Source organism: Bradyrhizobium sp. Gha (genome assembly GCF_900113735.1).
GTDB lineage: Bacteria > Pseudomonadota > Alphaproteobacteria > Rhizobiales > Xanthobacteraceae > Bradyrhizobium.
On the sequence record NZ_FOQM01000006.1, the window covers coordinates 111,225 to 223,905 of the forward strand.

A 112,681-nucleotide genomic window follows, 5' to 3' on the forward strand; every position below is an offset into this window, starting at 1 on the left:
GTTCAAGACCAAGCTGTCGACCGGCGCCGAGCGCTACATCAACATCTATATCGGCGACGGTCCGGGCGAGCCCGTCCGCGCCGCCGATGGTTTCCACGGCAAGCTCGACAATGTCGACGTGCGCGGCAGCGGCGTCGGCCACATCACCATCGACAAGAACGAGGCGATCCAGCGCCGCGTCATCGCCGAGATCGACGCCGCGATCGCCCGCTCGCGCGGTCCGGCCGGACCGCTTGCCGAGCCCCGTGCTCCGCGGGGGGCGCGTTCAGCGGCAGCAATCGCGCCTGCACGGAACTGAGGCAGGCTTGCGGCGGCTATTGGCCGCCGCCGGCTAACTGCGCTCGCGAACCTTGATTGTCCATGCCCCGACCAGGTGGTCGGTCACATCGCCGTGTGGCACCATACGGCCGCGACCTTGGCCCGGGTCAAGGAAACGGCCAGCGGCCGAATGATCCGTGCCCCAAATTCCGCCCAATCGGTGGTCACTAAGCGCCGCAAGGGAGGCGCTTGCCTCCTGTGGCGGGACTGCAGGACTTGATGATTGATCCAAGGCGACTTCTGGTGTTGGCGGCGGTTGCGCTGCTCGTCTTGAACCCCGGTCTGGTCGCGGCCTCGCCCGCCAAACCGAAGCGTGCGGCCGTCACGACCCCTGCGCCGCCTCCTGATCCGCCAGCAGCCGAGCCGCAGCCGCCCCCGAAGATTTACCTGTTCCGAGGCGCCATGGGGCCGATCTTCTCGACCGGCATCGACCGGCTGAGCGAGAAGCTGACCAAGGCCGGCTTCTCGGCCGACGTCTACGAATTCACCCTGTGCCGGCTGATCGGTAACCGCGCCATCGCCAGTTACAAGGAGAGCCCGGCGCCGATCGTGCTGATCGGCCATTCCATGGGCGGGCTATGCTCGGTTCTCATCTCCGAGATGGCGGCCAAGGAGAACATCCCGATCAGCCTCGTCATCACCATCGATCCCGCGCACGCGACCGATGACGTGCCGCTCAATGTCGAGCGCTTCATCAACATCTTCCTCTCCGACAGCGTGCTCGGTGGCGGCAACGTCGTGGCGGTGCCCGGCTATCGCGGCCATTATGCAAGCTACGACCTGAAGGAGAACAGCCGCGTCACGCACATCAACATCGAGAAGTCGGACGACATCCATCGACAGATCGTCGAGATGGTGACGCAGCTGCCGCGCATCCAGGCGGCGCAGACCGAGGCCGATGCGGTGCCGCTGCGCTATCTCGTCCCCGGTGACACGCTGGTCGAATTGTGGGACAGCGGCGTGCGCATGCCGGTTCGCCGCGGCGACACCATGGAGAGCATTGCCGCAGCCAATCGCGTGCCGCTGTGGTCGCTGGCGCAGAGCAATTCGCTTGCGGAGAACGCGACGCTCACGCCTGGCCAGTCCATCATCGTGCCCAGGCATTTGACGCCGCCGGACGCCACGGCGGCGATGGTGGTGCCGGCGCCGGCGGCACCTTCGGCCCGGAAGAAATAGACTTCGCTCAGACGTTCGAGCCGTGAATCGCGTCGATCACGGCATCGGTCACTTCCTTCGTCGTCGCCTTGCCGCCGACGTCAGGCGTCAGCACGCCGGCTGCGCAGACCTGCTCGACCGCCTTCATCAGCCGTGCCGCCGCATCCTTCTCCCCGAGATGTTCCAGCATCTGCGCACCGGTCCAGAAGGTTGCAACCGGGTTGGCGATGCCCTTGCCGGTGATGTCGAAGGCCGAGCCGTGGATCGGCTCGAACATCGAGGGGAAGCGGCGCTGCGGATCGATATTGCCGGTCGGCGCCACGCCGAGGCTGCCCGCCAGCGCACCCGCGAGGTCGGAGAGGATGTCGGCGTGCAGGTTGGTCGCGACGATGGTGTCGAGGCTCTTCGGATGCAGCGTCATCCGCACGGTCATCGCGTCGACCAGCATCTTGTCCCAGGTCACGTCGGGGAATTCGGTCGCGACTTCGGCGGCGATCTCGTCCCACATCACCATGCCGTGGCGCTGGGCGTTCGACTTGGTCACCACGGTCAGAAACTTGCGCGGGCGGGACTGCGCGAGCTGGAAGGCGTAGCGCATGATGCGCGTCACGCCGACGCGGGTGAAGACGGCGACCTCGGTGCCGACCTCTTCCGGCAGACCCTTGTGGGCGCGGCCGCCCATGCCTGCATATTCGCCTTCCGAGTTCTCGCGCACGATCACCCAGTCGAGATCGCCGACGCCGACATTGCGCAGCGGCGAGGCGACGCCCGGCAAAATCTTGGTCGGGCGCACATTGGCATATTGATCGAAGCCCTGGCAGATCGGCAGGCGCAGGCCCCACAGCGTGATGTGATCAGGGACATCAGGCGCGCCGACCGCGCCGAAATAGATCGCGTCGAACTTCTTCAGCTCAGCGAGGCCGTCCGCCGGCATCATCACGCCGTGCTTCTTGTAAAAGTCCGAGCCCCAGTCGAACGTCTTGACGTTGAAGGCGATATCGCCGCTGCGCTCGGCCAGCGCTTCCAGGACGCGGACGCCGGCGGAAATCACCTCGGGGCCGATGCCGTCGGCGGGAATGGCTGCGATCGAATGGGTGCGCATGGGATGCTCCGTTTGGGACGTCAGTGGGATGCCGGCAATGAGCCTAGGCAGGGTCGCCGGTGCCTTCAATGAGCGCTGGTTTATACAAAAAAATGATATAATCCTCGTATAGCCCCCACCGCGTCATGGCCGGGCTTGACCCGGCAATCCACGTCTTCTCCCGCGGCACAAAGAACGTGGAAGCCCGGGCCTTCGCCGCGCCGAAGCGGCTTCGGCCGCGCAGGCGGGACAAGGCCGGGCATGACGACTGCGTCTAGACGAGAGGACGGCGGATGGAATTGCACCAGCTCCGATGCTTCGTGGCGGCCGCCGAGCAGCTGCATTTCGGCCGCGCCGCGCAGCATCTTCAGATGCTGCCGTCCGCGCTTGGGCGCCAGATCAGGCTGCTGGAGGAGGATCTGGGCACGCGGCTGTTCGCGCGCACGACCCGCGCCGTCTCGCTCACCGAGGACGGCACGACGTTGCTGCGCGATGCCCGCGCCATTCTCGCCCGGGTCGAGGCTGTCGAGAGCAATTTGCGCAACCGTTCGCGTGCAGGCGCTGCACGGCGGCTGCGGATCGGCGCCATCGACAGTGCCGCCGCCGGTCTGCTGCCGCTGCTGCTGCGCGACTTCCGCGCCGGGCATCCCGAGGTCTCGGTCCAGCTCCTCGAGGACAAGACCATCAGGCTGTTGCCGAAGATCCTGACCGGCGCGCTCGATCTCGCCTTCGTCCGTCCGCCCGACCGGGCGGACAAGCGGCTGGAGTTCCGCCCGCTGCTCCAGGAGACCGCGATCGTGGCGTTTCCGCAGCGCCATGCGCTCGCCGCGCGCAAGTCGGTCAGGCTGGCCGATATCGCCGATGAGCCCTTGCTGGTGCCGGACCGCCGCTCGCGGCCGGACAGCCACGACCTTACGACGAAACTGTTCGAGCAGGCCGGATTGACGCCGCGCATCGTGCAGGTTGCCGACGAGAAGCAGACCATCATCAATCTGGTCGCAACCAAGCTCGGCGTTGCGATCGTGCCGCGCTGGACCGCGCGAATGGCGGTGTCAGGCGTGCGCTTCGTGCCGCTCCGGCTGAAGCAGAGCGGCCCGGTCGGCCGGCTGCCGCTGGCTGCGGCCTGGTTGCGCGGCTCGCGCGACCCGGCCCGCGATGCGATGCTGGCGGTGCTGGAGAGGCGCCTGCGCAGCTATGCGCGCGAGGCGTGAGCGGCTATGACACTGGTCCGGATCGAAGGTGGGATGCAATGACGGATCAAAAAGCGCCGAACCAATTGCGGGTGGCCATCGCAGGCCTGGGCTCGATCGGCAGCAAGATTGCGACCGCGCTCGATCAGGGCATCGAGGGGCTGACGCTCTCCGCCGTGGCCGTGCGCGATCCTGCCAAACATCAGGCGTTTCTGAGTGGCCTGCGCCATCGGCCGCAGATCCTGGCGATCGACCAGCTCGGCGACGCCGCCGATATCGTGGTCGAGTGTGCGCCGAGCAGCCAGTTGCGTGCGATCGTCGAGCCGGCGGTGAGGCGCGGCAAGTCCGCGGTGGTGGTCAGCGTCGGCGGGCTGCTCGACAATTTCGACCTGATCGATCTCGCCCGCGCCAATGGCGGCCGCATCCTCGTGCCGACGGGCGCACTGATCGGGCTCGATGCGGTCAACGCCGCCGCGGTCGGCACGATTCATGCGGTGAAGATGGTCACGCGCAAGCCGATCGACGGCTTGAGGGGGGCGCCGTTCATCGTGCAGAACAACATCGACATCGACAATCTGCGCGAGCCGCTCAAGCTGTTCGAGGGCAGCGCGCGCGACGCGGCGAAGGGCTTTCCGGCAAACGTCAATGTCGCAGTCGCGCTGTCGCTGGCGGGCATCGGGCCCGATCGCACCCAGATGCAGGTCTGGGCCGACCCCACCGTGACGCGCAATGTTCATCGCATCGAGGTCGAGGCGGATTCGGCGCGGTTCTCGATGGGCATCGAGAACATCCCGTCCGAGAATCCCAAGACCGGGATGATCACCGCGCTGTCCGTGATCGCGCTGCTGCGCAAGCAGCGCGCCACGTTGTGTGTCGGGACTTGATGGGTTGAGGCTTCATTAGCCCGGACACCGGTGGGCTCCCTCCCCCGCATGCGGGGGAGGGCTGGGGAGAGCGTGTTTCCGCAACGGGATACTCCCCCAGACGATAGAACCCTCACCGGCGCCGGAGCCTGTCATCGGGCGCGCCTTCGGCGCGCCCCGTTGGGCGCGACCTCTCCCGCAAGCGGGAGAGGTGCAGCGAGTCCGGGAGCGTCTACCTCAACTTACGCGCCCGTGACGCGCCAGATCACGTTGCCGACGTCGTCGGCCATCAGCAGCGACTTCTTGTCGGGGCCGATCACGACGCCCACGGGGCGGCCGTAGGATTCCTTCTCGTCCGGGGACAGGAATCCCGACAGGATGTCGCGAGCAGGGCCTGAAGGTTTTCCATTTTCGAACGGGATGAAGACCAGCTTGTAGCCGGACAGCGTGCTGCGATTCCAGGAGCCGTGCTGGCCGATCACCATGCCGTCTCCGAAGCCCGGCAAGGTCCCCGCGGGCATCCAGCACAGGCCGAGCGAGGCCGTGTGACCGCCGAGCGCGTAATCCGGCGTCAGCGCCTTGGCGACCATCGCCGGATCCTGCGGCACGCGGTCGTCCACTGTCTTGCCCCAGTAGCAGTAGGGCCAGCCGTAGAAGCCGCCATCGCGCACCGAGGTCAGGTAATCCGGCGGCGTCTCGTCGCCGAGCCCGTCACGCTCGTTGACCACGGTCCAGAGCACGCCGGTCGTCGGCTCCCAGGCAAGCCCCACGGGGTTGCGCAGGCCCGCAGCAAAAATCCGATGCGTGCCGGCGGCGAGGTCGAGCTCGTAGACCGCGGCGCGGCCTTCCTCGACCTCCATGCCCATCTCGGCGATGTTGCTGAGCGAGCCGACGCCGGCGTAAAGCTTCTTGCCGTCGGGGCTTGCGAGCAGGCTGCGCGTCCAATGGCCGCTGGGCTTGAAAGTGGTGAGCTGCTTGCCCGGCGCGGTGATGCTGTCGGCATTGGCGACATAGGGGAAGGCCATCACACCGTCGGTGTTGCCGACATAGAAAGTGTCGCCGACCAGCGCCATGCCGAACGGCTGGTTGAGGTTCTCCATGAAGGCGCGGCGGACTTCCGCGACACCGTCGCCGTCCTTGTCGCGCAGCAGCGTGATGCGGTTGGCGGAGACGCCGAGCGCCGCGGCGCGGCGCATCGTCGCCTGCATCGCGTAGTGGAACACACTGCGCGGCGCACCTGCGATCTGCGTCGCCTCGGCGATCAGCACGTCGCCATTGGGCAGGACCTCGATCCAGCGCGGATGGTCAAGATCGGTCGCAAACGCATTGACCTTGAGCCCCGCCGCGACCGTCGGCTTTTGGCCTTGGCTCCAGCCCCTGGCGGTCGGCATCTTCAAGGTGGGCAGCGCCCCCTGCGGCTTGGCTTCGGGAATGGCGGGCGCCTGACCCCAGGCGGGTGCGGGCGCGGCGCCCGAGAGCTTGCGCCATTGCAGCGCGACGCCGCCAACGAACGCGACGAACTGCGCAAAGATGCTGGAAAAACTCATGGGAAAGCCCCTGTGGAACATGCTGTTCAGTCCAACGTCCGACCGCACCAAGCCCCGCGCGGGCTCAGGCCCGTCGTCGATCTCTCCAGATCGACGATGGAACGTCGTCGTGCCTTTTTGCGCGCGCATCCAACTGGCTGGCGGTCAAAAGGTCAACCGGGGCGGAACTCACAGGGTGGCTATTCCCTGGGAATGGCTGCTGATCGAATTTGCATAGGGGAGTTCCCCCTCATCCTGAGGTGCGGCTAGAGAACGCCGCGCTCACCGCGGCGACGTGAACGGGATGATCATCGGCACGCGGCGGCAATAGGCGCCGTAGGCGTCTTCGCCGAGCTCCTTCGACAGGAATACCTCTTCCATCCGGCCCTTCTGCCACATGCCGAGCGAGATCAGGATCGCGCCGAGGATCGTCGTGACGCCGCCGATCGCGAAGCCGGTGACGAGCATGCCGAAAATCAACCCCGTGTAGATCGGGTGACGCACGATGCCGTAGGGACCGGTGTCGATGACGCGGTGGTCTTCCTTGTGTGTGATGGTGTTCGACCAGAATTTCCCGAGATGCAGCCGGCCCCACCAGGCGAAGGCGATGCCGGCGATCGAGAGGACCGCGGCGAGGGTGATGCCGGTGTTGCCGAGCACCCAGAGCGGCTTCCAGCCCAGCGCCGCCGCAATCCACGGCGTGTACAGGATGCCGCCGACCAGGATCGGCAGGCGATAGCGCTGCGACTCCAGCGTCATGACCTGCTTCTTGGTCCGCCCCTGCCAGAATGAGGCGCCCACCCAGCTGGCGAGAAAGGCGAGCCAGATCAGAGCCAGGAGTTCGGTCGGCCAGGTCGTGGTCCAGCCGCCCCAGGCGACGGAGAGAAGCTTGCTGAAATCGAAGGACATGCGGAAAGGTTCTTTGGTTTGGGCGGCGGCCTTAGCTCGCGCGCGAGGAGAGCGCGTGATGCTTGATGGCGCCGGAGGGCTGCTGGCCGTTGCGGGCGAGCAGATGGGTGATGGTTTCGCGCAGCACCGGCTCGATCGGCCGCGGCGCATAGCCGAGCTCGGTGCGGGCCTTGGCGATCGAGAGGTCGCTCGCGGCAAGCGCGATGCGCACACCCTCGCCAGTGCCGTTGGGCGGGCGGCGCGTGATGCGATCGGAGATCTTCTCGAGCATGATCGCCGAGAGCTCGGCGATCTTGCCGGGAACGACGACCGGATAGTGTCGCCGTCCGCTCATCGCCGACATCATCCGCAGGATCTGGCCCAGCCTGACGCAATCGCCCCCGAGGATGTAGCGCTGGCCAATGCGGCCGCGCTCCATCGTCAGCACGAGGCCCATGGCGACGTCGCGGACGTCGACGAGATTGACCAGGAAGTCGAGATGCGGCTGCACCTTCTTCTGGAGGAAGTACCACAGCATCGCGGTGGGCGGCGTCAGATTGTGGTCGGCCGCGCCGATCGGCATGGTCGGCGTGCCGATCACGAGCGGGAAGCCGCTCGCCGCCGCCTTGGCGGCATGATGTTCGGCGAGCGACTTCGAGCGCGTATAGGCGCCGGGCATCGCATCGGCCGGCTGCAGCGCCTCCTCGGCCGCAACGCCGTTGAGATCGGCGTAGGGGAACAGGATCGATTCCGTCGAGCAATGCAGGAAGCGCGAGACGTTGCGCTTCATCGCCGCCGCAAGCACGACCTCGGTGCCGCGGAAATTGACGTCATGGAAATCCTGCTTGTTGGCGACCCACATGCCGGGCAGGCCGGCAAGGTGATAGACCTGATCTACCCCGGAAACCGCAGCATCCACCGTCGCAGCGTCCAGCACCGAGCCGTGCACATACTCGACGTCCGCATTCGCGGTCGCCGGCGGCCGGACATCGAGAACACGTACCCGCTGCCCACGGGCGCGGAGCGCTTCGACGAGATGCTGTCCGATGAAGCCGCTGCCACCGGTAACCAGTGCGAGAGTCATGCAGAAGGTTTGCTGTTTCGCTTCTAGAACTAACGGGTCGAAAGGGAATTGGTCGGAACAGGCGCCAGAATCGCGGCAAGGTCGCGACGGAAGCCCAATGCAATGAATAATTTTGCCATGACGAACATCGGTCCAAGCAGGAAATGCGAGGGATGATCGACCATCGACGGCTGCCGTTGCTCAAATACCCGGTGGCCAACGATCTGGGACGCAACGCCGAGACCGATGAGCACCGCAAAAATCGACCACATCATGGCGGTCGAGACCTGATTGCCGATTGCGGTTGCGACCGAAAGCAGCACGATCATCGACGCGAGGATGCCAAGCCCGACGCCGGCATCCAGCATCAGCCAGTATGCCAGCACGGGCAGCGCCAAAATCACCGCCAGGCTCACCTCCACCCCGAACATCGGAAAGGCGACCCGCGTCAGCGGCAGCGTCGCGCCGGTGAAGAGCAGGAGAATGCCGACCACGTGCATCGCGCAATTCCAGGGATCGCGATGATATTCGACATAATCGGCCAGTTGGCGTTGAAAATAGCCAGCCATTTCAGTCTCGTCGGCACGGGATCGGGAAGGATGAAGGACAGCCTATAGCACCTGAGAGGGCAGTGCACAAACCGCCGCTAATGTCGCGCAAAGCGGTGCTGTCGCGCGGTGAGACAGGTCACAAAATCGTCCTGACTTCAGCGGGTTCCGCCGCAAACGCCGTGGCTCAATGCCTCTTTGCGGGCTTTTTTGCCGCAGGCGCTGGCGCTGCAGGGGGATGCGCAGGTGCAGCGTCGGGCACTTTGGCAAAGGTCAGGATCTGCATCTGGCCGTTGACCGCAGAGTTCGGCTTGGCGCGGTCGAGGAACTGCTCCTCGCCGAGGCCGATCGGCTGCAGCCGCTTGGTCGAAATCTTGAACGTGTTCACCAGCACGTCGCGGATCGCATCAGCCCGGCGCTGGCTCAGGATCGCATTGGCTTCGCGCGTCTTCGAATTGGATTCGACGTGGCCGACGATCAGGAACGTGTAGGGCAGCAGCGAGGCGTTAACCAGTGCGTCTGCGATCCGGCCGACGGTCTGGTAGGATTCCGGCTGGATGATCGGGGTGTCGGCGTCGAACTGGATCTGGGCGTTGAAGGCGGGCAGCTTGGCGAGGTCAGGCGCGATCAGCGGCCGGTTCACCGGACCCGGATCGTTCTTGATCCGGGTCTTGGCCCGTTCCATCACCTGCTGCTTCAGCGCGGGGACATCGAGCTCGACGCCCTCCTCGAAATGATCGAGCTTGCCGACGATGTCGTCACGGGTCGGAGCCGTCTGGGCGCCGGCCGCGCCTGTAAGCAGAGCGAGACCCAATGCGATGGCAAATCCGGCGGTGACGTGCCCGGGTACGCGCATCATCGATACCCCGCGTCGTCGACGGCCTTCACGCAGTTGTTGCTGATGCCCTTGGGCGTCGAGACCAGACAGGGGATCGACTTGCTGGTCTCCTTGGTCGAGCCGCCGCAAACCTTGACGATCTCGCGCTGGCAGGCGTTTGCGACCGTGACACGGGCGGCGATGCGCTTCTGGATCGCGTCGAACACCGTGAGGTAGTTGCTCTGGCACTGCTGGGAGAGCACGTCCCGGTTGCGGGACAGGCATTCCTTCAGGCGGGTGGAATCAGGATTGACGCCGCGGCAATTGGCGACGATTTCCGCACCACAACTCTTGGCCAAGAGCCCGATCGAATCGCCAAAGCTCATGGTCTCCGCCGTCGCAAGCGACGGCATCCCCCATGCAAGTACAACCAGTGTGATGAAGCCCCGGACCATGGCTGCATCTGATACGGGGAAGTTCGCCATGGTCAAGGGCTGATCGCCCCAGACCTGGAGTTCGGCCGGTGCGGCGAACCGTCCTCACTCCCCGGAATCGTCGCGCGGAGGAAATTCGATCAGGACGGCCGTGTGCTTCCCCATCTCGACGGCAAATTCCGGATCGGCCTCGAGCTCTTCCAATGTGCGCGGCGCGGGCAGCGCGCGGCCGTCCGCGGCCAGTTCCTCCGCATAGAACGCGATCGCCTCGGGCGCATTCTCGACGGCCTCATCGACATCGTCGCCACCGGAAATGCAGCCGGGCAGGTCGGGAAACCACATGCTGCATTCGTCCGTGCCGGCGGCTTCGATGATGGCAACGTAGTGAGGCATGTCGGATTCACGCCCGCTGCACGAAACTGTCCACGACCTTCTTCTCGCCGGCCTTGTCGAAGGCGATGGTGAGCTTGTTGCCGTCGATCCTGGTGACGCGGCCGTAGCCGAATTTCTGGTGGAAGACGCGGTCGGCGAGCGAGAATTCCGAGGTCGTGCCGGTGGATTTGGCGACCAGCTCGCCCTCGATCGTCATCGGCCCGCGGCGGCGCGAGGAGTAGCTGCCGAAATCGGGGCCTGAGGACGAGGAGGACGAGAACGTCGCGGCCTCGTCCTCGAAGCCGCCGCGACCGCCACCGCCATTGCGGCCGCCGCCCTTGTTGCGGTTGGCCTGGGCACGCTGCCAGCCCGGCGTCGAATAGGTCGAGCCAAAGGCCTCCATGTCGTCGAAACGCGAGGCGCCGTAGCCGCCGGTGCCGCCCCAGGCCGAGCCACCCTTGGATTCCGTGATCTCGACGTTGGCCGCCGGCAATTCGTCGAGGAAGCGCGAGGGGATCGTAGTCGACCAGGTGCCATGGATCCGGCGATTGGTCGCGAAATAGATCATGGCGCGGCGCCGCGCACGGGTCAGGCCGACATGGCCAAGCCGGCGCTCTTCCTCGAGGCCGGCGCGGCCCTGTTCGTCCAGCGTGCGCTGGCTCGGGAACAGGCCTTCCTCCCAGCCCGGCAGGAACACGTTGTCGAATTCGAGGCCCTTGGCCGAGTGCAGCGTCATCAGCGACACCGCGTCGTCCTCGGCGCCGCCCTCGCGGTCCATCACCAGCGAGATGTGCTCCAAGAACCCTTGCAGGTTCTCGAACTCCTCCATCGAGCGCACGAGCTCCTTCAGGTTCTCCAGCCGGCCCGCGGCGTCGGCCGAACGGTCCTTCTGCCACATCTCGGTATAGCCGCTCTCGTCGAGCACGATCTGGGCGAGATCCGTATGCGCGGTCACCTCGCGCTGGGCGCGCCAGCGGTCGAACTGGGCGACGACGTCGCGCAGGCTACCGCGCGCCTTCGGCTTCAATTCGTCGGTCTCGACCACCGCGCGCGCCGCCTCGAACAGCGGAATGCGGCGCTTGCGGGCGTGGTCGTGCAGCAACTGTATGGTGGCATCGCCAAGGCCGCGCTTGGGCACGTTGACGATGCGCTCGAAGGCGAGATCGTCGGCCGGCGAATTGATGACGCGCAGATAAGCGAGCGCATCGCGGATCTCGGCGCGCTCGTAGAAGCGGGGGCCGCCGATGACGCGATAGGGCAGGCCGAGCGTGACGAAACGGTCTTCGAATTCGCGCATCTGGTAGGACGCGCGCACCAGAATGGCGACCTCATTGAGCTTCTCGCCCTTGCGCTGGATCTGCTCGATCTCCTCGCCGATGCCGCGGGCCTCCTCTTCCGAATCCCAGGAGCCCGTCACCGTGACCTTCTCGCCGTCGTGGTCCTCGGTGCGCAGCGTCTTGCCGAGCCGGCCTTCATTGTGCGCGATCAGATGCGAGGCGGCAGCCAGGATGTGGCCGGTGGAGCGGTAATTGCGCTCGAGCCGGATCACCTTGGCGCCGGGAAAGTCGTGCTCGAAGCGCAGGATGTTGTCGACCTCGGCGCCGCGCCAGCCATAGATCGACTGGTCGTCGTCGCCGACGCAGCAGATGTTTTTGGTGGGAGATGCGGGGGCAGCCGCCAACGCCGCGCGCTCCGTCATTCCGGGCCGATGCGCAGCATCGAACCCGGAATCTCGATCGTCGGACTGACTGCTGGGTTGCGGGTTCGCGTCTTCGACGCGCCCCGGAATGACAGTTGGCGTGGTCGACGACGGCGCCTGCGACAGCAGCCGCAGCCACAGATATTGCGCGACGTTGGTGTCTTGATACTCGTCCACCAGGATGAATTTGAAGCGCTGCTGATACTGCCGCAAAATATCCGGGTGCTCGCGGAAGATGCGGATGTTCTCCAGCAGCAGGTCGCCGAAATCGGCGGCGTTCAGGATCTTCAGCCGCTCCTGGTAGCTCGCATAGAGCTTGCCGCCCTTGCCATTGGCGAAGACGGCGGCTTCGCCCGAGGGCACCTGGGACGGCGTCAGGCCGCGGTTCTTCCAGCCGTCGATCAGGCCGGCCAGCATGCGTGCCGGCCAGCGCTTGTCGTCGATGTTGTCGGCTTGCAGCAACTGCTTCAACAGCCGCACCTGGTCATCGACATCGAGCACGGTGAAATTCGACTTGAGCTGCGCCAGCTCGGCGTGGAAGCGCAGGATGCGGCCGCCGATGGAGTGGAAGGTGCCGAGCCACGGCATGCCTTCCACGGCGTGGCCGAGCATCTGGCCGAGCCGGTGCTTCATCTCGCGCGCCGCCTTGTTGGTGAAGGTCACCGACAGGATCTCGGCGGGGCGGGCGCGCCCCTGGCTCAGGATGTGGGCGATGCGCGTGGTCAGCACGCGGGTCTTGCCGGTGCCTGCGCCGGCCAGCACCAGAACCGGGCCATCCAGCGTCTCGACGGCCTCGCGCTGCTCCGGATTGAGGCCAGCGAGGTATTTCGGGCCAACGGAGGCGCGTGCACGCGCGGCGATGCCCCCGGCTGCGGGCTGGTGGTCGGGTACGCCTGGGATTTTGCTCGGCTCGGTCATGCGAATCATTGGCCCCACGATGGCACCGCGGGGTTGCGGAAGGGAGCCTTCATAACAGGGATTGCCGCCAATATGGGGGCGGCCGTGCCGGTTTTCCACGTGCGCGGCGGGCTGATTTTGTTCCGGGAGGGTTGGCGAATTTCCCGGCCGAGCGGGCCGGAACCAATGTTCCGAGATGGCGATTGTTTCTGCAAGTGAGGCGCCTCAGCCGCGCCATCGCAGACAGACAACCAAACAAGAGGTTTTGACCATGCTGAGCTGGGTTGTGACGTTTCTGGTTATCGCCCTGATCGCCGGCATCCTGGGCTTTGGCGGCCTCGCCGGCGCGTCGATCGAAATCGCCAAGATCATCTTCTTCGTCGCGGTCGTCCTGTTCCTGGTCTCCGCCGTGGTCGGGCTCGCCCGCGGCAGGAGGATCTAGCGGTGATCTTCACCTCTCCCCGACGGGGAGGGGTGGACGGCAGCAGCAGCCTAGCTATCTCTTCGCGGGCATCGACACGTTGCGGCCGATGCCCTCGGGCCGCGCCACGGCGCCATGAGCCCTGACGACGGCCGCGATGCGCTCGCGAATGTCAGGCGGAAACGCCGCCACCTTGCGAGAGCCCATGTCGATGTGCAGCGACATGTTTTCCGATGTGGCCGACAGCCAGCCTTCGGCGGCGTGACGCAGTTCCTGGAAGGTGTGCAGTCGCTTATCGTCGGCCTCCAGCAGCCAGACCGAGACCTGCACGGGATCGCCGAGATGGATCTCGCGCAGATAGCGCACGTGGCATTCGGCCGTGAAGGTCGAACCGTTGCGCTCCTTCATGTAAGCAGGCCCGATCCCGAGTTGCAGCCACATCTGGTCGATCGCCCGGTCGAACATCACATTGTAATAGGCCATGTTGAGATGGCCGTTATAGTCGATCCATTGCGGCTCGATCTGCATGATCGATGAGCGGAACGGCTCGGGCCTGGCGGCGGCACTTTCCGGCATGTCTCATTCCCTGCCTATGCGTCCGGTCGCTTGACTTGACCGGTGAGATGTCCTTTGCCACGGTTTCTTCTGTCGGGAGGACGATCCGTGGGTACTGCTATCACCAATAATCCGCCGCGGCCGGAGCCGAAAGCCCTCGCAAGCGCGCTGGAGCAGCTTGCCGCACGCTTCGGCAACCGCCTGATCACCTCGCAGGCGGTCCGCGAGCAGCACGGCCATACCACGACATGGATCGTCAACCAGCCGCCCGACGGCGTGGTGATGGCGCAAGAGACCGCCGACATCCAGGACGTGGTGCGGATCTGCGCGAAAAACGGCGTGCCCATCATTCCCTTCGGTACCGGCACCTCGCTCGAAGGTCAGGTCAACGCGCCCGCCGGCGGCATCTCGATCGATTTGCGCGACATGAACAAGGTGCTCGCTGTTCATGCCGAGGATCTCGATTGCGTGATCCAGCCCGGCGTCACCCGCAAGGCGCTCAACGAGCATCTGCGCGACCAGGGCCTGTTCTTCCCGATCGATCCCGGCGCGGATGCGTCGCTCGGCGGCATGGCCTCGACCCGCGCCTCCGGGACCAATGCGGTGCGCTACGGCACCATGCGCGACAGCGTGCTGGCGCTGAAGGTCGTCCGTGGCGACGGCGAGATCATCACGACGGGCACGCGCGCCAAGAAATCATCTGCAGGCTACGACCTGACGCATTTGTTCGTGGGTGCCGAAGGCACGCTCGGCATCATCTCCGAATTGACCATCCGCCTGCGCGGCATCCCCGAGACGATCGCGGCCGGCGCGGTATCGTTCGTGTCAGTGCACGGCGCGTGTCAGGCCGTGATCCTGGCGATCCAGACCGGCATTCCCGTGGCGCGCATCGAACTGCTCAATGCTGCGCAGGTGAAGGCCTGCAACGCCTATTCCAAGCTGACGCTGCCGGAGACGCCGCTGCTGCTGATGGAATTCCACGGCAGCGAGATCGAGGTTGCCGAGCAGTCCAAGGCCTTCGGTGAGATCGCCAGGGAGTGCGGCGGCGGCGATTTCTCCTGGACCACCAAGCCGGAGGATCGCACAAGATTGTGGCAGGCGCGGCACGACGCTTATTGGTCGGTCAAGGCGCTGCGTCCGGGCGACAGCATCGGCGTGGTCGCAACCGACGTCTGCGTGCCGATCTCGCGGCTCGCCGATTGCGTCAGCGAGACCGAGGAAGATCTCAGGCGGCTCGACCTGCTGTCGCCGATCGTCGGCCATGTCGGGGACGGCAATTTCCATTGCTCGCTGGTGTGTGACACCAACGATGCGGCCGAGATGGCGCGCGGCGAGGAGTTCATGCATCGCCTCGTCGAGCGCGCGCAGGCGATGGACGGAACCTGCACCGGCGAGCACGGCATCGGCCAGGGCAAGCAGAAATATCTCAAGGCGGAACTCGGCCCCGAGGCGCTCGATGCGATGCGCGCGCTGAAGAAAGCGCTCGATCCGCAAAACATCTTCAATCCCGGCAAGATCGTGCCTGAAGCGTAGCGGCCTGTCGCAACGCAGCCGCGGGAACTTTCGGCAAGCGGGCCGGTTCCAATTCCCGACACGTCTCAATGGCACTCGCGGGAGGATGGGATATTGCGAACCGTCATTGGAATTGCCGTGATGGCGCTTGCATGCATGCTGGCCGGCACGGCTCTGGGCAAGGGCGGGGGTGGTGGTCATGGCGGCGGCGGTCATGGCGGTGGCGGTCATGGCGGTGGGCACGGAGGCGGTCACGGCGGCGGCCACCATTTTGGTGGCGGCCATTTTGGCGGTCATGGCTTTGGGCACGCGCATGGCGGGGGAGGGCATCATGGCGGACTCCACCTCGCAACAGGAGCTCGACATGGTGGGCCGAGCTTCGGTCAGATCCGTAATGCAGCCGTCCGCCCTGCGAATTTGCGTAACGCCTTCAACTTCCACGCCGGTACCTTCCGCAATGGCCGGCTGATCGGCAATCCGGCGGCGCGAGCCCAGATCGCAGCGGCCGCCGCGCTGGCGGGCTGGCAAGGCGCCGGCAGCGGATGGTGGCAGCATCCGGGCGGCGGTTATGGCTGGGTCGGACCGTTGTTCTGGCCGTTCGCCTATAACGACTTCTACGACTACGCGATCTGGGGCGACGGTCTCGGCTTCTGGGGCTACGGTTATCCGGACATCTATGCCGGCATCTTCGGCCCCTATGGCTACGACGGTCTCGCGACCTATCTGCCGCAGCGACCGCAGGGGCGGCGACATGCGCGAGGCGTTGCGCTTGATCAGCTTTGCGGCAGCGACCGACGCGAAATCGTCGGTCTGCCGATCGACCAGATTGCCGCAGCGGTGCAACCGACCGAAGCGCAAGGCGCAAGCCTTGACGAGCTAAGCAATGCTTCGATCGATGCGGCCGGGATGATCCGTGCCTCCTGCCCGACGCAAGTCGCCGCGACCGCGCCCGGCCGGCTGGCAGCGATGCAGCTGCGCATCGAGGCGATGGAGAAGGCCGTCGATCTCGTTCAACCTGCCCTCGACAAATTCTACGGCTCACTCACTGACGAACAGAAGGCGCGCTTCAATGCGCTGGCCGAGGATCAGCGTCATGCCACGGCGTCCAACGATAGCGGGGGATCGCTGGTCCAGAATTGCGGAGCGTCCTCTGCGCTCGATTGGCCTGGCGCCGACATCGAGGCGAGGCTGCATCCCAACGAGACCCAGCGCGCCGCGCTGCAGGTGCTTCAGGATACCAGCGCCAAGGTCAGCTCATCTCTGAAGGCGGCGTGTCAGCCTGGCGACGTGATGACGCCGCCGGCGCGCATGGCCGCGGTCCGCAAGCGGCTCGAAATCATGCTCGAGGGCGTCAAGTCGGTACGCGCGGCGCTGGAGGATTTTTACGCGACGCTGAACGACGAGCAGAAGGCGCAGTTCGAGTCCATCGGACCACGTCGAACATCCTGAATGCGCTCGGCGACGGGGCGTGGTGCAAAAATCGTCTCGCCGATCTATGCTGAGTGGGCCTGAAGCGGAAGACGGCGTGGAATGGCGATGAAGTGGTTCGCGCGCAAGGCGCGGAAGGACATCTGGGACGAAGCGATCGAATGGCCGCTCGGCGACATCGAAGCCGCCGCGCGCATCCGCGCCATTTGTGATGCTGCGGCCCAGAGCGCCGCCGGCTCCGCGCGAAACGACGACGGCGAGAGTGCGCGCTATGAGCGCGCCGCAAAGGTCGCGATGGAAATTGCGATGAAGATATCCGACGGCCTGATACGCGACGACGCGGTGCATCGCATCGTCGATCTCTGCATGACCGCGAACGACCTCAAGACGGCGCAGATCCTGTTCCGCGCGATCCACGCCAGTTGGATCCGCGAAACGGCGCAGCGGGATCATCCCGGGCTGGCGCAGTAACCGCGATCGCTTCCACGAAGCAAGGTGCGCTCCCTCTCCCGCTTGCGGGAGAGGGCTGGGGAGAGGGTTCTCTCCTCATCGGGACAATCCCCAACAGGAAAAAGCCCTCACCCGGCGCTCCGCGCCGACCTCTCCCGCAAGCGGAGAGGTGCAAGCGGGCCAATGCAATGCGATCAGGCGCTACTTCGCCAGTCTGTGCACGGCCTCGTCCACGCTGTGGAAGACGTGCTCCCTCGGCAGGACATCGAACAATTTGAAACGCTCGAACGCGTCCTGTGCGCGCACCGATTCCAGCCGGGCCACCGCGACCGTGACGCCTTGCGCGCTGCACGCCTTGAAGATGTCGAGCAGGATCTGCGCGGCGGTGAAGTCGATCTCGACCATGCCACTCGCCTCCAGCACCAGCAATTGCGGCGTGGCTGCCGTGATGACCTTGCTCACGTCGCTGCGGAAAGCCGGCGCGTTGAGGAAGGACAGCGGCGCCTGAAGTCCGATCACCGCGACGCCATTGACGCGCTCGCCGGTGATATGCGGATGCGCCGGCCACCAGATCGTGGTGCCCGGCACGCGCTCGAACTCAACCAGTCTGGCGCGCATGGTGCTCCAGATGCCGTGCAGCAGCGAGAGCATGATGCCCAGGAATGCGCCCTGCTGGATCGGCAGCACGATGATCAGTGCGGCGGTGGTGACGATCAGCAGGAATTCGCTGAACGACTGGCGGTAGATCGTGACGATCTGCTTCACACGGATGATCCGTAGCGCGACGAACAGCAGGATGCCGCCGAGGGCTGCGTCAGGCACATGGCGCAACAATCCCGTTCCGAGGGCGAGCAACAACAGCACGATCACGGCCGCCGCAAGCCCTGCGAGCTGCGATTGTCCGCCCGTCTCGGCGACGATGCCCGTGCGCGGCGGGCTGGCGTTGACCGGGAACGCGCCGAACAGACCCGATAATACGCTGCCGGCGCCGGCGCCGGCAAAGTCGCGATCGACATCGGCGGGCTTGTCGGGATCGGACGGGAAGGACCGCGTGGTGGCCGCGGTCTGCACCATCACGACGACGGTGATCACGAAGGCGAGGGGAACGAGTCGGACCCATAGCTCCGGCGCCAGATCAGGGAAGGTCGGCCGCGGCAGCGTGCCGGGTACCACGCCGACGACGTTGACGCCCTTGCTCTCGAGGCCGAGCGCGATCGTCGCCAGCGTGGCGGCAACGAGCCCGATCAGCGCGCCCGGGATTTTCGGGCTGATGCTCTCGGAAACGAAGACCACCGCCAGCACGCCGAAGCCAATGCAGAACGTGACAGGATTGGTGCGGCCGATCTCGGTTGCAAGCACGCCGATGCGATCGAGCGTCGGTCCGCTTGGCGATTCCAGGCCCAGCACGCCAGGCAATTGCGACACGATGATATGGACGGAAATGCCGGCGAGAAAGCCGATCATCACCGGCATCGACAACAGGTTCGCGATGCCGCCGAGCCGGAACGAGCCGCCGGCGAGCATCATCGCGCCGACCATCAAGGCCAGCGCGATCGCAAGGCTCTGATATTCAGGCGAGCCGGCCGCTGCGAGCGCGGCAAGGCCGCCGGCAAAGATCGGCGTGATCGTGGAATCGGCGCCGCAGGAGAGGAAGCGATTGCCGCCGAGCAGCGCAAAACCGAGCGAGCCCGCCATGAACGCGAAGAATCCGATCTGCGGCGCGAAGCCGCCGAGCCTCGCGGTCGCCATCTGCTCGGGGATCGCGATGGCCGCGAGCGTCAGCCCCGCCAAGAGGTCGCCGGGCAGGGAATAGGATGCGAGCGAGCGGAAGACCGGCCATGCGTGCTTGGCGTCGTTTGGCATCGACGAAAAATCCCCGAACGTCCTGAGTCTGTCGATCAGACTACAGCATTTCCGGAAGAGAGGCAGGGTGCGGCCTCTCTATCGTCATTGCGAGCGGAGCGAAGCAATCGAGAATCCCTCCGCGGAAAGAGACTCTGGATTGCTTCGCTCCGCTCGCAATGACGGAGGGCAAGTTCGCCCTCCGCTTCGCGATCGGTGATCTCAGTATCTGTTACTGCGGCCGTAATCGCCGTGCCCCATCTCGCCGCCGCGGCCGCCGCCGCCCATCCCCATGCCGATGCCAATCCCGATGCCGATGCCTTGCATCACGGCGCCGGGCGGCGGGCCTTGCGGCGGCGCGCGTTCGACGACAACCTCGTCAGGCGGTGGCCGGCGCTTCGGCGGCGTGTCGACGACCTTGCGCTTTGCCGGCGGTGGCGTGTCGTCGACGCGCTTCTTGATGACAGGCGCAACCGTCGGATTGATCGGCGTGGCCGGCGGCGTCGGGGCCGAGCAGGGGCAGGTCGGCGCCATGGCGACGGCAACCGGGACAGCGGCGGCCGCAACCGGCAAGGCATAATTGCGGTTCTGCACGCGGAGCAGCAGCCGGCGCGCGGTGGCGGCGAGATCGCTGCTGTCCCAATTCGCGAGATAAGCCTCGTAGGAGGCGCGGGTGTTGATCGCCACCGCGCGGTCCCATGCCAGCATCTGGCGCCGCCGCTCCAGCACCGTGCGCAGCCGCGGGGTGCGGATGTCCTGCGCGTACAGCTCGATATAGGCCTGATACGCAGGCACGGTGTCGTCGGCGATCACGAGATCATAGGCGACCTTGGCGTCCTTGCCCTGCAGATCCTTGCGCCAGTCCTCGACGCTGCGGGTGGCGCTGGCGAGCGCCATCGCGTTGGCGCCGGGAGCAGCAGGCGGCTGGTTGCTGCTCTCGCCGAAGAACCTGAAGTCTGTGGTCAGCGACGAGCTTTCCCAGGGGATCTGCCGCCCGTCGGTGGATTGCGCCACCGCGATGCGGATGCGCTTGAACACTTCCTCGATCGGGATGTTCGGTTGCCTGGCGACGGTCAGTGCGGCCGTGGTGTAGGGACTGTCGGCGCCCGAGCCGTCCTCGGCTTCGGCCCCTGGCGAGGTCGAATATGAAATAAAGGAGCCCGGTGCACCCGCCTTGGTGTCGACGATGGCGAGGCCATGGCCGGCGCCTGACAGCGCCGGGAAGGGATTGTTGCGGCAGGCATCGAGCATGAAGATGCGGGCCCGCGTCGGCAGCGCGCCGAGCGTATTGAGCAGATCGTTGAGCCGCACGCCCTGCAGCGGAATGTCGGCCTCGCGCTTGGGATCGAGATCGACAGGCACGAGATAGTTCTCGCCGTCGATCTGCAGGCCGTGGCCGGCATAGAACACCAGCGCGATGGTGTCGGCGCCGCTGGCGCTGACTTTGCCGGCGAAGTCCGAGATCGCCTGGCGCATCTCGTTCTGCGCGAGGTTCGGCGCTGCGGTGACGGTGAAGCCGGCATTGCCGAGCAGTTCGGCCATGCCCTTGGCGTCATTGGCGGCATTGGGCAGCTCCGGCACCGTACGATAGGCGGATTGGCCGATCACCAGCGCGAGCCGGGCTTCGGCTGCAGCCTGGGACGGCGTCATCAACTGAGTGAGCGCAACGAGACCGGAGGCAAGAACTAATTGACGAAGAAGTGGGCGGCGCATGGTGTCACCTCCATCGGCAATGGCGCGAGGATGCCTCCTTCTCTAGTCGACCGCCATTGCTCTGTCTGTGCGCTAGCTCACGCTCGAGCAGATCGGGGAGGCATCTGCCGAGCTGACGCGTCATTGCCACGTCAAAACAGTCCACGATCCCAAGGGGGCTCTGGCCCGAAGCGCGCGGCGAGGAAATCGATGAAGGCGCGCACCTTCGCCGGCGGACGACGATCCGGCAGGTAGACCGCGTGCACCGCGGAGGACTGCATCTCCGGCTGGTCGAGCGGCAGCGCCACCAGCGTGCCGGCGCGCAGATCGTCGGCCACGATGAAGGTCGGCTGTCGCGCGAGGCCAAGGCCGGCCAGCGTCGCCGCACGCAGCGCATCGCCATTGTTGGCACGCAGGTTTCCGGAGACCTGGACGCGGATCTCACCTTCCGCGCCGAACAGCCATTCCGCCGCGCTGGCCTGCTGGGAGAGCGTGTAGCCGAGGCAATTATGCGCGGCGAGGTCGGCCACGCTGCGCGGCGTGCCGTGTTTGGCCAGATAGGACGGCGCAGCGCAGACCACCAGCCGGTTCGGCGCGAGCCTGCGCGCCACCATCGCGGAGTCGCGCAGCTTGCCGATGCGGATCGCGAGATCCCAGCCTTCCTCGGCGAGATCGACGAGACGATCATTGAGGCCGAGCTCGAGCGTGACCTCGGGATGGCGTTCCGAGAAGTCCGCAATGAGCGGCGCGATCTGCCTTGTGCCGAACACGACAGGCACGTTGACCCGCAATGATCCGCGCGGCTCGACGCGCTCGCGCGCGACCGCGGCATCGGCCGTCTCCATGTCGGCAAGGATCCGCTCCGAGGACTCGAGATAGAGGCGGCCGGCCTCGGTGATCGACAGCCGCCGCGTGGTGCGGTGGAACAGCTTGATGCCGAGCCGCGCCTCCAGCGCGGCGACATGCTTGGTGACCATGGTCTGCGACAGGCCCATCGCCCGGGCCGCGCCGGACAGGCTGCCGTTGGCCGCCACCTTGGCGAAGACCTCCAGGCTGGTCAGGCGGTCGAGCATTTATTTCACTCCAATAGTGTGAAGTATATTTCTAAAATAGCGTATTATCATTCTCCTGAGAATAGATCATACAGCGGCCAACAATGGAGACCGCTATGATCGATTCCCGTACCGCTCCCTACGCCGCGCTGGTGCTGCGCGTGACCTTGGGGGCGTTGTTCCTGGCCCACGCTGGCCTGAAGCTGTTCATTTTCACCCCCGCAGGCACTGCAAAGTTCTTTGGCAGCCTCGGCTTCCCGCCCGAGCTCGCCTACCTCGTCATGACCGTGGAAGTTCTCAGCGGCATTGCCCTGATCCTCGGACTGTGGACCCGCTATGCGGCGCTTGCCGGCATCCCGATCCTGCTCGGCGCGATCTTCACCGTGCATGGTGCCGCCGGCTTCTTCTTCACCAATCCGAAGGGCGGCTGGGAATACCCGGCGTTCTGGGCGATCGCACTGGCCGCGCAGGCGCTGCTCGGCGATGGGGCCTTCGCGCTGCGGCCTTCGCGCGATGTCGAGGCGGCGAACGGACAGCTGAGCATCGCGTCGTCCCGCTGACGTCAGTCGTATCATTGAAATGCGAGAGCTGCGGGATCTCGGTCCCGCAGCTTTTTGCTGCCTGCCCATCGATCTGCGTTCGGCATCGATCCATACCTGAATTGGATCGATCTACGTCAATCTTGCAGCCCGTCGTTCGGTCGCGTTGCAGCATGGCTGAAAACATCGGCAATCATAGGCATTCCCCAGCCATCTTTGCCGCGCGCTTGCCACTTGCGCGCTCGCCTCGCCCCCAGCCGCGAGCCTTGCCTGCCCCGTCGCTTTGGCCATACTCTCCGCGCAACAGGCCGTGGCGACGACCGCGGCTGCAAAACAAAACAAGAATATCGGGGAGAGACACCATGACCATCGTGCCATTCAGCCGGCGCACGTTCCTCAAGTCGTCGACCGCGCTGACCGCCGGCCTCGTGCTCTCTCCCGCCATCATCGGCCGCGCGGAGGCTGCGACGCTGAAGCTGAAATGCTCCTCCTCGCTGCCGAACGATCCCAAATTCGCCAACGGCCGCGTCTACTACGACAACCTCGTCAAGAATTTGAAGGGCAACGGGCTCGGCGACCAAGTTGAGGTCGCCTTCTTCCCGGATAACCAGCTCGGCCAGGAAATCGACGTCATCAATTCGGTGAAGCTCGGCGTCATCGATCTCATGGTGTCGGGCTCGTCGATATCAGCCAATCTGGTGCCGCTGGTCGGCACCTTTGATCTCGGCTTTCTGTTCTCGAGCTTTCCGCAGCAGACCAAGGCGTTCGAGGCCGGCGCGGCCAAGCCGATCGAGGATGCGCTGCTCAAGGGCAGCAACATCCGCATCATCGCCTGGGCCTACAATTTCGGCTCGCGCAGCGTGCTCGCCAGGAAGCCGGTGAAGACGCCGGAGGATCTCGCGGGTCTCAAGATCCGAACGCTACCCAATCCCGTCATCACGGAATGCCTGCGGCTGATGGGTGCCGCCGCGACACCGCTGGCGTTCGGCGAAATCTACACGGCGTTGCAGGCCGGCGTGCTCGACGGTCTCGAGCACGATCCGCCGACGATCCTCGCCAGCAAGTTCTATGAGACGGCAAAATTCTACGCGCTGACGCAGCACAATTTCTCGCCGCTCGCGATCTACTTCAGCGACATGACGTTCAACCGCATGGATCCGAAGCTGCGCGAGGGCTTCCTCGACGCCGCGAAGAAAGCGGCGGTCGACACGCGCGCCCATGGGCTCGCGGTCGAGAAGGAGGCACTGGCGGCGCTCACCGAGAAGGGCGTGACGGTGGCCGAGTGCGACCGCGAGGCCTTCAAGAAGCGGGTGGCGCCGCAGACCGACAATTTCATCAAGGCGCGGCCGGAGTCCAAGGCGGTCATCGACATCATTCGTTCGACCCAAGCCTGAGATGGTGGTGGCAGAAGCCGTACCGCTCCCGAGCCGCCGCAACGGCGGCATCGCGTTGCTGCTGCGTTGCAGCGACGCGATCGCGGCCGTTCTGCTGGCCGCCGATCTCGCGGTCGTTTGCGGCTCCGTGCTGCTGCGCTTCTTCTTCGATGCGCCCGTCGAATGGTCCGACGACGTCGCGCGCGGATTGATGGTCGGCTCCGCCTTCTTCGGCGCGGCAAGCGCGCTCGCGCGCGGCGAGAATGTCGGCGTGTCCTTCTTCCGCGATCTGCTGCCGCTGCGGCTGCGGACGCTGGTCGATGCCGCCAGCGCCGTGCTCGTCGTGCTGATCTCCGCCTATGTCGCCTACAACGCGATCAAGCTGGGCTCGCTGACATCAGGGCAGACCACCGGTTCGGGCCTGCCGCTGGAGCTCACTTTCTATCCGATGGGCATCGGCGCGTTGTTCATGACGGTGTTCGCCATCGATCATCTCTGCGCGCGGCCGCTTCCGGACATCGTCGAAGGCCTGATCGCCATCGCTGTGGTGACCGGCCTGTATCTCATCTGGGACTACCTGTCCCCTTCATCGGTGCCATCGGCGGGCATGCTGATGCTGATCGGCTTCTTTGCCACGCTGTTCGGCGGCTTGCCGATCGGTTTCGCGCTGGCGCTGGCCGCCCTGATTTTCATCTGGGTCGAGGGCGCACTGCCCGGCGTGATCTTCGCCCAGCAGATGGCGCGCGGCATCGACAATTTCGTGTTGCTGGCGATCCCGTTCTTCATCCTCGTCGGCTACCTCATGGAAGCCAACGGAATGTCGGTGCGGCTGATCGAGCTGTTGCAGCGCGTGGTCGGTCGCATGCGCGGCGGCCTCAACGTCGTGATGGTGGCCTCGATGGTGCTGTTCTCGGGCATCTCGGGCTCGAAGATGGCCGATGTCGCCGCCGTCGGCTCCGTGCTGATCCCGGCGGCGCGCCGCTCGAGGCAGAATCCGGGCAGTGCGGTGGCGCTGCTCGCCGCGTCCGCGGTGATGGCGGAGACCATCCCGCCCTGCATCAACCTGATCATTCTGGGCTTCGTCGCGAACCTTTCGATCGGCGGCCTGTTCATGGCAGGGCTGCTGCCGGCGGCGCTGATGGCGGCGGTGCTGATCGCGTTCTCCATCATCTCAGGCAAGCCGCCTGATGACGCCGAAGAGGTCGAGCCGCAGGTGCCGGTTTCGGGCCTGTGGAGCGGCGCGCTCGCCTCGTTCGGGCTGATCTTCATGATCTTCTTCGGCTTCAAGAGCGGCTTCGCCACGGCCACGGAGATCTCCGCCTTTGCCGTCGCCTACGCCCTTGTCGTCGGCAGCGTGGTGTTCCGCGAGCTCAACCTCAGATCGGCCGCGCGTAGTTTCGTGCAGGCGGCCACGCGTGCAGGCCTGGTGCTGTTCATCGTCGCCGCCGCGCAGTCTCTCGCATTCACGCTGACCTTGCAGCAGGTGCCGCATGCGGTCGGCGAGTTCATGCTGGGACTGTCCAGGACCTCGGGCATCTGGCTGTTCATGCTGCTGGCGATCGCTGTGCTGATCGTGATGGGCTCGGTTCTGGAAGGCGCGGCCGCGCTCATCATCTTCGGGCCGCTGCTGTTGCCGGTCGCGGTGCAGCTCGGCATCGATCCCCTGCATTTCGGCGTGGTGCTTGTCATCGCGATGGGCATCGGCCTGTTCGCGCCGCCGCTCGGGCTCGGCCTTTACGGCGCATGTTTGATCGGCAACGTGCCGATCGAGCAGACGGTAAAGCCGATCCTGGGCTATCTCGGCCTCTTGTTCCTCTGCCTGCTCGTGATCGCCTTCGTGCCATGGCTCTCGACCGCGCTGCCGCGCGCATTCGGCTACTGAAGGAGTGCTGCCGTGAAAGTCCTGCTGGCCCACACGCCGGAGATGCGCCGCAATTATTACGGCGATCGCAGCCTGAACGGCCTGCGCGCCCTTGCCGATGTGATCCTGCATGAGGGCGACCAGGCGCTCGACTCGGCTAACCTCGTCAAAGTGGCCGAGGACGCCGACATCATCGTCGCCGATCGTATGACTGAAGGCCGCGGCGAGATATTTGCGCAGCTGCCGCGCCTGCGCGCCTTCGTCCGCTGCGCCGTCGACATCCGCAACGTCGATGTCGAAGCCGCCTCGCAAGCCGGCGTGCTGGTGACCCGCGCCGGCCCGGGCTTCGTGCAGGCGGTGGCCGAGCTGGCGATCGGCTTCATGGTCGATCTCTCGCGCGGCGTGTCGCGGGCCACAGCTGATTATCAGGCGGGCCGCAAGCCGGAGGCGCGGATGGGCCGGCAGCTCGCCGGCAGCCGGATTGGCATCATCGGCTATGGCAGCATCGGGCGCTATCTCGCCGAAATCGCCAAGGTGATGCGCATGGAGGTGCTGGTCTCCGATCCCTTCGCCGATGTCGGCGACAGCGCGATCAGGCAAGTCGGCCTCGACGAGCTGCTCGGGGCTTCGGACTTCGTCGTCTGCCTTGCTGTTGCCAACGAGCAGACCGAAAAACTGATCGGAGAGGCGGCGCTGGCGCGCATGCAGAAGCATGCCGTCTTCATCAATCTCTCGCGCGGCAATCTCGTCGACGAGGCCGCGCTCGCGAAGGCGCTGTTGGAGAAACGCATCGCCGGTGCCGCGATGGATGTCGGCCGCGCGCCCGACCAGATGCCGACGCCGGAGCTGGCAAAGCTTCCCAACGTCGTCGCGACGCCGCATGTCGGCGGCCTGACGCCGCAGGCGATCGAGTACCAGTCGCTGGAAACGGTGCGGCAGGTTGATGCCATCATCAACGGCGAGGCCCCGCAGGGCGCCGTCAACGCCGACCGCTGGACGCGGAGGGCGTGACCGTCTCTGAATAAACGCCGCGTGAGCCCATCGGCCGGCTGCACGGGCTTGTGGCGCCGAACGGGTTCCGTCTGCGCCGCATTGCCTCGGCGGCTTTCGCGGAATCTTAAGCATGTCGCGGCTTGGCCGAACGCCGGCGGGTTGCAAGAACGTCTTGGACACCATCGAAGCGTTAGCCTCGGGCCGATTTTCGCAGCTTTGCGGTGGATCCGGATCCGACGATGCCAGCGCGCCACGCCCCTGAGACCGAAATGCCTGACGCGCTGCGTGCGGCACTCGAATGCGCCGACGACGGCATCGTCATCGTCGATGGCGCGCGTCGCATCACGCATTTCAATGCGGGCGCAGAGCGGATCTGGAAGCTGGCGCGCGCCGACGCGCTCGGCGGCGATGCCGCAATTCTCACTCTCAAATGCCTTCAGGCCGATCCGGTCGTGGATTTCCGCGACGAGATCAGCCTGGTGCGGCGCGACGGCAGCCGGATCAAGGCGATGATCGCATTGTCCTCAGTGACCATCGGCGGCGCGAGCCGTCACATCGTATTCGCGCGCGACGTCACCGCGGACGCCGAGCGTCGCGTCAGGATCGGGCTGCTCAACGCGGTCTCGGACCAGACCAATCGCGCGGTGCTCATCACCGACGTCGAGCAGAACATCCGCTACGTCAATTCCTCCTTCACGACGCTGTTCGGTTACACCAGCGCCGAGGCGGAGGGACGGCGCGCGGCCGAACTCATCGCCGGTTGCCACACCAACCGCACGGCCATCGCCAGGCTCCTCAAGCGGCTCGTCGCTGGCGGACGGCGCGGCGAAGTCGAGACGCTGGTCTACACCAAGCACGGCGAGGAGATCTGGGTGTGTGCCCGGATCGACGCCTTCCGCGACAAGAAGGGCCGCGTCAAGCACATCTTCGCGCTGCTCGAGGACATCACCGAGAGCAAACAGCTGCGCTCGCTGCAGCAGCTCATCATGGGCGCGCTCGCCGACGAGGTGCCGATCACGGAGATTGCCGACCGGCTGTGCCGCCGCGTCGAGGAGATCGCGCCCGACGTCGTCTGCTCGCTGCTGCACGTCGATGCCGCAGGCCTGATCCACCCGCTTGGCGGCCCGAGCCTGCCCGAGGACTATTCCCGTGCACTGGATGGCATCGCCATCGGCCCCGATGTCGGCTCCTGCGGCACCGCCGCCTTCTACGGGGAGCCGGTTCTGGCTGAAGATCTCGACACCGATTCGCGCTGGCAGCCTTACAAGGCCATGCCGCTGGCGATCGGCTTGCGTGCCTGTTGGTCGACCCCGGTCAAGGCCAAGGACGGCCGTGTCATTGCGACGTTCGCCTTTTACTATCGCGAGCGGCGCGCGCCGAGCAGCTGGCACCGGCGCATCGTCGACGCCTGCGTCAACCTCGGCGCCTTCGCGATCGAGCGCAAGGAGGCGCGCGCCGAGATCGCGCGGCTCGCCTATCACGACATCCTCACCGGCCTGCCCAACCGCGCGCAGCTGCGGCACCTGATCACCACCGCGATCGATGCCTGTCCGACCGGCAGCCACGTCGCGCTCGCCTTCCTCGACGTCGACCGTTTCAAGGACGTCAACGACACGCTCGGCCATGCCGCCGGCGACGAGCTCCTGATCCAGCTGGCGCAGCGCCTGCGCGAGCAGATCGGGCCTCAGGACATGCTGGGCCGGCTCGGCGGCGACGAATTCGTCATCCTGCTGCCGCATCGCGATGCCGAGGGCGCCGAGCGCGTCGCGTCGCGTATCGCCGAGGCCCTGGCCGCGCCTTTTCGGCTCGGGTCGAAGCCGATGGCGATGTCGGCCAGCATCGGCATCAGCCTCTATCCCGATCATGCCACCGACATCGACACGCTGATGCAGCAGGCTGACGCCGCCATGTACATGGCCAAGCAGGCGGGCCGGTCGACCCATCGCATGTTCTCTGCCGAGATGAACGGGCTTGCCGAGCAGCGACTGGCGATGATCGCCGCGCTCCGCCGGGCCGTCGCGGAGGGGGTGCTGACGCTCAGCTATCAGCCGCAGATCCGCACCAGCGACGGCAACGTCCACGGCGTCGAGGCGCTGGCGCGCTGGCACGATGCAACGCTGGGCGAGGTCTCGCCCGCGAAATTCATTCCGCTCGCGGAAGAATGCGGCCTGATCGAGCAGATCGGCCTGTGGTCGGTGCGCGAGGCCTGCCGGCAAATGGCGCGCTGGCGCCGGGCCGGGCTCAACGTCCCCAGCGTCTCCGTCAACCTGTCGCCGCTCAACTTCCGCAACGTCACGCTGGCCGCGCGGCTCAAGGACGTCCTCGCCGAACACGCGCTGCCGCCGGACGCGCTGATGCTCGAGATCACGGAAGGAACTTTCATGCAGGACGGCGCTGCCGCGCTGGAGACGATGCATGCGATCCGCGCGATCGGCATCGGCCTGTCCGTGGACGATTTCGGCACCGGCTATTCGAGCCTGAGCCGGCTTGCCCATCTGCCGATCCGCGAGCTGAAGATCGACCGCAGTTTCATGCGCGACGTCGACAAGGATGCCGGCGCGCTCGCCATCGCGACTGCCGTCGTGCGCGTCGGCCAGGGCCTCGGCCTGACCGTCGTAGCCGAAGGCGTGGAGACCGAAGGCCAGCGCAAGATGCTGGCCGAGCTCGGCTGCGACGTCATCCAGGGCTTCCTCTATGCCCCCGCGCTCGCGCCTTTCGCCTTCGAGCGCTGGCTGATCGAGCATTGCGCGGAACAGGCGAGGGCGATGCTCGGCCGGCTCGATGTCGCAGCGGCTGGTCGCGATGCGGTGAAACGGTCGGCCTAAGCGGCTCCCGAGCAGAGCGACTTAACGGGTCGACATTCCACGGGGCCGAGATCATGATCCGCGCAGACGTCGCGCAAACAGCGACGCGACAGGGAGAAGTTTCATGCGTTGTTGCATTGCAGTGGCGGCAGTCGCCAGCTTCGGCATTCTATCGAGCTCGGTCTGCTTCGCCGCCGACAAGCAGTACGATCCCGGCGCCAGCGATACCGAGATCAAGATCGGGCAGACGATGCCTTATAGCGGGCCGGCGTCGGCCTATGGCACGCAGGGCAGGGCGGAGGCCGCCTACTGGAAGATGATCAACAGCCAGGGCGGCATCAACGGCCGCAAGATCAACTTCCTCAGCATGGACGACGGCTACAGCCCGCCGAAGACGGTGGAGCAGACGCGCAAGCTCGTGGAGCAGGACGAGATCCTGGCCGACATCGGTTCGCTGGGCACGCCGACGAATTCCGCCATCCAGAAATATCTGAACGGCAAGCGCATTCCGCACCTGCTGATCTCGACCGGCGCCTCGAAGTGGAACGATGCGAAGAGCTTTCCCTGGACGACGCCGTTCTATCCGCCTTACGCGCAGGAAGCCAAGATCTACGCCAAGTACATCCTCAAGGAGCTTCCCAACGCGAAGATCGGCGTGATCTATCAGAACGACGATTTCGGCAAGGACTACCTGAAGGGTTTCAAGGAGGGCCTCGGCGAGAAGGCTGATCTCATCATCAAGGAGCTCAGTTATGAGGTGACCGATCCCACGATCGATTCCCAGATCGTCACTCTGAAGAGCGCCGGTGCCGACGTCCTGATGACGATCGCCACGCCAAAATTCGGTGCGCAGGCGATCCGCAAGGTCACCGATCTCGCCTGGAAGCCGACGCATTTCATCGTGTCGGTTGCAAGCTCGATCGGCGGCGTGCTCGAGCCAGCCGGGTTGGAAGCGTCCACCGGCCTGATCACGGCGCTGGCATTCAAGGTCGTCGGCGACCCCGCATGGGATTCTGATCAGGGCGTGCAGGACTATCTGGCGTTCATGAAGCAGTGGTATCCGGACGGAAATCCGATCGACGGCAGCAACCAGGTCGGTTACACCTCCGCGCAGTTCACGGCGCTCATCCTGAAGAATTGCGGCGACGTGCTGACACGCGAAAACGTCTTGAAGCAGGCCACCAACATCAGCAAGGCCTCGCTGCCGCTTCTCCTGCCCGGCATCACGGTCTCGGTGACGCCAACGGACTATTCCACGTTCGACACGTTCAAGCTGGCGAAGTTCGACGGCAAGACCTGGAAGTTCTTCGGCGAGAACCTGAGCACGGCATCGCGCTGAGGACAGCCAAAAGCCCCGCCAGAGGCGGGGCTTGAGACGTCACCGGCCGGGTTACTTCTTGGCCGGCTGCCCAGACGTCGACGGCGGCGGGGCATTGTTCTGGTTGGTCTGTCCAGTCTGCGTGCTCTGGTTGGTGCTGGGCTGACTGGTCGACTGGTTGGCGCTCGGCGCTGGGGCCTGGCCGGTGGTCTGGCCTGCTGGCGGTTTTGTGCTGGCCTGGCCCGAGTTCGCGGGCTGGTTCTGCTGCGCCTGGCCAGATGTGGACGGCTGGTTCTGCGGAGCCTGACCCGTGGTCTGGTTCTGCTGCGCCGGCGCGTTGCTCTGACCGGTGCTTTGTCCGGTCGTGTTCTGCGGCATCGACTGGTTATTCCCGCCCTGGCCGACCCTCGTCGACTGACCCTGCGTGGCGTTGATCTGATTGGATACGCCAAGCGCAGCGACGGTGCGGCTGTCGATCGAGCCGGTGGCCTGGAAGCCTTCCTGTCGCTGGAAGGAGATCAGCGCGCGGCGCGTTTCCGGCCCGAGGACGCCGTCCGCTTCGCCGGACAGCATGCCGCGCTGGATCAGGACGCGCTGGACGACGCGGATCTCGTCGGGGCTGAGATCGAGCGCGGCAACGCTGCTGCTGCCGTCGCTCGAGCTGCCGCGGCGGGCATAATGCGTCCGCGGACCGGCGGGAATGACGTCGACGATCCGGCGGCTCCGGTCGGTGACGACGATCTCGTCATCGACGACGAAGAAGCTGTCGTCGCGGTAGTCAGGATAGACGTCGATCAGCGCGGGATAATCCGCAACCGAGATCACCGAGATGTTCTGCGGCACCACCACGCCGGAATCGACGCGGAAGTTGATCGCGTTGTCGTTGACCCGCACGCGCTCCACATTGCGGGAATTCAGGACCGATTGTTGCAGCCGTGTCTCCTGCTGCGCGCTCAGCTGCACGCGGCCGGACATGCTCTGGGTCGTCCCGTTCTGACTCTGCGCCTGAGCGTTGGCCTGTCCTTGCGTGTTGGCGCCGGTCGCCGTGCCCTGCGCGCTCTGACCCTGGGTGTTGTTATTGCCCGTGTTTGCGCCGGTGGTGGTCTTGCTCTGATCCTGCGCGTTCTTGTTCTGCGCGTCGCTCTTGGTGTTCGCGCCGGTCGTGGTGGTGTTCGGAGCCTGCGCATTCCTGCCCTGGGCATTCTTCTCTTGTGCGCTCTTGTCGTGAGCCGTCTTGTCCTGAGCACTCTTGTCCTGTGCGCTCTTGTCTTGCGCAGCCTTGTCTTGCGCACTCTTGTCCCGGGCGTTGTCCTTGGTATTGGCGCCCGTCGTCGCGCTCTTGTTCTGCTCTGCGCCCTGCGACTGATGCTTGCGGTCGTCGCGGCTCTGCCCGACGGTCTGGTTCTTCTGTTCGCTCTTGTCGTTCTCGGATTTGGACTGACGCGCGTGGTCGCGATCGCTGTGCGACTGTCCGACGGTCTGGTCCTTGCCTTGCCTTTCATGCTCTGATTGAGACTGGCGCACATTCTCGCGATCGCGGGCCTGGCCCACGGTCTGCTTGTCGCTCTTGTCGCCCTTGTCAGCGGCGCGCCTGCTATCCTGCATGGCGGAGGAACCCTCGGCCCGGCCGCCGGCGCGGTCCTGCGCCATGCCTTCGCTGTGGGAAGCACCGCCCGCGCCATGCGACATCGCACCGGTGGAATGTTCCGCAGCACCACCGCTGGAGGTTCCGCCGCCGGCACCTTCGCGCATGCCCTGCGCCGAGCCCTGCACGGACGCCAGGCTGACGCCGGCGAGCAGCACTGCCGTGGTCAGCAGGAACTTTTTCTTTCCAATGTTCATCTCGATCTCCTTGAGTTTGTGATTGCGCTTGCGCTGGTCCTGTCGCGGCCGCGCGTGATCTCTCTCGGCCAAAGCCCAAGGAATCGGCCTTGGGCTTGGACCCGATATTTGATGTCGGGGGCTCAGCCTTCCGTGCCGAGCCTGTCTTGGCGCTTCACATCACCAGTGATGGTACCAACGATGGTGAAAGAAGTGCCGCCGTGGGAACGGGCCGCCGTAGTAAGCGTAAGCCGGACGTACGATGCGGTGATACCGGTAGCCGTAATAGGCCGGCGCGTACCTGTAGTAGGTCGTCGTGTAGCCGCCCCAGGGATAGTAGCCGCCGTAATACGCAGGCGCATAGCCGTAACCCGGGCCATAGTAGCCGTAGCCCGGACCATACGCGTAAGCGGACGAGGCCAGGCCACCGAATATGGCGCCGGCGACCAATCCACCGGCCAGCGCTGGGCCGAAGCCACCATGCCAGTGGGCTTCCGCGGGCTTTGGTGCCGCTACGGCGCTCACGCCGAGTGTCCCGACGGTTGCGAGAACCAGCGCGGTCTTCTTCATGTGCGTTCCTCCTCGTTGGTGTTGTGATCTCGGGCCAACATCAACGACGGGCAAAAGTTGCAAGCGCGCCTTCGCGAGAGACAAAGAGTCATGAAGATAAACGAACGTTTATCTTGCGTGCTGGGCGACTGCCGGCGACAGCTTTGTAGCTGATCGCGACGGCTGAAGAGATCGCGCGTTCCGCTGCTTCGCGTTTGCCGACCGCGGCTGCGCGTTCCCCGCACTGCGACCGTTTAGCGCATGCGAAAGGCTTAGCCCGACGCCAATCCCGTCCTGCGCCGCAGATCCGTGATCGCGCGCAGAAAGCTGTCGGCCGGCGTCGTGTCCGGATCGATCAGCCGGTGCAGGCGGAAGCCGTCTTCCAGCGCCAGCACCACCGAGGCCATCCAGGGCGGGTTCAGCGTGTCGCCCATGCCGTTGTCCTTCAAGGTCGCCTCGACGATGTCGGCGATCAGCTTGCGCCGGGCGCGGAGGCGTTTTGCCAGTTCCGGCCGGCGCTTCTCGGCGCGCGCAACGAACAGGATCATCTCCATGTGGAGGAGGGGCGAGCGGCCGAGCGGGTCCTGCTTGCTGCGGTCCATCGACTTCAGCGCGGCGATGAAGTCGTCGAGATTGTCGTGCTGGGCGAGGATGTCCATGTTGCGGCGGATCGACTGCTCGACATGGTCTTCGAGCATCGCAATGATCAGCTCGTCCTTGCTTTTGAAATTCGAATAGAATGCGCCGCGGGTAAAACCCGCAGCCGCCGCGATCGCTTCGATGCTGGCGCCGCCGATGCCGTCTTGCTCGAACACGTGCGCAGCCGCCTCGAACAGCTTGTCGCGCGTGTCGTCCCTGGTCGGCCTGGTTCTCACCCTTGACATCGGGCCAGTTTAGGGCAGAATGCAACTCGATACAATAATGTATCGAGTTGATAATCTGATTAAGTCATCTCGGGGGATGGTTACGCCGGGCTCCTGGCTGCGCTCTGCGTATCGTGTCATGCGGCAACCGATGTGAGGTCACCATGAACGAGCAAGTGCAAGCCGCAGGCGGTGATCCGCTGTTCAATCCGTTGTCGCCGGATTTCATCCGCGATCCCTATCCGCATTACGACCGGCTGCGCAGGATCGACCCGGTCCATGTCACGCCGTTCGGCCAATTCGTGGCCAGCCGTCATGCCGACGTGAGCCTCGTGATGCGCGACAAGCGCTTCGGCAAGGATTTCGTCGAGCGCTCCAAGCGCCGCTATAGCCCCGAGATCATGGAGGAGCCGGTCTTCCGCAGCATGAGCCACTGGATGCTGCAGTCCGATCCGCCCGATCACACCCGCCTGCGCGGCCTCGTGGTGAAGGCCTTCACCGCGCGGCGGGTCGAGGACATGCGTCCGCGCATCCAGGAGATCGTCGATCAGGCCATCGATGCGGTGATCGAGCGCGGCCATATGGACCTGATCGAGGATTTTGCGTTCCGCCTGCCTGTCACGATCATCTGCGAGATGCTCGGCATTCCCGAGGATCACCGCGAGGCCTTCTACAAGAGCTCGCGCGATGGCGGGCGGTTGCTCGATCCGGTTCCCCTCACGCGGGAGGAGATCGCGAAGGGCAACGCCGGCAACATGATGGCGCAGATGTATTTTCAGCAGCTGTTCGAGCTGCGCCGCCGCAATCCGGGGGACGATCTCACGACCCAGCTCGTGCAGGCCGAGGAAGACGGCAACAAGCTCACCAACGAAGAGCTGACGGCCAACATCATCCTGCTGTTCGGCGCCGGGCACGAGACCACTGTCAACCTGATCGGCAACGGCCTGTTGGCGCTCCATCGCAATCCGGACCAGCTCGCGCTGCTGAAGGCGAGGCCCGAGCTCATGACCAACGCGATCGAGGAATTTCTGCGCTATGATTCCTCGGTGCAGATGACCGGCCGCGTCACGCTGGAGGATATCGACGATCTCGGTGGCAAGAGGATCCCCAAGGGCGAGACCGTGCTCTGCCTGCTCGGCTCGGCCAACCGCGACCCGGCTGTCTATCCCGATCGCCCAGATAGCCTCGACATCACCAGGCCAAACGTCCGGCCGCTGTCGTTCGGCGGCGGCATCCATTTCTGCCTGGGGGCCCAATTGGCGCGCATCGAGGCCGAGATTGCCGTCGCCACGCTGTTGCGACGGTTGCCGGATTTGCGCATCGACGACGTCGAAAACCCGGAATGGCGGCCGACCTTCGTGCTGCGGGGCCTGAAGCGTCTGCCGGCCAGCTGGTGATGGCCGGGGGCATTAACCTCGGCGCGCAACAGTCGCTGTGACTTCGCCACACTTCTTTCTATATAAGGGCAGTTCCGGCGCGCCTGAAGCTTGATTGAAGGCTTGGGTTTGACCCGGGTGCCGGCTGGCCGAGGGGAGACCCGTGCAGACGACGCTGCTCGGATTGGCGATTGCCTTTATTTTAGCGCTTCTGGCTGCGCTGATCGGGCCCTATTTCATCGACTGGAACCAGTTCAGGCCCCAGTTCGAGGCGGAGGCGACCCGCATCATCGGGGTGCCGGTGCGCGTCGGGGGCGAGCTGGATGCGCGGCTCTTGCCGGCGCCGACGCTGCGGCTGCGCTCCGTCACCTTCGGCGGCAACAACGATCTCGGCCGTCTGCGTGCCGACAAGCTCGACGTCGAGTTCAGCCTGAGCTCCCTGATGCGCGGTGAATGGCGCGCCACCGAGCTTTCGATTGGCGGCATGGCGTTGGACCTCGGCCTCGATGCCCGCGGCAAGGTCGATTTGCCGTCCACCGCGAGCGGCACCTTCAACCTGGCTTCGCTCGCCATCGAGCGGCTGAACCTCACCGGCCGCATCGCGCTTCACGACGCGGCCAGCCGCTCGACGCTGGAGCTCAACGACATCGTCTTCTCCGGCGACGTGCGCTCGCTCGCGGGCTCGGTGCGGGGCGACGGCAATTTCACCGCCAGAGGGGTACGCTATCCGTTCCGCGTGTCCTCCGGCCCGAGCCCCGACGGCAGCGCCACGCGTCTGCACCTCAATATCGATCCCGGCGAGCGCGCGGTGTCGGCCGATCTCGAAGGCGTGCTTGCCTTCGACAACCGCCAGCCGAAATTCGACGGCGCATTGACGCTGGCCGTGCCCCCGACGAAGAAGGCAGGCGAGGCGGGACCAGTGCCGTGGAAGCTCACCGCAAAACTCAAGGCCGATCCGGCAGGCGCCAAATTCGACCAGATCGACGCGAGCTTTGGCCCTGAGGATGCCGCGCTGAAGATCGGCGGCGTCGGCGATCTCAGGTTTGGCGCGTCCCCGCTCCTGCGTGCGGTCCTGTCCGCGCGGCAGGTCGATGCCGACAAGCTCGCGGGCAGAGACGATGCCGAACCGCTGCGCATTTTGCCGGCGCTGCGCGCAGGGCTTGCGGCGATCCCGCAGGCGCCGATCCCGGCGCAGATCGAGTTCAACGCCGACCAGATCATGCTGGGCGGCCGCCCGCTCCAGAACATCACGACCGAGCTGCAGACCGATGGTCGATCCTGGACCTTCCAGCGGCTCGAGCTGCGCGCGCCCGGCATGACGCAGCTGTCGCTCAATGGCGCCACGCCCGGCGCCGACAGCTTTAGCGGCCGCCTGAGCGTCGAGTCCTCCGATCCCGATACGCTCGTGGCCTGGCTCCAGGGCCGCAACGAAATCGTCAGGCGCAGCACGCGGCCGTTACGCCTCGCCGGCGACGTGACAATCGCCGCCAACCATCTCGCCATCGACAAGTTGAAGGCCGACATCGAAGGCGGGGCGGTCGAGGGCCGCATTGCTTTCGTCCAAACGGGCGCCAGCAAGGGCTCGCGGATCGATGCCGATCTCAAGGCCGACCGTCTCGACCTCGATGCCGCCGCGAGCTTCGTGCGCGCGCTCGCCGGCCCTCAAGGCGAATGGCCGGAGGAAGCAAAGCTCTCGCTCGACATCGGCCGTGCGATCTCGGCGGGGCAGGAGTTGCGGCCGTTCGCAGCCAGGCTCGGCTACGGTCCGGCGTCGTTGTCGCTGGAGCAATTGCGGTTCGGCCAGGCGAGCGGCGTGACCACGGAGGCGAGCGGCAGCTTTGATCGTACCAAGGCCACCGGCAGGCTCGCACTGACATCGTCGGCCAACTCGCTCCGCGACCTCACGGCGCTGCTCGAGCCGATCGCGCCCGCCGTGCGCGCCCGCTTCGATGCCATCCCGGCGCTGCCCGGCGCGACGCGGTTGAAGCTCGACCTCAGCCTCGACAAGAGCGCCGACCACGCTGATCGCAGCGACGCGCACGCCGTCTTCGACCTGGATGCGCCGCAGCTCAAGGCCACCGCCACGCTCACCGCGCAAACGCCCGTGGCGGCGGTGAACGGCATCGACATCGAGAAATTGCGCACCAGCGACTTTACGCTGGAGACGAAGGTCTCGGCACCCCAGGCCGCCGCGCTGACCGAGCTGCTCGGTCTCGATCGCATCGCCGCTGCGGGCGAGGGCGCTTCACAGTTCGCGGGCAAGCTGAGCGGCGCATGGCGCCGGCCGATGCAACTGAACGCAAGGCTCAGTGGCGGCGGGCTGGATGCGGATGCGCAAGGGAGCCTCGAACTGTCGGCGTCGGAGCCGAAGGCCAACGTCAATCTGCACGTGCGCAACGCCAATCTGGCGCCGCTGTTCGGGACCAGTCCGGCCGACAAATCGGCCCAGACTGTAAACCTGTCCTCCCGCCTCACGCTGTCAGGCAATCGCCTGACCTTTGACGATCTCGACAGCACCGCTGCGGGTTCGCATCTGCGCGGCCGTCTCGTCATGACGCTCGACCAGGAGAAAACCCTCGACGGCGAGGTCGGGCTCGACACGCTCGATCTGGCGCCGGCGCTGGCGCTGGCGATCGGCGCGGCCGGACGGGGCAGCGGCGAGGCGCTCAGCGCCGGTCTCGTCACTGGCTGGCGCGGCCGTATCGCGTTTCAAGCGTTGCGTGGCAGCCTGCCCGGCGGCATCGAGCTGCGCCCGTTCAGCGGCATGATCAGGGGCGACGGCCAGTCGCTCGCGCTGGATGCGCTCAAGGGCGGCCTCGGTGGCGGCGAGATGGCGGCAAGCCTCGATGCGCGCAACGGCGCCAACGGTCTGGCGCTGAACGCGCATCTCGATCTCACCAATGTCGATGCGACCTCGCTGCGCTATCGCGATCTCGCGCTGCCCAAGGGACGCGCCTCGGTGCAGATGACGCTGACGAGCCAGGGCCGCAGCGTCTCGGCGCTGACAGGCGCGCTCGCCGGCAACGGCACGGTGACACTGGACTCGGCTGAAATCAGCGGCCTCAATCCCCGCGCCTTCGAGATCGCCATCCGCGCCAGCGATGGCGGGCAGGTGAGCGATGACGCCAGGTTGCGTCAGCTGGTCGAGCCCGCATTGTCGGCGGCTCCCATAGCGGTCGCCTCCGCACAGATTCCGTTCACGATCCGCGACGGCCGCCTGCGCGTCGGTGCGACCCCGCTCGAAGCCAAGAACGCCCGCGCCATCGTCTCCGGCGGTTACGACATTCCGGCCGATCAGGCCGATATCCGCGCCAGCCTGACGCCGATCATGACCGGCCTCTCCGGCGCCCCACCGGAGATCCAGCTGTTTGCGGCAGGTCCGCCCGACAAGCTCAGCCGCACCGTCGATCTCACGCCGCTGTCGTCATGGCTTGCGGTGCGCACGATCGACCGCGAGACGCGGCGGCTGGATGCGATCGAGCGCGGCGAGCCGCCGCCTGCGACCGCCGCGCTGCCGACACTGGTCTCGCCCGAACCGGAGCCGCCGCCGGCGCTGACCGAGGTGCCGTTGCCGGGACGCGATCCGCGCCGCCCACCGCCGAAGGTGAGGGTTGAGCCTAGGGCCGCACCGACGCCGAGGGCGCCGCTTGCCGCGCCCGCCGCGCCGAGTGCGCCGCTGGCAAGCCAGCAGGTGGCGCCGCTGCCGCCGCCGATCGACGTGCGGCCCGCCCCAGGCCTGCCGCCCGCAAAACCCAGGCCGAAGCCGCCGCTGGTGCTGACGCCACAGAATCCGTAGAGCGAAGTTCACCCTGGAGAGATCGAGCCGCGGGCTCCTCTTACCTCTCCCCGCAAGCGGGAGAGGGAGCGCACCGCCTTGGCGCCGGTAAACCCATTCCCTCGCATTTGAACGAATTTTCGTCGGCAAACTGCTGCGACGATTTTACCGGATTCTCGCGTTTGATCTCTAGCGTTGGTTCCAGAGCAATCCGGAGTCCTGCCCGTAGACGCAGGATGGCGCGCCAGGAACTGGGGTTATCGACATGAACGGGGCGACGACGCTTCTACAAGATCTGGACGACGCGATCGCGCGCGGTACCGACGAGAGCCGGGCCAAGGCGCTGTGGCATGCGACCGACCTTCTGATCACCGGCCGCTATGTCGATGACGACATCAGCATGTTCGGCGAGGTCATCGGCCGGCTCGCCGACGAGATCGAGCTCGCCGCGCGGGCGCAGCTCTCCGAATTGATGGCGGGTTGCGATCACGCCCCTCTCAACGTCATCGAGAAGCTCGCCCTCGATGACGAGATCGCGGTCGCAGGCCCCGTGCTGCGCGACTCCAAACGCATCGACGAGAAGGTGCTGGTCGAGAGCGCCATGACCAAGGGCCAGGCGCATCTGCTCGCGATCTCCCAGCGTCAGGCGATCGGCGAGGCCGTGACCGATGTGCTCGTCAAACGTGGTAACCAGGAGGTTGTCACCGCCGTCGCCAGGAACGAGGGCGCGCGCTTCTCGGGTTCGGGCCTGCTGCACATGGTCCGCCGTGCCGAAGGCGATTCGATCCTCGCCGAGCAGCTCGGTCTGCGCAAGGACGTGCCGCGCCACATCTTCCAGCAGCTCATCGCCAAGGCGTCGGAAGATGTCCGCCGCCGGCTCGAGACCGAGCGTCCCGAGATGATGTCGCAGATCCAGAGCTCGGTGACCGAGGTCACCGGCGATCTGCAGTCCAAGTTCGGCCCGTCCTCGCGCAGCTATTTCGTCGCCAAGCGCGTGGTGACGACGCAGTACCGGCAGGGCAACCTCAATCAGGTCTCGATCTCGAACTATGCGCGTCAGCATCGTTTCGACGAGGTGCAGATCGGCCTGTCGCTGCTGTCGTCGCTGCCGGTCGACGTGATCGAGCGGGCGCTGATGGACCGCAACCGGGAGATGATCCTGGTGCTGTGCAAGGCGCTCGACTTTTCCTGGGACACGACGATGTCGCTGCTGTTCCTCGGCGCCAAGGATCACCTGATCACGGCGCGCGAACTCCATGACAACGAGCGCGATTTCGGCCGGCTCAAGATCGAGACCTCGCGCAGCATTCTGAAGTTCTACCAGTCGCGCAAGAACAGCGCCGGTGCCGATCCCGCGACGGGTCGTCAGCCCGAGCTCCACCAGGTTCACTGAACGGGACGTCGAGGGAGTCTTTGCAATGTTGCCTCAATTCGGTACCGCAGTTCGCAAGAACAAGAGCCTTAACAAGAGCCTCGTTGGCGACACCGGCGGCTCGGCTCCGGAGAAGGCCACGGTCGACGCCGCATGGCTCGTGCTGGAGGCCGCCAATGATCTCGGCGACCACGCCGCGATCGAAGCCTGCCGCCGCGTCATCGATGCCGAGCTGAACGGTACGGTGCCGCTTAGCTCGGACATCGATCTCGTGCTGGGTTATTTCCGCTAGGGAGCACACTCCCGGCCGCAGCGGTGAGCGGGACATGGACCGTATCGTTGAATGACGGCCGGTGTGCTTTTTTGATCCTGCCACGGTGTCCGTTTCACCTCTCCCGGTCGGCGAGAGGTGAAGGATGATCAGCCGCAATTCCAGATCGCGCCGATCGGCGTCCGCGTCCAGCACGGACCGAAGCTGCCGCCATTGTAGCGGGAGCCACCGAAGCCGGGCCGGCCGAAATAGTGCCATTCGCCGTCGATGAAGCGGTAGTAGGCCGGCACGCGATCGATATACCAGGGGCGCTGGTTTTCCCGCGCGTAACGACGAAAGCCGTTCTTCTGCATGAAGATCGGCTGGCTGTTGCTCAGTGGCTGGCGATAGCCCGGCAGGAAGCCGTAGCCATGCCAGGCTTGCTTTTTGTGGATTGGGGCGGCCGGTGCGGTTTCCGGCAGCAGCGACAGAACGGCAGCAACGAATAGACACAGGAAGCGGGACATGACCGGACCATAAACAGTCGATGCCGCGAAAGCCATTCAAATCCGGGCGGGCCACGTCCTGCTGATTCCGTCGAGATACAAAAAGGCCTCGCCGAAGCGAGGCCTCCTTGTTGACCCGGGATGGCGAATTAATCGTCGTCCCAATAATGGCGGCGGATCACGACGCCGCGGTCGTAATCGCGATCGCGGTGGTACCAGCCATGATGCCAGCCGCGGTCATGTTCGTAGATGCGTGCGCGCGGGCCGTAATCATCGCGGTCGCCGCCGACATAGACGCCGAAGCCAGCCGCATTGGCGATGGTGGGGGCGCCGATTGCAAGCGTCGCGACTGCCGCGAGAGCGTAAGTCAGCTTCTTCATCTGTTCCTCCTCCTTCTGCTTCGTCGGCGGGTCAACTTCTGCCGGCCTCGGCTGTTGCAGGAACTGGCGAGAAACTTTTTTGAATGGCTGTTCAGGTTCCCGCGCTTGATGCTCAGCAAGCCAGAAACGCGTGTTGCACGCTGCGTGAACCGGAACATGGTTGCGCGGAGATCATGCTCGAACAACGCGCTAAAGCGCGATGACAATTCGACCCAATCTCATCGCGCCTTGGGATCTCGGCGGTGCCGCTCAGCACAGCGATCGGACCATCCGGTCCAGCTCCTCGATCTGGAAGGGCTTGCGCAGCACCGGCCTGTCGGCGAACGTGTCAGGGATGCCGCCGGAGCCGTAGCCGCTTGCGAACAGGAAGGGAATTCGTCGCGTGGCCAGGATGTCCGCGACGGGCGTGATATGTGATCCGTCGACATTGACGTCGAGGATGGCGGCATCGAACTTGGAGCAGCTTGCCAGCGACATCGCCTCGTCGATCGTTCCCGCTTCGGCCGCCACGTGATGGCCGAGCTCCTCGATCATGTCGGCCAGCATCATCCGGATCAGCGCCTCGTCTTCGACGAGAAGAAAGGCCTTCGTCATCATGTCTCGATCCCTTGCTTGTTTCGTGCGGATTGGAAATGAGCGTGACTGCGAAGCACGAAGGGTGGAAGGCGGTCGGCGACCCTGTTTCGTGACAGGAGATCGCGAGACGTCAGCCGCCGTTGGATCGCTTCGGCTCCGTGTCGCACTCCGGTTCCGACCTCACCGCGCTGAGCGCCGCCGCGAGCTCGTCGATATGATACGGTTTCGGCAGAATCTGAATACCGTCAAGTTGCGCCTCGTGAGCAGCGGCTTCCGAGTATCCGCTGGTCAGCAGCACGGGCATACCGCTCCGGCGTCTCTTGATCTCGCGCGCCAGTTCGACCCCGTTCATGCCGCCCGGCATCATGATATCGGAGAAGACGAGATCGACGGCGCGGCCGTCGGCCAGGGCACCGAGCGCGGCCGCGCCGCTCGCGGCCCGCGTCACCTCGTAACCGAGATCCCCCAGCATCTCGCCCACCAGTGCGGCGACCTCGTCGTCGTCCTCGACCAGCAGGATTTGGCCGTGCGCGCTTCGCGTCGGCCGCACCATGTTGAGATCGATGAGGTGCCGCTCCCTGGAGGGAACGTTGCGGGAGCGCGGCAGATAGAGCTCGATGCTGGTGCCCTTGCCAACTTCCGATCGAATGCGAACCGTCCCTCGTGACTGCGTCGCAAAGCCATGGACTTGCGCGAGCCCAAGTCCCGAACCCTTTCCGACCTCCTTGGTCGTGAAGAACGGTTCGAAGACGCGAGACAGGATCTCGGGCCCCATCCCGACACCGGTATCGACGACGGACAGGCGCACATAGTCTCCTGCGATCTGCTCGTCGTTCAGATCGGGCAGGTTCTCCCCGCGGACGACAATCGTGCCGCCATTCGGCATGGCGTCGCGGGCGTTGACGGCGAGGTTGAGGATCACCAGTTCGAGCTCGCCGGGATCGACCTCCACCGGCCAAAGGGTCTCGGGAAAGTCGAACTCGACGTGGACGTCGCCTCTCAGGCTTCGATCGAGCAGTTCGCGCATGCCGCCCATTTGCGAGGCGACGTCGACGGGCTCGGGCCGTAGCGTCTGCCGGCGAGAGAACGCAAGCAGCTGCCTGGTCAGGCTGGCCCCGCGCTGTGCGGCCTGGATCATCCCGTCCATCAGGCGACGGCGGCGGGCAGGGTCCACCTGACGGTCGAGCATGTCGAGGCCTCCTGATATGACCATCAGCAGGTTGTTGAAGTCATGCGCCACGCCGCCGGTCAGCTGGCCGATGGCTTCGATCTTCTGGGCCTGGCGAAGCGTCTCCTCGACCCGGGCGCGCTCGTTCATTTCCAGGCGCAATTGCTCGTTGGCGTCCGCCAGGGCACGTGTGCGCTCGACGACGAGCCTTTCGAGCTGCTGGGCCGTCTGCTCGCGCGCCTCCAGCAGCGCGCGGATTTCGTATTGGCGCTCGCGGGCGCGCATGGCCGACTGAACGGCGCTGGTCAGCGTCATCGGCTGCACCGGTCGTTCCAGCAGCGACACGTTCCGGAGCAGGGCCACGATACTGCGGCGCCATGCGACGACGGCAGGTTGTTCGCGATGGCTGGTGAGGATGACGAAGGGAAGGTCGGACCACGGCGGCTGGTTCGCGATCCATTGCGCCAAGGCCGTCGTGTCCTGCCCGAACAAACCTTCCTCGGCGAGCAAGACCGCGCCCACGCCCGCCGTCATCTCGTCGACGAGGTCGGGCAGGCTCCGGCAATTGATGGCTGCAAGGTCCGCGCTGCGGAGAAGCTCGACAGATGCGGGTCCGTCGCGACCGATCGGCGCATAGACGAGAACCTGTTGATCACGATCGGCACTCATTCGGCCGATCCCTCCGGCATTGCCACTCCTGTGTACTTCGGGTTCCCTGCGAAGATGCCGCTGAACTCCCTGAGCGGCGGTCCGAGCTTGATGCCGGTGCTGCCGAGACGAAACTCGCGGATGGTGTGCTCATGATTGCCGCTGCGTTTCTTCACGACGGACAACGCGCGCCGCACGGTTCCGGCCACCTCGTAGTAGCGCAGCATCAGGACCGCATCGCTCAAATAGCTGATGTCGAGCGGCGTATCCATGGGACCCACCAGCCCGTGTTGGGCGAGAACCAGGATCGTCAGAACCCCCTGTTGCGCCAGATAGGTCAGGAGTTCGTGCATTTGCAGGACCAGAAATCGTTCGTCCGGCATCGCATTCAGGTAGCCGTTCAGACTGTCGATGATGACGATACGGGCGTTGTCGGCTTCGACGCTCTCCCTCACACGTGCGGCGAACTCGCCCGGCGACAGCTCGGCCGGGTCGATCTGTTGAAACCGGATCAGTCCGGACTCGACGTGCTTTTCCAGCGGCAGCCCGAGCGTGCGGGCCCGCGCTTCGACCGTCCCCCGCCCCTCGTCGAAAGCGAAGAATGCAGCGCGCTCGCCACGTTCGGCCGCCCCGATCGCGTAGGTGAGCGCGACCGAGGACTTGCCCACGCCGGCAGCGCCGATGAGCAGCGCGTTGGTGCCGCGCTCGAGGCCGCCTCCCAGCAACTGATCCAGCTCGGCGTTGCCGCTCGGCGTGAACTCACCGAGGAACGGCTTGTGGTGCTCGGCCGCGACGAGACGGGGGAATATTCGCAGGCCGCCCTGTTCAATCGTGAAATCGTGGAAGCCGCCGCGAAATCGAATGCCGCGCATCTTGACGACGCGAAGCCGCCGCCGTTCCGCGCCGTAATCGATGGCGAGCTGTTCGAGCATGACCACACCATGCGCGATCGAATGCAGTTGCAGATCGTCCTGTGACGACGAGAGATCGTCCAGCAGGATGACCGTGCAATTTCGGTTGGTGAAGAAATGTTTGAGGGCCAGCACCTGACGCCGGTAACGGAGCGGGCTCTGGGCAAGCAGACGCAACTCGGAGAGGCTGTCGAGCACCACGCGCGTCGGATTGATCCGTTCGACCTCCCTGAAAATCAGGCCGGTCGTTTCGCTCAGCTCCATCTCGGCGGGATGAAACACGGTGAGCTCGCGCTCGGGGTCGAGCGTGGTTTCCGGCGGGACCAGCTCGAAAATATCGACCCCGTCCAGCGACCAGCCATGGCGGCGCGCGACGAGGTCGAGCTCGCGCCTGGTTTCCGACAGCGTGATGTAAAGCACCCGTTCCCCGCGCCGTGCACCCTTCAGCAGGAACTGCAGCGCGATCGTGGTCTTGCCGGTGCCCGGCCTGCCCTCGTAGAGATACATCCGGTTTGCATCGAAGCCCCCTCCCAAGATGTCATCCAATCCGTCGCTGCCGGTCGAAACTCTTGGCTGATCGGTGGGCTCGCTGCCTGAAGCGCCCTCGGATGAACCAGTCATTGAATCCCCCGCGCGTTTCTGGAACCCCGCTACCCGAATCTCCGGAGCGTGGCTGGGACAAGTAGGCCTGCAACAGGAACTCTTCAGCAGCGACCGAGTTCCCGTGCTGCGCTCCGATCCTGGACAAGGCGGCGCAAACGGTTCCTGCCCGGTACAGAGGGCGAACCGTTTGTCGGCGTGTCCGATCAAGGCAGGGCGGCGGGAGCCTCGACGAGCTCGCCGATGCAGAAATGGGCCATGTGCGCCACAGCTTCTGCGCTGTGGTAGTCGCCGAATTCGGCGGTGGCTTCCTTGCCGGCGTACATCCGGGCGATCCCGGCGCCACCCGGGTGATGAGGAGCCCACGCGGTGATGTCGTAGACCTTTCCCCGGATGATGACCCAGCAGTCGTCCTTCGTGTTGTGCAGGACGACCTCTGCGCGCGTGACGGGTCGGGTGCCCTTGGCGGGAGCAGCCGGCGTCCAAAGCTGGACGACCGGCGAGTGCGATGATCCATCATGCCCCTGTTTTGTCCGACCCGCCAACGGACTTTCCGAAGTCGACGACGGCTCAATCCGGGCAGATTGGTCCGCGCGGGAAGCAGCACGTCAGGTAGTCAAGCCGCAAGTTGATCTGGATCAACCGACTTGATCACCCGCCGCCGCAGAACCGCAATGGGGCGTTTGCTGGTGGATGCAATGGTTGCGAGTTGGTACGTCACAACAGAAGTGCGAAAGCGCGGTCTTCTCACGAGGGTTCGGAGCCCGCGCGAGACCAAGACCTTTGCAACGGAGAATGAAGCGAAGCTGTTCGCGCGCGCCAAGCTCGACGAAGGGCTTGCGGTCTTTGCGGGGACGATCAATCCCCACGTTCCGAGGCGGCTCATTCCAGCCGCCGGCATTCATGCCTGGCTCGCCGAAGATCAGCAGGGCGCTTCCGCGCCTCAACAGCAGGATACCGAATAAGCACGTTGACGTGCACAGCGATCGCGTTTGGGTGTTGCCATTTTGATACGGGCCGAAACGGCCCTCGCGCATAGACTTTGTAGATGTTCGCCGGACTTATGCGCCCCAGCCTGCATGAGCGGCGCGCTTTTTCGACCGAAAGAGATCTGAGCAAAGGGGATATGACGATGAAAAGGTTCTGGATGGCTGCGATCGGTTTCGCGGCGCTGAGCATGGCGACTCCGGTCATGGCGGCCGACATGGCTGTCAAGGCGGCGCCGCCGCCGGCACCCATGGTCGCGATTTATAACTGGAGCGGGTTCTACATCGGTGCCAACGGAGGCTGGGGGCAGAGCCGTGGATGCGTCGATTTCCTGACTCCTGCGGGGACTCTCGCCAGCGGTTGCGCGGATCGCTCCGGTGGGCTTGTCGGCGGACAGATTGGGTACCGCTGGCAGACCAATCAGTTCGTGCTCGGCCTGGAAGCGCAGGGCGATTGGGCCGACATCAAGAACACGCGCGTCAGCCTGATCGATCCCCTGGTCTCGACCACGGGCAAGACGGACGGTATCGGCCTTTTCACCGCGCAGCTCGGCTGGGCCTGGAACGCATCGCTGTTCTACGTGAAGGGCGGCGCCGCGGTGACGCACAATCGCTTCGACATCTTCAACAACGTCACCGGCGTCGGCCTCGCCTCGGCAGGTCACACGCGTTGGGGCGGCACCGCGGGTGTCGGCTGGGAATATGGCTTTGCGCCGAACTGGTCCTTCGGTGTCGAATATGACCATCTCTGGATGGGGCGTGACAATACCAGCTTCGCGGGCGTGGTCACACCCGGCGGCATCACGCTGCTCGGCAGCGGTGTCAGCCAGGATGTCGATATGATCACACTGCGTGTGAACTATCGCTTCGGCGGTTACGGCGCGCCCGTCACGGCTCGCTATTGAGCTCGCGTCCTCCCCGTGAACTCAGGCCCCGGCATCAGCCGGGGCCTTTTTCATGCGCGACACGAACGTGCGTCTCGGCCCATCAGTTCGGACGGTCAAATCCGGCCAGCTCTTGCCTGAAGGACGATGTGACGCTGGTTTCGATGAAGCGAAAACAGCCGCACTCGCGTGAACGGGACAGCGTCTGGCGCAGCGCTCATGCCGTTGCGTCGGTCACCAGTATCTGTAACCGAACCACGCGTATTGTGCCTGCCGCGTCGCCAAAGCCATTTGCGGTGGCTGCCGCCTTGATCGGCTCGCAATGTGCCGCGTCTTGCGCGCTCGTTTCCGATCAACGGTTTCGCGTGGCTGTTGATCGGTTCGCGCCATCGCAAGCGCATTGACGACGGCCGGAAGCTCAGTCCCGATGACCGGTGGCTTCGTCCCGTCGGCCGGAGGCGATTTCTCCATGGGCATGATTTCAGGCGTCGCGGCGACGGTTGCCGGCGAGCTGGTATCGAGGACGACGCGCTCTGGCCATTTGCGATCCGAGTAAATGCGTATGGCCGGCCCGTCCACACGCGTCTTCCAGGCGACGGGCGCCCGCAAACAAAAATCCGCAACGAACAGGAGCGCGAGCAGCGCCGCGCCCACCTTCCAGAAATACGCCAGTAGCGGCATCTTGGTCGCTCCGCGCCCCCCCATGATGGGCCCAGACTGCGACGACGTTGCGCCATTCTTGTCAGAAGCTGCGTGCAGCTTCCGGTCCAGCACGATGGAGAGACCCCAGCCTTGCCCTTTGCCGACAAACCCGCAAATCAGTCCTCAGCGTCGCACCCCGATGCGATTGACGCCGCCATTGGCGTTGCCGCCGACATTGTGACGGACGGCGGCGCGCGCGACCGGCCTGGGCCGCAGCACGACGCCGGCTCTCGCAACGCAGCCGGCGGGATAGCCAACATACGTGCAATACACGATTGCGGCAGCTGGCGCCGGGTTGAACGTGACGCCTGCAAGTCCCAGCAGGGCGCTGGCGGCGATTCCGGAAACCGTCATGGACTTGATCGAAAAACGCATGATGATTCTTCCCTCTACATTCGCGAACGAAGGCGACGAGCGCGGCTTCATCCGCGCTGGCTACAACCTGTTCTCGCAGGGGGCGGTCATGTTGATGTAGATCAAGCCCCGGCCAAGCCCGTCGCGGCGACCGCGCGCAGACTAATGATGCCATCATGCTCCTGTTTTGCCCGACGGATCAGCTGTTTTCCAAAATCCTTCGAGCGGATGGAGCGACCGGCAATCCGGATCGCTCTCAACGGCACCCTCGCGGGCCAAGGGGCACAGGCTCCACGCTTGCTGGGCGCTGCATCGAGCCAACGTCCGGACTGGGCCCCTGCCGGTGTCGCAACGGAATGCAGCCTGCCGCCCGCCCGGTTGTACGCCTGGACGCGATGCCTCAATCCGCCAAGAACGGCGATGCGCCGAGCATGAAGAGCGCGTTGGTCACGATCGCACCGGCGATCGAAGCTTTGATTCCCGAGCGTGGCATTCAATAACCCGCCGACTGCATCGCCGGTCTTCTCGGCCACGGCCTCCGTTGCGTGCAGCGCCGCCGCAAGATAGTGGTCGTCCATCGCGACGGCGCCGAATGCCCTTGCCAGAAGTGTCCGGTGCGCTTGCGTCGCGCCGGAATGGTCCCGGCATAGCTGCGGTGCACGCGCGAGCGCGCGGCGCAGCCCTTCGGGGTCGGATAGTACCAGGATGAGGTGCACGTGGTTGGGCATTCAGGCACCAGGCCCACACCGCGACCCCGGCGTCCCTGCAATTCGCCGGAAGCGGCTCGCGATATAGCGCATAGTTGCCGTCCTCGAATACGCGCGGACGCGACCGTTGCCGCGCTGGGTAGAGCTCTGTTCGAGTATGCTCGCTCGTCTGCGACGAACTTGAGAACGGCTAGCCTGGCACACGGAATTGACCAGGAGGCGCGCGGCTCCCCGGCGGCGTCGGTTTGTGAGCGAAATCGCGGGGTGCACGCCTTTCGGCGTGCACCCCGAGCCCGCGATCCCGCGCGGTGGTTGCATTGGCACCGAACGCAACGCCTCTCCCGCAATATGCGGCGGTTGCGATAGCAATGCGCTCAGGCCACCTGCCGAGACTGCGACCCACTGTCTCCAACGGTAAGGAAGTGATCACCGGACAGCGTCACGCCCGTCTTGACCGCATCCGTAGTGATATTGGCATTGAGCAGGATCATATCCGTGTAACTCTTCCGGCCTTTCCATATCTGGAATAGCTGCTTGATAGCGTCGAACGACTTGCGGATACGACTGTCCTCGATGTCAGCGCGGGCGACGCCGAGAACATTCCAGTTTCGGATCGTCACGCGATTGCAAAACTCGACGAACTCCGGCTGCTCGAGCCCATGATTGGCCAACTGCGAGCGGGACAAAGCGAGCAGTTTTGCATCGTCAGGGGCCATGCCTGGGAAGATCAGTCTGTTGAGTCGGATGACATGATCCGCCGACTGCTCCGCGAATTCACCCGTTAGAAGAAGCTTTCCGAGGCCTAGTTTCATTTCAGTGAGCCGGCCGTTTCCCAGGCTCGCCGCGCCGGCCACCTGGATCATCGACAGAGCGGGCCAGCACACCTCCTGATATTCCGGCGAAAGTTCGCGATAGGAAGCGAGAACAGCCTGCAGCGGTACGGCGCCGTTGCCAACATGCTCGACAATGTCGTGATTGCGAATGCAGAACACAGTCGCCGCCCTCTCTTCAGACGTCGCGCAAATTCTGTCGAGAATCGGCTGCACGAGAAACGCCGCATCGTACGAATCCAACCCATATCGGCGCCGGTACAGCTTTCCGTAATCGTGAAACGATGCCGAAAGCATAACGAGCTTTCGCAAGCGCTCGTCCGCGATCAACTTCTTCTGGATGCTGTTCACATAGTCGCGAAGTTCGCACACGAAGGTTTCCTTGAAGAACATCGAGCGCGACAGAAGCCAGTTCCAGTCGCCCGCGGCCAGCTTATCGATGCCGAGCATCATGAGCCTGTTATGATCGCCGTAGGACTGTTGGAGACCGTTCGGATAGCGGTTTCGGTGATTCTTCCTCGGTATGAGATTCATCAGGAACAGCAAGCTGTTGCCTTCAAGATCGCTGAAGGTCGTGGTCGCGGCGTAGCCGGGATCCGAAAGACGAGGTTCGAATTCGGCGAGGGTATCGAGATTTCCGGACTTGAGGATGAAGTCCGAAAGCCAAGGCGGGTTTTCGTTTTCAAACACTACGCCAGGTCCATTCAGCATAGAAGAAAGAGAGAAGATTTTGTCCATATGCATGCGTAGTCGCCTTTGAGGTTGAGCGGTGGGCAGAAGAGAGAGTGAGTAGAAGAGCGCAGGGGTACAGACCGCAGTGCATCCGGGCGCTGGTTTCTCCATGGGCCGGGTTGGCCCTCCTACCAGGTTGGTACAGCGCCGGAGATTGGCTGCATCGAACGGCGATCGGTCATTGCTGCGGATCGTCGTGGAGCGTGTCGAGCAAACCACGCCGTTCGAGTTCGTGTTGAAGCGCCGCTGGCGAGATGCAATGAATCGCATCAAATCCGAGCGCGGCGGCAGCGTCCACGTTCTCTTTGGTGTCATCAATAAAGACAGAGGTGTTCGGTTCGACACAGTAACGCTCACCGAGAATGTGAAAAAATCGGCGATCCGGCTTTCGTATGCCAACCTCCCCCGATATCAGCACGCCGGAAAACATGCTGAGGAACGGTAGTCGATCTCTCGAAAGTTCGAACGTGTCGGCCGACCAATTGCTAAGGGCATAAAGCGGCACGTTCCGCTGGTGCAGACGCCCGAGGAGCGAGACGGTTTCGGCAATCGGTCCGCGCAGCATGTCGAGCCATCGCTCGCGGAAGGCCTCAATGAGATGCCGGTGCTCTGGATACCGAGCGATGAGGATCTCGTTGCCCTCGACCCATGGACGACCCAGATCCTGCTCAAGTATCCAATCTCTTGAGCAACATTCCCGCAAGAACCACTCGCGTTCTTCGTGATCCGCAATGAGCTGCTGATACACATATCGAGGATCCCAATCGACCAGTACCCCTCCGAGATCGAACACGATCGATCTGATCTTGGGCGACCCAATTCCGCTTGAGACAAGCATTTTGTTCCCTTTAGTCTGATTCAAGAGCGGTCGAGCGCTTGCGAGATTGAGCCGCTGCGGCGTCGGGCGCCGCTTCCGCGAACGCAAAGCTGAACGAACCAAATGCGTCGATGTTGGGCCGCTCGAGCAGATAGGCTCCTCGCCGGGATCCGATGATGACCAGCTGATCGGCAGCCTCCGCAGCAACCCGCAGCGCGCGCCCGGTGTCGAGCAGACCCAAGGCGGCCTCGATCACCAGATTACGAAGAACCTCTTGGTCGCCGCAGCCGGCCGGGACTCGCTCGCCCGCGACGCCGATGAGCGTAAAACGAGGCGGCGAGAGCCGCATACCGTCGAGCATCTGGACGAGAGGCCCGGTATCGTAGAAGGGCAGATGCGCTGATGCCTCGTTCAAGCGAAGAACCGCGCCTCGCCGCAGAACACTGGGAAATTGTTCGCAGACAGCCTCGCGTACGAGCAGAACCGGCTTTTCTTCTCCGCCGATAAGGGTCGTATGAAGACCGCGACGATCCTTGAGATACACGCGTCTTTCAAAGGCATGTTTGCGGATCGTCTCGGCGATAAATGTCTCGATATCCTCATCGCAGTCTCCTTCCAGCCGCACCTGGGCGAGGCGCACTTTGCACGCCGAAGCCGCGTAGCACTCGCGATTCCTGTCATGAAACGGCAGTAGCTCACGCAGATACGTCGACGGGGACACGACGCCGGAAAAGAGCAGCGCCGGCGCCACTCCCGACGAATAGAATGCAAGACACGTCGGGCTGACCCCGGAACTCCGCTCGAAGCAATAAGCCGCCGCTGCATAAATGCCGGTCTCGAACGCCCGCTTGTCCGCTCGCGGCGATGCAAAGCTATTTAATTCGCCGAACAGATCCACATCCAGGATGTCGCGATAACCGTCCAACAGCTCTGCGACTGCAGGAATGTCTCGGCTTTCGCTTATCAGTTGCGTTCGCGCGCGGGCATCGGCGGGGAAGTAGGCACCTTCTTCACTAACAGTTAAACGCGTAAAATATAGACACGGCCGCCTTGCCACACCAACATCCGCAGACATTCATCCGTCCTTGCCGCCACCGCACATCGCTCGACGCAAGTTAAAGTTGCATTTTCGTTATGAGCGAGTCAAGTAACAAACACAAATCTGAAGTAAAGACTCAGAAACGAAGCTCGGCGAAAGTCGGATTTCGCATTCGATGAAGAGCGTGGTGTGCTTCAGTGAGTACCGACTTCACTTATGTCGCGACCTGGACCGGATTCGTTGACGTCGCCTCTGTCATCGACGCCCATGCCCGCAGGATCGTGGGCTGAGGGCCTCGCGCACGGCGCGGGCGTCGGCGTTGTCAACGGACACGGCGAGCCCAACCGCCGGTCCGTAGCGGAACGACAGCGGCGCTGCCGTGAACACGGCGACAGTCATGAACAGTCCAATCAGCTTGGTACGCCCACTCTCCCCAGGCAGGATGACGAGAAAACGTGAGAAGCCGATAGGCGGACCATTGACCGAAATCAAAGGTCGAAGTTTCGGGTGGGCCGCACGTCGGCGGCGAGGGCGAACTCTGCTGAGCCTTCCATGATGCCATCGTGCTCCTGTTTTGCCCGACGGGTCAACCGATTTTCCGAATTTTTGAATTGTTCAACCCCGTCTACTGTGCATGGGGTTGTTTTCGCAGTTTTGCTCTGGAGAGGGGTCAGCCCGCTCCTAACGCGAGCGCGACGTTGTAAGTCAGTAGGCTCGCCGCGTAGGCCAGCACCAGCATGTAGGCGAAGGTCGCCGCCATCCAGGTCCAGCTTCCGGTCTCGCGACGGATCACCGCGAGCGTGGAGGCGCATTGCGGGGCGAAGATGTACCAGGCGAGCATCGACAGCGCGGTCGCGAGCGACCATTTCGTCGCCAGCACCTGGCCGATCTGCTCGGCCGCTTCCTTGCCGCCTTCGATCGCATAGACGGTGCCGAGCGCCGCCACCGCGACCTCGCGCGCCGCCATGCCCGGGATCAGCGCGACCGCGATCTGCCAGTTGAATCCAACCGGGTGAAGCAGCGGCGCGATGGCCTTGCCGATCATGGCGGCCAGGCTGAAGTCGATGGCGGGTTCCGTCGCACCCGCCGGCGGCTGCGGGAACGAGGCCAGGAACCAGATCAGCACCATCATCGAGAAGATCGTGGTGCCGGCGCGGTGCAGGAACATCTTGGCGCGCGTGTAGACGCCGATCGCGATCGATTTCGGCCGCGGCATCTTGTAGTCCGGCAGCTCCAGCATGAACGGCGCCGGCGCGTAGTCGCGCAGCATGAAGAATTTGATCAGGAACGAGACGGCCAACGCGCTGACGATGCCGGTGGCATAGAGGCCGAACATCACGAGCCCTTGCAGGTTGATGAAGCCCCCGACGTCCTTGGCCGGAATGAAGGCGGAGATGATCAGCGTGTAGACGGGGATGCGCGCCGAGCAGGTCATCAGCGGCGCGATCAGGATCGTGGTCAGCCGGTCGCGCTTGTTGTCGATCACGCGCGTGGCCATGATGCCGGGAATGGCGCAGGCAAAGCTCGAGAGCAGCGGAATGAACGCGCGGCCGTGCAGCCCTGCGCCGCCCATGATGCGGTCCATCAGGAACGCGGCGCGGGCCATGTAGCCGAAATCTTCCAGCAGCAGGATGAACAGGAAGATGATGATGATCTGCGGCAGGAACACGATGACGCTGCCGACGCCCGAGATCACGCCGTTCTGCAGGAAGCTCTGCAACAGGCCCGCCGGCAGGCTGGCATGCACGAAGTCGCCGAGCGTATCGAAGCCGGATTGCAGCAACTCCATCAGCGGCTGCGCCCAGGCGAACACCGCCTGGAACATCACGAACAGGATCGCCGCAAGCACGATGAGCCCGCCGACCGGATGCAGCACGATCGCATCGATCCGCGCGGTCCAGGTGTCGGGGCGAGCAGGCAGGCTGACGCAATCGGAGATGATCCGATCGGCCTCGCGCTGGGTGGCGCGCAATTCGGCGACGCTGAGCGCCCGCCAGGTGTTTTCGGCCGGCTCCGCGGCGAGCCTGGCCGAGATCTCGTCGGTTAGCGCCAGCAGGTCGGCCGTGCCGCCCTTGCGCACCGCGATCGAGGTGACGACGGGCACGCCGAGCTCCTTGGCTAGCCTGTCGACGTCGACCGAGATGCCGCGGCGGCTTGCGATGTCGAACATGTTCAGCACGAGGATCATCGGCCGTCCGGTGCGCTTGAGCTCGAGCAGCAGGCGGATGGTCAGGCGCAGATTGGTGCTATCGGCGACGCACAGCACGAGGTCGGGCAGGGTCTCGCCTGAGGCCTTGCCGAGCACGAAGTCGCGGGTGATCTCCTCGTCCGGGCTGCGGCCGCGCAGCGAATAGGTGCCGGGCAGGTCGACGACGGAAACCTGGCGTCCCTGCGGGGTGACGAAGAAGCCCTCCTTGCGCTCGACGGTGACGCCGGGATAGTTGGCGACCTTCTGCCGGCTGCCGGTCAGGGCATTGAACAGCGAGGTCTTGCCGCTGTTTGGCGTTCCCACCAGGGCGAGGTGCAGAAGGGGTAATTCCATGGAAACAAATATCCGGCCGCGATCTCAGGCGACGATGATGGCCATGGCTTCGCGGCGGCGCACCGCGATGGTGATGTTGTCGACCCGCACGGCGATCGGGTCGCGCCCGACCAGCCCCTCGTGCAGGACCTCGACCCGGGCGCCCTCGACGAAACCGAGCTCGATCAGCCGGCTCTCGAGTTCGATGTCGGTGAGAGCCGAGCCCGCATCCTTGGCGGACAGGTGCTGAATGACGCCGGTATAGCCGCGCTGGGCCAAGCCCAGCGGCATCTCGCGGCGCGTATCGTGGATGTCGGTCATGCCCTGTATTTTCAACGCAGGGCATCGAGGTCAAGCGCGCGCGCCCGTGGAAACTGCACCTTAGAGCGATTTTAAAGTGCAGATCACGAAGCCGTGGGCAAGGCGCCCCGGGGCTACTGGGCCGGGACCTTTTCCTGCTGGATCGCGGCCATGGCGCGGCTCTTGAAGTAGTCGAGCACGAACAGGCGGATCGCCGAGGACAGATTGCCCTGCTGGCGGGCGCCGTCGATTTCCCCGACGAGCTCGGACAGCGTCATGTTGCGCAGACCCGAGATCTCCTTCATGCCGTTCCAGAACGCCTCTTCCAGGCTGACGCTGGTCTTGTGGCCGGCGACCACGATCGAACGTTTCACGACGGGCGACTTCATGGCTGCTCCTCGCGATCGATCCGATGCTGGTCCAGATGCGCCTTCGCCTGGTCCGCCTGCTTCGCCTCCGACGCTCGCTCGGCCTTCGTGCGGCCGAACTTCGTTCGGTTGGCGTCCGCCTGCTTCGCCGATGCTTCCCGCTCGGCGCGCTTCCTGAAACGATTCAGGTTGATGACCGTTCCCCATGCCGCGTCTCCATCATCCGATCCTCCTAGGGCAGGATGAAACTTCCAGAAACAGGGCGCCGCGTTGCGCCCCACAAGACTTGATCGTCATTAGCTGGTCCTCGTCAATCGGCCTTAGGGGCCATCAAACGATGAATTTCGCCCCGTCAAGGGCAGAGGGCGCTTTGCGTAGCACGGGCCTCCGTCGCCGCATTGACGGTAATCAAATCCTGTCCCTTAAGCCTCATAATTATGAGCCTTGAGGCTCCGTATCATTACGGGTGACTATCGGAATTTGGAATTCATCCCGGACGCGTCATCTTCTCCGGCTGCACCAGACGGTCGAATTCGTCGGCCGAGACGAAGCCAAGCCGCAGCGTCTCCTCCTTGAGCGTGGTGCCGTTGGCATGCGCAGTCTTTGCCACCTTGGCGGCGTTGTCGTAGCCGATCTTCGGCGCCAGTGCGGTCACCAGCATCAACGAACGTTCCATCAGCTCCTTGATATGCTTTTCATCGGCGCGGATGCCGCTGACGCAATGTTCGGTGAAGGAGCGCGCAGCGTCGGCCATCAGGCGGATCGAGTGCAGCATGTTGTAGGCGAGCACGGGCTTGTAGACGTTGAGCTCGAAATGGCCCTGGCTGCCGCCGACCGTGATCGCGGTGTGATTGCCGAACACCTGGCAGCACACCATGGTCATCGCCTCGCATTGCGTCGGATTGACCTTGCCCGGCATGATCGACGAGCCCGGCTCGTTCTCCGGCAGGATCAATTCGCCGAGGCCCGAGCGCGGGCCCGATCCGAGCAGGCGGATGTCATTGGCGATCTTGAACAGGCCTGTGGCGACGGAATTGATGGCGCCGTGCGCCAGCACATAGGCATCGTTCGAGGCCAGCGCCTCGAATTTGTTGGCCGCGCTGGCAAAGGGCAGTCTGGTTATTTTTGCAACGTGCTTGGCGAACAGCTTTGCGAAGCGCGGCTTGGAGTTGAGGCCGGTGCCGACGGCGGTGCCGCCTTGCGCCAGGGGATAGAGATCCTTCACCGCGACCTTCAGCCGCGCGATGCCGCTTTCGACTTGCGCGGCATAGCCTGAAAATTCCTGGCCGAGCGTCAGCGGCGTCGCATCCTGGGTGTGGGTGCGACCGATCTTCACGATGTTCGCAAACTCCTTCTCCTTCTTGCGCAGCGCGCGGTGCAGCTCGCCGAGCGCAGGGACGAGATCGGCGTTGATGCGGCTTGCGGCCGCGATGTGCATCGCGGTCGGGAAGGAGTCGTTCGACGACTGGCTCATGTTGACGTGGTCGTTGGGATGCACCGGCTTCTTGGTGCCGAGCTCGCCCCCGAGCAGTTCGTTGGCGCGGTTGGCGATGACCTCGTTGAGGTTCATGTTGCTCTGGGTGCCCGATCCGGTCTGCCACACGACCAGCGGGAAGTGATCGTCGAGCTTGCCCTCGATCACCTCGTGCGCGGCGCGGATGATGGCGTTGGCGCGGCGCTTGTCGAGCAGGCCGAGCTCCAGATTGGACTGTGCCGCCGCAAGCTTGACGGTGCCGAGCGCATGCACGAGCGCGATCGGCATTCGATCGATGCCGATGCGGAAATTCTGACGCGAACGTTCGGTCTGAGCTCCCCAATAACGATCGGCGGGCACCTCGATCGGACCAAAACTGTCGGTCTCGATGCGGGTCGCGGGGCGGGCAGTCTTCGCAGCTTTGGCCATGAGCACATCCATTCTGCCGCCCGAAACGCCGCGCGGCCTCTTGATATGCTCATCTATATAGGGAGTTTGGCCGGGCGCGATGGTCTCGCGGCCAACCTAGGTCATTTCTTGCGGAAACGATCGAGCCGCACGACTTCGGCGCCGCCCTGGTTCGGCGGCGACGGCTCTTCGGCGGTCGCCGTCGGCTCAGCCGCAGGCGCAGGCACCGCGAGGGCGGACGGGGCAGGAGCGGCCGGCAAAGTCTCGTCCGTTACCGCGGCGACGTCGGAAACATCGAACTCGGCGCCAAACTTCACCGACGGGTCAAGGAAGCTCTTGATGGCGCTGAACGGCACCACGAGCCGCTCCGGGATTCCGCCAAAGGACAGGCCGACCTCGAAGCGGTCCTCGAGCACGGTCAGATCCCAGAACTGATGCTGGAGGATGATCGTCATCTCTTCCGGATATTGCGCCAGCAGCCGCGGCGAGATCTTCACGCCGTCGGCCTTCGACACGAAGGTGATGAAGAAATGATGCTCGCCCGGCAGTCCGTGGGCGGCGGCATCAGTCAGCACCTTGCGCAGCACGCCGCGCAGAGCGTCGCGTGTCAGCACGTCGTATCGTATGTGATCGGTCGCCATGGTGGTCCTGTTGCATTCCTGGAGGCGGGCCCTGCCGGCCCGACTCGCCAAGCCGCGATAGTACCGCGCCTGACGGGTCAACAGGAGTCCCCGCCGTGAAGGAAATCAGAGGTAAGTGGAGGCTTCTGTTGCCAGGTGCCTCCGAACCCCGCCTAACGGAGCTTAACCCGTTAGGACTTTAAGATGGTCTTTCAAACTGCGTTACGCAGCCTGAGCAACCGGAGCAAAGTTGTCGTTGGCAACTATTGCAGTAGCCCGATAACGGCGGAACAATACCGGGAAAAAGCACGCCCTTTACGCCCTCGTCGATCCTATTTCGCCCCCGCCGAAGCTCACACTGGACGGGCCGGAGCCCGATGAGCTTTGGTGGAGGCGCCGGGTACCGCCCCCGGGTCCGAATGGTTTATTGCGACGACCGTTTATTTCCATAGCCGGCGAACCGGCACCCCCAATATAGGGGGCAAAGGTTGCAAAAAACAGGGGTTTCGAGCGAAGAGAACGCGGTTCCCTTTGGATAGGTCGGGGATGATCCCAGCCCTGATCTTGGCCGCCCTGCGGGTGGCGTTCTAAGCTCCTGACATGTCCACGGATTCAGCACCGGCCGCGCAAGAGCCGGACCGTCTCATCACCCACGCGGCGCAGCCCGGCCTGGCGGCGCTGTTCCTGGCCTTTGCCCGGATGTCGCTGGCCGGTTTCGGCGGCGTCCTGGTGTTTGCCCGGCATGCCATCGTCGACCAGCACCGCTGGATGACGGCGGAGGAGTTCAACGAGACCTTTGCGCTCTGCCATTTCCTGCCCGGGCCCAACATCGTCAATCTGTCGATGGTGTTCGGGTCGCGGCTGCGCGGCATCGCCGGCGGCGTTGCAGCCTTCACGGGGCTGTTGCTGCCGCCAACGCTGATCATGACCGTGCTCGCGGTCATCTATGCCCGGTTCGGCGATGTGGAGGTGCTGCGTCGTATTCTCGCAGGCATCTCCTGCGCAGCGGTTGGCCTCTTGATCGCCGTGGTCTTCAGGATGATGACGCCCCTGCTCAAGCGGATGGACGTGGTCGTGCTCGTCCTGATGCTCGGCGTGTTCACGGCGATCGGCGTTCTTCGCTGGCCGCTGCAGGCGGTGCTGCTGGTCGCGATCCCGCTCAGCATTGGCGCCACCTGTTTGATGCGACGGAAGGTAGCAGCATGAGCAGCGAGAACCCGATCGGGGCGCTGATCTCCACCTTTGGACTCATGTCGCTGTTCGCGGTCGGCGGTGCTGCGGCGGCGGTGCCCGAGATGCACCGCGTCGCAGTCGATGTGCACCACTGGATGACCGACAAGCAGTTCGCGGATGCCTATGCGATCGCGCAACTCTCGCCAGGTCCGAACGTCCTTATCGTCACGCTGATCGGCTATGCCGTTGCCGGGATTCCCGGCGCCCTGGCCGCGACGCTGGCGATGTGCCTGCCGACGGCGCTGCTTGCCTATTATGTCAGTCGGCTCCTCAACCGGCCGAACCAGTCGCGCTGGCCCGCCCTGATTCAGGCCGCACTGGTTCCGCTGTCGATCGGCTTGATGGCGGCGAGTGCCCTGATCCTCGTACAGTCGACTGATCGCACCATTGCTGCGGTGCTTCTGACTGCAGCGGTTGCATTGATCGCCTCCGTCTCGCGCGTCAATCCGCTATGGCTTCTGCTCGCGGGAGGGATCTTGGGTTTTGCTGGTATTGTGTGATGAAAATCGCTAGGCAATGAACCGGGGGCCGGATCCATTTCCAGCCGATTAGAACAACATTGCTCGTGACTTACGGGTCGCGGAGGAGACATGCATGGCCGATGCAATGGGCCACTCGGCGACAGCCACAAGAAGCACATCTGTGGCCATGGGATTCTGTGTGCTGGCGGTAGCGCCGCAGATTTTTGAACTGATCTGGTCGTTCGGGACGATCTTCGGTTGGGGTGCCGGGCGCGGTCCGCTACAAGTCGTGGCTGCACATGCGGCGGCGCTGGTGGCTGGCGCCCCGATTGCGTTGCTCGGCGCGGCTGGCGGCGACGCCAAGAAGGCGTCATCGGATGTGCTGTTGGCTCTGATCTACTCCTATCCGCTGTTGGCGGTGGCGATCCTCACGCTGTTCATGACGATCCGGTCGGCACAGGATTATGTCGGCGGGATCGTCCTGATGGCGCTCGCGCTGTTCGCGCTGTGGGCCTCCAGCGATTTGCAGGGGATGCGCGGCTTCTCCTTTGGCGCCGGCACGGCGCCCCGGATGTTCGGTGGGCTTCTCGTCGCGCTTGGTGCCGGCATCGCGTTGACGGGGCTGTTGTCCGATGGACCGGCGATGGCGCATTATTCCTGGCGTGGGCCGTTGTTCGTGATGGCCTCGATCGTCTTCTTCGCCCTCGCGATCCGTCCGCTTGGCGTTGTGGTGGCGGCATTCGTGAGCTTCCTGATTGCGGCGATGGGCACGCATGAGACGCGCTGGATCGAAACCATCATCGTCGGCGCCTGCCTGACACTCGGCTGCGCGCTTCTCTTCCCCTACGTGCTCGGCCTGCCGATGCCGATGTTCCCGCGTTTCCTGGCCCAGTGAGGGTGTGATGGATCTCTTCGCCAACCTCGCTCATGGCTTTGTCGTCGCATTCTCTCCGATCAATCTCCTGATGTGCCTGATCGGCGCGCTCGTGGGCACGCTGGTCGGTGTGCTGCCGGGCATCGGCACCATTGCGACCGTCGCGATGCTGCTGCCGATCACCTTCGGACTGCCGCCCGTCGGTGCACTGATCATGCTCGCCGGCATCTATTACGGCGCCCAGTATGGCGGCTCGACGACCTCGATCCTGGTCAACATCCCAGGTGAGGCGACATCGGTGGTCACCGCGATCGACGGGCACCAGATGGCCAAGCAGGGCCGCGCCGGCCCGGCGCTGGCGATCGCCGCGATCGGGTCGTTCTTCGCCGGCTGCGTCGCAACCGTGCTCATCGCCGTGCTCGGTGCGCCGCTGACCAAGCTCGCGCTCGCGTTCGGTCCGGCTGAATATTTCTCGCTGATGGTGCTTGGCCTGATCTTCGCCGTCGTGCTCGCCAAGGGCTCGGTGCTGAAGGCGATCGCGATGAACGTGTTCGGCCTTCTGCTGTCGATGGTCGGCTCGGACATCGAGACCGGCGCCTCGCGCATGGCCTTCAACATTCCAGAGCTCGCCGATGGTCTCGGCTTTGCAACGGTGGCAATGGGCGTGTTCGGCTTTGCCGAGATCATCCGCAATCTCGACGCCGGCGCGGAGATGAACCGCGATCTCGTGCAGCAGAAGATCACGGGCCTGATGCCGACCAGGAAGGACCTGATCGACTCGACGCCCGCGGTCCTGCGCGGCACCGTGCTCGGCTCGATCCTCGGCATTCTTCCGGGCGGCGGCGCCGTCATCGCCTCGTTCGCGGCCTACACGCTCGAGAAGAAGCTTGCCAAGAACCCATCGCGGTTCGGCCGCGGTGCGATCGAGGGGGTGGCTGCCCCGGAAAGCGCCAACAACGCGGCCGCACAGACCTCCTTCATCCCGCTGCTGACGCTCGGAATCCCGCCCAATGCGGTGATGGCACTGATGGTGGGCGCGATGACAATTCATGGCATCGTCCCGGGCCCGCAGGTGATGCAGAAGCAGCCTGATCTGGTCTGGGGCATGATCGCCTCGATGTGGATCGGCAACCTGATGCTGATCATCATCAACCTGCCGCTGGTCGGCATCTGGGTCCGCCTGCTGCGTGTGCCCTACCGGCTGATGTTCCCCTCGATCGTGATCTTCTGCGCGATCGGCATCTACTCGGTCAACAACGCACCGGTCGACGTCATCCTCGCAGGCGTTTTCGGTCTCGTCGGCTACTGGCTGATCAAGCACGATTTCGAACCGGCGCCGCTGCTGCTCGGCATGGTGCTCGGACCGTTGATGGAGGAGAACCTGCGCCGCGCGCTGCTGATCTCGCGTGGTGACTGGAGCGTGTTCCTGACGCGTCCGCTCTCCGCCGCGCTGCTCGTGATCGCGACATTCCTGCTCGTGCTGACGTTGCTGCCCATGCTGCGTGCCAAGCGCGACGAGGTGTTTACCGAATCCGAGAACTGAGCGCGTCGCAACAAGCGACTTAACCAGCAAGATCAACCCGATAGGCGGGGGGCGGGAGGTGAGTTCCGCCCCTTGTCATTTGCGCCGGGAGCTCTCACTTTTCGGGGTATAATCAGCGCGACCAGCGAATCGCCGCTGTCGCAGCGCGGGGGCGGCCGTTAAGTTCGCCGCCTCCCCAAAGGCTCATTGCACATGCACCAGTATCAGGACCTGCTCGAGCGGATTCTTTCAGACGGCGCCGAGAAGACCGATCGGACCGGCACAGGCACGCTGTCGGTGTTCGGCCATCAGATGCGCTTCAACCTCTCCGCCGGCTTCCCCATGCTGACCACCAAGCGGCTGCCGCTGAAGGCGATCGTGCATGAGCTGCTCTGGTTCCTGAAGGGCGACACCAACATCAAGTACCTCAAGGACAACGGCGTCACCATCTGGGACGAGTGGGCGGACGCCAATGGCGACCTCGGCCCGGTCTATGGCCACCAATGGCGCTCCTGGCCCGCGCCCGATGGACGCAGCATCGACCAGATTTCCAATGTCGTCGACATGATCAAGCGCAATCCGGACTCGCGCCGCCTGATCGTCTCGGCCTGGAATCCGGCCGAGGTCGACAAGATGGCGCTGCCGCCGTGTCACTGCCTGTTCCAGTTCTACGTCGCCAACGGCAAGCTCTCGTGCCAGCTCTATCAGCGCTCGGCCGACGTCTTCCTCGGCGTGCCCTTCAACGTCGCCTCCTACGCGCTGCTCACCATGATGGTCGCGCAGGTCACGGGCTTGACGCCCGGCGACTTCGTGCATTCGTTCGGCGACACCCATCTCTACTCCAACCATCTGGAGCAGGCGCGGCTCCAGCTCACCCGCGCGCCGCGCGCGCTGCCGATGATGCGGATCAATCCTGATGTGAAGGACATCTTCTCCTTCCGTTACGAGGATTTCGAACTCGTCGGCTACGACCCACATCCGCACATCAAGGCGGAAGTCGCGGTCTAGCGCCGATGTCGCTCAGCATCCGCCGCGCGCGCCCTGGCGAAGCCGGGCTCGTTCTTGATTTCGTCCGTGAGCTTGCCGAGTACGAAAAGCTCTCGCATGAGCTCGAGGCCACCGAGGCTGACATTGCGGCCGCCTTGTTCGGCAGCGATCCCAGGCTGTTTTGTGCGATTGCCTGCTGGAACGGCGAGCCGGTCGGCTTTGCGGTGTGGTTCCTGAATTTCTCCACCTTCAGCGGCCGCCACGGCATCTATCTCGAAGATTTGTATGTGCGGCCGTCGCATCGCGCCAAGGGCGTCGGCAAGGCGCTGCTGATCTATCTCGCGAAGGAATGCATCGACAACGGTTGGTCGCGCCTGCAATGGGCGGTGCTCGACTGGAATGCGCCGTCGATCGCATTCTACAAGTCGCTTGGCGCCGTGATGCTGGACGACTGGACGCTGTGCCGCGTCTCTGGTTCAGCGCTCACGCGTCTTGCGGGGAGCGCCTTCTGATGGAGATCGTCTTCGTCGTCGCGATTGCGGAGAACGGCATCATCGGCGCCGGCAACGCGCTGCCGTGGCGATTGAAATCCGATATGGCGCGCTTCAAGGCGCTCACCATCGGCAAGCCCGTGATCATGGGCCGCAAGACCTTCGAATCCTTGCCCGGGCGTCGGCCGCTTGCCAACCGCACCAACATCGTGATCACGCGCGATGCGGACTATCGCGCCCCCGGCGCCATCGTCGTGACGTCGGCTGCGGCCGCTGGTTCAGTTGCGCTTGGTGACGCCCTGCGGCGTTCAGCCGCTGAAATCGCCGTGATTGGCGGTGCCGAAATCTTCCGGCAATGGCTCGACCGTGCCGACCGCCTCGAGATCACCGAAGTGCATGCGAGGCCGGACGGCGACACGCATTTCGACGTCGACAAGGCGATGTGGGAGGAAACGGAGCGCGTCCGCCATCCGGCCGGCCCCGAGGATAGTGCCGCCTTCTCTTATGTGACATATCGTCGGCGGCCGTCTCATTAACTCCGTTCGCCAATGTTTACATTGACTTTTCCGCCCCCGAGCATAGCTCGTGGGACGGTCAGGCTTGCGTTGTAAGGGTCCTTTCGGTCCCCTATAAAGCCGGTCCGGACAATGCCGGCCGGGCAAGTTCTAGTCCCGGTCTGCCGAGGAGAGCGTCGAATGCCGTGGAAGAATCAGGGCGGTGGCCCATGGGGCTCGGGTCCGAAAGGACCGTGGGGCTCAGGCCCGCAACCGGTCGGGCCGAGGCCGCCGGATCTGGAGGACCTTCTGCGGCGCGGCCAGGACCGGCTCCAGCAGATCATGCCCGGTGGCTATTTCTCAGGCGTCGGCATCACGCTGATCCTGCTCATCGTCGTCGCGCTCTGGCTGCTGTCGGGCTTCTTCCGCGTGCAGTCCGAGGAGCAGGGTGTCGTGCTGCGTTTCGGCAAGCACGTCCGCACAGTTGATCCGGGGCTGAATTATCATTTGCCCTATCCGATCGAGACCGTGTTGCTGCCGAAGGCGCTGCGCGTGTCCACCATTTCCATCGGCATGACGCTGATCGACGATCCGGCCCGCCGCGGCCGCTCGATCCGTGACGTGCCGGAAGAGAGCCTGATGCTGACCGGCGACGAGAACATCGTCGATGTCGACTTCACCGTGCTCTGGCGCATCAAGCCCAACGGCGTCGGCAATTTCCTGTTCAACATCCAGAACCCCGAGGGCACCGTGAAGGCGGTCGCCGAGAGCGCGATGCGCGAGGTGATCGGCCGCTCCGACATCCAGCCGATCCTGACCGGCGCGCGTACGCAGACCGAGACCACCGTGCAGGATTTGATGCAGAAGACGCTCGACGGCTATGGCGCCGGCATCCAGATCACCCAGGTGCAGATGCAGAAGGTCGACCCGCCGGCGCAGGTGATCGATGCGTTCCGTGACGTGCAGGCAGCACGTGCCAATCTCGAGCAGTTGCAAAACGAAGCGCAGACCTATGCCAACAAGGTCGTGCCTGAAGCGCGCGGCAATGCGGCGCGTATCCTGCAGGCGGCCGAAGGCTACAAGGAGCAGGCGGTCGCCGAGGCCAAGGGCCAGAGCGCGCGCTTCCTGAAAGTGTACGAGGAATACAAGAAGGCGCCGGACGTGACGCGTGAACGGATCTATCTGGAGACGATGGAGCGCGTGCTCGGCGGCTCGGACAAGCTGATCTACGACAGTGGCTCCTCGGGCCAAGGCGTCGTGCCTTATCTGCCGCTCAGCGAATTGTCGACCAAGAAGCCCACGACGGCGGGCCAGCTGCCGAGCGGGGGCGCGAGATGAGGTCTCCCGTTACAGGCATTGTCGCGCTGCTTGCGGCGCTTCTGGTCGTGATCGTCGGCTACATGTCGTTGTTTACGGTGCAGCAGACCGAGCAAACCATCGTGCTGCAATTCGGCGCGCCGGTGGACGTCGTCACCGACCCCGGGCTGCACTTCAAGGCGCCCTGGAACTCCGTGATCAACATCGACAAGCGGATCCTCGACCTCGAGAACCCCTCGCAGGAGGTCATTGCCTCCGATCAGAAGCGGCTCGTGGTCGACGCGTTTGCGCGCTATCGCATCAAGGATGCGTTGCGCTTCTATCAGAGCGTCGGCTCGATCCAGGCCGCAAACCTTCAGCTCACCTCGCTCTTGAATGCGGCGCTGCGCCGCGTGCTGGGCGAAGTCAGTTTCATCACCGTGGTGCGTGATGAACGCGAGAAGCTGATGGGACGCATCCGCGAGCAGCTAGACCGCGAGGCGGGCGGTTACGGCATCGAGGTCGTCGACGTCCGTATTCGCCGCGCCGATCTGCCGGAGCAGAACAGCCAGGCGGTGTACGACCGGATGAAGTCCGAGCGCCAGCGCGAAGCCGCCGAATTCCGCGCGCAGGGCGGCCAGAAAGCGCAGGAAATCCGCTCCAAGGCCGACCGCGATGTGACGGTGATCATTGCCGACGCGAACTCCCAGGCCGAGCAGACGCGCGGCGTGGGCGACGCAGAGCGGAACCGTCTGTTTGCCGAAGCCTATGGCAAGGATGCTGACTTCTTTGCCTTCTATCGCTCGATGACGGCCTATGAAAGCGGGTTGAAGTCCAGCGATACCCGCTATTTGCTGCGGCCGGACTCGGATTTCTTCCGGTATTTTGGTAACCCGTCCGGCAAGACAGCGGCCGAGACGCCGGCAAAACCGTAAACTAGACAAGGGCGGCAGGTTTGGCCGCCCTTCGTCCAGACAATAACATCACAACGGGAGGTTCCAATCCGATGAGGTCCATTGCGTTCGCCGACTTCCTCATCGGCTTAGGCATCCTGTTCGTGCTCGAAGGCCTGATGTTCGCGGCAAGTCCGAACTGGATGCGCAAGGCCATGAAGAGCGCCATCGCAACGCCGGACAACATCCTGCGGGCGGTCGGGATTGGTTCGGCCGTGGCCGGTCTGATCCTGATCTGGGTAATGCGACGTCCAATCTAGGCGCACAGCCAACGCCAAAGTGAAGGCGAGCGGCTGGTTTTCGCCGTATTATCCGGCTCTTGAGGCCCGCTAAGCTCCGTGCTTGCGCCGTGCCACCGTTCGAGCGCAGTCTTGACGTCGAATCCTTTTCTCTGGAGACCACAATGACCGCTGCCACCATTGTCCCGACCCGTTTGCGCCAACATGCGCGATTTGGGCTGGCCGCGCTCGCGCTCAGTGCTTTCAGCGTGTTCGGCTCGCCGGCGCAGGCGCGCGGACCGGAGGGCATCGCCGACGTCGCCGAGAAGGTGATCGACGCGGTCGTGAATATCTCGACCTCGCAGACGGTCGAGGCCAAGGGCGGCAGCAACACCATGCCGCAACTCCCGCCCGGCTCGCCGTTCGAGGAATTCTTCGACGACTTCTTCAAGAACCGCAAAGGCCCCGGCGGTGGCGGCAAGGGCGGCGACAACGGCGGCGGCCCGCCGCACAAGACCAACTCGCTCGGGTCAGGCTTCATCATCGACACATCCGGTGTGGTCGTGACGAACAACCACGTGATCGCGGATGCCGACGAGATCAACGTCATTCTCAACGACGGCACCAAGATCAAGGCCGAGCTCGTCGGTGTCGACAAGAAGACCGATCTCGCCGTCCTGAAGTTCAAGCCGCCGAAGCCGCTCGTCTCGGTGAAGTTCGGCGACTCCGACAAATTGCGTCTGGGTGACTGGGTGGTCGCGATCGGCAACCCCTTCAGCCTCGGCGGCACGGTGACGGCCGGCATCGTCTCGGCCAAGAACCGCGACATCTCCTCGGGGCCCTATGACAGCTACATCCAGACCGACGCCGCAATCAATCGCGGCAATTCCGGCGGTCCGCTGTTCAACCTCGAAGGCGACGTCATCGGCGTCAACACGCTGATCATCTCGCCCTCCGGCGGCTCGATCGGCATCGGCTTCGCCGTGCCGTCGAAGACGGTCGCTGGTGTGGTCGACCAGCTCCGGCAGTTCGGCGAGCTGCGGCGCGGCTGGCTCGGCGTGCGCATCCAGACCGTCACCGACGAGATCGCCGAGAGTCTCAACATCAAGCCGGCGCGCGGCGCGCTGGTCGCCGGCGTCGACGACAAGGGCCCGGCCAAGCCTGCCGGCATCGAGCCAGGTGACGTCGTCGTCAAGTTCGACGGTAAGGACGTCAAGGATCCGAAGGATCTGTCCCGTGTCGTCGCCGACACCGCAGTCGGCAAGGAGGTTGACGTCGTCGTCATCCGCAAGGGCGAGGAGCAGACCAAGAAGGTTACGCTCGGCCGTCTGCAGGATCCGGAGAAGGTGCAGGCCGCGGTGAAGGCCGACGAGCCGCCGCCGGAGAAGCCCGTGACGCAGAAGGCGCTCGGCCTCGATCTCGCCGTGCTGAACAAGGATCTGCGGACCCGCTACAAGATCAAGGACAGCGTCAAGGGCGTGGTGGTGACCAATGTCGACGCCAGTTCCGACGCTGCCGAGAAGCGGCTCTCCGCCGGCGACGTCATCGTCGAAGTCGCACAGGAAGCGGTCGCGAGCGGCGACGACATCCAGAAGCGGGTCGACCAGCTCAAGAAGGACGGCAAGAAGTCCGTGCTGCTGCTGGTGTCGAATGGCGATGGCGAGCTGCGCTTCGTGGCGCTGAGCGTGCAGTAGGGGAGCGTTCTCACTCCCACACTCACTGTCATGCGCCGGCTTGACCGGCGCATCCAGTTATGCCGCGGCTTCTCGGTTCAAGCGTTGCCGCCTCTGGAATGCCGGATCACCCGCTTTCGCGGGTGATGACAGCGGCGAGGACGTTACGCCTCCACGAACTCGTCCCGTCGATACCCCTGCGCATAGAGCAGCGCGGTGAGATCGCCGTGATCGATCCGTGCTGCGGCGGCCGCGGCAACGGCTGGCTTGGCGTGATACGCCACGCCCAGTCCCGCCGCCTGGATCATGGCCAGATCATTGGCGCCGTCGCCGACGACGACCGAGTCGATGTCGTCGAGATCGAACGATTCCATCAGATCCACCAGCGTCGCGAGCTTGGCCGCGCGACCCAGGATCGGCTCCTTCACCTCGCCGGTGAACTTGCCGTCGCGCACGACGAGCTCGTTGGCGCGGTTCTCCTGGAAGCCGATCTTGGCGGCGACCGCGCTCGTGAACAACGTGAAGCCGCCGGAGACGAGGCAGGTATAGGCGCCGTTGGCGCGCATAGTGGCGACCAGCTCGCGGCCGCCGGGGGTCAGCGTGATGCGCTTGGCCAGCACCTCGTCGACGACATTGGCGGGGAGGTCCTTCAGCAGCGCGACGCGCTCGCGCAGCGCCGGCTCGAACTCGATCTCGCCCCGCATTGCGCGTTCGGTGATGGCGGCGACATGGGCCTTCATCCCGACGAGATCGGCGAGCTCGTCGATGCATTCCTGGCCGATCATGGTGGAATCCATGTCGGCGAGAAAAAGCTTCTTGCGCCGGAAGCCGACAGGCTGCACCACGATGTCGATGGGCAAATCGCCGCGCAGCTCGCGCAGCCGCTCTTCGATGGCATTGCGATCGCCTTCGAGGTTACTGTCGGCGCCGAAGGGAATGTCGACCGCAACGCCGTCGAACAGCCAATGGGCCGGTGCGGCCTTGGGCAGCACGGCGCGGGCGCCGTCGACGATGGTGGAGTCGAGGGCGGGATTGGCGGGGTTGCAGATCAGGGTGGCGACGAGGGACATTTGAGGTTTTCGTGAGCGAGGGGCATTCGAGCAAGGCCGTGCTTATCGCAGGCCCGACCGCCAGCGGCAAGTCGGCGCTGGCGCTGGAGCTTGCGCTGAACGTGGGCGGGGTCGTGATCAATGCCGATTCCATGCAGGTCTATCGCGACCTCCGCATCATCACTGCGCGCCCCACTGAGGACGAGCAGGCGCGCGTTCCGCATCGCCTTTACGGCCATGTTGATGCAGCCGTGAATTTCTCGGCTGGCGCCTGGGTGGCTGATGCCGCCACTGTTCTGGAACAGGCAAGGGCCGAGGGCCGCCTGCCGATCTTCGTTGGCGGCACCGGGCTCTATTTCAAGGCACTGACGGCAGGGCTCTCGGTCGTTCCGCCGATCCCTGCCGAGGTGCGCGAGAACGTGCGCGCGCGGCTGGAGCGGAACGGCGTCGAGGCGTTGCACGCGGAACTTGCGCGCCGCGATCCGCGCGCGGCCGAGCGATTGAATCTGCGCGATCGCGCCAGGATCGCGCGCGCGCTCGAAGTGGTCGAGGCAACCGGCCGCTCCTTGTTCGACTGGCACCACGAGGGCCAGCCGCCGCTATTGCCGAAGCACAGCTTTCGCGCAGTATTCCTCGCGCCCGAACGCGACGAGCTCTATGCCCGCATCGACGCCCGCTTCGCCGCCATGCTGGGCGCGGGTGCTCTTGAAGAGGTCGAGCGGCTCGGCGCCCGAGGCCTCGACCCGCTGCTGCCGGCCATGAAGGCCCACGGCGTGCCGGGCCTGATCCGATATCTGCGCGGTGAGCTTGACCTTGAGGAGGCCGCCACGATCGGCCGGGCCGACACCCGCCACTACGCCAAGCGCCAATTCACCTGGTTCAGGCATCAGCTGCCGGAATTCGAGTGGGTGAAGCCGGTGGAGGCCGGAGGCTGGCTGGCGGCCGCCGCCGGCCGCGACCGGCGGCCCTGACTGACACGCTTTTGTGCCTGGGTTCCCGATTTTACCTCTCGCCCAACCCTGGGAACGCCGCTACACTGCCAAAATCGCGCGGAGCGGCCGGTTTGCCTTGACATCGAGGCTTTGGCCGCTATGTTTCGCGCAACCTTTGCGAAGCTGAGCGCCCGCCATGCGTAACATTATTACCAACCTCCTTATTGCCGTCGTACCCAGGCACACCGCCGGGGGTGGCTAGCTGCCATCCACACGACAGGCGGTGTGCAGGGTCCCTCTTCGGGGCCCTTTTTATTTCCCGAAACCGAGACGAACGAAGCCGCTGACGTCAGCGCATCCGGAGCAAGCCAATGAGCGACAAGAGCCACGATCCGAACCAGATGACCGGCGCCGCGATGATCGTCCGCGCGCTCATCGATCACGGCGTGACCGACATTTTCGGCTATCCCGGCGGCGCGGTGCTTCCGATCTATGACGAGATCTTCCAGCAGAGCGAAGTCCAGCACATCCTGGTCCGTCACGAGCAGGGCGCCGGTCATGCTGCGGAAGGCTATGCCCGCTCGACCGGCAAGCCCGGCGTTGCGCTGGTGACCTCAGGCCCCGGTGCCACCAACATGGTGACGCCGCTGACCGATGCGCTGATGGATTCGATCCCGCTGGTCTGCATCTCCGGCCAGGTGCCGACGCATCTGATCGGCAATGACGCCTTCCAGGAATGTGACACCGTCGGCATCACGCGCCCCTGCACCAAGCACAATTGGCTGGTCCGCGACGTCAACGACCTCGCCAAGGTGCTGCACGAGGCGTTCTATGTCGCCACCACGGGCCGTCCGGGCCCGGTGCTGGTCGACGTTCCCAAGGACGTGCAGTTCGCCACCGGCACCTATCATCCGCCGCGCAAGTCCGACGTGCACCGCTCCTACGCGCCGCGTGTGAAGGGTGATGCGACGCAGATCCGCAAGGCCGTGGCGCTGCTGGCCGGCGCCAAGCGCCCGGTGATCTACAGCGGCGGCGGCGTCATCAATTCCGGTCCCGAAGCCACCAAGCTGCTGCGCGAGCTGGTCGAGGTCACCGGTTTCCCGATCACGTCCACCCTGATGGGCCTGGGTGCCTACCCTGCGTCGGGCAAGAACTGGCTCGGCATGCTCGGCATGCACGGCACTTACGAAGCCAACATGACCATGCATGATTGCGACGTCATGCTGTGCGTCGGCGCGCGCTTCGACGATCGCATCACCGGCCGGGTCGATGCGTTCTCGCCGAACTCGAAGAAGATCCACATCGACATCGATCCGTCGTCGATCAACAAGAACATCCGTGTCGATGTGCCGATCATCGGTGATTGCGGCAACGTCCTCGGCGACATCCTCCAGGTGTTCAAGGCCGAGGCGAAGAAGCCCGACATCAAGAGCTGGTGGCAGCAGATCGCGCAGTGGCGCGCCCGCAACTCGCTCTATTACAAGAAGAGCAACGACGTCATCCTGCCGCAGCATGCGATCCAGAGCCTGTTCGAGGCGACGCGTGGCAAGGACACCTACATCACGACCGAGGTCGGCCAGCACCAGATGTGGGCGGCGCAGTTCTACGGCTTCGAGGAGCCGCACCGCTGGATGACGTCGGGTGGTCTCGGCACCATGGGCTACGGCTTGCCCGCTGCGATCGGCGTGCAGGTCGCGCATCCGGATAGTCTCGTCATCGACATCGCGGGCGATGCCTCGGTGCAGATGACGATGCAGGAGATGTCGACCGCGGTTCAGTACGAGCTGCCGATCAAGATCTTCATCCTGAACAATCAGTACATGGGCATGGTGCGGCAGTGGCAGCAATTGCTCCACGGCAACCGGCTGTCGCATTCTTACTCCGAGGCGCTGCCTGACTTCGTCAAGCTCGCGGAAGCCTATGGCGGCGTCGGTCTCCAGGTCACCAAGCCCTCGGATCTCGATGGCGCGATCAAGGAGATGATCTCGGTCAAGCGCCCGGTGCTGTTCGACTGCCGTGTCGCTGCCCTGGAAAACTGCTTCCCCATGATCCCCTCCGGCAAGGCGCACAACGAGATGCTGCTGCCCGAGCAGGCCAACGACGAGGCGACCGCAAAGGCGTTCGCCGGCGGCAAGGCGCTGGTGTGAGTGCGATAGACTTTTGAGGGGACGATCATGAATCAGCCGGCATCCGCCTATTTCATCGAAGAGCGCCACGATCCGAACGAGACGCACACCCTTGCCGTGCTCGTGCAGAACGAGCCGGGCGTCCTCGCGCGCGTCATCGGCCTGTTCTCGGGGCGCGGCTACAACATCGAGAGCCTGACGGTCTCCGAGACCGAAGCGCAGAAACATCTGTCGCGCATCACCATCGTCACCACCGGAACGCCGATGGTCATCGCGCAGATCAAGCATCAGCTCGACCGCATGATCCCGGTCTACCAGGTGGTCGACATGACGCAGACCCGCCGCTCGATCGAGCGGGAGCTGGCGATGGTGAAGGTGCGCGGACAGGGCGAGCATCGCGTCGAGTCGCTCAGGTTGGCCGATGCCTTCCGCGCCCGCGTGATCGATGCCACCACTGAGAGCTTCGTGTTCGAGATCACGGGCAATACGGACAAGATCAACCAGTTTATCGACCTGATGCGCCCGCTCGGCCTTGTCGAGGTGTCGCGCACCGGCGTTGCCGCGATCGGTCGCGGGCCTGAAGGGATGTGAATCATGCTGGCGCGCGACTGGTACTATAACGAGCGGAACCGGATGGGCATCGAGCCCGCCGTGGCGTCGATCTACGACGCCCACGACGATGCCGATCTGCGGGCGCGCGCCGCACTGAAAATGTTGGGAGTCCAGCGCGGCTGGCGTGTCGCCGATATCGGCTGCGGCAATGGTGTGCTCGCCACCGAAGCCGCGCTGATGGGGGCCGAGGTCGACGCGATCGATATTTCACCGGCGATGCTGGCGCTTGCCGAGATCTATGCCCGCGATCGCAAGGCGCCCGTGCGCACGCAGTCCGCCGGCCTGCTCAGCTTTGCCTACCGCCCGGAATCCTACGATCTGATCGTCAGCGAGTTCACGCTGCATCATCTGCCCGACTTCTGGAAGGTCGTGGCGATGTCGCGGATCTTTCGTGCGCTGAAGCCGGGTGCGAGCTTCTACCTGCGCGACATCGTCTATGCCTCGATGCCCGATGCGGTCGAGCGTGACGTCGAGCAATGGGCCGATTACCAGATCAAGAACCACGATTTCTCGCGCGCGAGCGTGGTGACGCATATGCGCGACGAATATTCCACTTTCGGCTGGGTGATGGAGCGGATGCTGACCGATGTCGGTTTCACGCTGGTCTCGGCCGATTACCACGCACCGATGCACGGCACATATCTCTTGCGCAAACCGAAAGCCGGCGAGCAAGGCTAGACGAGAAGAACAAGCAGGGCTGCACGACAGGGCAGAACCGGAAACAACAATGAAGCCGGCTGACATCCTCATCGCCCTCCTGGTGGCGATCATCTGGGGGCTTGCCTTCGTGGCGAGCCGGATCGCGCTCGACGAATTTTCGCCGGAGCTGATGACGGCGATGCGCTTTTCGATTGCCGCACTGCCGTGCCTGTTCATTCGCAAGCCGAACATCGCCTGGCCGCGCCTGATCGCGATCAGCTCTACGCTGTTCCTCGGCCAGTTCCTGAGCCAGGCCTATGGCATCGCCCACGGCGTACCGGTCGGCTTGACCTCGGTCGTCGTGCAGAGCCAGGCGTTGTTCACGATCGGTCTTGCCGCGATTGCGTTCGGCGAGCGGCCGACGCCGGTGCAGACGCTGGGCATCGCCATCGCCGCGGCCGGGCTTCTGATGATTTGCGGCACCGTTGGTTATGACTTCAGCGTCAGCGCCTTCGCCGTGCTGATGATCTCACCGGTCAGTTTTGCGATCGGCAACATCCTGCTGCGCGGCGCCCGCGGTGTGCCGATGTTCAACCTTTTCGCCTGGCTTTGCCTCGCGACAGCCGCGCCGCTGTTCGCGCTCGCGCTCGTGGTCGACGGACCAGCGCCGACTTTCCAGTCGCTGATCCACATGTCGCTGACCGGCCTCATCTGCCTGCTGGCGATCGGCGCGGTCTCGACCAGCATCGCCTATTGGCTGTGGGGGCGGCTATTGCGTGACTATCCTGCTGCGCAGGTCGTGCCGTTTGCGCTGCTGGTGCCGTTCGTCGGTTCTGCGGCATCCAGCATCGTGTTTGGCGAGCGGTTCGGGCCGCTGCGCCTCGCCGGCATGCTGACCGTGATCGGCGGCATTGCGGTGATGGTGCTGGCGAAGCGTCCGCAAATCCTGAAGACGGCGTGAGGTGAATATGGCCAACTCGCTCTTCTATGCCTTCCTCGCCTTCATGGTGGTGATGTATTTCACCCCGGGGCCGAACAACATCATGCTGCTGGCCTCGGGCCTGACCTATGGCTTCCGGCGCACCATCCCGCACATTGCAGGCATTGTCCTCGGTTTTGCCTTCATGGTCGGTGCGGTGGGCCTCGGGCTCGGCACCATCTTTCTGGCCTATCCGATCCTCGAGACCATCCTGAAATATGCCGGGGCGGCCTACCTGATCTATCTTGCCGTCGTGATCGCCATGTCCGGACCGACCAAGCCGGGCGAGGGGGACGGACGCGGTCCAATGACCTTCTGGGGCGCCGCCATGTTCCAGTGGATCAATGCCAAGGGTTGGGTGATCGTGATCGGCACCATTACGGCCTATGCGGCCATCGCCCAATTCCCGATCAATATCGCGATCCAGACCCTGATCAGCCTGCTGGTCGGAACGGTCTCGACCGTGGTCTGGGCCTTCTTCGGCGCTGCACTACGACCGGTGCTGACCTCCGAGCGGCTGGTCCGCGCCTTCAATATCCTGATGGCGCTCCTGCTGCTCGCCTCCCTCTACCCCGTTTTCATGGATGCATGATGTCGCGGATTTCCATGCAGAAACGGGTTTCCCTGGGGGCTGAAAATGCTCTAGACAGCCCCCGAAATCCGCAAATTTCACCCTTCGGACACTGACCATTGGCCGCTTCTGGCCCTGAACGAGGAAACGACTATGCGTGTTTATTACGATCGCGACGCCGACCTGAACCTGATCAAGGGGAAGAAGGTCGCCATCGTCGGCTATGGCAGCCAGGGCCACGCCCATGCGCTCAACCTGAAGGACTCCGGCGTCAAGGAAGTGGCGATCGCGCTGCGCAAGGACTCGAGCTCGGTGAAGAAGGCGGAAGCCGCAGGCTTCAAGGTGATGGAAGTCGCCGAAGCCGCCAAATGGGCCGACCTCGTCATGATGCTCACCCCGGATGAGCTCCAGGGCGACATCTACCGCGACCACCTGCATGACAACATGAAGAAGGGCGCTGCGCTGGTGTTCGCGCACGGCCTCAACGTCCACTTCAACCTGCTCGATCCGCGCGCCGATCTCGACGTGCTGATGATCGCGCCGAAAGGCCCCGGCCACACCGTGCGTTCGGAGTATCAGCGCGGCGGCGGCGTGCCCTGCCTGATCGCGATCGCCAAGGACGTCTCGGGCAATGCCCATGACCTCGGCCTGTCCTACGCCTCCGCTGTTGGCGGCGGCCGCGCCGGCATCATCGAGACCACCTTCAAGGAAGAGTGCGAGACCGATCTGTTCGGCGAGCAGGTCGTGCTCTGCGGCGGGCTGGTCGAGCTGATCAAGGCCGGCTACGAGACCCTGGTCGAGGCCGGCTACGCGCCGGAGATGGCCTATTTCGAGTGCCTGCACGAAGTGAAGCTGATCGTCGACCTGATCTATGAAGGCGGCATCGCCAACATGAACTACTCGATCTCCAACACGGCCGAGTACGGCGAGTACGTCACCGGCCCGCGCATCGTCACCGCGGAGACCAAGGCCGAGATGAAGCGCGTTCTCGCCGACATCCAGGGCGGCAAGTTCGCCCGCGACTGGATGCTCGAGAATAAGGTCAACCAGACCTCGTTCAAGGCAACCCGTGCCAAGCTTGCTGCGCACCCGATCGAGGAAGTCGGTGCCAAGCTGCGCGACATGATGCCCTGGATCAAGAAGGGCGCGCTGGTCGACAAGTCGAAGAACTAAAGGCTCGCATGCCCGGGATGCAGCGCAGCGCGCAAGCGGTGCGCTGCTGCTCCGGCCGCCCATTGCTTCTTCGCTCGTCCGGGACATGAGCGGAAACAAAATTAGCCCGCCGAACCAAATCTTAAATGTTCGCGGTTATTTCTGAGCGAGATCGCAGACGGCGGTCTCGCTCTTTTTGTCTCGCGCGAAGCATTGCTGCTTCATTCAAATTCTTGGCGAGTTGATGTGCTCTTGGAGCGCCAAGAATTGACACTTAAACCACATTCTTGGTCTCGCGTCGTTTTTGCGCGCTTTCTCACAATCTGCGATCGCCAAAAGTGCTGTGTCCTCAGAGTCTAGGGTACGGCTCTTCATCTGCGCTCTCATCATCGCCAAGCGGCTCGGGCTGCTGCCGCAGGTCTGACCACGTTCAGAGCGCTTCGGCCGTCCGTCCGCCTGGATGGGCGGCCATCACGATCATCCGCAACGTCATCACCGCGAGCAGCGGAACGAGGAAGGCAGCGTAGGCCGGCATCGCCGGCACGCGCTTGCCGAACGACACCATGAACTGGAACCAGAGATAGTAACCGCCCACGAGGTGCAGCGCACGCCAGGCGCGTGGTCCGATCATCGCGGCGGTGCGGTCGAACGAAGTCATGCTCATCGCGATGATCGCGGCATAGCCGATTCCGCCAAAGATGTAGGAGGCGGGTGAGGTCGCCGCCACAAAACCCGCCGGATCCATCTTCGCAAATACGACGATGGCGACGGCATGAATGGCGTGCGAGGCCGCAAAGCTTAAGCCGAGATAGCGGCGGTTGCGGCGCTGCCAGCGCGTGTAGGCGTTCGGCCAGAGCCTCGCCAACGCCGCGGCACTGAAGGCGAGGCAAAAGAGCAGCAGCGAGCTCCGCGCCGTGAATCGGATCACCATGCGAACGCCGTCGACCTCGAACTGACGCATCGAGGCAATCCAGAGGCTTAAGGCGATCAAGGTCAGCGTGAGCGCGGCGAGCACCCACCAGCCTTCGAACCAGCTCTGACGTCGGGTCATGGTCATCTCCTTCAATATGTAATCGTTGATTACATTCCCGCACGACACGCCCGTCAATAATGTAATCGCTGCTTACACTCACGTTCAGGTGATGCTAGAAGGCGTTATGCCTGCCCGTCAGATCCCAAAACCCCGTGCACGTCGCCAGGCACCTGAAGCCCGGCCCTATCATCACGGCGACCTCCGCCGCGTGCTGATCGATGCTGCATTGCAACTGGCGGCCGAAGGCGCCGACGTCTCGGTGCGCGAGGCCGCGCGTCGCGCCGCGGTGTCGCCGGGAGCACCGTTCCGGCACTTTCCCAATCGCGATGCCCTGATGGCTGCGGTGGCGGAGGAGGCGCAGCGGCGCTTTCGCGCCGAGATCGAGACCACCCTGGCAGATGCCCGCCCCGCCGGGCCGCTGGCGCGTTTCCGCGCCTTTGGCATCGCCTATGTGCGATGGGCGATGCGCAACCCGGCGCATTTCGAGATCATCTCCACCGGCCGTTATTTTGCCCATGGCAGCTCGGCCGAGCTGACGCGGGACAATGCCGAGCTCGTCGTGCTGACCGAGCGGATGCTGGCCGAGGCGGCCGCGCAGGGCCTGCTGCGATCGACAGACCTCAAGCGCATCCTGATCGCCGGTCGCGCCCTGATCTATGGGTTCGCCCGTATGAATCTCGACGGCCATTTTCCGCGCTGGGGCGTGGGGGAGGGCGAGATCGAGCGGATGGCGGAAGAGGTGATCGACCTGTTCATTGCCGGGATCGCGAAGTCCTAGAGAGCAGCCGGGTGCGGCTCTTCGCCGCCCGCTAACACTAGGCGAAGGTCGGATGGTGGATCGCGTTGCCTGCCCGCGGCTGTTCCATTACAGTTTTGTGACACGGTGCAGCCGGCTGCGCCGGACGCCCGGGCCGTATTGAGACCGGCCAGGCGGCTCTGCATCACCGCGCCGGACTTGAAGTTCAGCGTGCCGTCGATGGCGTCCGCGCCCGATCCAGGTCCTTCCGCCACCACTGCCGTCCTGGCGAGCGTTGCCGCGCTCGGCCTCTGGCGGCTGCTTGCGGTGACTGCGCCGCATGTCGCTGCGCTCGCGCTGATGTACGAGACCGAGACCGATTTCGGCTCGCGTCTCTCCTTCCTGCTTGCCTGGGGCATCCTCAACTTCTCCTGGATCACGCTGGTGCGCCGGCCGGCGCTGTCGGGCGCGCTGTCGCTGACCATGGTCGTGGTGCTGGTGCTGCTGTCGCGGCTCAAGCACGACGTCGTCCAGATGACGGTGAACTTCATCGATTTGATGATGATCGACCGCGACACGGTCGCGTTCCTGTTCACGATTTTCCCGAACCTGCGCTGGTCGGTGATCGGTGCCGGCTTCGTCACGCTGCCGCTGATGTATGCGCTGTGGTGGCTCGATCCGTTCCGCATCCGCCGCCTGCCGGCGCTCGCATCCATGCTCGCCTGCCTCGCCGGACTGGTATTCTATTCCGTCTATCATCCCGACGAAGCCTGGCGCGGCTATTACGACGACGGCTATCTCTCGAAGTTCTTCCGCTCGGGCGTCACCGCGGTTTCCGATTTCGTTCAGTACGGCTTTATGGAGGCGGCTGCGTCGACCGACGAGCGGCTGATCATTCCTCTGGTCGACGCCTGCCATCCGGCCAGTCGCCGGCCGAACATCATCATGATCCATGATGAATCGAGTTTCGACATCCGCACAGCTGATGGCATCAAGGCGCCGCCGGGTTACGGTAGCCATTTCAAATCCTGGGACGGCAAGGCGCGCACCTTCCTGGCCGAGAGCAATGGCGGCCCGAGCTGGTTCACCGAATACAACGTGCTCGCCGGCCTCTCCTCGCGTTCGTTCGGCCGCTTCGCCTATTTCGTCACCCGCATTGCGTCGGGCCGCGTCGAGCGCGGCCTGCCGCTCAGCCTACGCCGCTGCGGCTACGAGACCATGTCGCTCTATCCTGCCTATGGTGGCTTCATGGGCGCACGCAGCTTTCAGATGACAACCGGCGTCGAGCGTGTCTTCGACGCAAAGGATCTCGGTGCCAAGGACGTCGAGCCCGACAGCTTCTTCTACGACAAGGCGCTGCGGCTGATGGGCGAACGGACGCCGAACAAGCCGCTGTTCGCCTTCGTCTATCTTGGCGCCAATCATTTTCCATGGGAGACGCGCTTCCGCCCCGATCTGCTGCCGGGTTGGCGGGCACCGGGCAACGAGCCGTCCATCGACGAATATCTGCGCCGTCAGGCCATGAGCGCCGAGCAATACAAGGCCTTCCTCGCGGGCCTGAAGAAAACCTTTCCCGGCGAGCCCTTCCTGATCGTGCGCTATGGCGATCATCAGCCCGAGTTCGCGCCCGGCATCCTCGAGCCCGGGCTCGACGAAGGCGCGATCGGCAAGATGCTCGACGCTTACGATCCACGCCTCTACGCGACCTATTACGCGATCGACGCCATCAATTTCGAGCCGGTGAAAAGCGACACCGTGATGGACACGATCGACGGTCCTTATCTGCCGCTGGTCATCCAGGAAGCCGCAGGGATTCCGCTCGACCCGTCCTTCGCCGAGCAGAAAGAGATCATGCTCCGCTGCAAAGGCATCTTCTACGGCTGCAAGCACGGTGCCGAGGCGCGCCGGCTGAACCGGCTGCTGATCGATGCCGGGATGATCCACGGGCTCTAGCAATCTGCCTTCGCGTCGTCCAGGCGTAACGACAATACATCGTATTACGATGTATTAATCTTCCTGACGCGAGATGATATCTTAAAACTAAAGTCTGAGCTGAAAAAGCTCGAGATCACCGACTTGTAATTGGTGCGGCGCCTCGCGTCCCAAACTTCGTCACGATTGCGCCCATCATCCGAAACGCCGCCGCCACGAGCTTTTCAGGCGGCGTGTCGCCATCTCTGGGTCACCCTTTCCTTGCAGGAGTATCGTCCATGCGAGCGCTTGATGTCGCGCGTCTTGCATTTGCCCTCATGCTGTTCAGCCCGGCTGCCTATGCGGCCGAACCGCCGCATGACATCAAGGGCCTCTATCTCATGACCGACTATCCGGCGGTCACCGTGCGTCCCGGCACCACCAGCAACGTCTCTCTGCGTCTGCAAAACTACGATCTGTCGCCGCAGCGCTACCAGCTTTCGGTCGCGAACGTGCCGAGCGGCTGGACTGCAACGCTGCTTGGCGGTGGCCAGCCCGTCGGGGCCGCGATGCCGGCGCCGGACGGCAGTGTCGCGCTCCAGCTCAGGCTCGATGTTCCCGCCGGCAACGATCTCAGCACGCATACGCTCACCGTGAAGGCCGAGGGACAGGGCAGCAGCGCCGAGCTTCCCATCGCCGTGTCGCTCGCCAAGGAGCTGCCTGCGAAGCTCACGGTGAAGGCGAACCTGCCGTCCCTGCGTGGCAGCCCCAAATCCAATTTCGATTACACGCTCTCCATCAAGAACGACTCGGGCCGAAATCTCGTCGCGAGCTTTGCCGCCGAAGCCCCCGCCAATTTCGAGACCTCGTTCACAGAAGCCTATGGCACGCAGGAGTTGTCCTCGATTCCGATCGACGCCGGTCAGTCCAAGGACGTCAAGCTGAAGGTGCGTCCGCCAACCACGCTGGATGCCGGCCATTTTCCGGTGAAGGTCACCGTCAAGGCCGAGGATGCTTCCGCCTCGACCGAGCTCGCGCTCGACGTGGTCGGCGAGCCGCAGCTGCAGATATCCGGTCGCGACGGCCTCTTGAGCGCACGGGCCGTTGCGGGCAAGCAAAGCTCGATCCCGATCGTCGTGACCAACACCGGTACGGCCCCGGCCGAGAACATCGCACTGGCGGGCACCGCGCCGAGCGGATGGAAGGTGACGTTCGAGCCGGCCACGATCGAGCGTCTCGTGCCCGGAAAAGACAGCGAAGTGCAGGCGCTGCTCACGCCCAGCGACAAGTCGCTGGCCGGCGACTACCAGACCACGATCCGCGCCACCACGCGCGGCGAAAGCGCCTCGAGTCAGTTCCGCATCACCGTCGCCACCTCGACGGTGTGGGGCGTCGCCGGCGCCGGCGTCATCGGCGTCGCGCTGTTGTTGATGCTTGGTGCAGTCGCGAGGTTCGGACGGCGATGAGCGAGCAACAAACCGAAGCCAACAGCGGGCTCCACGACCCGGTCATCAGGGCACGCGGCCTCACCAGGCGCTATGGAAAATCGATCGCCGTCGATTCCATCGACTTCGGCATCGCCCGCAGTGAGGTGTTCGGCCTGCTCGGCCCGAACGGCGCGGGCAAGACCACCACCATCCTGATGATGCTGGGCCTCACCGAGATATCATCGGGCGAGGTCAGCGTGCTCGGCTTCAATCCGGCGCGCGAGCCGTTGAAGGTCAAGCAGCGGGTCGGCTATCTGCCCGATGCCGTCGGCTTCTACGATCAGCTTACCGCTGTCGAAAACCTGGCCTACACGGCAAAGCTCATGGGCCTTGCCCGCGCCGAGCGGGCAGCGCGAATCGAGGCCGCGCTTGCCCGCGTTGGTCTGGCCGAGGTCGCCGAGAAACGTGTGGCGACGTTCTCGCGTGGCATGCGGCAGCGACTGGGGCTGGCCGAGATCATCATGAAGCGCGCCGAGATCGCAATCCTGGATGAGCCGACGTCCGGGCTTGATCCGCAAGCGACGCAGGAATTCCTCGGATTGATCGGCGAGCTGAAAGCCGAGGGCGTCACCGTGCTGCTGTCATCCCACATGCTCGACCAGGTCCAGCGCGTCTGTGACCGCGTTGCGCTATTCCGGAACGGCCGCATCGTGCTGATGGGGACGGTGCCGGAGCTCGCCGTCAAGGTGCTCGGTGCCGGTTTCGTCGTGGAAGTCGAGGCCGAGGGACCGGGCATCGCCCGGCGGCTGGCGATGATCCCGGGCGTCACCCAGGTAGAGACCCTTGCTGCCGATCGTTACCGCATGACGGCCGAGCGTGACGTGCGGCCGGATGCGGCCCGCGCCGTGGTTGCGGGCGACGGGGCGTTGCGACGGTTGTCGGTCGACGAACCGAGCCTCGAAGCGATCTACGCACGCTATTTTCAGGACCAGCCCGCGGGAGGCGTTCGTCATGCGGCGTGAAGGATCACCGTTCCGGGGATTGTCGACGGTCTTCATCAAGGAGCTCTCCGACCACGTCTCAAGCAGCCGGATTCTGGTGCTGCAACTGCTGATCCTCTCCACGGCGCTCGCCGCGCTCTACGAAGCGATCAGCAGCCTCAGGCAGAACACGGCCGAAGATCCGTTCCTCCTGCTCCGATTGTTCACGATCGACCAGGCGCCTTTGCCGTCCTTTGTCGCGATCCTCGGCTTTCTCATTCCATTGATGGCGATCGGGCTCGGTTTTGACGCCGTCAATAGCGAGCACAACAGGCGAACGATGTCGCGTATTTTGGCACAGCCGATCTATCGCGACGCGTTGCTGATGGGCAAATTCCTGGCCGCGCTCGCCACGATCGGAATCAGTCTGACCGCCTTGTGGCTGCTGGTGATCGGGCTCGGGCTGATCTTCCTCGGCGTGCCTCCGGGAGGCGAGGAGATCGCGCGGTCTGCGGTGTTCCTGATCGTGGCGATCTTCTACGCCGGCGTCTGGTTGTCTCTGGCGTTGCTGCTTTCCACCGTGTTCCGCTCGGCTGCCACTGCGGCGCTGGTCGCGCTGGGCATCTGGCTCTTCCTGACGGTGCTCTGGCCGATGTTGGCCCCAGCCTTGGCGCAAGCGATCGCGCCGGTCGATCCGCGCTACGCGCTGCTCGGTCTGAACGATCCGGCCACCGCGGTCTGGATGCAGGAGTTGCTCCGGCTGTCGCCGAACGACCTGTTCGGGGAAGCGATGCTGGCCGTGCTGTCTCCGACGACCCGCACGCTGGGGCCGGTATTCCTCGATCAGCTCCGTGGGGCCGTCATGGGCGCGCCGCTGCCGTTCGGCGAGAGCATCATGATCGCATGGCCACAGACCGTAGGCCTCATAGCCGGCACCATCATCTTGTTCGCGTTCAGCTACGTGCTGTTCCAGCGGCAGGAGGTGAGGGCGTGAATTGATCGTGCTTTGCCCGTCTCGTCCTCCAGAGATGGGCAGGAGGGGGTGGCTGGAGTCCCCTGCGGCCACCCCCTCAATCCTGTCTACGGTCGGCTGACCTTCTCCCACAACCACTTCGCCACCGCATCCGGGGACGAGTTCGCGTCGTTGCCGCTGGCGCGCAGATTGGCCTCGCGCATGGTGGTGATGTCGATCTTGCCGAGCAGCGGGCTCAGTGCCGCCTTGAGCCGCTCGTCGCCGGCGCGCTTCGGTGCCAGCAGCAGGATGGCGTCATAGGGCGGGATCGCCTGCTTGGGATCATCGAGCGCCACCAGATCGTATTTCGCGATCAGGCCGTCGCTGGTGTAGCCCGCGATCACGTCGACCTCGCCGCTGGCGGCCGCCGCATACATGAAGTCCGGCTGCATCTGGCGCTGTGCGCTGAACTGAAGACCGTAGGCCTTCTGCAGCGCCGCCCATTCCGGCCGCGAGAAGAACTCGTAGTCGCCGGCGATCGACATCGTCGAGGTGTGCGCGGCGAGGTCGGCGATGGTATGGATGCCGAGCGCGTCGGCGCGCTTTTTCGGCATCACCAGCGCATAGGCATTCTCGAAACCGAGCTCGCCGAGCAGCGTGATGTTGTCTTTCGCGAGCGCGGTCTTCAGATCTGCGACCAGCTCCGCGCGCGGCTTGATGTCGGTGCGATGCAGCTGGTTGGCCCAGAGCGTCCCGGAATAGTCGACATAGAGATCGATATCGCCGGCCTTCAGTGCCCCGAAGATCACGCTCGAGCCGAGCCCCGATCGCGCGGTGGCGGAAAGACCGGCCGCCTGGAGGCGGTCCCTGAGCAGGGCCGAGAGCACATATTGCTCGGCAAAGGTTTTTGCGCCGACGACATAGCCGGACGATGACCGTCCGATCGTCGGCACCAGCGTCGCCGCAACCAGCGCTGCGATCCCTGCGGCGCCAAGTGTCGTGCGCAGGCGATGCCGCTGGCGCAGGCCGCTCTCGATCAGGCCGAGCAGCTGATCCACGGCGAGCGCGAGCAGAGCCGAGGCCAAGCAGCCGAACAGCACGAATACCCAGTTCTGAGTCTGAAGCCCTGCAAAAATGTAATTGCCGAGGCTGGTCTGTCCGATCGGCGTCGACAACGTCGCGGTGCCGATCACCCACACGGCGGCGGTGCGGATTCCGGCCATCATCACCGGCAGCGCCAGCGGCAGCTCGACCATCACGAGCGACTGCCGCGCCGTCATGCCGACACCCTTGGCGGCCTCGATCAGCGCGGGGTCGATGCCGTTGAGCCCGGTGATGCCGTTGCGCAGCACCGGCAGCATCGAATAGAGCGCCAGTGCCAGCATCGCCGGCAGGAAGCCGAACGCGGAGAAGGAGACACCAAGCCAGGCAAACGTCACGGAGGCGGCCGCCAGTAGCAGCGGATAGAACAGCGCGAGCAGCGCCAGTCCCGGCACGGTCTGCACGATGCTGGCGAGCGCGAGCAGAATGGCGCGCGGCGCCGGGCGGTTGCGTGTGACGATTGCGAGCGGCAGGCTGACGATCAGGCCGAGCGCAAGTGCAGCGAGACTCACCCGCACATGGTTGCCAAGATAGTCGGGCAAGTGCGACAGCGCCTCGCCCCAGCGCGGATCGGTGAAAAGGCTCATGCCGCACCGCCTTGCGGCAGCAGTGCATTCAGCCGTTCCACCTGGCGCCGCGGCGTGCGCAGCAGCTCCAGCACATAGGCATCGCTGCTGTCGGAGAGTTCAGCGGGCGTGCCCTGCGCCAGCAGCTTGCCGCTGCGCATCACCGCAATGCGATCTGCGAGCAGGATCGCTTCCGTCATGTCGTGCGTGATCATCACTGTGGTCAGGCCGAGCCTGCGATGCAGTTCACGAAAATCCTCGCCAAGTGCATCGCGGGTGAGGGGATCGAGCGCGCCGAACGGTTCGTCCATCAGCACGATGCGCGGCCTGGCTGCCAGCGCCCGCGCCACACCGACGCGCTGGCGCTGCCCGCCGGAAAGCGCTTCCGGAAGCCGGTCACGGTGGGCGGCGCGCTCGAGTTGCACGAGCTCGATCAGTTCGTCGACCCGGGCCGCGATCTCGGCTGCGGGCGCGCCGAGCAGCTTTGGGGTGATCCCGATGTTGTCCGCGACGCTCAAATGCGGAAACAGCCCGCCGCTCTGAAAGACGTAGCCGATCCGGCGCCGCAGCGCGACCGGATCGATATTCCGGACGTCCTCGCCCTCGACCGTGATGGAGCCGCCATCGGCCTCGATCAGCCGATTGGCGAGACGCAGCAGCGTCGTCTTGCCCGAGCCCGACCGGCCGACGATGGCCAAAAACTCGCCCTCGGCGATGTCGAGCGACAAAGCGTCGACGGCCCTGAGGGGCCCGAAGCTTTTGGTGACGTGCGTGTAGCCAATCATTGGTCTGGAAGGCATCCGACGTGCACTCAGCTCGCTTGCCCTCCGGGGAGGGTGGTGGTCGAGACCCCATGCGTAGCACGCTTGGCGCCTTGATTGAACTTGGCCGCGCGAGCGGCTAAGGCATCAAGCCAAGTTCGGAGGAAACACATGACAACGCCTATGGCGGTGGCGCTGGAAGATGCCAAGGTCGCCTTCCGGCTGGGGGACGGGCGGGTCTACACGGCGGTGGAGAAGGCCCATCTGACGGTTGCGCAGGGCGAGTTCGTCGCCATCGTCGGTCCGACGGGCTGCGGAAAATCCACGCTGCTCAACGTCGCAGCCGGCCTGCTCAAGCCGGCTGCAGGCAGTGCCAGGATCTTCGACCGGCCGCTCGCAGGGCTGAACCGGGACGCCGGCTATCTGTTCCAGGCCGACGCGCTGTTCCCCTGGAAGACCGCGCTCGACAATGTCGCGATCGGGCTCGAGATCAAGGGCACGCCGCGCGCCGAGGCGCTGCCCCTGGCACAGAAATGGCTGACGTCCGTGGGCCTGGGCGCCTTTGCCGGCCGCTATCCGCATATGCTCTCCGGCGGTCAGCGCAAGCGCGTGGCGCTGGCACAGGTCCTGATCCGCGACCCCAAGATCCTGCTGATGGACGAGCCGTTCGGGCCGCTCGATGCGCAGACGCGCCAGGTGATGGGCAATCTGCTGCTCGACCTCTGGAATGCCGACCGCAAGGCGGTGCTGTTCGTGACTCATGATCTCGAGGAGGCGATCGCACTCGCCGATCGGGTCGTGATCATGTCGGCCGGCCCGTCCTCGCGCATCATCGGCGACTGGCGCGTTACCCTGCCGCGGCCGCGCGACATCTTCGAGGTAAGGATGGACAAGGAATTCCATGCGCTGCATCGCGAGATCTGGAGCGTGCTCAAGGACGAGGTGATGAAGGGCTACGCGCAATCTGCCCAAGCGGAGGCGGTCTGATGTCGCGCGTCACGCTGCTTGCACTGCAAGTCCTGGTCGCGATCGTCTGCATCGCGCTGTGGCAGTTCTTTTCGACCGTCCCGGTATTTGGAAAGGTCCTGCTGCCACCCTTCTTCTTCTCCAATCCGGTCGATGTGTTCAGCCAGATCGTGAAGTGGTTCGCGAGCGGTGTGATCTGGAAGCACCTGGCGATCACGCTCTGGGAATCCATCCTCGCCTTCGTGATCGGCTCGGTTGGCGGCGTGCTGATCGGCTTCTGGTTTGCGCGACAGCCGCTCGTTGCCGCCGTGTTCGATCCCTACGTGAAGATGGCCAACGCGCTTCCGCGCGTCGTGCTGGCACCGATCTTCGCGCTGTGGCTCGGGCTCGGCATCTGGTCCAAGGTCGCGCTCGGCGTGACGCTGGTGTTCTTCATCGTGTTCTTCAACGTCTATCAGGGCGTCAAGGAGGTCAGCCGCACGGTGCTCGACAATGGCCGCATGCTCGGCATGAGCGAAGGGCAGCTGATGCGGCATGTCTATTGGCCGTCGGCGCTGTCATGGATGTTCTCCTCGCTGCATACCTCGGTCGGCTTCGCCGTGGTCGGCGCCGTTGTCGGCGAGTATCTGGGATCAGCCGCAGGCCTCGGCTATCTCATCCAGCAGGCCGAAGGCGTGTTCGACGTTGCCGGCGTGTTCGCCGGCATGTTCGTGCTGTCGGCCTTCGTCATCCTGATCGATGTTGGAGTGACGTTGGTGGAGCGGAGGCTGCTGGTGTGGCGGCCGACCGTGGAGGGGCGGGGCTAGCGGCAAAAAGGCCCGCGCATTGGCGCGAGCCCCGTCGCGAACCCTCAATCCAGCAGCTTGACGTCGTCGGGGGCCTGCGGCGGCGTCTTGATCGCGATCGCCTTGACCTGGCCGCTGATCGGCTTGGTGCCGCCATGCGCCGTGCCTTTCGGGATGATGACGAGGTCGCCCGGCTTCACCGTCACTTCCTTGTCGCCGAGCCAGATCGTTCCGGTCCCGTCCAGGATATACTGGATCTCGTTGGTGTTGGGATGCAGGTGCTTCGGCACGTTGCCGACCTGGATCGAGACGGTGGCGCCGTCGGCGGTCATGAAGGTCTTGGAGCGATAGCCGACCTTGTTGGCAGGACCGAGCGCATCGCCCTCCATCTCGCCGGTATGGATGATCTGCGCGGTGATGCTTTCCGCGGCGAGCGCCGGCCGCAGCAAATGCGTTGCGCCGCATCCGGCGACGAAGGCGGCAGTGATCGACAGCCCGGCAGTGAAGCGATTCATGGACGATTCTCCCCATCAGAAATTGTTGTCGTGGGCGCATGCTATTGCGCCAAAAGGCTGATGGCCAGTGCACTTAGCGGTCCTTCTCAAGCCAGTCCCGCTGCTCTATGGTGCCGCCAGCCGAACGGAGGAAACCAATGAAGAACACGATTGCCAGGCTCGCCGGCGCGCTGCTCGCGCTGACGCTCACCACCTCTCTTGCTGCAGCGCAAAGCAAGGTGACCATCGCGGTCGGTGGCGGCGCCTGCCTCTGCTATCTGCCGACGGTGCTGGCCAAGCAACTCGGCGAATACGAGAAGGCCGGGCTCAATGTCGATCTGGTCGATCTCAAGGGCGGCTCGGACGCGCTCAAGGCCGTGCTCGGCGGCAGCGCCGATGTGGTTTCCGGCTATTTCGACCATTGCGTGAACCTCGCTGCCAAGAAGCAGGAGCTGCAGGCCTTCGTGGTCTATGACCGCTATCCCGGGCTCGTGCTGGTGGTCGCGCCCTCGCACACGGGCGACATCAAGTCGGTCAAGGACCTCGCCGGCAAGAAAGTCGGCGTCAGCGCACCCGGCTCCTCCACCGACTTCTTCCTGAAATATCTCCTGAAGAAGAACGGGCTTGATCCCGCGGGCACTGCCGTGATCGGCGTTGGCCTCGGCGCCACCGCGGTGGCTGCGATGGAGCAGGGGCAGATCGACGCGGCGGTGATGCTCGATCCTTCCGTCACGGTGCTCCAGGGCAGCCACAAGGATCTGCGCATTCTCAGCGATACCCGTACGCAAAAGGACACGCTCGAGACGTTTGGCGGCGAATACCCGGGCGGTGCGCTGTACTCGACCGCGGCGTGGATTGCGGGGCATGACAAGGAAACGCAGGCGCTGACCAATGCGATGCTGGCCACGATTGCCTGGATCCACGCGCATTCGGCCGAAGAGATCATGGCCAAGATGCCGGACGAGATGGTCGGCAAGAACAAGGATCTCTATCTCGCGGCGCTGAAGAACACGATCCCGATGTTCTCCGAGACCGGCAAGATGGATCCGAAGGGCGCCGATGCCGTGCTCGCGGTGTTCAGCGTTGGTTCGCCCGAGGTGGCCAATGCCAAGATCGACGTGAGCAAGACCTTTACCAACAAGTTCGTCGACCAGGCCAAGAAGACCACGGGAAGTGCCAAATAGCTGACGCGATCTTGCGGTAAGCAGCGTCATGACCTCATCGACCATTCATCGTGTCACGACACTTGATCTTGCCGTACGTCCTGTCGTCTGGCCGTTCGCCGAGGAGCGGCGCGCCGAGATCGAGGCGCATTTCGCCGAGCAGCAGCGCGAGCGGCCGAAACTCTGGAATGGCCGAGTCCTGCTTGGCCGTGATCCCGTCTTCGCCGAGGGTCATCTCGCCGCGACCTATTTCGAGACTGACTTCGCGAGCTTCCTTGCCTGGCGCGATTGGGGCTTCCCCGATACGGCTGTCTTCAACGGGTTCGGCATGGGGGCGCTGCGCACGTCCGACGGCGCCTTCGTGATGGGCGAGATGGCTCACCATACCGCCAATCCTGGGCGCATTTACTTTGCGTCGGGGACGCCCGATCTCGACGACGTCAGGGACGGCAGGCTCGACATTCCCGGCAGCGTCTTCCGCGAGATCGAGGAGGAGACCGGCCTTGGCCCCTCCGATTATTCGGCGGAGGCGGACTGGCACTGCGTCGTCACCGGCAGAGCACTTGCAATGATCCGGATCCTCAACCTGGATATGCCGGGCGAGGCGGTTCGCGCGCGCATCGAGGCCAATCTGGCGCGACAGGACGAGCCGGAGCTCTCGGCCATCCATCTCGTGCGCGGGATGGATGACGTGACGCCGACCATGCCGCGATTTGTCACGGCTTTCATCGCGCAGCAGTTCGCCCCGCGCTGAAGCGCGAGGCTTGACATCGCGCGGTCCAGCCCATGTGATGGGCGATAAGCAAAACAAAAAACTGCAGGGAGCGAGCTAGCGGAGCGCGGCGGTGCTGGAGGTCAGCGGGCTAGTGAAGCGGTTTGGCGGCTTCATCGCCGTCAACAACGTGTCGTTCAAGGTCGATCGGGGTGAAATCCTCGGCCTGATCGGCCCCAACGGCTCGGGCAAGAGCACGATCTTCAACATGCTCTCGGGCACGCTGGCGCCAAGCTCAGGATCGATCCGGTTCGACGGTTCGGAGATCGCGGGGCTGGCACCGCACCGGATCATCAACCGCGGCATCGGCCGCACCTTCCAGATTCCGCGGCCGTTTCGCCGCCTCTCCATCTTCGAGAACGTCGCGCTCGCCGCATTTTACGGCCAGGGCCGGCATAGCCGCGTCAAGGCCGAGGAAGGGGCTGAGCGAGCGCTCGCGCTGGTGGGATTGCCGACCGATCGTCATGCCAGCGTCGACGGCCTGGGCGCAGCCGGATTGAAGAAGCTCGAACTTGCGAAAGCGCTCGCGACCGGGCCGAAACTGTTGCTTGCGGACGAGAGCCTCGGCGGTCTCGACGAGGCCGAGATGGGGCAAGCGGCCGACATGCTGCGTAACATCCGCGACGAGCTCGGCATCACCATCATCTGGGTCGAGCACATCATGGGCGTGCTGATGCGGGTCGTCGACCGCGTCATGGTGCTCGACCACGGCGAGAAGATCTCGGAAGGCCTGCCGAGCGCGGTCGCGGGCGATCCGCGCGTCATCGAAGTCTATCTCGGCACCGATGCCGAGACGACGCAGGCCGCAGCCGCCGAAGCGCGCCGTCGCGCGGGAGGCCAATGATGCTGGAGCTTCGCGGCGTCAGCGCCGGCTATGGCACCTTCGAGGCGCTGTTCGACGTCGATCTCGACGTCAAGACCGGCGAGGCCGTGGGCGTCATCGGCCCGAACGGCGCCGGCAAGACCACCTTGATGCGCGTTGTCTCCGGCTTGATCCGTCCGTCGCGCGGATTGATCGCCTTGGAGGATGTCGATGTTCTGGCGACGCCGCCGCACAAGATCGTCAGTCTTGGCATCGCGCATGTGCCCGAGAACCGGCGCCTGTTTGCGCGGCTCTCGGTCGACGACAATCTGAAGATGGGCGCCTTCATGAAGGAGGCTCGCGCCCATTATGCCGAGCGGCTCGAGGTCGTGTTCGACCTGTTTCCACGTCTGAAGGAGCGCCGCCACCAGATGGCCGGCACCATGTCCGGCGGCGAGCAGCAGATGTGCGCGATCGGCCGCGCGCTGATGTCGAACCCAAGGCTCCTGCTGCTCGACGAGCCCTCGGCGGGGCTGGCACCCGTCGTGGTGCAGCAGGTGTTCGAGCTTGTGAAGCGAATCCGCGCCAGCGGGCTGACGGTGCTGATCGTCGAGCAGAATGTGCAGCAGGTGCTGCGCGTGGTCGACCGGGCCTATCTGATCGAGGCCGGCACGATCCGCGCCTCGGGCACCTCCGCCGAGATGCTGGCAAGCAGCACGGTCAAGGAAGCGTATCTCGGGGTATGAGGGAGTTATGCAGGCGTTCCTGGACATTTTCGACATCTACCTGCTGGAGGCGGTCATCAACGGCATCCTGCTCGGGGGCGTACTGGCGCTGCTCGCACTCGGGCTGAACCTGATCTTCGGCGTCATCGACGTGACCTGGATCTGCTACGCCGAACTCGTGATGATCGGGATGTACGCCATGTATTTCCTGGTCCAGTATTACGGCATCAGCTATTTCATCGCCGCGCCGCTGACCATCCTGCTGGTCGCGATCCTCGGCGCATTGCTGCACTACCTCGTGATCGCGCCGCTGCTCACCGCGCCGCCGATCAACCAGCTGCTCGCCACCGGCGGTGTGCTGTTCGTGCTGCAAAGCTTTGCCACCGTTGCCTTCGGTATCGACTTCCGTAATCTCGGCATCCGCCTGCCGGTGCTTGCTTTCGGCGACATGAATTTCAGCTACGCACGCCTTCTGTCGTTCCTGGCGGCGCTGGTCGGCATGGTCGCGGTCTATCTGTTCATGACGCGCACCTTCACCGGCACCGCGATCCGCGCCATCTCGCAGGACCGGGAGATCATGGCGCTGATGGGCGTCGACACCAGGCGCATCTATCTCATCACCTCCGCGATCGGCGGCGGGCTGGCCGGGCTCGCCGCCTGTCTGCTGGTGCTGCAATATGACGTGCACCCCTTCGTCGGCCTGTCCTTTGGGCCGATCACCTTCCTGATCTGCGTGCTCGGAGGCTTGGGCAATTTCATCGGCGGCTTCATCGCCGCCTTCGTATTCGCCGAGATCATCTCGCTCGGCGGCCTGTTTTCCGATCTGGAATGGGGTTACGCGCTCGCCTTCGCCTTCTTCATCGTGATGATGTTCATCCGGCCCGCGGGCCTGCTCGCGAGGCGCCGATGACGGGCCGGCTCGTCGCGTGGGGGGCAGGACTGATCGCTCTGGTCGCGCTGCCCTTTCTCTACCGCGATCCCTACCACCTGCACATTCTGGTGCTGATCCTGATCTGGTCGTTCGCCTATACGTCGTGGTCGATGATGGGGCGGTTCGGTCTGGTCTCGCTCGGCCATGGCGGCTTCATGGGAATCGGCGCCTATGTCACCGCGCTGTTGTGGAATCATCTGGGCTGGTCGCCCTGGGTCGGAATTCCCGTCAGCATGATCGCGGCCGGCGTGCTGGCGCTCATCATCGGCTATCCCTGTTTCCGCTTCCGCATCACCGGGCACTATTTCGTGCTGGTGACGCTCGCATTGTCAGGCATCGTGCTCCAGGTCATCACGGCGACGCGCGACTATACCGGCGGCTCGCTCGGCTACACGCCGAACCGCGCCTCCGGCAACAAGCTCCTGGCGTTGCAATTCGACGACAAGACCAGCTGGTATCTGGTCGCGCTTGCGGTGTGGTTCAGCGGCATCATCGTCTGGCATGTGATCGACCGCAGCATGAGCCGCTATGCGCTCGAGGCGATCTCGGAGGACGAGGATGCCGCGGCGGCCGCCGGTGTCAATGTCACCGCGGAGAAACTCAAGATCACGCTGATCAGCGCTGTGATGACGGCGCTGGCGGGGGCCGTCTATTGCCAGTACCAGATGTTCATCACGCCCGACACCGTCTCCGGCATCGCGGTGTCGCTCCAGATGGTGTTCGCGGCGATCGTCGGCGGCCTGTTCGTCTCGCTCGGTCCGACGATCGGAGCCGTCATCACCATCCTGCTCGCGGAAACCTTGCGCATCGGCTTCGGCACCAAGGCGGTGGGCTGGGACAACCTCGTCTATGGCGTGCTGCTGGTGCTTTTCATCATATTCCTTCCGAAGGGCATCCTTGGTAGCGTGCTCGACCGATTGAAGCCGCAACGCAAGGTGCCCCGCGCTCATGAGCAAAAAGCCGTCCAAATCGCTCGCCCAGGAACTTGATCGCTACATCACGCCATTCCGGCATGACGGGTCTGGCAAGTTCCACCTGAAGGACTACAAGACCGACGAGAAGGGCGATCTGGACAAGGAGCAGGGGCAGGAGATTCTGGATGCCAACAAGAAGCGGCTGATCGCGTTTCAGGAGAAGCTCTATGCGCAGGATCGCTGGTCGGTGCTGATCGTGCTCCAGGCCATGGACGCAGGCGGCAAAGATTCCGCCATCAAGGCGATCTTCGAGGGCATCAACCCACAGGGTTGTGAGGTCACAGCTTTCAAGCAGCCGAGCAAGAATGAGCTCGACCACGATTTCCTCTGGCGTCACGTCGTGGCGCTGCCCGAGCGCGGCCATATCGGCATCTTCAACCGCTCCCATTACGAGGAATGTCTGGTGACGCGCGTTCACCCTGAGATCCTCGCCAATGAGAAGCTGCCCTCGAGGCTCGTCATCAAGAACATCTGGACGGAGCGGTTCGAGGACATCTGCGCCTGGGAACGCTATCTCTGTCGCAACGGCACCCTGGTGCTGAAATTCTTCCTCAACGTCTCCAAGCAAGAGCAGCGCGAGCGCTTCCTCGACCGGCTGGAGGAGCCGGCCAAGCAGTGGAAATTCTCGATGGACGACATCAAGGAGCGCGCGCTTTGGCCGCGCTACCAGGCCGTCTATCAGGATATCGTGCGCCACACCGCGACGCCCCATGCGCCCTGGTATGTCGTCCCCGCCGACCACAAATGGTTCGCCCGCGTCGTGATCGGCTCGGTCATCGTAGCGGAGCTCGAAAAGCTCGATCTGCGCTTTCCCCGCGCCGACAAGGCCTCGCTGGCCGAATTCGAGAACGTGCGCAAGGCGCTGGAGCAGGAGGAGAAGGGGGCTAAGAAGCGGACGAAGCGAAAAGTGCGAAAACAACCCCATGCACAGTAGGGCGCGGCGCCAACGCGCGCCTTTGCCCAGGCTACGAGCTCGGCGCTATCAATACCCCCGGCCCCACCAATAGCAGAAGCGCTCGACATTGGCGGGCAGGCTCGCCTCGTAGTTGGCCCACTTCTCGTATTTCGGCAGCTTCACCTCCTTCATCGCGGTGTCGATGCATTTGCCGGCATCGGCCGCTTTCTTCACCTCGGCGGAGAGATCCTCCATGTAGGCGATGTCGTCCTCGACATCCTTCTTGGTGCCGAGCCGGCCGCCGGCATAGGGATGGCCGGGGATCATGCGTTCCCAGTCGAGCGAGGCCAGTTTCTTCAGCGAGGCGATGAATTCAAGCGGCGAGGCGTTGTCGGGAATGTTGCGGAACTGGACGGTTTCGATCGGCGCGAAGTCGACCACGAAGACGAGTTTCTCCTTCGGCAGCCGCATCACCAGCGAATTGTCGGAATGATTGCGGCCGACATAGTCGAGCTCCAGCGTGGTGCCGCCGAGCGTGAGAGTCTTCTTATCGTCGACCACCTGGTCCGGCATCACGATGTCGGCCAGCAGCGCGTTCTGCTTCTTCAGTTCGAGCAGCCGCTCCCTGGTGCGGCGATGCGCGATGAAGGTTGCGCCAAGGTCCTTGAACGGCTGGCCGCCGGCGATGTGATCGTAATGGTGGTGGCTGTAGATGACGTATTTGATCGGCTTGTCGGTGACGGCCTTGATCGCATCGATATACGGCTTTGCCGGACGCAAGTAAGAGATCGGATCGGTCGCGATCACGCCCTTCGGCGTTACCACGAACATCGACTGATGGCCGCCATAGCGGAAGATGTAGACGTTGTCGGTGCCGTCGACTTTCTTAGTGGAAGTCTGCGGCGGGGTCTGCGCGAACGCGGAGCCGGTGACGAGGGCTGCGAGCACGGCGATGCAAGATATTGATTTCATCTCTGGCTTTCTGAAAAGGGATGGGCAATGCGGCGGATATGCCTCTCACACAAACGCTGCGAAGAGGGATTTATTCCGCTCTTTCACTCGGTCAGTCCGTTCGCGGAACAGGCCCGCAAAAGTGATCCTGAGCGCCCCCAATCCCGCTTGACAGTTTTATGTCACGGGAGGAGCATGTCGGTGGTCGCACACAAGCGACGCGTAAAGTCCATCTCATGAGCAAGGGGAGGTCTATGACGCCACCTCCGCAAATCCAGCCGCGTTAAGTGCGATGGAGCTCGTTCGGACTATCGCATAGCGGCGGAAACCGCGAACGGCACGCCGGGTACAGGTTTAGAGGGCTGCATCAGTAAGGCAGAGCCCCTACCTGCCCGGCGCTGTGCGTTTGGGGCTCCCTGCAACGCAGCAAATGCCAAGACATTGTCGTCTCCTTGACCTACTTCCGACACACGGCGGAGGCGAATAGCGCCGTTCCGACATGACGCAGTGCTTCGCGCGGTCACGATTCCGCCCGGCGCGTTTCATTCACCTGGGGAATCCGCGTGTCGCAGAAGCTTGCCTCGGCGATTTTCGTTGCCTTCTTTGTCTCCATCGCATCGCTGTCTTCAACCCGCGCAGAGCCGCCTGCTCCGGTCGCTAGCGGCGCGGCTGCGCTGTCGCCCGACGAGGCCAGGCGGGCGCTGGACACGCTCCAGGACGACAAGAAGCGCGCGCAAATGATCGATACGTTGCGCGCGATCGCCAATGCATCGGGCCAACAGCAGGCAGCGGCGCCGGAGTCGAAATCACCGATCCCGCTGTCGGCCGACGGTCTCGGCGCGCAGCTTCTGCTCACGGTGTCCGAAGAGATTGGCGAGATCTCGCGCGATGTCGCCGATATGGCGCGGACGCTCACGCATTTCTGGGCTTTCTATTACTGGATCGTGCGGACTGCCAATGATCCTGATGCCTATAATCTCCTGATCGAAATCGCCTGGAAGCTGGCGCTGGTGTTCAGTGGCGCGCTTGCGGCCGAATGGGTCGGTGTCCGCCTGATCCGGCGGTCAGTCGTCTTCCTCGAAGCACGTGTGCCGCAGACCGCGCCCCTGCCGGCGCAGCCGCTGCCCATTGCCGATCCACCCTCATCGATCGCCGATGTCACACCCGAACCCGATCTGCACAAGCGCCGGCACAGTCTCGCGCGTGTCTGGCAGGTGTTGCTGCGGCTGCCCTTCGTGATGGGACGATTGGTGCTGGAATTGCTCCCCGTGGTCGTTTTCGTGAGCCTTGCGACCGCACTGCTCGGAACGGAGATCGGCGAGCCTGCCACCGTGCGCCTTGTGATCCTCGCCGTCGTCAACGCCTACGCGTTTTCGCGCGGGCTCATCTGCCTCGTCCGCGCGCTGGCCGGGCCGTTCGGTCTGTTTCCGGCGCGCGCGGAGACCGCGGCCTATATCGAGATCTGGGCGCGTCGCATCGTCGGCGTCGCAGTGTCGGGTATCGCCTTTGCCAATGTGGCGCTGCTGCTCGGCCTGCATCGCGCCGGCTACGCCGCGCTCATCCGCATGGTGATGCTGGTCGTTCATCTGTTCGTGGTGGTCATCATCCTGCAATGCCGCCGCCAGGTCGCCGATGCCATCCGTGCGCCGGCGGACCGGCAGGGGATCGCGGCGCGCCTGCGCAATCGCATCGCCGGCGGCTGGCATTATCTCGCCATCGCGCTCGACCTGGCGCTGTGGGCGGTCTGGGCGCTGAACATCCGCAATGGCTATTCGCTGCTGCTGCAATATTTCGTCGGCACCGTCGCGGTGGTGCTGATCACGCGAGTCGCCATCATGGTGACGCTGAGCCTGATCGACCGCGGTTTTCGCATCCAGCCTGAGATACTCCAGCGGTTTCCGGGGCTCGAGATCCGCGCCAACCGCTATCTGCCGCTGTTGCGCAAGATCGTCTCCGGCGTGATCGCCTTCATGGGCTTCGTTGCCGTGCTCGAGGTGTGGGGCGTCGATGCCATCGTCTGGTTCTATGGCGGCCAGATCGGTAGCCGGCTGATTTCGGCGGTGGCGACGATCGGCATCGCCGTCGCCATCGCGGCGGCGATCTGGGAGGCCAGCAATGCGCTGCTGGACCGGCAGATCAATACGCTGTCGCGCGATGGACATTATGCCCGTGCGGCGCGACTGCGCACCTTCCAGCCGATGTTGCGCACGGCGCTGCTGTGCCTGATCGCCACCGTCGTCGGCCTGACGGCGCTGAGCGAAATCGGCGTCAATGTCGCGCCGCTGCTCGCAGGCGCCGGCATCGTCGGCATTGCCATCGGGTTCGGCTCGCAGAAGCTGGTGCAGGATCTCATCACCGGCCTGTTCCTGCTGCTGGAGAACACGGTCCAGGTCGGCGACACCGTCAGCGTGTCGGGGCTATCGGGCGTGGTCGAGAACGTCTCGATCCGGACCATTCGCCTGCGCGCCGGCGACGGCGCCGTGCACATCGTGCCGTTCAGCGCGGTGACGACCATCACCAATGCCAGCCGTGGCGCCGGCAATGCCTCGGTCAGTGTCAACGTCGCCTACAAGGAGGACACCGACCGCGCCGGCCAGATCCTCAAGGACATCGTCGAGGAGATGCGCCGCGAGCCGGACTTCCGCCCGCTGATCCGCGGCGACCTCGAGCTCTGGGGCATCGACAAGGTCGACGGCGCGATGGTGTCGATCGTCGGACAGATCCGCTGCACCGAGGCGGGGCGCTGGCCCGTCCAGCGCGAGTTCAACCGCCGAATGAAGCAGCGTTTCCAGCAGCACGGCATCGAGGTGGCTTCGGCCACACAGACCATTCTGATGCACGTCGCGTCGCCGGCCGAAATGGCCACGAACCTGACGCCGCGGCGGGCCGCGGGATGATTTCCGGCTTGCCTTCGCGCTTTCGCGGCGGCGGGCCCCATGATCGATCTCCTGGCAGGCCAGATCGACATCATGTTCGACCAGGCCGGCCGGGAAGGCTGCGGATATCACGCCGTGCTGTCGCGTTAACCTTTGCGTCGTGCGCACCTGCGGATTATCAGGGAAATCTCGCTGCGGTGCGAGATCACAATCGATGCACGCCTCGGTCGGTCCTTGATCTCGCTTGAGCACTGGCCGACAATGTTCGCCCTTCAATAAGAAACTCCCTGGGGGATTTCGTGAATAGACCTGCTCGGGTCAGCGCCCAACCGACATCATCCGAATCCATGCAAGGCATGACGCTGCTGCGCGATCCCTTGCTCAACAAGGGCACCGCCTTCACCGAGGCGGAGCGCGCCACGCTCGGTCTGCGCGGCCTGCTGCCGCCGTGCGTGCTGACGATGGAGACGCAGGCGGAGCGGGTGCTGACCAATCTGCGCACGCTGCCGACCGATCTGGAAAAATACGTCGCGCTGAATGCGCTGCATGACCGCAACGAATCGCTGTTCTTCCGCGTGGTCGTCGACAACATCGACGAGATCCAGCCGATCATCTACACGCCGACGGTCGGGCTTGCCTGCCAGAAATACGGCCTGATCTTCCAACGGCCGCGTGGGATGTTCATCTGCTCGCGCGATCGCGGCCAGATCGCCGAGATCCTGAAGAACTGGCCCTATCCAGCCAAGCTGATCGTGGTTACCGATGGCGAGCGCATCCTCGGCCTCGGCGATCTCGGCGCCAACGGCATGGGCATTCCGGTCGGAAAGCTCTCGCTCTATTCGGCCTGCGCAGGCGTGCATCCCGAGCAATGCCTGCCTGTTGTGCTCGATGTCGGCACCAACAACGAAGAGCTGCTCAACGATCCCTATTATCTCGGCCTGCGCGAGCGGCGGCTCACCGGCGAAGCCTACGACAGCTTCGTCGACGAGTTCATGACAGCCGCGCAAAAAACCTTTCCGGGCGTGCTGATCCAATTCGAGGATTTCGCCAATCATTCCGCGTTCAAGCTGCTGCACAAATACCGGGATGAAGCCTGCGTCTTCAACGACGACATCCAGGGCACCGCGGCAGTCGCGCTCGCCGGCCTGTTCTCGGCGCTGAAGGTGAGTGGCGGCAAGCTCCGCGATCAGCGTATCCTGTTCCTCGGGGCGGGCGAGGCGGCGACCGGCATTGCCGATCTGGTGGTCTCCGCCATGATGGCGGAGGGCGCAACCGAAGCGGAGGCGCTGCGGCGCAACTGGCTGGTGGATTCCCGCGGCCTCCTCGTCAGCGGCCGTGCCGGCCTCTCCGGCCACAAGCTCCGTTATGCCCATAGCGACCAGGCGCCGATCGCCGACTTCCTCACCGCAATCAAGACGCTGAAGCCGACGGCGATCATCGGCGTCGCCGCGGTTGGCGGCGCCTTCACCCCTGATGTGCTGAAGGCGATGGCCGAGCTCAACGCGCAGCCGATCGTGTTCGCACTGTCGAATCCGACCTCGAAGGCGGAGTGCTCGGCGGAGGATGCCTACCGCTACACGGAGGGGCGTGCGCTGTTTGCCTGCGGCAGTCCCTATGATCCGGTCAAGCTCAACGGCCGCACCTTCGTGCCGCGCCAGGGCAACAACTCCTACATCTTCCCCGGCGTCGGCCTCGGCGTTATCGCCAGCCGCTCGCGGCTCGTGACCGACGAGATGTTCATGGCGGCCGCCCATACGCTTGCGAATTGCGTCGGCAAGGAGGACCTGGATCAAGGCAGCCTCTATCCGGCGCTGCCGCGCATCCGGGAAGTCTCGGCCCGCATTGCGGTTGCCGTCGCGGACGTCGTTTTTCAGCGCGGGCTCGCCGACGGACCCGCGCCTAACGATGTGAAGGGCCTGATCCAATCGCAGATGTACGAGCCGAAGTACTGAGGCCTGATGACTTTTGATTGACTCGGTCTGGCGGCTGGCCCGGTCGCCTCTCCCGCTTGCGCGAGAGGTCGGCGCTTTCAGGGCGGTGCGAAGCATCGTCCCGCGCGCCGGGTGAGGGCTTTATCCTCTTGGGGAGTCCCACTGCGGAGACACCCTCTCCCCAACCCTCTCCCGCAAGCGGGAGAGGGAGCGCACTGCCGTCGCGGCCGTAAAGCGGCTCGTTAGGTCAGTCCCACGACCACCATCTCAGCCGGAATCGCAATTGTCTGCCCTGACCTGATGTGCGACGCTCGGTAGCGTTACAAGAAATTCAATCAGGTAAGCCCCCATGCACGATCGTTTGCGCGACTTGGGCGACCTTGAGCACGAGGTCATGCAGATAGTATGGGCCCATGGGCCGGTCACGGCCGAAATCGTGCGCGAGCGGCTGTCACGCCGTCTAAAGGAATCGACGGTGCGAACGGTGCTGCGCCGGCTCGAAGAAAAGGGCTATGCTCGCCATACGGTTGATGGACGCACCTATGTCTACCACGCCACGGAGGAGCGGGCTCGTGTCGCAGCCAAGGCGGTGCAACGCATCGTCGACTGGTTCTGCAATGGCTCGCTGGGAGAAGTGCTCGTCGGCATGGTGGACAATGCGATGCTCGACCAGCAGCAACTGCGTGAGCTGGCCGATCAGGTGGCCAAGGCGAAGAAGGCGAGGGGAGTGAACAAAGAATGATCGCGGCTCTGGCCGAGGCGCGAATGACCGTAACGCCCGGCTCGGTGGAATGGCGTAGCGGCGTCAGCAGTGGAACGATCACGAAAGTCGCGCGCGGGCCCAATGTCCAGGCGCCAGCGTGTGTCTGTGTGTTGCTGATACGCGGTTGCGATCAATCGCAGCTTGCGCATGCCGGGCGCTAGCGTTACGCTACGTAACACTACCAGAGATAGCAGGCCGTGAGCCCCGGGACTCCGGCGCGGCCCCCGCAAAGCTGACCGGGTCCATGATGTGCATGCTGACGCAACGGGAGCTCGACTTTCTCACCGCCCTGAAAACGGGTTGGCGGCTGCTCTATCGGCGCGAACTGATGCGGCTGATCGGGCGCGAGGCCGAGACCGGCGAGGCGCGGCCGGAGGCGCGCCCTGCCAATTGGCGCGTCGTATCGGGCTGATCTTGCGCGATTCTGTGTCTAAACAGGACATGTGACTGTGGTGAATTCATCACAGCTGGCGCGAAACAGCCCTGGCCTCAGGCCTGCTTTTCTTCAGACAAGGTTCTGCCCTCATTGCCCGCCGAAACTTGGGCGTGTTCGGAGGGCGCAATATGTCTCGCTTTGCACGTGCCGAAACGACCCCGATTTCGATGGCCATGTCGAGCCGCTTGCTGCTCGCGATACTGGGTGCCGCATCGCTCGCCGCATGCGCGCAATCACCGGTTGCCCGCCAGAAGGCCGACCTTCCCACGACCAGCAGACAGGCGGCGATCGAGCATCCGCACCGTCTCGCAGCGCTGCATCCGCATCCGGTCAGCCGGGTGCGTGTCCACGATGAGACCGCGGACGCCAAGCCCACCGCTTCGCACGGTCTCGCCAGTTTTTATTCGGATACCGAGACCGCAAGCGGCGAGAGGTTCGACAAGAACGAGATGACCGCGGCTCATCCGACGCTGCCGTTCGGCACCAGGCTGCGCGTCACCGATGTCTCCTCGGGCCGCTTCGTCACCGTCAGGGTCAACGATCGCGGACCGTTTGTTCGCGGACGCGTGGTCGACATCTCGCCGTCCGCGGCCGAGGCGCTCGGCATGGTCGACAAGGGCCTCGCCAATGTCCGGCTCGACGTGGTGCAATAGAGCATGATCCGGACCTTGCTTAACCCGCTGTTAGTCGCTCTCCCGCACGATGCGTGTCCGGCAATTCGGGGCTTTGGGGGAGACGGCGCTTGAACACGATCCAGTATCTCGAAGATCAGGCCGCGCGCGCCGAGCGACTTGCCAAGCGGATCACGGATTCGCCGACGATCGAAAAGCTCCTGACTTTCGCCGGCGACCGCCGCCGCGAGATCGAGGTCATCGCCGGCCGGCGGCGCGGCTGAGGCTATAACTCCCGCGATCCATGCTCTGAACGCATTCGTCCTCACCGCCGGCTACGGAACTTCCTCCCGTCTCCGACGTCATGTCTGCATGACCATGGAGGAGGAAATCATGGGCTTTGGACGAGGTGCTTTGCTCTGGCTGCTTGGCGTACCGCTGCCGATCATCCTGCTGCTGGCGATATTCTGGCACCACTAGGATTGTGATGTCGACACACGAAAAGCGCCGCGGAAGCGGCGCTTTTTTTTGCCTGCGATTTGGTTCGGGTATTGCGAAGAGCTCAGCTGTGGCTTTCGACGAAATCGCTGAGATAGTCCGGCAGCGTCACGCCATCGATATCGCACCGCGCCTGGATCTCGTCGGCGACATCGGTCGAGATGTCCTTCATCCAGTGCTCGAGCGTGTTGAACGAGATCACCTTGACGGGATCCTTGAAGCAGCCCGCGACGAGTTCGCTGATCGCTGCATCGAGATCGTTTCGTTCGACACCGATTTCAGTGGTCTCGTCGAGGCGATCGATCACCACGAACATGGTCTGGTCTGCGCCGTAGGGCACGACTGCGGATGGCACGCCAGCTTCAAGCATCGGAGATACTCACGTCTTGGCCTGGTTTCTCGGCTTCCGATCCGGTTAACGGGAAAAACCGGAAGAAGGTTCCTGGCCAGATGAGAGCAGGCGCATAAGACGTTTGTCGCTGGTCGACGGCGGTGTTCGCCTGCGGTCAGAGATAGTCCCGCAGCCGCGACAGTTCGATGACGTGCTCGGGCGAGAGAATGTCCGTGACCAGCGGTGGCTGCGCCGCCGTGCGGATCTCATAGAGATGCCTGGATGGCGCAGGCTTCTGCATGAAAGCCGAGATGCATGCGTCGAGCGTGCCTTCGCTCACCTGATAGGGCGTGCGGTCCGGCCGGCGCTGATTGCCGAGTGAGGGCCATTTCTGCAGCACTGCCCGCGCGCTGAAATCGACCTTTGATTCCGTAGCAGATCCATCCCCCATCGTCCCCGCCTCACGCAAAAACAGCCCCAGCATGCAAGGTCTGCATGCCGGGGCCCACGCCAATCGCTGCATCTCAAAGCCACGCCGAAACAACGCGACGTCAGGGCAAAAGTTCCCGGCCGTCGGCCGCCTAACTCGCAGCCGCTGCGATGTTGCGTCCCGGGTCCACGTGGCCTTGGCTGGTCTGGTCGCCGCTTTTGGCCTCCGGCGGAAGCCCGGCGAAGCGGCGCAAGGCTCCAGCCATCTGCACCCGGCCCTGGACGCCAGTGATCACCACGTCGACCATTGGGAAGGACGAGTGGAAATGGCCATGCGCTTTGAGCTGCTCGACCGGGACGCCGGCGGCCGCCATCGCCTCGGCATAGGCGATGCCCTCATCGCGCAACGGATCGAACTCGCAGGTGACGACGAAAGCCGGCGGCAGGCCGGCGACGTTGCCGCGCAGCGGCGAGACGCGCGGATCGGTGCGGTCGGCAGGCGAGCAGTAGAGGTCCCAGAACCAGTACATTAGCGACCGCGTCAGGAAGTAGCCGGTCGCATTGTCGTGATAGGAGGGCCGGTCGAAGCTGCAGTCGGTCACCGGGCATACCAGCAGCTGGCCCGATATGTTGGGCCCGCCGCGGTCGCGCGCGAGCTGGCAGGTGACGGCGGCGATGTTGCCGCCGGCGCTCCACCCCGCAACCAGTACCGGACCGGAGATGCCGCCGAGCTCGGCCAGATGCTCCGATATCCAGCGCGTCGCCGCATAGCCGTCCTCGGCCGCTGTGGGGAAGCGATGCTCCGGTGCATGGCGATAGCCGACGCTGAGGAAGGCCATGCCTGTCCGCCGCACCATGTCGCGGCAGAACGGCTCGTCCGATTGCTCGTCGCCGAGCACCCAGCCGCCGCCGTGGAAATAGACCACGATTTGATGCGGGCCCGGCGCCGCCGGCTTGTAGAGGCGATAAGGCAGCGGGCCGTCGGCGCCGGGTAAAGTGCCGTCGACGATGTCGCCGATCGGCCGTCCCGCCGGCCGGCCCTTGTTGAACTCATTGACAAAGGCGCGGGCGCCGATCGCGCCCATCGACTCGATCGGCGGCAGGTTCAGCGAGGTCAGCAGGTTCAGCACCAGGCGGACGTCAGGCTGAAGCCGCACCACCTCGCCGTCATTGCATTGCGCGGCGACGTTGGGGCCTGACAGCTTGAAGCCGAGCATGCCGCGTCTCGTGACCTCGTCGCAGATGCTGCGATAGGGGCCGACGCCGCCGGTATAGGGCATCAGGCCCTGCACCTTGCCGGGCACGTTGGCGCCCGTGTACCAGGTGTTGGCGAGCCGGTGCAGCGTCAGCATCGCGCAGTCGGCCATGTGCCTGTTCCAGCCGGCCTGCGCCGTCTCGGTCGGCTCGATCGTGGTGAAACCGGCATCGCGGAGCGCGGCGAGGCGATCGACGACCCAGTCGACATGCTGCTCGATCGAGACCGCCATGTTCGACAGCACCGACGGGCTGCCGGGTCCGGTGATCATGAAGAAGTTCGGGAAGCCTTCGACGGTGAGCCCGAGATAGCTCTGCGGCCCCTGTGCCCAGACATCCGTCAGCGACTTGCCGCCACGGCCCGTGATCGGATGCACGGCGCGGATCGCACCGGTCATGGCGTCGAAGCCGGTCGCGAACACGATGACGTCGACATCGAAGCTGCGGCCGCTCGTCGAGATGCCACTTGCCGTGATCGCCTTGATCGGCTCCTGGCGCAGATTGACCAGCGTGACATCAGGCCGGTTGAAGGTCGCGTAATAATTGGTCTCGAGGCAGGGCCGCTTGGCGCCGAACGGATGATCGTGCGGCATCAGCGCCGCCGCCGTCTCCGGGTCCTTCACGGCCGCCGAGATCTTTTCGCGGATCAGGTCCTGGACGATCTTGTTGCCGTCGACATCGACGGCCTGGTCGGCCCAGAGCTGGCTCAGGATGTGGACGAGGTCGCCGGCCGCCCAGGCGCGTTCGAAGCGCTCGCGACGCTCGGCATCGCTGAGCTCCCAGCTCATGGCGGTTTGCTGCGGATAGGGCACGCCGGCCATCGACTGCCGGGCCTGCTCGCGATAGGCCGCGCGGTCGCTCTGGAACAGATCCCTGCGATCGGCCGGCGAGGGGCCGTTATGCGCGGGTAGCGCGAAATTCGGCGTGCGCTGGAACACGGTGAGATGCGCGGCCTGCTCGGCGATCAGCGGAATCGACTGGATGCCTGATGAGCCCGTGCCGATCACGGCGACGCGCTTTCCCGCGAGATCGACGCCGTCATGCGGCCAGCGCCCGGTGAAATAGATGTCGCCCTTGAAATCCTTGACGCCGTCGATTTCCGGCGGCTTCGGCGCGGAGAGGCAGCCGGTGGCCATGATGTAATGGCGGCAGGAGACCGGCGCGCCGTTGTTGGTGGTCAGCTGCCAGCGCTCGGCTTGCTCGTCCCATTTGGCTTCAGTGACCTTGGTCTTGAAGCGGATGTCGCGGCGCAGATCATAGCGATCGGCGACGAAGCCGAGATAGCGCAGGATCTCCGGCTGGGTCGCGTATTTCTCCGACCAGGTCCAGGCCTTGTCGAGTTCCGGATCGAACGTGTAGCTGTAGTCGATGGTCTGGATGTCGCAGCGCGCGCCGGGATAGCGGTTCCAGTACCAGGTGCCGCCGACATCGCCGGCTTCGTCGAGACCGACGGCCGAAAGGCCCGCCTTGCGAAGACGGTGGAGAAGATAGAGCCCGGCAAATCCAGCGCCGACCACCGCAACATCGACTTGTCGGACGGTTCCGTCAGCCGGCTTGGACTCGCGCGCGGCGACCATTGCGTCAGGCATGGTATTCCTCCCGTCTTTCTTGTTTTGCCGGCAGGCTAGCCCTGCAGATTCGGCTTGTCATCAGAACAGATGCAATCCCCGGTAGCCATTTGCGGCCTCATCGTGGCGGCGCGAAGGGTTCTTTCAATGCACGCATCGCGATGCACCATGGCCGTGATTGCCCGGACTAATCATGGACAATCCGTCTGTGTATGCTTGCGATTACTAGCCACGCGTAGCGACCGCCCGGACGTCAATGACAGAGTTGAGTGAGCGAACCAAAGCCAACATGGACGTCGTCCTGGAGGAGACGTGCCGTCAATTGCCGCATGGCGGCGATCACGACAGCCGCAGGTTCATCGCCGAACGCCTGATCGAGGCGGCGCGGTCCGGCCATTCAACCCTCGGTGAGCTCGGCATCATCGCGCGACGTGCGCTCGCGGAGATCATTGCCAAGGGCTAGTAGAAGCGGGTCGCAGCGCTTGCCTCGCTCCGGGCCGCCGACGTAACCTGCCGGGGAACATTTTCGCGCATCGAGATTCCCGGAAGATGCGATTCCTGCTTGCGCTCATTGCGGCCCTTGCATTGCTCTGCACCGGCGCGGCCATGGCCCAACCGGTCGGACAATTTCCATTTGCGTTGACGCGCGAAGGCCAGATGCTCGGGGCCGTCGCAGGCGAGGTGGCCTCCTTCAAGGGCCTCGCCTATGCAGCCCCGCCGGTCGGTCCGCTGCGCTGGCGACCGCCGCAGGCTTTGCCGGAGAGTTCGGAGATGAGCACGGCCTACGATTATGGCGCGCCATGTCTGCAGCCGTCGATGCCCGCGGCGCGTGAGGATTGCCTCACGCTGAACGTGTTTCGCCCCTTCGGCATCGACGGGCCGCTGCCGGTGATGGTGTTCATCCACGGCGGCGGCTTCGTCACGGGCACCGCCAACGATCCGCTGTTCGACGGCTCGAGGATTGCGCAGGCCGGCCTCATCGTGGTGACCGTGAACTATCGTCTCGGCGCGTTCGGCTGGTTCACCCATCCCGCGCTGTCGGACGGCGGCGGCTCCGGCAATTTCGGCCTGATGGACCAGATCACGGCGCTGCGTTGGGTGCACGACAACATCGCGGCCTTCGGCGGCGATGCGAACAACGTCACGCTGTTCGGCAACGGTGCCGGCGCGACATCGATCGCGCTGCTGATGCTGTGCACCCAATCGCGCGATCTCTTCCAGAAAGCCATCCTGCAATCGGTGCCCGGCCGCGCGCTCCTGCCGTCGTCGCAGCAGGCCGAGGCCGTGGGCCGGCAGCTTGTCGCCGCGCTCGGGCAGGCCGCGGATTTGCGGGCTGCCGCGCCGGCGCGTCTGCTTGCGGCCGAACAGCGCCTGCTGGAGAAAGCGCCGCGCAGTTTTGCGCCGGCAATCGATGGAAACCTGGTGACGGAAGACATCGCCGTCGGATTTGCGTCAGGACATGAGAGCCGCATTCCCCTGATCATCGGCTCGAACGACGACGAGACCCGCTTCGACAGCGAGCTCGAGGTCAAGGAGGCGTTGTCATCCGCGGGCGAGAGCGCGGACGCGCTGCGCGAGCTCTATCCGAACGCTGCCAAACCGCCGGACGTTGTGGCGAGGTTCTACACCGACAAGGTTTTCGCCGAACCGGCGCGACTGCTCGCCCGGCTTCATGCCGCGACCGGCGCGCCGACCTTCCGCTACCGCTTTGCCTATGTGCCGGAAGCCGGGCGCAGTAATCCCGACGAAGGCCACGGGCGCGAGCTGCAATTCATCTTCGGCGCGGAGGGGGTACCGGGCGCCGGCATATTCTCGCGGCGTGATCGCGAGGTCGCAAGCCGCATCCGGGCCTACTGGATCAATTTCGCCAGGAGCGGCGATCCCAATGGCGCGGAGCTGCCGCATTGGGATGCAGCCGCGGATCGCGACCATTTGCTGCTGATTGCGAATGACCGCATCGCGAGCGGCGACGACCCCTCGGCGGAGCGGCTGGACCGGCTTGCGCGTGAGAGCGAGAAATGAGCTGGGCTTAGGCGGCGAGCTCGACGCGGGGCGCCGGCGTCAGCCGGTCTTCTTCCAGATAGTCCATCGCGCCGTCCTTCTCGACGGCGTAGAACTGCTGGCCTTCCTTCGAGCGGTAGGCGGCGCGAACGACGCCGCGGCGGCCCTTGTCACTGTTGACGACATCCCCCAGCGCAAACTTCTTCATCTCAACTGTCTCGCGTGTCTTCTGGCCCATTCCTTCGGCCACGGCCGGATTGTGGGCGGCAAATCGTTAACGACTTGCTAACCATACCGGTTTGCCTATGCTCGCCGCCGAGCGCGGGGGCAGATACACGCGCAACATGTCAACGAGACGAGCCGCCACAAATGACGCGATTTCCGACCCTCTTCCTGTCCCACGGCGGTGGCCCCTGGCCGTTCATGGAGGACAGGCGGGTGCAATATGCCAAGACCGCCGCGGAGTTCGGAAGGCTGCCGCAGCTTCTGCCCGCAAAGCCGAAGGCGGTGCTCGTCATCACCGGTCATTGGGAGGCCGAGGCCTTTACGGTGTCGACCTCGGCGCATCCGCCGATGGTGTACGATTATTACGGTTTCCCCGAGCATACCTACCACATCAAATATCCCGCGCCGGGCCAGCCCGAACTCGCTGCAGAGGTGAGGGCGCTGCTCGAGCATGCGGGCCTCGATTGCCGGGAAGATCCCAATCAGGGCTTTGATCACGGCACCTTCGTGCCGCTCGGCCTGATGTACCCGAACGCCGACATGCCGATCGTGCTGCTGTCGCTGAAGTCGAGCTATGACGCGGCCGAGCACATTAAGGTCGGGCAGGCGATCGCCTCGCTCCGGGACGACGGCATTCTGATCGTCGGCAGCGGGCTGACCTATCACAACATGCGCGGCTTTGGCCGCGCGGAGTCAAAGCCGGTCTCCTACGATTTCGAGGCCTATCTGAACGAGGCCATCGCCAATCTGGACCCGGCGCGTCGCAACGCCATGCTGGTCGACTGGGAGAATGCGCCGAGTGCGCGTCTTGCCCATCCGCGCGAGGATCATCTGCTGCCGCTGATGGTTGCGGCAGGTGCCGCCGGCGACGATGTCGGCAAGCGTGTCTTCGTCGACGAGGTCGCGAACGTCGCGATGGCGTCGTACGTGTTTGGATGAGATCTCTCGCTCTCCCGCTTGCGGGAGAGGCCGAGCAAATCCGCAGACGATCCTCGTGAAATCCACATGCGATTGCTCTGCCGCATATGGGAGAGGCGAAGAAGGCCTCACACGCCGCGGGCAGCCATCAGGCTACGATACAGCGCGGCATATTCACCGGCGCGATTGCGCCAGGAGACGTCGGTCGCGAGGCCGCTTCTTTGCAGCCGTCGCCAGGTCGCCTTGTCGTGGAAGGCGGCCTTTGCCTTGCGCAGCGTGCCGGCGAGGGCGTCGGCCGTGACCGGGCCGAATTTGAAACCGGTGGCGTCACGCCCTGCTTCGCCGATGTCGACGATCGTATCCTCGAGGCCACCCACGCGGGAGACGATGGGCACGGCGCCGTAGCGCAGGGCGCAGAGCTGGGTGAGCCCGCATGGCTCGAACCGCGAGGGCACGAGCAGCGCATCGGATCCGGCCTGGATCAGGTGGGCGAGAATCTCGTCATAGCCGATCAGGACCCCGATGCGCCCGGGATTGGCGCGTGCTGCGGCCTGAAAGCGGTCCTGGAGATCGCGCTCGCCGCTGCCGAGCAGCGCAAGCTGCATGCCGTGCTCGAGGATTGTCGGGATCGCCTCGAGCAGGAGGTCGAGCCCCTTCTGCCAGGATAGCCGGCTGATGACGCCGAGCAGCGGCGATTCGTCCGAGGAATCGAGATTGAATTGCTGCTGAAGCACCGCCTTGTTCGCGGCACGGAACGTGAGGTCCTGCGCGCCGAAGCGATAGGCGATATGTGGATCGGTCTGCGGATTCCACACGTCGATGTCGATGCCGTTCAGGATGCCGCTGAGCACGCTTGCACGTTCGCGCAGCAGGCCGCCGAGCCCCATGCCGCCTTCATCGCTCTGGATTTCACGCGCATAGGTCGGCGACACCGTGGTGATGCGATCGGCGAGTTGCAGGCCGGCCTTCAAAAAACTGATGCCGCCGAAATATTCGAGGCCGTGGACGTCGAACGAGGCGTTCCAGGGCAGGCCGACCGCGTTGGCGAGATCGCGGTCGAACTTGCCCTGATAGGCCATGTTGTGGATGGTGATCACCGTACCGGGCCGCCGCCCACCGTCGTAGTGCAGATAGGCCGGCGCAAGTCCGGCCTGCCAGTCATGGGCGTGAACGAGATCAGGGACGAAGCTGGCGACGAGCCCGTGGCCGATATCGGCCGCGACGCGCGACAGCGCCGCGAAACGCACGCCGTTGTCGGGCCAGTCCGCGCCCTCGGAAGTGACGTAGGGATTGCCGGGCCGTGCATAGAGATGCGGCACGTCGAGCACGAACAGATCGAGCCCGGCACGCGAGCCTGCCAGCAGCCGGCCCGGTCCGCCGAAATAATCCGGCCAGCTGCGGATCTCATCCGCGCCCGACAGCAGCCGCATCACGTCAGGATAGCCCGGCATCAAGGTCCGCATCTCGACGCCGTGCGCCTTCAGCGCAATCGGCAGCGCGCCGGCGACGTCAGCGAGACCGCCGGTCTTGATGATGGGATAGACTTCAGAAGCGACCGCGAGGACGCGAACAGGCGTCATGTATTGAGCCTGTCGATCATCGGCTGGGTGACGAGCGAGATGCCCAGTTCGGTGGTGCGGAAGCGCTTGGCATCGAATTCCGGGTCCTCGCCGATGACGAGCCCCTCGGGAATCTCGACGCCGCGGTCGATCACAACGTTCTTCAGCCGCGCGCCGCGGCCGACATTGACGTAAGGCATGATCACGGCGTTCTCGACATTGGCATAGGAATTGATGCGCACCCCGGTGAACAGCAGCGAGCGGCGCAGCGACGCCCCGGAAATGATGCAGCCGCCCGAGACCAGCGAGCTCACGGCCTGGCCGCGCCGGCTCTCCTCGTCGTGGACGAACTTGGCCGGCGGCGTGATCTCCGCATAGGACCAGATCGGCCAGGCCCGGTCGAACAGATCGAGCTCCGGCACCACGTCGGTGAGGTCGATATTGGCGGCCCAATAGGCATCCACCGTGCCGGCATCGCGCCAGTAGGCGCGGGGATCGCTGCCCGAACGCACGCAGGAGGTCGAGAACTGATGCGCCATGGCGCGGCCGTTCTTGACGATGTAGGGGATGATGTCCTTGCCGAAATCGTGGTTCGAGTTCGGGTCCTCGGCGTCGCGCTTGAGCTCATCGAACAGGAATTTCGCGTTGAACACATAGATACCCATGCTGGCGAGCGAGACGTCAGGCTTGCCCGGCATCGGAGGCGGATCCTTGGGCTTCTCGAGGAACTGCTGGATCCAGCCGTTCTCATCGATATGCATGATGCCGAAGCCGGAGGATTCCTCACGCGGCATTTCGAGACAGCCGACCGTGACGTCGGCGCCACTGTCGACGTGCTGCCGCAGCATGACTTCGTAGTCCATCTTGTAGATATGGTCGCCGGCGAGCACCACGATGAAGCGGCAGGCGTGAGACTCGATGATGTCGATGTTCTGGTAGATCGCATCCGCCGTGCCGACATACCACATGCTCTCCGAGACGCGCTGGCTTGCCGGCAGGATGTCGAAGCTCTCGTTGCGCTCGGGGCGGAAGAAGTTCCAGCCCATCTGGAGATGCCGGATCAGGCTGTGCGCCTTGTACTGGGTGGCGACCGCGATGCGGCGGATGCCCGAGTTCACGGCGTTCGAGAGCGCGAAATCGATGATGCGGGACTTGCCGCCGAAATAGACCGCGGGCTTGGCGCGCCGGTCGGTCAACTCCAGCAGCCGACTGCCACGTCCGCCCGCAAGGACAAACGCCAAAGCCTGGCGGGCAAGCGGCTCATTTCCGGCGGCACTCATGTCATCCTCCCACTCGTCAGGCGCAAGCCAAATTCTGGCGCAAACCAAGGCCTTCGCGAAGTGCCTTCCGGCCGCGCGCCATTGGAACCGATAGTAACGGTACGAATAGGTAATCGGGAAGGTGCTTGTTGGTTGCGAACGCATGGGAAGCTTAACGCTTTGCCGTGGCGCGCGGGCCAGGGCGCTGTCGTCCGCCGGCCATGTTGAAGGCATGCGCGGGTTGAAGGCATGCGCGGGGCCGTCTTGTGCGCTGCACGCGAAATTCGCGCCTTTGATTCCGCGCTTTGATCTGGCGCAAGAATGCCTGATCATGGCTTGCGATGCTCTTCCGAACGAAGCGTCAGACAGGGAGTAAGACGATGAGTATCTGGAAAATGGCAGTTGCCTGCTCGCTCACGGTCGGGGTCGTGGCCGGCCAAATCGGGCAGGCGGCAGCGGCGCCGATGCCGACCAATGTGGCGACCATGAAGACCGCGGCCGGCGATGACGTCACGCAGGTCTATTGGCGTGGTCGTGGCTGGGGATGGGGTCTCGGCGGGTTCGCGGCCGGCGCGCTCATCGGCAGCGCCATCGCCGGCGCGCCTTA

General features: G+C 64.4%; 109 protein-coding genes, 1 other RNA gene and 1 pseudogene (2 of these 111 only partly in view). 64 read left to right on the plus strand and 47 right to left on the minus strand.

Annotation, left to right across the window (positions count from 1 at the left end):
* Both BM222_RS11120 and BM222_RS11125 read left to right on the plus strand, forming a co-directional pair.
* Positions 1-298, plus strand: the end of a protein-coding gene (locus BM222_RS11120) for a hypothetical protein (protein ID WP_092228310.1). Its footprint begins 419 nt before the window's first position; 298 of the gene's 717 nt are visible here — the last part of the coding sequence; the start codon falls outside the window, past its left edge; it ends in the stop codon at positions 296-298.
* Positions 299-537: 239 nt separating this feature from the next.
* On the plus strand, positions 538-1,494 hold the full coding sequence (locus BM222_RS11125; protein ID WP_092228311.1) for a LysM peptidoglycan-binding domain-containing protein: 957 nt from the start codon (positions 538-540) through the stop codon (positions 1,492-1,494).
* Between the two features lie 7 nt (positions 1,495-1,501).
* Here BM222_RS11125 and BM222_RS11130 read toward each other — a convergent pair whose 3' ends face one another.
* Positions 1,502-2,575: a tartrate dehydrogenase gene (locus tag BM222_RS11130; protein WP_092228312.1), complete on the minus strand. Its 1,074-nt coding sequence runs from the start codon at positions 2,573-2,575 to the stop codon at positions 1,502-1,504.
* A 272-nt stretch (positions 2,576-2,847) separates the two neighbouring features.
* Between BM222_RS11130 and BM222_RS11135 the strand changes: the two genes are divergently transcribed.
* Both BM222_RS11135 and BM222_RS11140 read left to right on the plus strand, forming a co-directional pair.
* On the plus strand, positions 2,848-3,765 hold the full coding sequence (locus BM222_RS11135) for a LysR family transcriptional regulator (protein WP_092228313.1): 918 nt from the start codon (positions 2,848-2,850) through the stop codon (positions 3,763-3,765).
* Between the two features lie 38 nt (positions 3,766-3,803).
* Positions 3,804-4,628 carry an aspartate dehydrogenase gene (locus tag BM222_RS11140; protein WP_092228314.1) on the plus strand — a complete coding sequence of 275 codons (825 nt, stop codon included), beginning with the start codon at positions 3,804-3,806 and terminating at the stop codon, positions 4,626-4,628.
* Positions 4,629-4,849: 221 nt separating this feature from the next.
* On the opposite strand, the gene BM222_RS11145 is transcribed toward BM222_RS11140, so the two are convergent.
* Complete coding sequence (locus BM222_RS11145) at positions 4,850-6,154, minus strand: PQQ-dependent sugar dehydrogenase (protein ID WP_092228315.1); 1,305 nt, start codon at positions 6,152-6,154, stop codon at positions 4,850-4,852.
* Here BM222_RS11145 and BM222_RS39935 point away from each other — a divergent pair.
* Positions 6,153-6,371, plus strand: coding sequence for a hypothetical protein (locus BM222_RS39935; protein ID WP_143105934.1), 219 nt, complete (start codon positions 6,153-6,155; stop codon positions 6,369-6,371). The two genes, BM222_RS11145 and BM222_RS39935, sit on opposite strands and share 2 nt — an antisense overlap.
* A gap of 44 nt (positions 6,372-6,415) precedes the next feature.
* On the opposite strand, the gene BM222_RS11150 is transcribed toward BM222_RS39935, so the two are convergent.
* The 7 genes from BM222_RS11150 to BM222_RS11180 form a co-directional block, all read right to left on the minus strand.
* Positions 6,416-7,042, minus strand: coding sequence for a methyltransferase family protein (locus tag BM222_RS11150; protein WP_092228316.1), 627 nt, complete (start codon positions 7,040-7,042; stop codon positions 6,416-6,418).
* A gap of 31 nt (positions 7,043-7,073) precedes the next feature.
* Complete coding sequence (locus tag BM222_RS11155; RefSeq protein WP_092228317.1) at positions 7,074-8,105, minus strand: NAD-dependent epimerase/dehydratase family protein; 1,032 nt, start codon at positions 8,103-8,105, stop codon at positions 7,074-7,076.
* 29 nt (positions 8,106-8,134) lie between these two features.
* Positions 8,135-8,653: an Mpo1 family 2-hydroxy fatty acid dioxygenase gene (locus BM222_RS11160; RefSeq protein WP_092228318.1), complete on the minus strand. Its 519-nt coding sequence runs from the start codon at positions 8,651-8,653 to the stop codon at positions 8,135-8,137.
* 166 nt (positions 8,654-8,819) lie between these two features.
* Positions 8,820-9,491 (minus strand): OmpA family protein, encoded by a 672-nt coding sequence (locus BM222_RS11165; RefSeq protein ID WP_502690886.1) that lies wholly within the window; start codon positions 9,489-9,491, stop codon positions 8,820-8,822.
* A complete protein-coding gene (locus BM222_RS11170; RefSeq protein ID WP_092228319.1) occupies positions 9,488-9,904 on the minus strand; it encodes a hypothetical protein in 417 nt (138 codons plus the stop codon). The genes BM222_RS11165 and BM222_RS11170 overlap by 4 nt, the downstream gene beginning before the upstream one ends.
* A gap of 84 nt (positions 9,905-9,988) precedes the next feature.
* Positions 9,989-10,276 (minus strand): type II toxin-antitoxin system HicB family antitoxin, encoded by a 288-nt coding sequence (locus tag BM222_RS11175; RefSeq protein ID WP_092228320.1) that lies wholly within the window; start codon positions 10,274-10,276, stop codon positions 9,989-9,991.
* Positions 10,277-10,283: 7 nt separating this feature from the next.
* Positions 10,284-12,881 (minus strand): ATP-dependent helicase, encoded by a 2,598-nt coding sequence (locus tag BM222_RS11180; RefSeq protein ID WP_092228321.1) that lies wholly within the window; start codon positions 12,879-12,881, stop codon positions 10,284-10,286.
* A gap of 241 nt (positions 12,882-13,122) precedes the next feature.
* Here BM222_RS11180 and BM222_RS11185 point away from each other — a divergent pair, with 241 nt between their 5' ends.
* The gene (locus BM222_RS11185; RefSeq protein ID WP_045006173.1) at positions 13,123-13,293 is read left to right on the plus strand and encodes a DUF1328 domain-containing protein; all 171 of its coding nucleotides are present in this window, start codon (positions 13,123-13,125) and stop codon (positions 13,291-13,293) included.
* A 54-nt stretch (positions 13,294-13,347) separates the two neighbouring features.
* Here the strand turns inward: BM222_RS11185 and BM222_RS11190 are convergent, their stop codons facing one another.
* Positions 13,348-13,848: a thioesterase family protein gene (locus tag BM222_RS11190; protein WP_092228322.1), complete on the minus strand. Its 501-nt coding sequence runs from the start codon at positions 13,846-13,848 to the stop codon at positions 13,348-13,350.
* Between the two features lie 87 nt (positions 13,849-13,935).
* Here BM222_RS11190 and BM222_RS11195 point away from each other — a divergent pair, with 87 nt between their 5' ends.
* The 3 genes from BM222_RS11195 (at position 13,936) to BM222_RS11205 (ending at position 17,238) form a co-directional block, all read left to right on the plus strand.
* Positions 13,936-15,360 (plus strand): FAD-binding oxidoreductase, encoded by a 1,425-nt coding sequence (locus tag BM222_RS11195; RefSeq protein WP_092228323.1) that lies wholly within the window; start codon positions 13,936-13,938, stop codon positions 15,358-15,360.
* Between the two features lie 93 nt (positions 15,361-15,453).
* Complete coding sequence (locus BM222_RS42810) at positions 15,454-16,788, plus strand: Spy/CpxP family protein refolding chaperone (RefSeq protein WP_283810227.1); 1,335 nt, start codon at positions 15,454-15,456, stop codon at positions 16,786-16,788.
* A gap of 87 nt (positions 16,789-16,875) precedes the next feature.
* Positions 16,876-17,238, plus strand: coding sequence for a hypothetical protein (locus BM222_RS11205; RefSeq protein ID WP_177243149.1), 363 nt, complete (start codon positions 16,876-16,878; stop codon positions 17,236-17,238).
* Positions 17,239-17,418: 180 nt separating this feature from the next.
* On the opposite strand, the gene BM222_RS11210 is transcribed toward BM222_RS11205, so the two are convergent.
* The 3 genes from BM222_RS11210 to BM222_RS11220 all read right to left on the minus strand — a co-directional run bounded on the left by BM222_RS11210 (position 17,419) and on the right by BM222_RS11220 (position 21,824).
* A complete protein-coding gene (locus tag BM222_RS11210; RefSeq protein WP_092228326.1) occupies positions 17,419-19,080 on the minus strand; it encodes a SulP family inorganic anion transporter in 1,662 nt (553 codons plus the stop codon).
* A gap of 201 nt (positions 19,081-19,281) precedes the next feature.
* Positions 19,282-20,772, minus strand: coding sequence for a caspase family protein (locus tag BM222_RS11215; protein ID WP_092228327.1), 1,491 nt, complete (start codon positions 20,770-20,772; stop codon positions 19,282-19,284).
* A gap of 131 nt (positions 20,773-20,903) precedes the next feature.
* On the minus strand, positions 20,904-21,824 hold the full coding sequence (locus tag BM222_RS11220) for a LysR family transcriptional regulator (protein WP_092228328.1): 921 nt from the start codon (positions 21,822-21,824) through the stop codon (positions 20,904-20,906).
* Between the two features lie 95 nt (positions 21,825-21,919).
* Between BM222_RS11220 and BM222_RS11225 the strand changes: the two genes are divergently transcribed.
* The 6 genes from BM222_RS11225 to BM222_RS11250 all read left to right on the plus strand — a co-directional run bounded on the left by BM222_RS11225 (position 21,920) and on the right by BM222_RS11250 (position 30,712).
* Entirely contained in the window at positions 21,920-22,363 is a 444-nt protein-coding gene (locus BM222_RS11225; protein WP_092228429.1) for a DoxX family protein, read from the plus strand.
* Between the two features lie 341 nt (positions 22,364-22,704).
* Complete coding sequence (locus tag BM222_RS11230; protein WP_177243150.1) at positions 22,705-23,736, plus strand: TRAP transporter substrate-binding protein; 1,032 nt, start codon at positions 22,705-22,707, stop codon at positions 23,734-23,736.
* A 1-nt stretch (position 23,737) separates the two neighbouring features.
* A complete protein-coding gene (locus tag BM222_RS11235; RefSeq protein WP_092228329.1) occupies positions 23,738-25,597 on the plus strand; it encodes a TRAP transporter large permease in 1,860 nt (619 codons plus the stop codon).
* 12 nt (positions 25,598-25,609) lie between these two features.
* Positions 25,610-26,587: a hydroxyacid dehydrogenase gene (locus BM222_RS11240; RefSeq protein WP_092228330.1), complete on the plus strand. Its 978-nt coding sequence runs from the start codon at positions 25,610-25,612 to the stop codon at positions 26,585-26,587.
* A 221-nt stretch (positions 26,588-26,808) separates the two neighbouring features.
* The gene (locus BM222_RS11245; protein ID WP_092228431.1) at positions 26,809-29,394 is read left to right on the plus strand and encodes an EAL domain-containing protein; all 2,586 of its coding nucleotides are present in this window, start codon (positions 26,809-26,811) and stop codon (positions 29,392-29,394) included.
* Positions 29,395-29,497: 103 nt separating this feature from the next.
* Entirely contained in the window at positions 29,498-30,712 is a 1,215-nt protein-coding gene (locus tag BM222_RS11250; RefSeq protein ID WP_092228331.1) for an ABC transporter substrate-binding protein, read from the plus strand.
* Positions 30,713-30,763: 51 nt separating this feature from the next.
* Here the strand turns inward: BM222_RS11250 and BM222_RS11255 are convergent, their stop codons facing one another.
* The 3 genes from BM222_RS11255 to BM222_RS11265 all read right to left on the minus strand — a co-directional run bounded on the left by BM222_RS11255 (position 30,764) and on the right by BM222_RS11265 (position 33,945).
* Complete coding sequence (locus BM222_RS11255) at positions 30,764-32,533, minus strand: peptidoglycan-binding protein (protein ID WP_092228432.1); 1,770 nt, start codon at positions 32,531-32,533, stop codon at positions 30,764-30,766.
* A gap of 159 nt (positions 32,534-32,692) precedes the next feature.
* Positions 32,693-33,082, minus strand: coding sequence for a hypothetical protein (locus BM222_RS11260; protein ID WP_092228332.1), 390 nt, complete (start codon positions 33,080-33,082; stop codon positions 32,693-32,695).
* A 251-nt stretch (positions 33,083-33,333) separates the two neighbouring features.
* A complete protein-coding gene (locus BM222_RS11265) occupies positions 33,334-33,945 on the minus strand; it encodes a TetR/AcrR family transcriptional regulator (RefSeq protein ID WP_092228333.1) in 612 nt (203 codons plus the stop codon).
* A 143-nt stretch (positions 33,946-34,088) separates the two neighbouring features.
* Between BM222_RS11265 and BM222_RS11270 the strand changes: the two genes are divergently transcribed.
* The 4 genes from BM222_RS11270 to BM222_RS11285 all read left to right on the plus strand — a co-directional run bounded on the left by BM222_RS11270 (position 34,089) and on the right by BM222_RS11285 (position 40,739).
* Positions 34,089-35,321 (plus strand): cytochrome P450, encoded by a 1,233-nt coding sequence (locus BM222_RS11270; RefSeq protein ID WP_092228334.1) that lies wholly within the window; start codon positions 34,089-34,091, stop codon positions 35,319-35,321.
* Positions 35,322-35,463: 142 nt separating this feature from the next.
* Positions 35,464-39,096 (plus strand): AsmA family protein, encoded by a 3,633-nt coding sequence (locus tag BM222_RS11275; protein WP_092228335.1) that lies wholly within the window; start codon positions 35,464-35,466, stop codon positions 39,094-39,096.
* 244 nt (positions 39,097-39,340) lie between these two features.
* Positions 39,341-40,468: a DUF2336 domain-containing protein gene (locus BM222_RS11280; RefSeq protein ID WP_092228336.1), complete on the plus strand. Its 1,128-nt coding sequence runs from the start codon at positions 39,341-39,343 to the stop codon at positions 40,466-40,468.
* A gap of 25 nt (positions 40,469-40,493) precedes the next feature.
* Positions 40,494-40,739: a hypothetical protein gene (locus BM222_RS11285; RefSeq protein WP_092228337.1), complete on the plus strand. Its 246-nt coding sequence runs from the start codon at positions 40,494-40,496 to the stop codon at positions 40,737-40,739.
* A 128-nt stretch (positions 40,740-40,867) separates the two neighbouring features.
* On the opposite strand, the gene BM222_RS11290 is transcribed toward BM222_RS11285, so the two are convergent.
* The 6 genes from BM222_RS11290 to BM222_RS11315 form a co-directional block, all read right to left on the minus strand.
* Positions 40,868-41,224 carry a hypothetical protein gene (locus tag BM222_RS11290; protein ID WP_177243151.1) on the minus strand — a complete coding sequence of 119 codons (357 nt, stop codon included), beginning with the start codon at positions 41,222-41,224 and terminating at the stop codon, positions 40,868-40,870.
* Between the two features lie 128 nt (positions 41,225-41,352).
* Complete coding sequence (locus BM222_RS11295) at positions 41,353-41,583, minus strand: hypothetical protein (RefSeq protein WP_092228339.1); 231 nt, start codon at positions 41,581-41,583, stop codon at positions 41,353-41,355.
* 249 nt (positions 41,584-41,832) lie between these two features.
* Entirely contained in the window at positions 41,833-42,180 is a 348-nt protein-coding gene (locus tag BM222_RS11300; RefSeq protein ID WP_092228340.1) for a response regulator, read from the minus strand.
* 109 nt (positions 42,181-42,289) lie between these two features.
* Complete coding sequence (locus tag BM222_RS11305) at positions 42,290-43,996, minus strand: response regulator (protein ID WP_092228341.1); 1,707 nt, start codon at positions 43,994-43,996, stop codon at positions 42,290-42,292.
* Positions 43,993-45,507: an ATPase domain-containing protein gene (locus BM222_RS11310; protein ID WP_092228342.1), complete on the minus strand. Its 1,515-nt coding sequence runs from the start codon at positions 45,505-45,507 to the stop codon at positions 43,993-43,995. Before BM222_RS11310 ends, BM222_RS11305 begins: the two co-directional genes overlap by 4 nt.
* A 185-nt stretch (positions 45,508-45,692) precedes the next feature.
* Complete coding sequence (locus BM222_RS11315; RefSeq protein WP_244547090.1) at positions 45,693-46,031, minus strand: cytochrome b5-like heme/steroid binding domain-containing protein; 339 nt, start codon at positions 46,029-46,031, stop codon at positions 45,693-45,695.
* Between the two features lie 153 nt (positions 46,032-46,184).
* Here BM222_RS11315 and BM222_RS11320 point away from each other — a divergent pair, with 153 nt between their 5' ends.
* Positions 46,185-46,451: a hypothetical protein gene (locus BM222_RS11320; RefSeq protein ID WP_177243163.1), complete on the plus strand. Its 267-nt coding sequence runs from the start codon at positions 46,185-46,187 to the stop codon at positions 46,449-46,451.
* A gap of 167 nt (positions 46,452-46,618) precedes the next feature.
* Positions 46,619-47,377 (plus strand): outer membrane protein, encoded by a 759-nt coding sequence (locus tag BM222_RS11325; protein WP_092228433.1) that lies wholly within the window; start codon positions 46,619-46,621, stop codon positions 47,375-47,377.
* Positions 47,378-47,590: 213 nt separating this feature from the next.
* On the opposite strand, the gene BM222_RS11330 is transcribed toward BM222_RS11325, so the two are convergent.
* On the minus strand, positions 47,591-48,130 hold the full coding sequence (locus BM222_RS11330; protein ID WP_143105935.1) for a hypothetical protein: 540 nt from the start codon (positions 48,128-48,130) through the stop codon (positions 47,591-47,593).
* 51 nt (positions 48,131-48,181) lie between these two features.
* Positions 48,182-48,412, minus strand: a complete 231-nt coding sequence (locus tag BM222_RS11335) for a hypothetical protein (RefSeq protein ID WP_244547091.1) — start codon at positions 48,410-48,412, stop codon at positions 48,182-48,184.
* Here BM222_RS11335 and BM222_RS42815 point away from each other — a divergent pair.
* Positions 48,411-48,533, plus strand: a complete 123-nt coding sequence (locus BM222_RS42815) for a hypothetical protein (protein ID WP_283810228.1) — start codon at positions 48,411-48,413, stop codon at positions 48,531-48,533. The two genes, BM222_RS11335 and BM222_RS42815, sit on opposite strands and share 2 nt — an antisense overlap.
* A 232-nt stretch (positions 48,534-48,765) precedes the next feature.
* On the opposite strand, the pseudogene BM222_RS40990 reads toward BM222_RS42815, so the two are convergent.
* The 11 genes and pseudogenes from BM222_RS40990 to ssrA form a co-directional block, all read right to left on the minus strand.
* Positions 48,766-49,035: pseudogene (locus tag BM222_RS40990) on the minus strand (calcium/proton exchanger); the annotation flags it as partial.
* A gap of 458 nt (positions 49,036-49,493) precedes the next feature.
* Positions 49,494-50,693 (minus strand): hypothetical protein, encoded by a 1,200-nt coding sequence (locus tag BM222_RS11345; protein WP_143105936.1) that lies wholly within the window; start codon positions 50,691-50,693, stop codon positions 49,494-49,496.
* Between the two features lie 166 nt (positions 50,694-50,859).
* Positions 50,860-51,474, minus strand: a complete 615-nt coding sequence (locus BM222_RS11350; RefSeq protein WP_177243152.1) for an HAD family hydrolase — start codon at positions 51,472-51,474, stop codon at positions 50,860-50,862.
* A gap of 55 nt (positions 51,475-51,529) precedes the next feature.
* Positions 51,530-52,573 carry a hypothetical protein gene (locus tag BM222_RS11355; protein WP_143105937.1) on the minus strand — a complete coding sequence of 348 codons (1,044 nt, stop codon included), beginning with the start codon at positions 52,571-52,573 and terminating at the stop codon, positions 51,530-51,532.
* Between the two features lie 634 nt (positions 52,574-53,207).
* Positions 53,208-55,079 (minus strand): ferrous iron transporter B, encoded by a 1,872-nt coding sequence (feoB, locus tag BM222_RS11360; RefSeq protein WP_092228349.1) that lies wholly within the window; start codon positions 55,077-55,079, stop codon positions 53,208-53,210.
* A gap of 24 nt (positions 55,080-55,103) precedes the next feature.
* Positions 55,104-55,379 carry a FeoA family protein gene (locus BM222_RS11365; protein WP_092228350.1) on the minus strand — a complete coding sequence of 92 codons (276 nt, stop codon included), beginning with the start codon at positions 55,377-55,379 and terminating at the stop codon, positions 55,104-55,106.
* 113 nt (positions 55,380-55,492) lie between these two features.
* Positions 55,493-55,747 carry a ribbon-helix-helix domain-containing protein gene (locus BM222_RS11370; protein ID WP_092228351.1) on the minus strand — a complete coding sequence of 85 codons (255 nt, stop codon included), beginning with the start codon at positions 55,745-55,747 and terminating at the stop codon, positions 55,493-55,495.
* The gene (locus tag BM222_RS11375) at positions 55,744-55,920 is read right to left on the minus strand and encodes a DUF4169 family protein (protein WP_092228434.1); all 177 of its coding nucleotides are present in this window, start codon (positions 55,918-55,920) and stop codon (positions 55,744-55,746) included. The genes BM222_RS11370 and BM222_RS11375 overlap by 4 nt, the downstream gene beginning before the upstream one ends.
* A 293-nt stretch (positions 55,921-56,213) precedes the next feature.
* Positions 56,214-57,641 carry a class II fumarate hydratase gene (gene fumC / locus BM222_RS11380; RefSeq protein WP_092228352.1) on the minus strand — a complete coding sequence of 476 codons (1,428 nt, stop codon included), beginning with the start codon at positions 57,639-57,641 and terminating at the stop codon, positions 56,214-56,216.
* Between the two features lie 89 nt (positions 57,642-57,730).
* The gene (locus tag BM222_RS11385; RefSeq protein ID WP_092228353.1) at positions 57,731-58,249 is read right to left on the minus strand and encodes an SspB family protein; all 519 of its coding nucleotides are present in this window, start codon (positions 58,247-58,249) and stop codon (positions 57,731-57,733) included.
* Between the two features lie 114 nt (positions 58,250-58,363).
* Positions 58,364-58,732, minus strand: a transfer-messenger RNA (tmRNA) gene (ssrA, locus tag BM222_RS11390).
* Between the two features lie 96 nt (positions 58,733-58,828).
* Between ssrA and BM222_RS11395 the strand changes: the two genes are divergently transcribed.
* The 11 genes from BM222_RS11395 to BM222_RS11445 all read left to right on the plus strand — a co-directional run bounded on the left by BM222_RS11395 (position 58,829) and on the right by BM222_RS11445 (position 68,451).
* Positions 58,829-59,434 (plus strand): chromate transporter, encoded by a 606-nt coding sequence (locus BM222_RS11395; protein ID WP_092228354.1) that lies wholly within the window; start codon positions 58,829-58,831, stop codon positions 59,432-59,434.
* Positions 59,431-59,961: a chromate transporter gene (locus tag BM222_RS11400; RefSeq protein ID WP_092228355.1), complete on the plus strand. Its 531-nt coding sequence runs from the start codon at positions 59,431-59,433 to the stop codon at positions 59,959-59,961. Before BM222_RS11395 ends, BM222_RS11400 begins: the two co-directional genes overlap by 4 nt.
* Positions 59,962-60,055: 94 nt before the next feature.
* The gene (locus tag BM222_RS11405; RefSeq protein WP_092228356.1) at positions 60,056-60,817 is read left to right on the plus strand and encodes a tripartite tricarboxylate transporter TctB family protein; all 762 of its coding nucleotides are present in this window, start codon (positions 60,056-60,058) and stop codon (positions 60,815-60,817) included.
* A gap of 7 nt (positions 60,818-60,824) precedes the next feature.
* Positions 60,825-62,339: a tripartite tricarboxylate transporter permease gene (locus BM222_RS11410; RefSeq protein ID WP_244547092.1), complete on the plus strand. Its 1,515-nt coding sequence runs from the start codon at positions 60,825-60,827 to the stop codon at positions 62,337-62,339.
* 192 nt (positions 62,340-62,531) lie between these two features.
* On the plus strand, positions 62,532-63,326 hold the full coding sequence (locus BM222_RS11415) for a thymidylate synthase (RefSeq protein WP_092228358.1): 795 nt from the start codon (positions 62,532-62,534) through the stop codon (positions 63,324-63,326).
* A 5-nt stretch (positions 63,327-63,331) separates the two neighbouring features.
* Positions 63,332-63,817 carry a GNAT family N-acetyltransferase gene (locus BM222_RS11420; RefSeq protein ID WP_092228359.1) on the plus strand — a complete coding sequence of 162 codons (486 nt, stop codon included), beginning with the start codon at positions 63,332-63,334 and terminating at the stop codon, positions 63,815-63,817.
* Positions 63,817-64,332, plus strand: a complete 516-nt coding sequence (locus BM222_RS11425) for a dihydrofolate reductase (protein WP_092228360.1) — start codon at positions 63,817-63,819, stop codon at positions 64,330-64,332. The genes BM222_RS11420 and BM222_RS11425 overlap by 1 nt, the downstream gene beginning before the upstream one ends.
* A 159-nt stretch (positions 64,333-64,491) precedes the next feature.
* A complete protein-coding gene (gene hflK, locus BM222_RS11430; protein WP_092228361.1) occupies positions 64,492-65,628 on the plus strand; it encodes an FtsH protease activity modulator HflK in 1,137 nt (378 codons plus the stop codon).
* Positions 65,625-66,521 (plus strand): protease modulator HflC, encoded by an 897-nt coding sequence (gene hflC, locus BM222_RS11435; RefSeq protein ID WP_092228362.1) that lies wholly within the window; start codon positions 65,625-65,627, stop codon positions 66,519-66,521. Before hflK ends, hflC begins: the two co-directional genes overlap by 4 nt.
* A gap of 71 nt (positions 66,522-66,592) precedes the next feature.
* Positions 66,593-66,799 carry a DUF2065 domain-containing protein gene (locus tag BM222_RS11440; RefSeq protein WP_057747247.1) on the plus strand — a complete coding sequence of 69 codons (207 nt, stop codon included), beginning with the start codon at positions 66,593-66,595 and terminating at the stop codon, positions 66,797-66,799.
* 143 nt (positions 66,800-66,942) lie between these two features.
* Positions 66,943-68,451, plus strand: a complete 1,509-nt coding sequence (locus BM222_RS11445) for a Do family serine endopeptidase (RefSeq protein WP_092228363.1) — start codon at positions 66,943-66,945, stop codon at positions 68,449-68,451.
* A 143-nt stretch (positions 68,452-68,594) separates the two neighbouring features.
* On the opposite strand, the gene serB is transcribed toward BM222_RS11445, so the two are convergent.
* On the minus strand, positions 68,595-69,500 hold the full coding sequence (serB, locus tag BM222_RS11450; protein ID WP_092228364.1) for a phosphoserine phosphatase SerB: 906 nt from the start codon (positions 69,498-69,500) through the stop codon (positions 68,595-68,597).
* 11 nt (positions 69,501-69,511) lie between these two features.
* Between serB and miaA the strand changes: the two genes are divergently transcribed.
* The 7 genes from miaA to ilvC all read left to right on the plus strand — a co-directional run bounded on the left by miaA (position 69,512) and on the right by ilvC (position 76,511).
* Complete coding sequence (gene miaA / locus BM222_RS11455; protein WP_092228365.1) at positions 69,512-70,450, plus strand: tRNA (adenosine(37)-N6)-dimethylallyltransferase MiaA; 939 nt, start codon at positions 69,512-69,514, stop codon at positions 70,448-70,450.
* Positions 70,451-70,782: 332 nt separating this feature from the next.
* Positions 70,783-72,558, plus strand: a complete 1,776-nt coding sequence (locus tag BM222_RS11460; RefSeq protein WP_092228366.1) for an acetolactate synthase 3 large subunit — start codon at positions 70,783-70,785, stop codon at positions 72,556-72,558.
* A 27-nt stretch (positions 72,559-72,585) separates the two neighbouring features.
* Positions 72,586-73,128 (plus strand): acetolactate synthase small subunit, encoded by a 543-nt coding sequence (gene ilvN / locus BM222_RS11465; RefSeq protein WP_092228367.1) that lies wholly within the window; start codon positions 72,586-72,588, stop codon positions 73,126-73,128.
* A 3-nt stretch (positions 73,129-73,131) separates the two neighbouring features.
* The gene (locus BM222_RS11470; RefSeq protein WP_092228368.1) at positions 73,132-73,827 is read left to right on the plus strand and encodes a class I SAM-dependent methyltransferase; all 696 of its coding nucleotides are present in this window, start codon (positions 73,132-73,134) and stop codon (positions 73,825-73,827) included.
* A 49-nt stretch (positions 73,828-73,876) separates the two neighbouring features.
* Complete coding sequence (locus BM222_RS11475; protein WP_092228369.1) at positions 73,877-74,749, plus strand: EamA family transporter; 873 nt, start codon at positions 73,877-73,879, stop codon at positions 74,747-74,749.
* A 7-nt stretch (positions 74,750-74,756) separates the two neighbouring features.
* Positions 74,757-75,359 carry a LysE family translocator gene (locus tag BM222_RS11480; protein ID WP_177243153.1) on the plus strand — a complete coding sequence of 201 codons (603 nt, stop codon included), beginning with the start codon at positions 74,757-74,759 and terminating at the stop codon, positions 75,357-75,359.
* 132 nt (positions 75,360-75,491) lie between these two features.
* Entirely contained in the window at positions 75,492-76,511 is a 1,020-nt protein-coding gene (gene ilvC, locus BM222_RS11485) for a ketol-acid reductoisomerase (RefSeq protein WP_092228371.1), read from the plus strand.
* 409 nt (positions 76,512-76,920) lie between these two features.
* Here ilvC and BM222_RS11490 read toward each other — a convergent pair whose 3' ends face one another.
* Positions 76,921-77,541 (minus strand): hypothetical protein, encoded by a 621-nt coding sequence (locus BM222_RS11490; protein WP_177243154.1) that lies wholly within the window; start codon positions 77,539-77,541, stop codon positions 76,921-76,923.
* A gap of 190 nt (positions 77,542-77,731) precedes the next feature.
* On the opposite strand from BM222_RS11490, the gene BM222_RS11495 reads away from it, so the two are divergent.
* From BM222_RS11495 to BM222_RS11515, 5 genes are all read left to right on the plus strand, one after another.
* A complete protein-coding gene (locus BM222_RS11495; RefSeq protein ID WP_244547093.1) occupies positions 77,732-78,301 on the plus strand; it encodes a TetR/AcrR family transcriptional regulator in 570 nt (189 codons plus the stop codon).
* Between the two features lie 198 nt (positions 78,302-78,499).
* Positions 78,500-80,212, plus strand: a complete 1,713-nt coding sequence (locus tag BM222_RS11500; RefSeq protein WP_177243164.1) for an LTA synthase family protein — start codon at positions 78,500-78,502, stop codon at positions 80,210-80,212.
* A gap of 257 nt (positions 80,213-80,469) precedes the next feature.
* Complete coding sequence (locus BM222_RS11505; protein WP_092228374.1) at positions 80,470-81,636, plus strand: COG1470 family protein; 1,167 nt, start codon at positions 80,470-80,472, stop codon at positions 81,634-81,636.
* Positions 81,633-82,619, plus strand: a complete 987-nt coding sequence (locus BM222_RS11510; protein ID WP_092228375.1) for an ABC transporter ATP-binding protein — start codon at positions 81,633-81,635, stop codon at positions 82,617-82,619. Before BM222_RS11505 ends, BM222_RS11510 begins: the two co-directional genes overlap by 4 nt.
* On the plus strand, positions 82,609-83,571 hold the full coding sequence (locus BM222_RS11515) for an ABC transporter permease (protein WP_092228376.1): 963 nt from the start codon (positions 82,609-82,611) through the stop codon (positions 83,569-83,571). The genes BM222_RS11510 and BM222_RS11515 overlap by 11 nt, the downstream gene beginning before the upstream one ends.
* An 86-nt stretch (positions 83,572-83,657) precedes the next feature.
* Here the strand turns inward: BM222_RS11515 and BM222_RS11520 are convergent, their stop codons facing one another.
* Positions 83,658-85,217, minus strand: coding sequence for an ABC transporter permease/substrate-binding protein (locus BM222_RS11520; protein ID WP_092228377.1), 1,560 nt, complete (start codon positions 85,215-85,217; stop codon positions 83,658-83,660).
* Positions 85,214-85,996 (minus strand): ATP-binding cassette domain-containing protein, encoded by a 783-nt coding sequence (locus tag BM222_RS11525; RefSeq protein WP_177243155.1) that lies wholly within the window; start codon positions 85,994-85,996, stop codon positions 85,214-85,216. The genes BM222_RS11520 and BM222_RS11525 overlap by 4 nt, the downstream gene beginning before the upstream one ends.
* A 132-nt stretch (positions 85,997-86,128) precedes the next feature.
* Here BM222_RS11525 and BM222_RS11530 point away from each other — a divergent pair, with 132 nt between their 5' ends.
* Together BM222_RS11530 and BM222_RS11535 are read left to right on the plus strand one after the other, a co-directional pair.
* A complete protein-coding gene (locus BM222_RS11530) occupies positions 86,129-86,944 on the plus strand; it encodes an ABC transporter ATP-binding protein (protein WP_092228379.1) in 816 nt (271 codons plus the stop codon).
* Positions 86,944-87,729, plus strand: a complete 786-nt coding sequence (locus BM222_RS11535; protein ID WP_092228380.1) for an ABC transporter permease — start codon at positions 86,944-86,946, stop codon at positions 87,727-87,729. Before BM222_RS11530 ends, BM222_RS11535 begins: the two co-directional genes overlap by 1 nt.
* A 44-nt stretch (positions 87,730-87,773) precedes the next feature.
* Here the strand turns inward: BM222_RS11535 and BM222_RS11540 are convergent, their stop codons facing one another.
* Positions 87,774-88,223, minus strand: a complete 450-nt coding sequence (locus BM222_RS11540) for a cupin domain-containing protein (protein ID WP_092228381.1) — start codon at positions 88,221-88,223, stop codon at positions 87,774-87,776.
* Positions 88,224-88,360: 137 nt separating this feature from the next.
* On the opposite strand from BM222_RS11540, the gene BM222_RS11545 reads away from it, so the two are divergent.
* The 7 genes from BM222_RS11545 (at position 88,361) to BM222_RS11575 (ending at position 94,503) form a co-directional block, all read left to right on the plus strand.
* Complete coding sequence (locus BM222_RS11545) at positions 88,361-89,386, plus strand: ABC transporter substrate-binding protein (protein ID WP_177243156.1); 1,026 nt, start codon at positions 88,361-88,363, stop codon at positions 89,384-89,386.
* A 28-nt stretch (positions 89,387-89,414) separates the two neighbouring features.
* The gene (locus BM222_RS11550) at positions 89,415-90,119 is read left to right on the plus strand and encodes a hypothetical protein (protein WP_092228383.1); all 705 of its coding nucleotides are present in this window, start codon (positions 89,415-89,417) and stop codon (positions 90,117-90,119) included.
* A gap of 91 nt (positions 90,120-90,210) precedes the next feature.
* Positions 90,211-90,981 carry an ABC transporter ATP-binding protein gene (locus BM222_RS11555; RefSeq protein WP_092228384.1) on the plus strand — a complete coding sequence of 257 codons (771 nt, stop codon included), beginning with the start codon at positions 90,211-90,213 and terminating at the stop codon, positions 90,979-90,981.
* Entirely contained in the window at positions 90,981-91,685 is a 705-nt protein-coding gene (locus tag BM222_RS11560; protein ID WP_092228436.1) for an ABC transporter ATP-binding protein, read from the plus strand. The genes BM222_RS11555 and BM222_RS11560 overlap by 1 nt, the downstream gene beginning before the upstream one ends.
* 7 nt (positions 91,686-91,692) lie before the next feature.
* Entirely contained in the window at positions 91,693-92,574 is an 882-nt protein-coding gene (locus tag BM222_RS11565) for a branched-chain amino acid ABC transporter permease (RefSeq protein WP_092228385.1), read from the plus strand.
* Positions 92,571-93,584 (plus strand): branched-chain amino acid ABC transporter permease, encoded by a 1,014-nt coding sequence (locus BM222_RS11570; protein WP_092228386.1) that lies wholly within the window; start codon positions 92,571-92,573, stop codon positions 93,582-93,584. Before BM222_RS11565 ends, BM222_RS11570 begins: the two co-directional genes overlap by 4 nt.
* Positions 93,544-94,503, plus strand: coding sequence for a polyphosphate kinase 2 family protein (locus BM222_RS11575; RefSeq protein ID WP_092228387.1), 960 nt, complete (start codon positions 93,544-93,546; stop codon positions 94,501-94,503). The genes BM222_RS11570 and BM222_RS11575 overlap by 41 nt, the downstream gene beginning before the upstream one ends.
* A gap of 48 nt (positions 94,504-94,551) precedes the next feature.
* Here BM222_RS11575 and BM222_RS11580 read toward each other — a convergent pair whose 3' ends face one another.
* Positions 94,552-95,436, minus strand: a complete 885-nt coding sequence (locus BM222_RS11580) for an MBL fold metallo-hydrolase (RefSeq protein ID WP_092228388.1) — start codon at positions 95,434-95,436, stop codon at positions 94,552-94,554.
* A gap of 542 nt (positions 95,437-95,978) precedes the next feature.
* On the opposite strand from BM222_RS11580, the gene BM222_RS11585 reads away from it, so the two are divergent.
* From BM222_RS11585 to BM222_RS41000, 6 genes are all read left to right on the plus strand, one after another.
* Positions 95,979-98,312, plus strand: coding sequence for a mechanosensitive ion channel domain-containing protein (locus BM222_RS11585; RefSeq protein WP_092228389.1), 2,334 nt, complete (start codon positions 95,979-95,981; stop codon positions 98,310-98,312).
* Between the two features lie 278 nt (positions 98,313-98,590).
* Entirely contained in the window at positions 98,591-100,243 is a 1,653-nt protein-coding gene (locus tag BM222_RS11590) for an NAD-dependent malic enzyme (RefSeq protein ID WP_283810231.1), read from the plus strand.
* Between the two features lie 328 nt (positions 100,244-100,571).
* Positions 100,572-100,964 carry a BlaI/MecI/CopY family transcriptional regulator gene (locus BM222_RS11595; protein ID WP_092228391.1) on the plus strand — a complete coding sequence of 131 codons (393 nt, stop codon included), beginning with the start codon at positions 100,572-100,574 and terminating at the stop codon, positions 100,962-100,964.
* Between the two features lie 274 nt (positions 100,965-101,238).
* On the plus strand, positions 101,239-101,397 hold the full coding sequence (locus tag BM222_RS40995; RefSeq protein ID WP_177243137.1) for a hypothetical protein: 159 nt from the start codon (positions 101,239-101,241) through the stop codon (positions 101,395-101,397).
* 152 nt (positions 101,398-101,549) lie between these two features.
* Positions 101,550-102,074, plus strand: coding sequence for a septal ring lytic transglycosylase RlpA family protein (locus BM222_RS11600; RefSeq protein ID WP_092228392.1), 525 nt, complete (start codon positions 101,550-101,552; stop codon positions 102,072-102,074).
* A gap of 89 nt (positions 102,075-102,163) precedes the next feature.
* The gene (locus tag BM222_RS41000) at positions 102,164-102,316 is read left to right on the plus strand and encodes a hypothetical protein (RefSeq protein WP_177243157.1); all 153 of its coding nucleotides are present in this window, start codon (positions 102,164-102,166) and stop codon (positions 102,314-102,316) included.
* Between the two features lie 278 nt (positions 102,317-102,594).
* Here the strand turns inward: BM222_RS41000 and BM222_RS11605 are convergent, their stop codons facing one another.
* The 3 genes from BM222_RS11605 to BM222_RS11615 form a co-directional block, all read right to left on the minus strand.
* Entirely contained in the window at positions 102,595-102,900 is a 306-nt protein-coding gene (locus BM222_RS11605) for a hypothetical protein (RefSeq protein ID WP_092228393.1), read from the minus strand.
* Between the two features lie 136 nt (positions 102,901-103,036).
* A complete protein-coding gene (locus BM222_RS11610; protein ID WP_092228437.1) occupies positions 103,037-103,312 on the minus strand; it encodes a hypothetical protein in 276 nt (91 codons plus the stop codon).
* Between the two features lie 130 nt (positions 103,313-103,442).
* Positions 103,443-106,133: a flavin-containing monooxygenase gene (locus BM222_RS11615; protein ID WP_092228394.1), complete on the minus strand. Its 2,691-nt coding sequence runs from the start codon at positions 106,131-106,133 to the stop codon at positions 103,443-103,445.
* A 235-nt stretch (positions 106,134-106,368) separates the two neighbouring features.
* Between BM222_RS11615 and BM222_RS11620 the strand changes: the two genes are divergently transcribed.
* Both BM222_RS11620 and BM222_RS11625 read left to right on the plus strand, forming a co-directional pair.
* On the plus strand, positions 106,369-106,575 hold the full coding sequence (locus tag BM222_RS11620; protein WP_092228395.1) for a hypothetical protein: 207 nt from the start codon (positions 106,369-106,371) through the stop codon (positions 106,573-106,575).
* A gap of 86 nt (positions 106,576-106,661) precedes the next feature.
* Complete coding sequence (locus tag BM222_RS11625; protein WP_092228396.1) at positions 106,662-108,134, plus strand: carboxylesterase/lipase family protein; 1,473 nt, start codon at positions 106,662-106,664, stop codon at positions 108,132-108,134.
* A 7-nt stretch (positions 108,135-108,141) separates the two neighbouring features.
* Here the strand turns inward: BM222_RS11625 and BM222_RS11630 are convergent, their stop codons facing one another.
* Positions 108,142-108,321 carry a hypothetical protein gene (locus BM222_RS11630; protein WP_092228438.1) on the minus strand — a complete coding sequence of 60 codons (180 nt, stop codon included), beginning with the start codon at positions 108,319-108,321 and terminating at the stop codon, positions 108,142-108,144.
* Positions 108,322-108,482: 161 nt separating this feature from the next.
* Here BM222_RS11630 and BM222_RS11635 point away from each other — a divergent pair, with 161 nt between their 5' ends.
* Positions 108,483-109,277, plus strand: coding sequence for a DODA-type extradiol aromatic ring-opening family dioxygenase (locus tag BM222_RS11635; RefSeq protein WP_092228397.1), 795 nt, complete (start codon positions 108,483-108,485; stop codon positions 109,275-109,277).
* Between the two features lie 107 nt (positions 109,278-109,384).
* On the opposite strand, the gene glgA is transcribed toward BM222_RS11635, so the two are convergent.
* Both glgA and glgC read right to left on the minus strand, forming a co-directional pair.
* The gene (gene glgA, locus BM222_RS11640) at positions 109,385-110,836 is read right to left on the minus strand and encodes a glycogen synthase GlgA (RefSeq protein ID WP_092228398.1); all 1,452 of its coding nucleotides are present in this window, start codon (positions 110,834-110,836) and stop codon (positions 109,385-109,387) included.
* Positions 110,833-112,095, minus strand: coding sequence for a glucose-1-phosphate adenylyltransferase (glgC, locus tag BM222_RS11645; protein WP_092228399.1), 1,263 nt, complete (start codon positions 112,093-112,095; stop codon positions 110,833-110,835). The genes glgA and glgC overlap by 4 nt, the downstream gene beginning before the upstream one ends.
* A gap of 359 nt (positions 112,096-112,454) precedes the next feature.
* On the opposite strand from glgC, the gene BM222_RS11650 reads away from it, so the two are divergent.
* Positions 112,455-112,681, plus strand: the 5' portion of a protein-coding gene (locus tag BM222_RS11650; RefSeq protein ID WP_092228400.1) for a hypothetical protein. Its footprint extends 187 nt past the window's final position; the window shows 227 of its 414 coding nt (coding positions 1-227); it begins with the start codon at positions 112,455-112,457; its stop codon lies off the right edge, out of view.

Excerpts from the sequence above, each read along its gene's own strand:
- BM222_RS11125 (WP_092228311.1), top strand. The coding sequence starts at position 538 with ATGATTGATCCAAGGCGACTTCTGGTGTTGGCGGCGGTTGCGCTGCTC.
- BM222_RS11130 (WP_092228312.1), bottom strand. The coding sequence starts at position 2,575 with ATGCGCACCCATTCGATCGCAGCCATTCCCGCCGACGGCATCGGCCCC.
- BM222_RS11135 (WP_092228313.1), top strand. The coding sequence starts at position 2,848 with ATGGAATTGCACCAGCTCCGATGCTTCGTGGCGGCCGCCGAGCAGCTG.
- BM222_RS11140 (WP_092228314.1), top strand. The coding sequence starts at position 3,804 with ATGACGGATCAAAAAGCGCCGAACCAATTGCGGGTGGCCATCGCAGGC.
- BM222_RS39935 (WP_143105934.1), top strand. The coding sequence starts at position 6,153 with ATGGGAAAGCCCCTGTGGAACATGCTGTTCAGTCCAACGTCCGACCGC.
- BM222_RS11145 (WP_092228315.1), bottom strand. The coding sequence starts at position 6,154 with ATGAGTTTTTCCAGCATCTTTGCGCAGTTCGTCGCGTTCGTTGGCGGC.
- BM222_RS11150 (WP_092228316.1), bottom strand. The coding sequence starts at position 7,042 with ATGTCCTTCGATTTCAGCAAGCTTCTCTCCGTCGCCTGGGGCGGCTGG.
- BM222_RS11155 (WP_092228317.1), bottom strand. The coding sequence starts at position 8,105 with ATGACTCTCGCACTGGTTACCGGTGGCAGCGGCTTCATCGGACAGCAT.
- BM222_RS11160 (WP_092228318.1), bottom strand. The coding sequence starts at position 8,653 with ATGGCTGGCTATTTTCAACGCCAACTGGCCGATTATGTCGAATATCAT.
- BM222_RS11165 (WP_502690886.1), bottom strand. The coding sequence starts at position 9,491 with ATGATGCGCGTACCCGGGCACGTCACCGCCGGATTTGCCATCGCATTG.
- BM222_RS11170 (WP_092228319.1), bottom strand. The coding sequence starts at position 9,904 with ATGGTCCGGGGCTTCATCACACTGGTTGTACTTGCATGGGGGATGCCG.
- BM222_RS11175 (WP_092228320.1), bottom strand. The coding sequence starts at position 10,276 with ATGCCTCACTACGTTGCCATCATCGAAGCCGCCGGCACGGACGAATGC.
- BM222_RS11180 (WP_092228321.1), bottom strand. The coding sequence starts at position 12,881 with ATGATTCGCATGACCGAGCCGAGCAAAATCCCAGGCGTACCCGACCAC.
- BM222_RS11185 (WP_045006173.1), top strand. The coding sequence starts at position 13,123 with ATGCTGAGCTGGGTTGTGACGTTTCTGGTTATCGCCCTGATCGCCGGC.
- BM222_RS11190 (WP_092228322.1), bottom strand. The coding sequence starts at position 13,848 with ATGCCGGAAAGTGCCGCCGCCAGGCCCGAGCCGTTCCGCTCATCGATC.
- BM222_RS11205 (WP_177243149.1), top strand. The coding sequence starts at position 16,876 with ATGAAGTGGTTCGCGCGCAAGGCGCGGAAGGACATCTGGGACGAAGCG.
- BM222_RS11210 (WP_092228326.1), bottom strand. The coding sequence starts at position 19,080 with ATGCCAAACGACGCCAAGCACGCATGGCCGGTCTTCCGCTCGCTCGCA.
- BM222_RS11215 (WP_092228327.1), bottom strand. The coding sequence starts at position 20,772 with ATGCGCCGCCCACTTCTTCGTCAATTAGTTCTTGCCTCCGGTCTCGTT.
- BM222_RS11220 (WP_092228328.1), bottom strand. The coding sequence starts at position 21,824 with ATGCTCGACCGCCTGACCAGCCTGGAGGTCTTCGCCAAGGTGGCGGCC.
- BM222_RS11225 (WP_092228429.1), top strand. The coding sequence starts at position 21,920 with ATGATCGATTCCCGTACCGCTCCCTACGCCGCGCTGGTGCTGCGCGTG.
- BM222_RS11230 (WP_177243150.1), top strand. The coding sequence starts at position 22,705 with ATGACCATCGTGCCATTCAGCCGGCGCACGTTCCTCAAGTCGTCGACC.
- BM222_RS11235 (WP_092228329.1), top strand. The coding sequence starts at position 23,738 with ATGGTGGTGGCAGAAGCCGTACCGCTCCCGAGCCGCCGCAACGGCGGC.
- BM222_RS11245 (WP_092228431.1), top strand. The coding sequence starts at position 26,809 with ATGCCAGCGCGCCACGCCCCTGAGACCGAAATGCCTGACGCGCTGCGT.
- BM222_RS11250 (WP_092228331.1), top strand. The coding sequence starts at position 29,498 with ATGCGTTGTTGCATTGCAGTGGCGGCAGTCGCCAGCTTCGGCATTCTA.
- BM222_RS11255 (WP_092228432.1), bottom strand. The coding sequence starts at position 32,533 with ATGAACATTGGAAAGAAAAAGTTCCTGCTGACCACGGCAGTGCTGCTC.
- BM222_RS11260 (WP_092228332.1), bottom strand. The coding sequence starts at position 33,082 with ATGAAGAAGACCGCGCTGGTTCTCGCAACCGTCGGGACACTCGGCGTG.
- BM222_RS11265 (WP_092228333.1), bottom strand. The coding sequence starts at position 33,945 with ATGTCAAGGGTGAGAACCAGGCCGACCAGGGACGACACGCGCGACAAG.
- BM222_RS11270 (WP_092228334.1), top strand. The coding sequence starts at position 34,089 with ATGAACGAGCAAGTGCAAGCCGCAGGCGGTGATCCGCTGTTCAATCCG.
- BM222_RS11280 (WP_092228336.1), top strand. The coding sequence starts at position 39,341 with ATGAACGGGGCGACGACGCTTCTACAAGATCTGGACGACGCGATCGCG.
- BM222_RS11285 (WP_092228337.1), top strand. The coding sequence starts at position 40,494 with ATGTTGCCTCAATTCGGTACCGCAGTTCGCAAGAACAAGAGCCTTAAC.
- BM222_RS11290 (WP_177243151.1), bottom strand. The coding sequence starts at position 41,224 with ATGTCCCGCTTCCTGTGTCTATTCGTTGCTGCCGTTCTGTCGCTGCTG.
- BM222_RS11295 (WP_092228339.1), bottom strand. The coding sequence starts at position 41,583 with ATGAAGAAGCTGACTTACGCTCTCGCGGCAGTCGCGACGCTTGCAATC.
- BM222_RS11300 (WP_092228340.1), bottom strand. The coding sequence starts at position 42,180 with ATGATGACGAAGGCCTTTCTTCTCGTCGAAGACGAGGCGCTGATCCGG.
- BM222_RS11305 (WP_092228341.1), bottom strand. The coding sequence starts at position 43,996 with ATGAGTGCCGATCGTGATCAACAGGTTCTCGTCTATGCGCCGATCGGT.
- BM222_RS11310 (WP_092228342.1), bottom strand. The coding sequence starts at position 45,507 with ATGACTGGTTCATCCGAGGGCGCTTCAGGCAGCGAGCCCACCGATCAG.
- BM222_RS11320 (WP_177243163.1), top strand. The coding sequence starts at position 46,185 with ATGGTTGCGAGTTGGTACGTCACAACAGAAGTGCGAAAGCGCGGTCTT.
- BM222_RS11325 (WP_092228433.1), top strand. The coding sequence starts at position 46,619 with ATGAAAAGGTTCTGGATGGCTGCGATCGGTTTCGCGGCGCTGAGCATG.
- BM222_RS42815 (WP_283810228.1), top strand. The coding sequence starts at position 48,411 with ATGGACTTGATCGAAAAACGCATGATGATTCTTCCCTCTACATTCGCG.
- BM222_RS11335 (WP_244547091.1), bottom strand. The coding sequence starts at position 48,412 with ATGACGGTTTCCGGAATCGCCGCCAGCGCCCTGCTGGGACTTGCAGGC.
- BM222_RS11345 (WP_143105936.1), bottom strand. The coding sequence starts at position 50,693 with ATGCATATGGACAAAATCTTCTCTCTTTCTTCTATGCTGAATGGACCT.
- BM222_RS11355 (WP_143105937.1), bottom strand. The coding sequence starts at position 52,573 with ATGTCTGCGGATGTTGGTGTGGCAAGGCGGCCGTGTCTATATTTTACG.
- feoB (WP_092228349.1), bottom strand. The coding sequence starts at position 55,079 with ATGGAATTACCCCTTCTGCACCTCGCCCTGGTGGGAACGCCAAACAGC.
- BM222_RS11365 (WP_092228350.1), bottom strand. The coding sequence starts at position 55,379 with ATGACCGACATCCACGATACGCGCCGCGAGATGCCGCTGGGCTTGGCC.
- BM222_RS11370 (WP_092228351.1), bottom strand. The coding sequence starts at position 55,747 with ATGAAGTCGCCCGTCGTGAAACGTTCGATCGTGGTCGCCGGCCACAAG.
- fumC (WP_092228352.1), bottom strand. The coding sequence starts at position 57,641 with ATGGATGTGCTCATGGCCAAAGCTGCGAAGACTGCCCGCCCCGCGACC.
- BM222_RS11385 (WP_092228353.1), bottom strand. The coding sequence starts at position 58,249 with ATGGCGACCGATCACATACGATACGACGTGCTGACACGCGACGCTCTG.
- BM222_RS11395 (WP_092228354.1), top strand. The coding sequence starts at position 58,829 with ATGTCCACGGATTCAGCACCGGCCGCGCAAGAGCCGGACCGTCTCATC.
- BM222_RS11400 (WP_092228355.1), top strand. The coding sequence starts at position 59,431 with ATGAGCAGCGAGAACCCGATCGGGGCGCTGATCTCCACCTTTGGACTC.
- BM222_RS11405 (WP_092228356.1), top strand. The coding sequence starts at position 60,056 with ATGGCCGATGCAATGGGCCACTCGGCGACAGCCACAAGAAGCACATCT.
- BM222_RS11410 (WP_244547092.1), top strand. The coding sequence starts at position 60,825 with ATGGATCTCTTCGCCAACCTCGCTCATGGCTTTGTCGTCGCATTCTCT.
- BM222_RS11415 (WP_092228358.1), top strand. The coding sequence starts at position 62,532 with ATGCACCAGTATCAGGACCTGCTCGAGCGGATTCTTTCAGACGGCGCC.
- BM222_RS11420 (WP_092228359.1), top strand. The coding sequence starts at position 63,332 with ATGTCGCTCAGCATCCGCCGCGCGCGCCCTGGCGAAGCCGGGCTCGTT.
- BM222_RS11425 (WP_092228360.1), top strand. The coding sequence starts at position 63,817 with ATGGAGATCGTCTTCGTCGTCGCGATTGCGGAGAACGGCATCATCGGC.
- hflK (WP_092228361.1), top strand. The coding sequence starts at position 64,492 with ATGCCGTGGAAGAATCAGGGCGGTGGCCCATGGGGCTCGGGTCCGAAA.
- hflC (WP_092228362.1), top strand. The coding sequence starts at position 65,625 with ATGAGGTCTCCCGTTACAGGCATTGTCGCGCTGCTTGCGGCGCTTCTG.
- BM222_RS11440 (WP_057747247.1), top strand. The coding sequence starts at position 66,593 with ATGAGGTCCATTGCGTTCGCCGACTTCCTCATCGGCTTAGGCATCCTG.
- BM222_RS11445 (WP_092228363.1), top strand. The coding sequence starts at position 66,943 with ATGACCGCTGCCACCATTGTCCCGACCCGTTTGCGCCAACATGCGCGA.
- serB (WP_092228364.1), bottom strand. The coding sequence starts at position 69,500 with ATGTCCCTCGTCGCCACCCTGATCTGCAACCCCGCCAATCCCGCCCTC.
- BM222_RS11460 (WP_092228366.1), top strand. The coding sequence starts at position 70,783 with ATGAGCGACAAGAGCCACGATCCGAACCAGATGACCGGCGCCGCGATG.
- ilvN (WP_092228367.1), top strand. The coding sequence starts at position 72,586 with ATGAATCAGCCGGCATCCGCCTATTTCATCGAAGAGCGCCACGATCCG.
- BM222_RS11470 (WP_092228368.1), top strand. The coding sequence starts at position 73,132 with ATGCTGGCGCGCGACTGGTACTATAACGAGCGGAACCGGATGGGCATC.
- BM222_RS11475 (WP_092228369.1), top strand. The coding sequence starts at position 73,877 with ATGAAGCCGGCTGACATCCTCATCGCCCTCCTGGTGGCGATCATCTGG.
- BM222_RS11480 (WP_177243153.1), top strand. The coding sequence starts at position 74,757 with ATGGCCAACTCGCTCTTCTATGCCTTCCTCGCCTTCATGGTGGTGATG.
- ilvC (WP_092228371.1), top strand. The coding sequence starts at position 75,492 with ATGCGTGTTTATTACGATCGCGACGCCGACCTGAACCTGATCAAGGGG.
- BM222_RS11490 (WP_177243154.1), bottom strand. The coding sequence starts at position 77,541 with ATGACCCGACGTCAGAGCTGGTTCGAAGGCTGGTGGGTGCTCGCCGCG.
- BM222_RS11500 (WP_177243164.1), top strand. The coding sequence starts at position 78,500 with ATGGCGTCCGCGCCCGATCCAGGTCCTTCCGCCACCACTGCCGTCCTG.
- BM222_RS11505 (WP_092228374.1), top strand. The coding sequence starts at position 80,470 with ATGCGAGCGCTTGATGTCGCGCGTCTTGCATTTGCCCTCATGCTGTTC.
- BM222_RS11510 (WP_092228375.1), top strand. The coding sequence starts at position 81,633 with ATGAGCGAGCAACAAACCGAAGCCAACAGCGGGCTCCACGACCCGGTC.
- BM222_RS11515 (WP_092228376.1), top strand. The coding sequence starts at position 82,609 with ATGCGGCGTGAAGGATCACCGTTCCGGGGATTGTCGACGGTCTTCATC.
- BM222_RS11520 (WP_092228377.1), bottom strand. The coding sequence starts at position 85,217 with ATGAGCCTTTTCACCGATCCGCGCTGGGGCGAGGCGCTGTCGCACTTG.
- BM222_RS11525 (WP_177243155.1), bottom strand. The coding sequence starts at position 85,996 with ATGCCTTCCAGACCAATGATTGGCTACACGCACGTCACCAAAAGCTTC.
- BM222_RS11530 (WP_092228379.1), top strand. The coding sequence starts at position 86,129 with ATGACAACGCCTATGGCGGTGGCGCTGGAAGATGCCAAGGTCGCCTTC.
- BM222_RS11535 (WP_092228380.1), top strand. The coding sequence starts at position 86,944 with ATGTCGCGCGTCACGCTGCTTGCACTGCAAGTCCTGGTCGCGATCGTC.
- BM222_RS11540 (WP_092228381.1), bottom strand. The coding sequence starts at position 88,223 with ATGAATCGCTTCACTGCCGGGCTGTCGATCACTGCCGCCTTCGTCGCC.
- BM222_RS11545 (WP_177243156.1), top strand. The coding sequence starts at position 88,361 with ATGAAGAACACGATTGCCAGGCTCGCCGGCGCGCTGCTCGCGCTGACG.
- BM222_RS11550 (WP_092228383.1), top strand. The coding sequence starts at position 89,415 with ATGACCTCATCGACCATTCATCGTGTCACGACACTTGATCTTGCCGTA.
- BM222_RS11560 (WP_092228436.1), top strand. The coding sequence starts at position 90,981 with ATGCTGGAGCTTCGCGGCGTCAGCGCCGGCTATGGCACCTTCGAGGCG.
- BM222_RS11565 (WP_092228385.1), top strand. The coding sequence starts at position 91,693 with ATGCAGGCGTTCCTGGACATTTTCGACATCTACCTGCTGGAGGCGGTC.
- BM222_RS11570 (WP_092228386.1), top strand. The coding sequence starts at position 92,571 with ATGACGGGCCGGCTCGTCGCGTGGGGGGCAGGACTGATCGCTCTGGTC.
- BM222_RS11575 (WP_092228387.1), top strand. The coding sequence starts at position 93,544 with ATGAGCAAAAAGCCGTCCAAATCGCTCGCCCAGGAACTTGATCGCTAC.
- BM222_RS11580 (WP_092228388.1), bottom strand. The coding sequence starts at position 95,436 with ATGAAATCAATATCTTGCATCGCCGTGCTCGCAGCCCTCGTCACCGGC.
- BM222_RS11595 (WP_092228391.1), top strand. The coding sequence starts at position 100,572 with ATGCACGATCGTTTGCGCGACTTGGGCGACCTTGAGCACGAGGTCATG.
- BM222_RS40995 (WP_177243137.1), top strand. The coding sequence starts at position 101,239 with ATGCTGACGCAACGGGAGCTCGACTTTCTCACCGCCCTGAAAACGGGT.
- BM222_RS11600 (WP_092228392.1), top strand. The coding sequence starts at position 101,550 with ATGTCTCGCTTTGCACGTGCCGAAACGACCCCGATTTCGATGGCCATG.
- BM222_RS11605 (WP_092228393.1), bottom strand. The coding sequence starts at position 102,900 with ATGCTTGAAGCTGGCGTGCCATCCGCAGTCGTGCCCTACGGCGCAGAC.
- BM222_RS11610 (WP_092228437.1), bottom strand. The coding sequence starts at position 103,312 with ATGGGGGATGGATCTGCTACGGAATCAAAGGTCGATTTCAGCGCGCGG.
- BM222_RS11615 (WP_092228394.1), bottom strand. The coding sequence starts at position 106,133 with ATGCCTGACGCAATGGTCGCCGCGCGCGAGTCCAAGCCGGCTGACGGA.
- BM222_RS11620 (WP_092228395.1), top strand. The coding sequence starts at position 106,369 with ATGACAGAGTTGAGTGAGCGAACCAAAGCCAACATGGACGTCGTCCTG.
- BM222_RS11625 (WP_092228396.1), top strand. The coding sequence starts at position 106,662 with ATGCGATTCCTGCTTGCGCTCATTGCGGCCCTTGCATTGCTCTGCACC.
- BM222_RS11630 (WP_092228438.1), bottom strand. The coding sequence starts at position 108,321 with ATGAAGAAGTTTGCGCTGGGGGATGTCGTCAACAGTGACAAGGGCCGC.
- BM222_RS11635 (WP_092228397.1), top strand. The coding sequence starts at position 108,483 with ATGACGCGATTTCCGACCCTCTTCCTGTCCCACGGCGGTGGCCCCTGG.
- glgA (WP_092228398.1), bottom strand. The coding sequence starts at position 110,836 with ATGACGCCTGTTCGCGTCCTCGCGGTCGCTTCTGAAGTCTATCCCATC.
- glgC (WP_092228399.1), bottom strand. The coding sequence starts at position 112,095 with ATGAGTGCCGCCGGAAATGAGCCGCTTGCCCGCCAGGCTTTGGCGTTT.